The organism is Muriventricola aceti (assembly GCF_025567565.1).
Lineage (GTDB): Bacteria > Bacillota > Clostridia > Oscillospirales > Oscillospiraceae > Lawsonibacter > Lawsonibacter aceti.
In genome coordinates, this window is sequence record NZ_JAOQKF010000005.1 from 59,830 (window position 1) to 170,328 (window position 110,499).

The 110,499-nt window shown below is 58.8% G+C and carries 114 protein-coding genes, 1 tRNA gene and 2 riboswitches; of the genes, 47 read left to right on the top strand and 68 right to left on the bottom strand.

The annotated features are described in order from the left end of the window. The 18 genes from OCV64_RS06935 to OCV64_RS07020 all read right to left on the bottom strand — a co-directional run. Positions 1-194, bottom strand: a 194-nt coding sequence (locus OCV64_RS06935) for a DUF6133 family protein (protein WP_262669667.1), incomplete at its 3' end; no start/stop codon positions are given. A 55-nt stretch (positions 195-249) separates the two neighbouring features. Beyond that, positions 250-648, bottom strand: a complete 399-nt coding sequence (locus OCV64_RS06940) for a SpoVG family protein (protein ID WP_262669668.1) — start codon at positions 646-648, stop codon at positions 250-252. A gap of 24 nt (positions 649-672) precedes the next feature. Beyond that, positions 673-1,227, bottom strand: a complete 555-nt coding sequence (locus tag OCV64_RS06945; protein WP_262669669.1) for a YodL domain-containing protein — start codon at positions 1,225-1,227, stop codon at positions 673-675. Positions 1,228-1,252: 25 nt separating this feature from the next. After that, positions 1,253-1,978 carry a DUF3849 domain-containing protein gene (locus tag OCV64_RS06950; protein WP_262669670.1) on the bottom strand — a complete coding sequence of 242 codons (726 nt, stop codon included), beginning with the start codon at positions 1,976-1,978 and terminating at the stop codon, positions 1,253-1,255. 15 nt (positions 1,979-1,993) lie between these two features. After that, positions 1,994-2,413, bottom strand: coding sequence for a hypothetical protein (locus OCV64_RS06955; RefSeq protein ID WP_262669671.1), 420 nt, complete (start codon positions 2,411-2,413; stop codon positions 1,994-1,996). Continuing rightward, positions 2,406-2,942 carry a hypothetical protein gene (locus OCV64_RS06960; RefSeq protein ID WP_262669672.1) on the bottom strand — a complete coding sequence of 179 codons (537 nt, stop codon included), beginning with the start codon at positions 2,940-2,942 and terminating at the stop codon, positions 2,406-2,408. Before OCV64_RS06960 ends, OCV64_RS06955 begins: the two co-directional genes overlap by 8 nt. A 14-nt stretch (positions 2,943-2,956) precedes the next feature. Continuing rightward, complete coding sequence (locus OCV64_RS06965; RefSeq protein WP_262669673.1) at positions 2,957-3,358, bottom strand: hypothetical protein; 402 nt, start codon at positions 3,356-3,358, stop codon at positions 2,957-2,959. Then, positions 3,343-4,188, bottom strand: a complete 846-nt coding sequence (locus OCV64_RS06970; protein WP_262669746.1) for a DNA adenine methylase — start codon at positions 4,186-4,188, stop codon at positions 3,343-3,345. The genes OCV64_RS06965 and OCV64_RS06970 overlap by 16 nt, the downstream gene beginning before the upstream one ends. Positions 4,189-4,192: 4 nt before the next feature. Further along, on the bottom strand, positions 4,193-4,528 hold the full coding sequence (locus tag OCV64_RS06975) for a hypothetical protein (RefSeq protein ID WP_262669674.1): 336 nt from the start codon (positions 4,526-4,528) through the stop codon (positions 4,193-4,195). 153 nt (positions 4,529-4,681) lie between these two features. Next, positions 4,682-5,716 carry a hypothetical protein gene (locus OCV64_RS06980; protein WP_262669675.1) on the bottom strand — a complete coding sequence of 345 codons (1,035 nt, stop codon included), beginning with the start codon at positions 5,714-5,716 and terminating at the stop codon, positions 4,682-4,684. After that, positions 5,713-6,306: a hypothetical protein gene (locus OCV64_RS06985; RefSeq protein ID WP_262669676.1), complete on the bottom strand. Its 594-nt coding sequence runs from the start codon at positions 6,304-6,306 to the stop codon at positions 5,713-5,715. The genes OCV64_RS06980 and OCV64_RS06985 overlap by 4 nt, the downstream gene beginning before the upstream one ends. Positions 6,307-6,357: 51 nt before the next feature. Continuing rightward, positions 6,358-7,575, bottom strand: a complete 1,218-nt coding sequence (locus tag OCV64_RS06990; RefSeq protein WP_262669677.1) for an antirestriction protein ArdA — start codon at positions 7,573-7,575, stop codon at positions 6,358-6,360. Beyond that, positions 7,568-8,551: a DUF4314 domain-containing protein gene (locus OCV64_RS06995; RefSeq protein WP_262669678.1), complete on the bottom strand. Its 984-nt coding sequence runs from the start codon at positions 8,549-8,551 to the stop codon at positions 7,568-7,570. Before OCV64_RS06995 ends, OCV64_RS06990 begins: the two co-directional genes overlap by 8 nt. 11 nt (positions 8,552-8,562) lie before the next feature. Continuing rightward, complete coding sequence (locus OCV64_RS07000; RefSeq protein ID WP_262669679.1) at positions 8,563-9,570, bottom strand: hypothetical protein; 1,008 nt, start codon at positions 9,568-9,570, stop codon at positions 8,563-8,565. Between the two features lie 67 nt (positions 9,571-9,637). Then, positions 9,638-10,606: a DUF4240 domain-containing protein gene (locus tag OCV64_RS07005; RefSeq protein WP_262669680.1), complete on the bottom strand. Its 969-nt coding sequence runs from the start codon at positions 10,604-10,606 to the stop codon at positions 9,638-9,640. Next, complete coding sequence (locus OCV64_RS07010; RefSeq protein ID WP_262669681.1) at positions 10,603-11,682, bottom strand: DUF4240 domain-containing protein; 1,080 nt, start codon at positions 11,680-11,682, stop codon at positions 10,603-10,605. Before OCV64_RS07010 ends, OCV64_RS07005 begins: the two co-directional genes overlap by 4 nt. Before the next feature lie 90 nt (positions 11,683-11,772). Next, on the bottom strand, positions 11,773-12,144 hold the full coding sequence (locus OCV64_RS07015; RefSeq protein ID WP_262669682.1) for a hypothetical protein: 372 nt from the start codon (positions 12,142-12,144) through the stop codon (positions 11,773-11,775). 8 nt (positions 12,145-12,152) lie between these two features. Then, the gene (locus OCV64_RS07020; RefSeq protein WP_262669683.1) at positions 12,153-13,337 is read right to left on the bottom strand and encodes an antirestriction protein ArdA; all 1,185 of its coding nucleotides are present in this window, start codon (positions 13,335-13,337) and stop codon (positions 12,153-12,155) included. Between the two features lie 163 nt (positions 13,338-13,500). On the opposite strand from OCV64_RS07020, the gene OCV64_RS07025 reads away from it, so the two are divergent. After that, a complete protein-coding gene (locus tag OCV64_RS07025) occupies positions 13,501-13,998 on the top strand; it encodes a hypothetical protein (protein WP_262669684.1) in 498 nt (165 codons plus the stop codon). Between the two features lie 4 nt (positions 13,999-14,002). Here OCV64_RS07025 and OCV64_RS07030 read toward each other — a convergent pair whose 3' ends face one another. The 8 genes from OCV64_RS07030 to OCV64_RS07065 form a co-directional block, all read right to left on the bottom strand. After that, the gene (locus OCV64_RS07030) at positions 14,003-14,326 is read right to left on the bottom strand and encodes a hypothetical protein (protein ID WP_262669685.1); all 324 of its coding nucleotides are present in this window, start codon (positions 14,324-14,326) and stop codon (positions 14,003-14,005) included. After that, a tRNA-Leu gene (locus OCV64_RS07035) sits at positions 14,291-14,377 on the bottom strand. Before OCV64_RS07035 ends, OCV64_RS07030 begins: the two co-directional genes overlap by 36 nt. 72 nt (positions 14,378-14,449) lie before the next feature. Further along, entirely contained in the window at positions 14,450-14,842 is a 393-nt protein-coding gene (locus OCV64_RS07040) for a DUF3783 domain-containing protein (protein ID WP_186851937.1), read from the bottom strand. A gap of 55 nt (positions 14,843-14,897) precedes the next feature. Next, positions 14,898-16,181 carry an O-acetylhomoserine aminocarboxypropyltransferase/cysteine synthase family protein gene (locus tag OCV64_RS07045; RefSeq protein WP_147571487.1) on the bottom strand — a complete coding sequence of 428 codons (1,284 nt, stop codon included), beginning with the start codon at positions 16,179-16,181 and terminating at the stop codon, positions 14,898-14,900. 89 nt (positions 16,182-16,270) lie between these two features. Further along, positions 16,271-16,786: a GerMN domain-containing protein gene (locus OCV64_RS07050; RefSeq protein ID WP_262669686.1), complete on the bottom strand. Its 516-nt coding sequence runs from the start codon at positions 16,784-16,786 to the stop codon at positions 16,271-16,273. Continuing rightward, positions 16,783-18,282 (bottom strand): sensor histidine kinase, encoded by a 1,500-nt coding sequence (locus OCV64_RS07055; protein WP_147571492.1) that lies wholly within the window; start codon positions 18,280-18,282, stop codon positions 16,783-16,785. Before OCV64_RS07055 ends, OCV64_RS07050 begins: the two co-directional genes overlap by 4 nt. 53 nt (positions 18,283-18,335) lie before the next feature. Beyond that, a complete protein-coding gene (locus OCV64_RS07060; RefSeq protein ID WP_147571494.1) occupies positions 18,336-19,040 on the bottom strand; it encodes a response regulator transcription factor in 705 nt (234 codons plus the stop codon). Positions 19,041-19,065: 25 nt separating this feature from the next. Continuing rightward, positions 19,066-19,464, bottom strand: a complete 399-nt coding sequence (locus OCV64_RS07065; RefSeq protein ID WP_240288248.1) for a ComEA family DNA-binding protein — start codon at positions 19,462-19,464, stop codon at positions 19,066-19,068. A 114-nt stretch (positions 19,465-19,578) separates the two neighbouring features. Between OCV64_RS07065 and OCV64_RS07070 the strand changes: the two genes are divergently transcribed. Further along, positions 19,579-20,946 carry a D-alanyl-D-alanine carboxypeptidase family protein gene (locus OCV64_RS07070; protein WP_262669687.1) on the top strand — a complete coding sequence of 456 codons (1,368 nt, stop codon included), beginning with the start codon at positions 19,579-19,581 and terminating at the stop codon, positions 20,944-20,946. Positions 20,947-21,146: 200 nt separating this feature from the next. Here OCV64_RS07070 and OCV64_RS07075 read toward each other — a convergent pair whose 3' ends face one another. The 8 genes from OCV64_RS07075 to OCV64_RS07110 form a co-directional block, all read right to left on the bottom strand. Continuing rightward, entirely contained in the window at positions 21,147-21,389 is a 243-nt protein-coding gene (locus tag OCV64_RS07075) for a TIGR03905 family TSCPD domain-containing protein (RefSeq protein WP_147571500.1), read from the bottom strand. Between the two features lie 73 nt (positions 21,390-21,462). Continuing rightward, a complete protein-coding gene (gene spo0A, locus OCV64_RS07080; protein WP_147571502.1) occupies positions 21,463-22,224 on the bottom strand; it encodes a sporulation transcription factor Spo0A in 762 nt (253 codons plus the stop codon). Between the two features lie 232 nt (positions 22,225-22,456). Beyond that, a complete protein-coding gene (spoIVB, locus tag OCV64_RS07085; RefSeq protein WP_240288252.1) occupies positions 22,457-23,593 on the bottom strand; it encodes a SpoIVB peptidase in 1,137 nt (378 codons plus the stop codon). A 274-nt stretch (positions 23,594-23,867) separates the two neighbouring features. After that, positions 23,868-24,215 (bottom strand): arsenate reductase family protein, encoded by a 348-nt coding sequence (locus OCV64_RS07090; protein WP_147571504.1) that lies wholly within the window; start codon positions 24,213-24,215, stop codon positions 23,868-23,870. A gap of 119 nt (positions 24,216-24,334) precedes the next feature. Continuing rightward, entirely contained in the window at positions 24,335-24,529 is a 195-nt protein-coding gene (locus OCV64_RS07095; protein WP_262669688.1) for a hypothetical protein, read from the bottom strand. A 98-nt stretch (positions 24,530-24,627) separates the two neighbouring features. Next, positions 24,628-25,026 (bottom strand): serine proteinase, encoded by a 399-nt coding sequence (locus OCV64_RS07100; RefSeq protein WP_147571508.1) that lies wholly within the window; start codon positions 25,024-25,026, stop codon positions 24,628-24,630. A 195-nt stretch (positions 25,027-25,221) separates the two neighbouring features. Beyond that, positions 25,222-26,568, bottom strand: coding sequence for a uracil-xanthine permease family protein (locus OCV64_RS07105; RefSeq protein ID WP_147571510.1), 1,347 nt, complete (start codon positions 26,566-26,568; stop codon positions 25,222-25,224). A 188-nt stretch (positions 26,569-26,756) separates the two neighbouring features. Continuing rightward, positions 26,757-26,957, bottom strand: a complete 201-nt coding sequence (locus OCV64_RS07110; protein ID WP_147571512.1) for a hypothetical protein — start codon at positions 26,955-26,957, stop codon at positions 26,757-26,759. Here OCV64_RS07110 and OCV64_RS07115 point away from each other — a divergent pair. Then, positions 26,956-28,215 carry a diaminopimelate decarboxylase gene (locus OCV64_RS07115; protein ID WP_147571514.1) on the top strand — a complete coding sequence of 420 codons (1,260 nt, stop codon included), beginning with the start codon at positions 26,956-26,958 and terminating at the stop codon, positions 28,213-28,215. The two genes, OCV64_RS07110 and OCV64_RS07115, sit on opposite strands and share 2 nt — an antisense overlap. On the opposite strand, the gene OCV64_RS07120 is transcribed toward OCV64_RS07115, so the two are convergent. Next, the gene (locus OCV64_RS07120; RefSeq protein ID WP_262669689.1) at positions 28,188-28,484 is read right to left on the bottom strand and encodes a DUF6809 family protein; all 297 of its coding nucleotides are present in this window, start codon (positions 28,482-28,484) and stop codon (positions 28,188-28,190) included. The genes OCV64_RS07115 and OCV64_RS07120 overlap by 28 nt on opposite strands. 83 nt (positions 28,485-28,567) lie before the next feature. Here OCV64_RS07120 and OCV64_RS07125 point away from each other — a divergent pair, with 83 nt between their 5' ends. Genes OCV64_RS07125 through OCV64_RS07135 form a run of 3 tightly spaced genes read left to right on the top strand, consistent with a single transcriptional unit; the run spans position 28,568 to position 29,821 of the window. After that, the gene (locus tag OCV64_RS07125) at positions 28,568-28,780 is read left to right on the top strand and encodes a helix-turn-helix domain-containing protein (protein WP_240288259.1); all 213 of its coding nucleotides are present in this window, start codon (positions 28,568-28,570) and stop codon (positions 28,778-28,780) included. A gap of 13 nt (positions 28,781-28,793) precedes the next feature. Beyond that, positions 28,794-29,144 (top strand): CidA/LrgA family protein, encoded by a 351-nt coding sequence (locus OCV64_RS07130; RefSeq protein WP_262669747.1) that lies wholly within the window; start codon positions 28,794-28,796, stop codon positions 29,142-29,144. Next, positions 29,141-29,821, top strand: coding sequence for an LrgB family protein (locus tag OCV64_RS07135; protein WP_147571531.1), 681 nt, complete (start codon positions 29,141-29,143; stop codon positions 29,819-29,821). Before OCV64_RS07130 ends, OCV64_RS07135 begins: the two co-directional genes overlap by 4 nt. Positions 29,822-29,877: 56 nt before the next feature. Here the strand turns inward: OCV64_RS07135 and ftsZ are convergent, their stop codons facing one another. The 12 genes from ftsZ to OCV64_RS07195 form a co-directional block, all read right to left on the bottom strand. Then, positions 29,878-31,023: a cell division protein FtsZ gene (ftsZ, locus tag OCV64_RS07140; RefSeq protein ID WP_147571533.1), complete on the bottom strand. Its 1,146-nt coding sequence runs from the start codon at positions 31,021-31,023 to the stop codon at positions 29,878-29,880. A 169-nt stretch (positions 31,024-31,192) separates the two neighbouring features. After that, entirely contained in the window at positions 31,193-32,059 is an 867-nt protein-coding gene (locus tag OCV64_RS07145) for a cell division protein FtsQ/DivIB (RefSeq protein WP_262669690.1), read from the bottom strand. A gap of 99 nt (positions 32,060-32,158) precedes the next feature. Beyond that, positions 32,159-33,418 (bottom strand): UDP-N-acetylglucosamine 1-carboxyvinyltransferase, encoded by a 1,260-nt coding sequence (gene murA, locus OCV64_RS07150; protein WP_147571537.1) that lies wholly within the window; start codon positions 33,416-33,418, stop codon positions 32,159-32,161. Between the two features lie 82 nt (positions 33,419-33,500). After that, a complete protein-coding gene (locus tag OCV64_RS07155; protein ID WP_262669691.1) occupies positions 33,501-34,628 on the bottom strand; it encodes a UDP-N-acetylglucosamine--N-acetylmuramyl-(pentapeptide) pyrophosphoryl-undecaprenol N-acetylglucosamine transferase in 1,128 nt (375 codons plus the stop codon). A gap of 61 nt (positions 34,629-34,689) precedes the next feature. After that, positions 34,690-35,922, bottom strand: a complete 1,233-nt coding sequence (locus tag OCV64_RS07160; RefSeq protein WP_374740292.1) for an FtsW/RodA/SpoVE family cell cycle protein — start codon at positions 35,920-35,922, stop codon at positions 34,690-34,692. A gap of 69 nt (positions 35,923-35,991) precedes the next feature. Then, the gene (mraY, locus tag OCV64_RS07165) at positions 35,992-36,978 is read right to left on the bottom strand and encodes a phospho-N-acetylmuramoyl-pentapeptide-transferase (protein WP_147571541.1); all 987 of its coding nucleotides are present in this window, start codon (positions 36,976-36,978) and stop codon (positions 35,992-35,994) included. 172 nt (positions 36,979-37,150) lie between these two features. Further along, positions 37,151-38,665 (bottom strand): UDP-N-acetylmuramoyl-L-alanyl-D-glutamate--2,6-diaminopimelate ligase, encoded by a 1,515-nt coding sequence (locus OCV64_RS07170; RefSeq protein ID WP_147571543.1) that lies wholly within the window; start codon positions 38,663-38,665, stop codon positions 37,151-37,153. An 83-nt stretch (positions 38,666-38,748) separates the two neighbouring features. Then, positions 38,749-41,184, bottom strand: a complete 2,436-nt coding sequence (locus OCV64_RS07175; protein ID WP_147571545.1) for a penicillin-binding transpeptidase domain-containing protein — start codon at positions 41,182-41,184, stop codon at positions 38,749-38,751. Between the two features lie 91 nt (positions 41,185-41,275). Then, positions 41,276-41,839, bottom strand: coding sequence for a hypothetical protein (locus tag OCV64_RS07180; RefSeq protein WP_147571547.1), 564 nt, complete (start codon positions 41,837-41,839; stop codon positions 41,276-41,278). A 50-nt stretch (positions 41,840-41,889) separates the two neighbouring features. Then, a complete protein-coding gene (rsmH, locus tag OCV64_RS07185) occupies positions 41,890-42,825 on the bottom strand; it encodes a 16S rRNA (cytosine(1402)-N(4))-methyltransferase RsmH (RefSeq protein ID WP_262669692.1) in 936 nt (311 codons plus the stop codon). A 1-nt stretch (position 42,826) separates the two neighbouring features. Then, the gene (gene mraZ, locus OCV64_RS07190; RefSeq protein WP_262669693.1) at positions 42,827-43,243 is read right to left on the bottom strand and encodes a division/cell wall cluster transcriptional repressor MraZ; all 417 of its coding nucleotides are present in this window, start codon (positions 43,241-43,243) and stop codon (positions 42,827-42,829) included. A gap of 348 nt (positions 43,244-43,591) precedes the next feature. Continuing rightward, the gene (locus OCV64_RS07195) at positions 43,592-45,133 is read right to left on the bottom strand and encodes a 4Fe-4S dicluster domain-containing protein (RefSeq protein WP_147571553.1); all 1,542 of its coding nucleotides are present in this window, start codon (positions 45,131-45,133) and stop codon (positions 43,592-43,594) included. 302 nt (positions 45,134-45,435) lie between these two features. Between OCV64_RS07195 and OCV64_RS07200 the strand changes: the two genes are divergently transcribed. The 4 genes from OCV64_RS07200 (at position 45,436) to OCV64_RS07215 (ending at position 49,617) form a co-directional block, all read left to right on the top strand. Continuing rightward, on the top strand, positions 45,436-46,005 hold the full coding sequence (locus tag OCV64_RS07200) for a uracil-DNA glycosylase (RefSeq protein WP_147571706.1): 570 nt from the start codon (positions 45,436-45,438) through the stop codon (positions 46,003-46,005). 139 nt (positions 46,006-46,144) lie between these two features. Continuing rightward, entirely contained in the window at positions 46,145-46,705 is a 561-nt protein-coding gene (locus OCV64_RS07205; protein ID WP_186851924.1) for an RNA polymerase sigma factor, read from the top strand. Then, the gene (locus OCV64_RS07210) at positions 46,686-48,167 is read left to right on the top strand and encodes a stalk domain-containing protein (RefSeq protein WP_262669694.1); all 1,482 of its coding nucleotides are present in this window, start codon (positions 46,686-46,688) and stop codon (positions 48,165-48,167) included. Before OCV64_RS07205 ends, OCV64_RS07210 begins: the two co-directional genes overlap by 20 nt. Before the next feature lie 367 nt (positions 48,168-48,534). Beyond that, a complete protein-coding gene (locus OCV64_RS07215) occupies positions 48,535-49,617 on the top strand; it encodes an acyltransferase (protein WP_262669695.1) in 1,083 nt (360 codons plus the stop codon). Positions 49,618-49,682: 65 nt separating this feature from the next. On the opposite strand, the gene OCV64_RS07220 is transcribed toward OCV64_RS07215, so the two are convergent. Further along, complete coding sequence (locus OCV64_RS07220) at positions 49,683-50,537, bottom strand: aminotransferase class IV (protein ID WP_186851921.1); 855 nt, start codon at positions 50,535-50,537, stop codon at positions 49,683-49,685. A 1-nt stretch (position 50,538) separates the two neighbouring features. After that, the gene (locus OCV64_RS07225) at positions 50,539-51,099 is read right to left on the bottom strand and encodes a phosphatase PAP2 family protein (RefSeq protein WP_147571563.1); all 561 of its coding nucleotides are present in this window, start codon (positions 51,097-51,099) and stop codon (positions 50,539-50,541) included. 157 nt (positions 51,100-51,256) lie between these two features. Between OCV64_RS07225 and OCV64_RS07230 the strand changes: the two genes are divergently transcribed. The 11 genes from OCV64_RS07230 (at position 51,257) to OCV64_RS07280 (ending at position 62,776) form a co-directional block, all read left to right on the top strand. Next, positions 51,257-52,348 (top strand): glycosyltransferase family protein, encoded by a 1,092-nt coding sequence (locus OCV64_RS07230; RefSeq protein WP_262669696.1) that lies wholly within the window; start codon positions 51,257-51,259, stop codon positions 52,346-52,348. Between the two features lie 268 nt (positions 52,349-52,616). Then, positions 52,617-53,111, top strand: coding sequence for a 5-(carboxyamino)imidazole ribonucleotide mutase (gene purE, locus OCV64_RS07235; protein ID WP_262669697.1), 495 nt, complete (start codon positions 52,617-52,619; stop codon positions 53,109-53,111). A gap of 33 nt (positions 53,112-53,144) precedes the next feature. Continuing rightward, the gene (locus OCV64_RS16180) at positions 53,145-54,287 is read left to right on the top strand and encodes a phosphoribosylaminoimidazolesuccinocarboxamide synthase (protein WP_394803823.1); all 1,143 of its coding nucleotides are present in this window, start codon (positions 53,145-53,147) and stop codon (positions 54,285-54,287) included. Positions 54,288-54,445: 158 nt separating this feature from the next. Then, on the top strand, positions 54,446-55,870 hold the full coding sequence (locus OCV64_RS07245; protein WP_147571569.1) for an amidophosphoribosyltransferase: 1,425 nt from the start codon (positions 54,446-54,448) through the stop codon (positions 55,868-55,870). Between the two features lie 136 nt (positions 55,871-56,006). After that, on the top strand, positions 56,007-57,053 hold the full coding sequence (purM, locus tag OCV64_RS07250; protein WP_147571571.1) for a phosphoribosylformylglycinamidine cyclo-ligase: 1,047 nt from the start codon (positions 56,007-56,009) through the stop codon (positions 57,051-57,053). Beyond that, positions 57,050-57,706, top strand: coding sequence for a phosphoribosylglycinamide formyltransferase (gene purN, locus OCV64_RS07255; RefSeq protein ID WP_240288280.1), 657 nt, complete (start codon positions 57,050-57,052; stop codon positions 57,704-57,706). Before purM ends, purN begins: the two co-directional genes overlap by 4 nt. Positions 57,707-57,740: 34 nt before the next feature. Next, positions 57,741-57,822, top strand: a riboswitch (ZMP/ZTP riboswitch). Positions 57,823-57,868: 46 nt separating this feature from the next. Next, entirely contained in the window at positions 57,869-58,576 is a 708-nt protein-coding gene (locus OCV64_RS07260) for an IMP cyclohydrolase (protein ID WP_147571576.1), read from the top strand. A 27-nt stretch (positions 58,577-58,603) separates the two neighbouring features. Further along, the gene (locus OCV64_RS07265) at positions 58,604-59,776 is read left to right on the top strand and encodes a phosphoribosylaminoimidazolecarboxamide formyltransferase (RefSeq protein WP_240288282.1); all 1,173 of its coding nucleotides are present in this window, start codon (positions 58,604-58,606) and stop codon (positions 59,774-59,776) included. 239 nt (positions 59,777-60,015) lie between these two features. After that, positions 60,016-61,272, top strand: coding sequence for a phosphoribosylamine--glycine ligase (gene purD / locus OCV64_RS07270; protein WP_262669698.1), 1,257 nt, complete (start codon positions 60,016-60,018; stop codon positions 61,270-61,272). Continuing rightward, complete coding sequence (locus OCV64_RS07275) at positions 61,269-61,934, top strand: HAD family hydrolase (RefSeq protein WP_262669699.1); 666 nt, start codon at positions 61,269-61,271, stop codon at positions 61,932-61,934. The genes purD and OCV64_RS07275 overlap by 4 nt, the downstream gene beginning before the upstream one ends. 266 nt (positions 61,935-62,200) lie before the next feature. Beyond that, positions 62,201-62,776: a DUF4352 domain-containing protein gene (locus tag OCV64_RS07280; protein ID WP_147571584.1), complete on the top strand. Its 576-nt coding sequence runs from the start codon at positions 62,201-62,203 to the stop codon at positions 62,774-62,776. 72 nt (positions 62,777-62,848) lie between these two features. Here OCV64_RS07280 and nifJ read toward each other — a convergent pair whose 3' ends face one another. Beyond that, entirely contained in the window at positions 62,849-66,484 is a 3,636-nt protein-coding gene (nifJ, locus tag OCV64_RS07285) for a pyruvate:ferredoxin (flavodoxin) oxidoreductase (RefSeq protein WP_186851915.1), read from the bottom strand. Positions 66,485-66,854: 370 nt separating this feature from the next. Here nifJ and OCV64_RS07290 point away from each other — a divergent pair, with 370 nt between their 5' ends. The 4 genes from OCV64_RS07290 (at position 66,855) to OCV64_RS07305 (ending at position 70,752) form a co-directional block, all read left to right on the top strand. Then, entirely contained in the window at positions 66,855-68,363 is a 1,509-nt protein-coding gene (locus OCV64_RS07290) for a YifB family Mg chelatase-like AAA ATPase (RefSeq protein ID WP_147571588.1), read from the top strand. A 53-nt stretch (positions 68,364-68,416) separates the two neighbouring features. Continuing rightward, complete coding sequence (locus OCV64_RS07295; RefSeq protein ID WP_147571590.1) at positions 68,417-68,875, top strand: VOC family protein; 459 nt, start codon at positions 68,417-68,419, stop codon at positions 68,873-68,875. A 93-nt stretch (positions 68,876-68,968) separates the two neighbouring features. Continuing rightward, the gene (thiI, locus tag OCV64_RS07300; protein ID WP_262669700.1) at positions 68,969-70,135 is read left to right on the top strand and encodes a tRNA uracil 4-sulfurtransferase ThiI; all 1,167 of its coding nucleotides are present in this window, start codon (positions 68,969-68,971) and stop codon (positions 70,133-70,135) included. Between the two features lie 29 nt (positions 70,136-70,164). Then, positions 70,165-70,752 (top strand): GNAT family N-acetyltransferase, encoded by a 588-nt coding sequence (locus tag OCV64_RS07305; protein ID WP_186851912.1) that lies wholly within the window; start codon positions 70,165-70,167, stop codon positions 70,750-70,752. Positions 70,753-70,821: 69 nt separating this feature from the next. Here the strand turns inward: OCV64_RS07305 and OCV64_RS07310 are convergent, their stop codons facing one another. The 6 genes from OCV64_RS07310 to OCV64_RS07335 all read right to left on the bottom strand — a co-directional run bounded on the left by OCV64_RS07310 (position 70,822) and on the right by OCV64_RS07335 (position 77,130). Beyond that, positions 70,822-70,953, bottom strand: coding sequence for a hypothetical protein (locus tag OCV64_RS07310; RefSeq protein WP_262669701.1), 132 nt, complete (start codon positions 70,951-70,953; stop codon positions 70,822-70,824). 127 nt (positions 70,954-71,080) lie between these two features. After that, positions 71,081-72,382, bottom strand: a complete 1,302-nt coding sequence (eno, locus tag OCV64_RS07315; protein ID WP_186851911.1) for a phosphopyruvate hydratase — start codon at positions 72,380-72,382, stop codon at positions 71,081-71,083. Between the two features lie 307 nt (positions 72,383-72,689). After that, positions 72,690-74,204 carry a 2,3-bisphosphoglycerate-independent phosphoglycerate mutase gene (gene gpmI / locus OCV64_RS07320; protein ID WP_262669702.1) on the bottom strand — a complete coding sequence of 505 codons (1,515 nt, stop codon included), beginning with the start codon at positions 74,202-74,204 and terminating at the stop codon, positions 72,690-72,692. Positions 74,205-74,330: 126 nt separating this feature from the next. Continuing rightward, entirely contained in the window at positions 74,331-75,104 is a 774-nt protein-coding gene (gene tpiA / locus OCV64_RS07325; RefSeq protein WP_147571600.1) for a triose-phosphate isomerase, read from the bottom strand. Positions 75,105-75,325: 221 nt separating this feature from the next. Then, on the bottom strand, positions 75,326-76,597 hold the full coding sequence (locus tag OCV64_RS07330; protein WP_262669703.1) for a phosphoglycerate kinase: 1,272 nt from the start codon (positions 76,595-76,597) through the stop codon (positions 75,326-75,328). Positions 76,598-76,626: 29 nt separating this feature from the next. Then, positions 76,627-77,130: a tRNA (cytidine(34)-2'-O)-methyltransferase gene (locus tag OCV64_RS07335; protein WP_262669704.1), complete on the bottom strand. Its 504-nt coding sequence runs from the start codon at positions 77,128-77,130 to the stop codon at positions 76,627-76,629. Positions 77,131-77,539: 409 nt separating this feature from the next. Between OCV64_RS07335 and OCV64_RS07340 the strand changes: the two genes are divergently transcribed. Further along, complete coding sequence (locus OCV64_RS07340) at positions 77,540-78,157, top strand: MBL fold metallo-hydrolase (protein ID WP_262669705.1); 618 nt, start codon at positions 77,540-77,542, stop codon at positions 78,155-78,157. A 51-nt stretch (positions 78,158-78,208) separates the two neighbouring features. Beyond that, a complete protein-coding gene (locus OCV64_RS07345; protein WP_147571608.1) occupies positions 78,209-79,477 on the top strand; it encodes a competence/damage-inducible protein A in 1,269 nt (422 codons plus the stop codon). A 99-nt stretch (positions 79,478-79,576) separates the two neighbouring features. On the opposite strand, the gene OCV64_RS07350 is transcribed toward OCV64_RS07345, so the two are convergent. Together OCV64_RS07350 and OCV64_RS07355 are read right to left on the bottom strand one after the other, a co-directional pair. Further along, a complete protein-coding gene (locus OCV64_RS07350; RefSeq protein WP_147571610.1) occupies positions 79,577-80,566 on the bottom strand; it encodes a zf-HC2 domain-containing protein in 990 nt (329 codons plus the stop codon). Further along, the gene (locus tag OCV64_RS07355) at positions 80,544-81,056 is read right to left on the bottom strand and encodes an RNA polymerase sigma factor (RefSeq protein WP_147571612.1); all 513 of its coding nucleotides are present in this window, start codon (positions 81,054-81,056) and stop codon (positions 80,544-80,546) included. The genes OCV64_RS07350 and OCV64_RS07355 overlap by 23 nt, the downstream gene beginning before the upstream one ends. A gap of 257 nt (positions 81,057-81,313) precedes the next feature. Between OCV64_RS07355 and OCV64_RS07360 the strand changes: the two genes are divergently transcribed. Continuing rightward, the gene (locus OCV64_RS07360; protein ID WP_186851905.1) at positions 81,314-82,714 is read left to right on the top strand and encodes an MATE family efflux transporter; all 1,401 of its coding nucleotides are present in this window, start codon (positions 81,314-81,316) and stop codon (positions 82,712-82,714) included. A 48-nt stretch (positions 82,715-82,762) separates the two neighbouring features. On the opposite strand, the gene OCV64_RS07365 is transcribed toward OCV64_RS07360, so the two are convergent. The 4 genes from OCV64_RS07365 to bioB form a co-directional block, all read right to left on the bottom strand. Further along, positions 82,763-84,442: a PepSY domain-containing protein gene (locus OCV64_RS07365; protein WP_262669706.1), complete on the bottom strand. Its 1,680-nt coding sequence runs from the start codon at positions 84,440-84,442 to the stop codon at positions 82,763-82,765. Further along, the gene (locus OCV64_RS07370; RefSeq protein ID WP_262669707.1) at positions 84,439-85,020 is read right to left on the bottom strand and encodes an RNA polymerase sigma factor; all 582 of its coding nucleotides are present in this window, start codon (positions 85,018-85,020) and stop codon (positions 84,439-84,441) included. The genes OCV64_RS07365 and OCV64_RS07370 overlap by 4 nt, the downstream gene beginning before the upstream one ends. A gap of 153 nt (positions 85,021-85,173) precedes the next feature. Beyond that, positions 85,174-85,728, bottom strand: a complete 555-nt coding sequence (locus OCV64_RS07375) for a biotin transporter BioY (protein WP_147571619.1) — start codon at positions 85,726-85,728, stop codon at positions 85,174-85,176. 15 nt (positions 85,729-85,743) lie between these two features. Then, entirely contained in the window at positions 85,744-86,700 is a 957-nt protein-coding gene (gene bioB / locus OCV64_RS07380; RefSeq protein ID WP_262669708.1) for a biotin synthase BioB, read from the bottom strand. A 188-nt stretch (positions 86,701-86,888) separates the two neighbouring features. Between bioB and OCV64_RS07385 the strand changes: the two genes are divergently transcribed. From OCV64_RS07385 to OCV64_RS07415, 7 genes are all read left to right on the top strand, one after another. Then, complete coding sequence (locus OCV64_RS07385; protein ID WP_262669709.1) at positions 86,889-88,049, top strand: S-layer homology domain-containing protein; 1,161 nt, start codon at positions 86,889-86,891, stop codon at positions 88,047-88,049. Positions 88,050-88,184: 135 nt separating this feature from the next. Next, entirely contained in the window at positions 88,185-88,415 is a 231-nt protein-coding gene (locus OCV64_RS07390) for a DUF2508 family protein (protein ID WP_147571622.1), read from the top strand. Next, positions 88,412-88,678, top strand: a complete 267-nt coding sequence (locus OCV64_RS07395; protein ID WP_147571623.1) for a pro-sigmaK processing inhibitor BofA family protein — start codon at positions 88,412-88,414, stop codon at positions 88,676-88,678. Before OCV64_RS07390 ends, OCV64_RS07395 begins: the two co-directional genes overlap by 4 nt. Before the next feature lie 188 nt (positions 88,679-88,866). Next, positions 88,867-90,321 (top strand): MerR family transcriptional regulator, encoded by a 1,455-nt coding sequence (locus OCV64_RS07400; RefSeq protein ID WP_240288306.1) that lies wholly within the window; start codon positions 88,867-88,869, stop codon positions 90,319-90,321. 132 nt (positions 90,322-90,453) lie between these two features. Continuing rightward, the gene (gene serC, locus OCV64_RS07405) at positions 90,454-91,539 is read left to right on the top strand and encodes a 3-phosphoserine/phosphohydroxythreonine transaminase (RefSeq protein ID WP_147571625.1); all 1,086 of its coding nucleotides are present in this window, start codon (positions 90,454-90,456) and stop codon (positions 91,537-91,539) included. A gap of 229 nt (positions 91,540-91,768) precedes the next feature. Then, complete coding sequence (locus OCV64_RS07410; protein WP_147571627.1) at positions 91,769-92,941, top strand: phosphoglycerate dehydrogenase; 1,173 nt, start codon at positions 91,769-91,771, stop codon at positions 92,939-92,941. Then, a complete protein-coding gene (locus OCV64_RS07415; protein WP_147571628.1) occupies positions 92,941-93,504 on the top strand; it encodes a rhomboid family intramembrane serine protease in 564 nt (187 codons plus the stop codon). The genes OCV64_RS07410 and OCV64_RS07415 overlap by 1 nt, the downstream gene beginning before the upstream one ends. A 52-nt stretch (positions 93,505-93,556) precedes the next feature. Here OCV64_RS07415 and OCV64_RS07420 read toward each other — a convergent pair whose 3' ends face one another. Next, the gene (locus OCV64_RS07420; RefSeq protein ID WP_262669710.1) at positions 93,557-94,984 is read right to left on the bottom strand and encodes an MATE family efflux transporter; all 1,428 of its coding nucleotides are present in this window, start codon (positions 94,982-94,984) and stop codon (positions 93,557-93,559) included. A 350-nt stretch (positions 94,985-95,334) separates the two neighbouring features. Here OCV64_RS07420 and OCV64_RS07425 point away from each other — a divergent pair, with 350 nt between their 5' ends. From OCV64_RS07425 to OCV64_RS07450, 6 genes are read left to right on the top strand one after another with little or no spacing between them, the layout of a single operon-like run. Next, a complete protein-coding gene (locus OCV64_RS07425; protein ID WP_147571630.1) occupies positions 95,335-95,715 on the top strand; it encodes a GntR family transcriptional regulator in 381 nt (126 codons plus the stop codon). Next, entirely contained in the window at positions 95,712-96,572 is an 861-nt protein-coding gene (locus tag OCV64_RS07430; protein WP_262669711.1) for an ABC transporter ATP-binding protein, read from the top strand. Before OCV64_RS07425 ends, OCV64_RS07430 begins: the two co-directional genes overlap by 4 nt. Then, on the top strand, positions 96,569-97,222 hold the full coding sequence (locus OCV64_RS07435) for an ABC-2 transporter permease (RefSeq protein WP_147571632.1): 654 nt from the start codon (positions 96,569-96,571) through the stop codon (positions 97,220-97,222). The genes OCV64_RS07430 and OCV64_RS07435 overlap by 4 nt, the downstream gene beginning before the upstream one ends. Before the next feature lies 1 nt (position 97,223). Beyond that, positions 97,224-97,379 (top strand): hypothetical protein, encoded by a 156-nt coding sequence (locus OCV64_RS07440; RefSeq protein ID WP_186851899.1) that lies wholly within the window; start codon positions 97,224-97,226, stop codon positions 97,377-97,379. A 12-nt stretch (positions 97,380-97,391) separates the two neighbouring features. Beyond that, entirely contained in the window at positions 97,392-97,559 is a 168-nt protein-coding gene (locus tag OCV64_RS07445) for a hypothetical protein (protein WP_262669712.1), read from the top strand. Between the two features lie 60 nt (positions 97,560-97,619). Further along, positions 97,620-97,745 (top strand): hypothetical protein, encoded by a 126-nt coding sequence (locus tag OCV64_RS07450; RefSeq protein WP_262669713.1) that lies wholly within the window; start codon positions 97,620-97,622, stop codon positions 97,743-97,745. Positions 97,746-97,942: 197 nt separating this feature from the next. Here the strand turns inward: OCV64_RS07450 and OCV64_RS07455 are convergent, their stop codons facing one another. Together OCV64_RS07455 and OCV64_RS07460 are read right to left on the bottom strand one after the other, a co-directional pair. After that, on the bottom strand, positions 97,943-99,706 hold the full coding sequence (locus OCV64_RS07455; RefSeq protein WP_262669714.1) for a Na+/H+ antiporter NhaC family protein: 1,764 nt from the start codon (positions 99,704-99,706) through the stop codon (positions 97,943-97,945). 118 nt (positions 99,707-99,824) lie between these two features. Continuing rightward, a riboswitch (Lysine riboswitch) is annotated at positions 99,825-99,993 on the bottom strand. 87 nt (positions 99,994-100,080) lie between these two features. Beyond that, the gene (locus tag OCV64_RS07460) at positions 100,081-100,485 is read right to left on the bottom strand and encodes a PaaI family thioesterase (RefSeq protein WP_147571634.1); all 405 of its coding nucleotides are present in this window, start codon (positions 100,483-100,485) and stop codon (positions 100,081-100,083) included. 136 nt (positions 100,486-100,621) lie between these two features. Here OCV64_RS07460 and OCV64_RS07465 point away from each other — a divergent pair, with 136 nt between their 5' ends. After that, positions 100,622-101,302 carry a rubrerythrin gene (locus tag OCV64_RS07465; RefSeq protein ID WP_262669715.1) on the top strand — a complete coding sequence of 227 codons (681 nt, stop codon included), beginning with the start codon at positions 100,622-100,624 and terminating at the stop codon, positions 101,300-101,302. 105 nt (positions 101,303-101,407) lie between these two features. Beyond that, positions 101,408-102,340, top strand: a complete 933-nt coding sequence (locus OCV64_RS07470) for an alpha/beta hydrolase (protein WP_262669716.1) — start codon at positions 101,408-101,410, stop codon at positions 102,338-102,340. Between the two features lie 219 nt (positions 102,341-102,559). Here the strand turns inward: OCV64_RS07470 and OCV64_RS07475 are convergent, their stop codons facing one another. From OCV64_RS07475 to ftsH, 3 genes are all read right to left on the bottom strand, one after another. Then, the gene (locus OCV64_RS07475; RefSeq protein WP_262669717.1) at positions 102,560-103,246 is read right to left on the bottom strand and encodes a hypothetical protein; all 687 of its coding nucleotides are present in this window, start codon (positions 103,244-103,246) and stop codon (positions 102,560-102,562) included. Between the two features lie 51 nt (positions 103,247-103,297). Then, entirely contained in the window at positions 103,298-104,143 is an 846-nt protein-coding gene (locus OCV64_RS07480) for a hypothetical protein (RefSeq protein ID WP_262669718.1), read from the bottom strand. 71 nt (positions 104,144-104,214) lie between these two features. Continuing rightward, on the bottom strand, positions 104,215-106,425 hold the full coding sequence (gene ftsH / locus OCV64_RS07485; RefSeq protein ID WP_394803824.1) for an ATP-dependent zinc metalloprotease FtsH: 2,211 nt from the start codon (positions 106,423-106,425) through the stop codon (positions 104,215-104,217). A 271-nt stretch (positions 106,426-106,696) separates the two neighbouring features. Between ftsH and rlmB the strand changes: the two genes are divergently transcribed. From rlmB to OCV64_RS07505, 4 genes are all read left to right on the top strand, one after another. Next, complete coding sequence (rlmB, locus tag OCV64_RS07490) at positions 106,697-107,482, top strand: 23S rRNA (guanosine(2251)-2'-O)-methyltransferase RlmB (protein ID WP_262669719.1); 786 nt, start codon at positions 106,697-106,699, stop codon at positions 107,480-107,482. A 24-nt stretch (positions 107,483-107,506) separates the two neighbouring features. Then, on the top strand, positions 107,507-107,680 hold the full coding sequence (locus OCV64_RS07495; protein ID WP_262669720.1) for a hypothetical protein: 174 nt from the start codon (positions 107,507-107,509) through the stop codon (positions 107,678-107,680). A 28-nt stretch (positions 107,681-107,708) separates the two neighbouring features. After that, a complete protein-coding gene (locus tag OCV64_RS07500) occupies positions 107,709-110,021 on the top strand; it encodes a hypothetical protein (protein WP_262669721.1) in 2,313 nt (770 codons plus the stop codon). Positions 110,022-110,054: 33 nt separating this feature from the next. Continuing rightward, a partial coding sequence (locus OCV64_RS07505; RefSeq protein ID WP_262669722.1) for a GNAT family N-acetyltransferase occupies positions 110,055-110,499 on the top strand: 445 nt, incomplete at its 3' end.

Here is a 110,499-nt window from a genome sequence, read left to right on the forward strand (position 1 = left end):
GTGTACAGACCGGCCAGCAGCAGGGCGCCCAGCACCACAGCGATCAGGATCTTCACGGCGGTGTCGATGTAGCCCTCGCCGCGGGTGTTGGAGAGCGACTCGGACAGGCGGGCGCGGGTACAGCTCATCGCGCAGTGGGCCTTGCAGGTCATGGTCTTCACGGTATTGGACATCTTGTTGAGCATCTTCTTCATAAAGCAGTTCCTCCTCATAATTTTGAAAATAAATTGTGGTTGGTATTCTCGCATGTCACAGGCCCATTTCCTGTGCCTGCTGGGGGGCGGTAGGGTCGGGCGCGGACTGGCGGGACTGGCTCATGCCCTGGGACAGCGCCTGCCGATAGGCGCTGATCACCGCGTTATCAAATTCCATGCGGGCTTCTTTTGTGCAGGGGAAGCAGATATCCTTGTACTCGCCGTTCCCGGCTTTGTAGCTGGGCATGGATACAAACAGGCCCCTGCTGCTCTCCATGACCTTGACGCCCCGGACGGCAAAACACCCGTTGATGTTCACCGAGGCGGTGGCGCGGCAAGTCCCTTCCGGGCGGAGCGTGTGGATCTTGACGTCATAGTGGGTGGGATAGACCGCGTGGGGATCGCCCACAGCGGGCGGCGTCTGCGCCGCGGCCTGTTGCGTTTTGGTCGCCATGATTTGATTCCTCCTATTCTGAATTTACAGGGTCATGCACATGTCCTGACTCTGTTCGGGCTGGTCCGTGAAGTCGATGGGCTGGAACCCATAGCGGTCCACATAGTAGAAGGCGCTGCCGGAGGGGCCGTACAGCTCCACCACATCGGAGATCGCCAGCGGCTGACCATCCGGGCCCAGCGGGGTGCGGCTGAATTTGTTCCAGAGCTTTTCCAGGTCATTGTCCTGGATCTGGCCGTCGTAGACCACATGGTACTGTTCGGGTGCGGGGCCGCCAAACTTCTGCGCCATTGCGTCAAGCCCAATGAAGCGCATCTGGATCGGAGTACCGGGCTTGAGCTGCCAGATCCGGCAGGACTGCAGCTCCGGTGCGCTGTCACGGGCATGGAAGCCCTCGTTGGCAAGGCGTTCATAGACGCCTTCCTCCCAGCGGGGGACAAGCCCGTGCCGGGTCAGCCAGGATTCCAACTCCTCGCGGCGGAACTGCGGATCGACGGTGACTTCCGCCTGGTCCTTCGCCTGGTATCCAATAAGGCTTCCATAGTAGACCAGGCAGCCGTTTTTCATCTGAATGCTCACAGCGATATTCCTCCTTTCTGTTTTATCAGGTCATTTTCATCACCCCCATATCAGGCTGCTGGGGCTGAAGCTCAGCCAGCTTTTCCTTGGCCCAGTCCGGGAGGAATTCTTCCCGGAGCACACCGATGAAGTCAGTGCGGTTCCACCTTGTCTGCTCTCCATCGCCAAGGCAGGTGGAGCGGATAGAGCGCCCGATGGCGTGGGGTGAACAGCCGAATCCGTCATGGGCGTACCAGAGCTGGTTCTCTGGCGACCAGCAGCTTTCCCGAAGCGTGTCCGGGGAGAGGACCAGGACCTTGCCCTCATAGTCGAGGCTTTCAAAGGAATCCGGCTCACAATGCTGCGGGCCGAACAGTCCAAGGCTCTGGTATGCATCCCGCATCATACGAACAAAGCCATCCAGAATGGCTGGATGGCTCTTGACCCTATAGGATGTGTTGTGGTCGGCATCGGAGGGAACATAGGTGCGCCTTGCCCATTCCCGATTGCTCGGGCTGAACCGGCCGTCGTAGCTGAGCATCTGCAGCGTATTGGAGAGAACGAAGTTGATCCGCTTATAGCCCCATTTATCTACGAGAGGCTGCAGGAATGCGTCATCCAGATGTGCGCCATCAAAATGGGTTCGGATGCCCTCCTCAATGTCGCGGGCACACTCCACATTGGCGCAAAAACTGGCTCGCCAGAGGGCCAGCTCATTCCGGGCGCGGGCTTCGGTCGCAGAGTAGGGGTAGAGGTAAATCTCTTTTTCCATCCTGACGCTCCCTCCTTACGGCAGGCACCACTTATCATGAAATCGGATGGAGAGTGGGCTGATGCCCAGATCATTAAGCAGGCAGCAGAACTCCGCCGGCAGCTCCCGCAGTTCCTCGGTCGCGGGGACAATGATCAGGGCGCCGTCCGCCGCCAGCACTGAGATATCCTCGCCCAAGGGGATGGACGCCTCTGCCAACATGCCGGCCGGCAGGTTGAGATCAGGCCCCTCGCTGGTATAGCCGGCGCACCCTGCGTCCCCGCAGACACGGCTCACAAAAAGGCTGTTTGCATCACAGTCGCAGATATACTGGTCTGTCGGTGTCGTGACGGGGACCTCCTCTCCGGGTTCATACCCCATTCCACGCATAATGAATGCAGGCAATACCAGTGAATCATCTTCGCGGACCTTTACAGCGGTGTGTACCTTACTCATCTTTGCGCTCCTTTCGACCATAGGCGCTGTCACCATAGATCACATCTTCAGCTATCAGGTGATTCTCCAGCGCGCCCATACAGACATCCAGTCTGCTCAGCAGTTCCAGAATGTTCTCCGGCACATCACGCAGGTCGTAGGAGTACCCCGCCATAGCAAGTGTGACCGTATGATTATCCTCGTTCACCACCGCGCAGAGCTTGGCGTCGGCCCGAATTCCAGCTTCTTCCCGGATATAATCCGGAAGTTCCAGCATTCCGCCATCCAGGCCGTCGTAGGGACAGGCCGTTTCGCAGCCTTCACAAAAGCCGCAAACCTTGGCCAGATGGATGATGAGTTCCGCTGCCAGCTTGTTGAGCGCCTCTGCCGTCGTCAGCAGTTCCATGGCATTCATCTGCTGCTTCATGATCACCGCCGCGCGCTCCAGCGTATGGATCTCGATCCTGTCGCCGCCCTCCAGACCGCTGATCTTAAGTGCGGCGCTGGGAACATGAAAGGAACCGTTGGGCAGCTGCATAATGAATTTCATTTTCTGTTGTCCTCCTATATCATCTGATTCAAAGTTGGGAATGACTTCGCTTCCTGTTCCGCCAGCAGATCTTCCCGGAAAGCGGTCAGATCCTCTGTGGTGGGCGTATAGTTTCTTGATTCAAGGGCGGTCAGCAGCGCATAGGTCTGGCCGACCTCGGACAGCAGTGTCCGAAGACCTTCCGAGGCCATATCCGCCCCCATCCGGCGCAGCTGTGCGGAGAAGGTCACTCGGTAGTGCGGCTGACCGGGAATACTGTCGATCCGCATAGCCAGTCCAAGATAGGCTTCGTTTTGCGGCCGGATATAGACTTGCCCCACTACACTGGGGCAAACCTGAAGGCGTCCCTGGCTCATTTCCTCGATCAGCTTCGCCGCTTTCTGGAGCTTTTCCAGTTCCGTCAAGGCTTCAGCCATGTTGTATCACCCCCTGTCAGGTCAAACAGATTCATCTGGGACGGCGCCACCCGGCGCCGCTCATGCATATCGTAGTTGGCGATGATCAGCTCGGGGAATTGGGCGCCATTGTCATACCGCTGCTTGATGTTGTTGATTCGGGTGGTCTCCATGAGGTAGATGCCGGGCCGGTCATACAGGCTTCGGATGAATGCATCATCATTGTAGGAAAGAAGGAACTTGCCTTCGATCCGCATCAGCACATCCCGCAGGCGGATGTGGTCCGCCTCTGTAAAGCCGTCCTCCCCGATATTTTGATAGTAACCCTCGGTGGCGTGGTAGGGCGGGTCGAGATAGAACAGGCTCGCTGGGCGGTCATACTGCCGGATGAGTTTCTCGAAGTCCTTGTTCTCAATAACTACCTTAGCCAAGCGCCGATGGGCCTGTTCGATGAGGGGGAAGTTGCTCCGCATATCGTGGGGCTGGCTGCCGAAGCTGGTCAGGCCCGAAGCATAGCTGTACCGGATGAGCTGATAGAACCAGGCGGCCTTCTGCACATCGCTGGCGGGGCTGTCACGGGCCAGCGCCGCGCGGACCGCATCGAAATCCTCCCGCGCGTTCAGCACATACCGGAGCGATTCCATCAGCTCCTGCGGCTTATCTCTTACACATCGGTAAAGATTGACCAGCAGGCTGTTGAAATCGTTGTACACCTCGAAATCATTTCCGGGCGGCTTATGGAACAGCACCCAGCCGCCTCCGCCAAAGACCTCGATATACCGCTCATAGTAGACCGGGAATAAGGTCACGATCAGTTCCCGAAGTGCCTTTTTCCCACCGATCCAGCTCATGAAGCTATTCAACCACATCACCGCCTTCCAGCGGCAGCCGGGTCTGTGCGGTGTCAAATTGCTCCAAGGACCGGTTCAGACCGCTGATAGCGGCGGCGATTCCGCTGATCCGTCGTGTCAGATGGGCGATGGTCGCCCGCACCTCCTGTTCTGTAGCGGCGTAGAAGTACCCGCTGCCACTACTGGCGATGGGGATTCCCTTGCGGCGCAAGCGGTTGACCATCTGACGCACTTCGATCCCCTTGATGGAGAAAATGCACTCCAACTCCCGGCTGGTGGCGGCATTCGATTCGCCGGAGTGGTACCGTTCCAAAAATTCCGCCAGCCGTTCTTCCTGCATAGATGCCTCCTTTCCGGGGTGCTTTTCCGAAAAAGGGCATAAAAGAAGAGGGGGCCGTTTATCCCTCTCGGAAAAACGGCCCCATAGTTATTTTTGGCTATTTATTTTTCTGTAGGATCACCCCCTTGCGTCAACCTCTGGCGTGTTGCGTAATTACATGGACATGGTCGGGTTGTTGGGCGGCTGGCTGTACTCATAAAGGATCTCGATCCCGTTCCAGGACACATACCCATGCTCTGCTGCCGACAGACCGAGGTTTCTCATTTTTTGGTTGGCGTAGCCCTCCGCATCAAAGCAGGACACGAGAAGTTCGTCCGTGGGATAGATGCCGTCCTGCTTTGCCAGCATTTTGCCGTAGTCTGCAAGCTCCATGTCGCGGGGTAGGAAATTGTAGCAGCGAAGGTTCTGCGCCAGATCCAGGGCGTAATCCAAGCGGTGGCAGTCCTCCAGCTCCATCACCGCCTGCCATTTGTCCAGCCATCGAGGTTCGCCCTGACCCTGCTCCGCCCACACATACCCAAAGTCGATAGCGTGGCGAATAAGCTCTGCGGCAGAATCATACTGGGAGAGGATGTCCCTAAGCTGAGGCAGGCCGCAGTCCACATCCACAGCGATGCACTCGGTCAGCGTCTCTACTTCCAACGCATCCAAAGCAAGGAGCAGTTCATCCGGATGTGACGAGTCCATATATGCGCTGGTGTCCGGGAATCCCACCCAGATGCCCTCCATATTGCTGCGACTGGCCAGCTTGACTCGGATGCCATAATCGCCCTTGTCGGGATACTGCGTCAGGTCGCCGTCCAGGAGCGGAACTGTCAGGGATGAGATCTTGATGAAGTGGCCGTCACAGAATGCGCTTCCGACTTGCTGCCGAAATGCGGCCCCGACCTTCGCAGGATCGAGATATGCCCGTGCGGAGGAGGCCGGGTGTTTGATCCGATTCATTACGAAGTGCCCCAGTCCAATATCATCCCCGGCGCCGTAGAACAGCTCATAGTGATCCAGCTGATTGATGAGCTGAAGCACATCAAAGGTCTTTTCCGGTCGCTCGATCTGCATGGCCCCACGAAACAGCATGGATTCTTTGGCGGTCATGTTCTCAAACCGGCGCTCCAGCCAGTCGTACTCGGATTTGGTCATCTCAAAACCGTCCAGCAGATCGAAGAGCTTGCGATCTTGCGTACTCATCGCGGTATCATCTCCATTCCAATTTTATTTTCTTCTGTATTTTCCGTCTGCTCCACACAGCGAAAGGGACTCCACCGCCTGCAACAGGGACAGGCGACCATGCCGTTCGCAGCGTGGTCGATTTGTTCCTGTGTTACCTCACCGGGCGTATGGCAGCACTCATTGGCTACCGTGACAAGGTGCGCTGTTCCCAATGCCTCCGGCCGGTATTTTCGGTTGAAGGGAACAAAGTGGACCCAGCGCGGGTTATCAAACATCCGGTCTACATGCAGCCGCAGCGCCTCTTGTCTGACCTCCTCTTTGGATGCATGGACATAGTTGTGGTCCGACTCCCATTCGATGAGGGACTTCAGCAGAGCAGATTCCCCCTTGCGGTCGATCAGAGACTCGGCAATCTGGCACCATACTTTTTCCTCGATCTCTCCGAGATCGGTCTTCACTCCTGACCAGGGATGGTATTTTTTGTCCCGGCCGGAGCCGCTGCTGTTGCAGTAGAACACACCATGGAGCCAACGGATATCCGGGAAATCGATGGTAGCCAGATCCACTTGTTCGGGGGTACTGATTGTTTGCTTGAGAATTAAGAACACCTCCTATTACGCATGCATTTTGAATGTGAACCTGCCTCCGGCTCCTGTGTGTTATCCAAGCTCCATTTCTCCCATCCGCGGCTCCTGCTTCTGTTGTCCGATGCTCTGGATGGGTTGCCCATCCCGGCGTTCCAGCAGGCCGTACTCGGTCTGAATACTGTTGCGGGAGGCCAGAAGTGCCTGACCGTAGGTGTGAAGATTGATATGAGGTCGAATCAGCTTGATATCCTCTTTCGACAGTGAAACAGCAAGTTCTTCTGCCGCAACATCTTCAGGAGATGCAATGGCCGAAGAGAGGATGTGCTCATCAAGCTGTTCTGCCAGAACCAGTGCGTCCTCAACATGCTGGCACTCTGTGGCCGCTATGAGCGCCTTGTAGGCGGGGAGATTTTGGGTCGGCATTCGGGTGAGCACATCGCCAAGCTGCTTGATGGTTTCAAATGGTACTGCGCTGGTGATGTGTTCCTTGAGCTGCGGGACTTTGCAGTCCAGGCAGGTACACTCAACCGCACCCCAGTCAGCATATCCCAGGCAGCTTACCGCCATCTCCAAAACACTGTCTTCGGCGGGAAGCTTCAGCTCCACGACATCGGTCCCGCCAAAGGGAAGGTCTTCATGGCGCGCCGCCAGCCGGAGATGGATCGCATAGTCCGGCTCGACAGGCCGACACAGGAGGATCTCCGGCACCGAATTCAGATCAGAGTGCTGGACTACATAACCGCCCAGATCGGAGATCCCGCTTGGCACATATACACCGCATTCACCTGTGCGCGCCATTTCCCCAATCTTTTCAAAGTCCAGAAGCTCAAAAACTGCATCTGGCAGTCCTTCCACTTCCGGCACAAACCCGTTTTCCGCATAAAACCGCCCCAGCTGTCCATCCGACACGACCGATTCCACCACATGGCAGCAGTCCGCGCTTGCCGCCAGATCCCGAAGGCGCTTGAGTGTGAGGGGCTCCTGTTTCTGGAGTTCCACCCGCACCAGCCCCTCAAAGGCGGTGTGCTGCCTCTCGTCAAGTCTGGAGAGGCGCTCTGCCAGATCGTTCAGCTCCGGCAAATTTGTTGCCGAGCAAGTAAGGCAGGAGCGCAGCACCTCAAAGTCGTGGTAATCTATGATCTCCAGATACAAGGAATCACCCTCTGGGAGCCGTGCCTTGTCCAGTGCGTCCAGCAGCTCCCAGGGGCTGGCCGGGAGCTCCAGTTTAGCGTAGGCCAATTTGCTATAGTCTGTGGATGTCAGATAGACGCTGAATAGTTTTTCATCCAAGGGTCATTCCTCCCATCTCTGATTCCTGATGCTCCTCGTACCATTTGGGATCTGCTCCCGGCACATCCCAACCGTGCATGCTGCCGGTGAGCATGGCCTGCTCCTGTGCCGGCGTGATGCCGCGGCGCTGGTTGTTGTAGTCCGCCAGCCGACGGTTTTGTTCTCTGTCATCTGTGCTCCAGTCGCTGGGGTAGTAGCCGCTCTCGCCCCGCTTGATGCAGATGAGCGTTCCCTCACCAGGAAGGACCGACCAGCACAGATCCGGCAGGCGGGTGAGGGAATCCGGCGAGAATTTTTCTTCCTCTGTCTGGATGCTCCAGTTCTCAGAGTTCCAGAGACTCACATAGAGCTCACCCTCATTCAGTTTGATGGCGCACTGCTCAAAGCCCTCGCCCCAGCCATCTGAAGCTTGGCCGGAGATGTAGTCAGCCAAGGTCTCCTTTTCTTCCGGCAGGAGTTCACTCATTACCTTGCATTCTGCCACACACCACAGTTGACCATCGCGGCTCTCCACATCGAATACTACGGAGTGGACTTTGCTGTTGACCCCATCCTGTTTGTCGTACCAATGCATCAGGCCGCGCCGTTTTTCGTCAGGCATCTGGTTTTCCAGAAGCGCCTCATGAATACAGGACTGATAGTCCCTCAGCTCACGCCCATCCAGATCGTCGCCATACTCCTCCAGATCTCCCCAGTCGTCGTAAGCATAGAGCTGGGCAGTGAGCGGCATGTAGAATTTCAGGGTCTGGGGTTCCGGGCGGAAGACTTGGAACCGGTCTTCGCCAATGCGGAGCGCAAGACCGCTGCCATTGTCCCACTGAATATGGAACTGCGCATCGTCATCAATGCACTTCAGCGTTCCCATACTGCCGGGGGCAATGGGGTGGGGGTCGTCTTTCATCTCAATGAGCCGGATGCGACTTCCTTGGGGATATTGCTCCCGGAGAAAGTCCAGCCATTCCTTTTGTACTGTCATCTTGTGTCCTCCTACATCATCATGCTCTGGTCACAGGTCGCGTTCTCCAGCTCCTGGTGGAGCTGCGCCACCGCCTCGAAGATGACCGGGTCATTTTTGAAACTGTCCAGTTTCTGGTGATCCGAGAAGAAGTTCTGCTCCCCATCTGCCGTGCGCACGATATCTACGGTGGCGATACCGTCCTTGGTGACGCCCAGCCGCTTTTCGGGGCAATCGCTGTCCTGATAGAGGCGGACCGCCTCCTCCAGGGTCAGGCCCCGGTGGAGCTGTTCCTGGGGCGTATTGCAGTCTGTCATCACAAACCAGGCATAGGTATGGGGGAGCGATGGGTCTGCCGCATCCCGAAGGGCCTGCAATCCTTTCTCTGTCATACCGTAATTGCAGGTTCGTTTGGGGTTCGCCTCGCCTGCGAAGTCCAGGATGATATCATCCACCGCCTTTCTGACCTGGGGGTCCTTCGTGAGGGCCTCGTACCGGAAGCCGGTGGTGTTCCGGTACGGAAGCTCCTCTTGTATGGTCTGGAGATACTGTGCTGCGTCGGTAAACTCCTGACGGGTACCGTCCGCATAGCTGACCCGGCCCACGACGGTGTCCTGCTGGGCCATCTCCTGCTGGCGCTTGTCGTAGCAGTAGAGATAGCCCTGGTAATGTCCTGGCACCGGCGTACACCGCAGGCAGAATTGATACTGCTCCGTTTCTGCGATGTATCCGAAGTTTTCTCCGTCTGCGGTAATTGCTCCGCCATGCTGCTGGCAGTAGCTGCGCATAGTGGACAAGTCCTTCAGGGGGCCGTCCCGTTGCAGCGCATCTACCACAGTCTGGATCGCCTTCTTGAATTCTGGGGTATTGAATTGGTCCTCATTGTGCGGCCACCAGCTATGCCAGAATTCCTTCCCGCCGTGGCCGAAGTCGATTCGCACATGGCCTACCGTGCCCAGCGCCGCATCCTTGGTCTCGTCCAGCTGGGAATAGAAAAGACCCGCCTCCTCAATGGAAGCGGGCCTCAATACCGGAAGCATCTCCGAAACGATTCCTTTTTCAGATGATCCATTCCTTTTCATTTTTTCACCCCTTTCGTTTTACACATTACATCATTAGAAAATTTGACTGGCCAGCGGTATATGACAGCTCACCAAAAGCCTCCTCAAACTCGCTTGCAGAAAGTTTGAAAACGGGCTGTGCTTCGGTCTCTCCTCGATAGATTGGAAAGAGTGTTTCGTTGATTTTCTCCCGAAGTGCTTTATCGGGGCAGGACATGATGTGCCATCCGGATGAGTAAACGATCAGATGATCCGTCAAGTCTGTTAGGAGCATGGAGTCGGCGATCTTATAGCAGGCAAGGAAATTGGCGATATTCTCAGGTGTTCCGGCAAAATACTCCTCTTTGGGACAGAGGCCGATCCCTACGCGGGCATGGATGATACATTCCGATGCCAGCAGCTTATCTACTTGCTCTTTGTAAAGACCTGTGTTCTTAAGCCTGTCCGCATTTTTCTGATAGATGTTTGGGAACAGGCATCGGATCGTATCCAGTGAATATGGAGTTGTGATATCTGGGCGTGTGGGAAGCTCACTATGAATGGCTTCCCAGGTTTCTGGAGCAAGTCCATCATAATCCAGGCTGTTCAAGGCGCTGTATATATCACTCATATTCTCGGGATCGATGCGATCCATCTTCATGCTGTAGGCGGTATAAGCAGCAAACCCGAAACTGCGAAACTCTATCTTTTCCCCAGCCTTTGGAACATCAGCCAGGGTGTCGGGATCATTGACCGCATTGATGAATACCTCTTTGCCGCGTGAGATGAGCCAATATATGAAAGCCTGCAGACCGTCGTATGAAGGAGTGGCACCCATCGCTTCACTGGCTGCGTGAAGGTCATTCCTGTATGCCGCACCGAGGTATTCTTGCTGGATCATGTGAAAGTCCAGAATATCCTTCACACTAAGTTTCAGCAGTTTATCCGTTGCTACAGCCATAATGCTTTCCTGATCATGAGTGGGACACAGTTGGTTGGTTTCATCAATGAGATTCCAGAAGTCCTCCTTTTTCATTCCATCACCATACCTTCGCTTGCGATGTCTTCGACTTCGTCCTCTGCTTCGCCAAAACCAGCGGATTGCATATACTCGTTGTATCGGCGTGAGTATTCCTCATAGGCAGCGCCGCCGATCTCCTTCAGAAAGTCTTCTTTGAAGTGCCAGAGAGGATATTGGCAAAAGCCGCTATTTTTTGACAGCCCGGTATCCTCGGCGATCCCCTGGATCAGAAGCTGCTGGGCAAAATAGCAGTTGTTGGTATCGATATATGCACAGTCTTTGGCGCTGATAAACTCGCCAAAGGACACGGTAAGGACAGCATATTCTTCATCACCATCTGATTCGTTGCTGATCTCATCCAGAACAATGGCAAGACCTGGCATCTCTTGGCCCATAAAATCTCTAACGGAGTATAGCTCCACACGAGGCTGCAGATCGATCTGCTCGCCAAAAAGATCATTGATCTTGAATATCCTATGTGCGGAGCGGTCCGGATTGGGGGGAGCGGGAGATGCCTCGGAAGGCTGATCTGACATTCGCGCCCAAATGCGGGGAAACTGAACGGAGTAGTTTCGCGGGAGATGAATGCTGGGGGCATCTGGATGCTGGGGGATCTCGCTTTGAATATCCATCACAAGCTGGTCGCTTAACGCATGCTTGTCCAGGTCATCATATGGTTTTGTGTAGCGATCCATGCCGGTGAGATTGAGTTTTCTTTCATATGCATCAATGGCGCAAGCACTAAATGCCTCAAAGTTCATTTCATTTCCGGCATGGGGATTGGCGGCCAGCGTATCCGGGTCGCGCATAGCGTCCATATAAATATCCTTACCTTGGGAGATCAGCCATGTGCGAAAGTCAATAAATCCATCATCGGACGAATGAGCACCTAACGCAGTACAGGCTGCCCATAGGTCATTGCGGTACGCCGCATTGGTATATTCCCGCAAAATGAGGTGCCAGTCCAAAATATCCTGCGGAGAGTAATGGAGCAGCTCCTCACACATCTGCTTTGCGACCATTTCATGATTCCCATCGGGAACGGAGTGATTAACGGACTCAATAGTTTTCCAGAATTCTTCTTTATTCATTTGTTTTTTCCTTTCTCTAAGATGGCAACGGGAACAATACCACAGAGGCAGTCGAAAGTCTATCATAAGTTGATAAATAAGGGCGATATCCTACATCTTGATATGAAGATCTGTGATATTTTGATCTGACTGCTCAAAAAATTCACAGTCGTTCCAGCTGTCTTTGGCCGCTATAAAATGATCTGTAAGCTGCTGGGCTGTCACCGGCACATTAGCGGGCTGGTCTGTGTACTCAAAATCATCTCGAGTAAGCTCAAACCAACAGTGATCGACTTGGGGGTCAATTTTTTCGAACTTTCTTTCCGGCAGCCCCACCTGATTCGGAATGAAATATTCTCCTGCGTCACAGCAACTAAGGATCACATTGATTTGCTCAGGAGTCAATACACCCTTGATCACACAGCTGTTGTGAACTTTATAGTTGTCTGCATCCCGGTACAGATAATGGATCTTTGTGTTCATGCTTCCGTTCACCCCATCTGAAAGTCAAGCTCCGCCTGGTACTGTTTCGCAGGATCATCCATCATCAGTTCTTCCAGTGCAAGCACCCCATGATAGGAGACATACCCGCTCTTTACGACCCGACCTTCTTCTAAATTCATGCGCTCCAGACCATATCGGGCATAGTCGTAGAAGTCGCACAAATTTTCATCGTACTCAAATTTTCCGGACTTCTGGATCATATAGCGGCCATATTCCTCCACATTCTGGACGCTGGGGGCATAGTCAAACTGCTCCAGATTCTCTGCCAGCTGCCTGACTTGCGCGGCGGTTTCCGGCTGTGCGTATTCCACCACCGCGCCCAGCTTTTTTATTTCATCGGTACTCAGCTGCTGGATCGACCGGCACAGCTTGTTCAGCTCCTCCAGGCTCTCTGACTCCATATCCAAAACACAGTCTACGGCATCCGGAAACTCGCTTGCCTGAAATGACAGCTCCATATCCGCCGGATCAACGATCCCTGCCCGAATCAGGGAACGCTTGATCTGGAGGTCTGGCGCGGGCAGATACAGCCAGGTTTGGGGAGCGCCCTTGCTCTCCTGTACCGTCAGGGTCAGCAGGGGAGGTTCATAGAAATACTGCGGGAAATGGCGTCCATCATAGACTTGCGAGAGGCACATACCGTTGTCATAAACCACCCCATACGGTGTGACAACTCCGTCCCCCTCATCAATGAGAAGCAGGGCAGTTTCATAGCCATCCAGGTTGTCCAGCTCCTCTTTACTGGCGCAGCCGCCGTTCAACACCATGAAATGTTCTCTGCCGACCTGCTCTAAATCAGAAAAATCTGTGATGACCGTGACCTCCTGACAAGAAAAGGTCAGGTTGATCAGGTCGGCCATGTCGGAATAGTCGTAGCTGACCGCCGCCCCCTGGAACTGAGCGTCCTCCAATGCACAGCAAAAGCTGTCCAGCCGCTTGGCCAGGTAGTCCAACTCGTCGATATTGACAGGTTTCCCCTCCAGCCGCTTCAGAATGGGGTACTCACCAAGGATCTCGTCCATTTGGCAGTCCCTCGCCAGGGGATCTCCCATGTCCATCGCATTCAGCGCCTCCATGATTCCGTCATACTGGTTGTGCGGGATTGGGAGGGGAACGGTAAACTGTCCGTACTCGGGATGCTTCGGATTTGATAACACAGCATTCATTCTCATCGTATTCCTCCAATGCCGAGCCCTACATCTCCATCTGAGGGCTATAATCCTGTCTGTGTTCCAATTGGGGATCCAGGTCAGGGACAGAGAACTCGATTTTGATTCTGGCTTCTTGGATGGCTCTTATCTGTTTGTCATTCAAATTTGAGTCTTCTGCCAACAGATGATCCGTTGCACGATAAATCTCTGTCAACTCCTCATTGGAGAAGAGACTGGCTTTGGGGATCAGACCAGAGCGGACAGCGAAGTCCCGTTTGGCTCCTGCAAAATCATCCTCATAATAGTGCCCATGGCTGACGCCGACCCTTTCATAATCCCAGATCCATGTAACGAACTCATAGCCCCGGCCGGTGCCTCGCTCTCTGCCCGCCAGCACAGCCCCGCCGAAATCCGCAAGCAGATGAAACTTATTGTCAAGACCACGAGCACGGAGCAGGAGGGTGTTTTCCATGGCCTCCACATATTCAAATACTCTGTCGGCTGCAGTGGCGACCCTGTGATACAGCTCGTTGGCCTCCGGATTCTTGCTTCCAGCCGGAAGCAGGAAAACCTCATTCCCAGGGGAAACAGAAAGGACAGGTTGGCCATGGAGGAAAACCTCCAGCCGCCTGTCCTCTCTGTTACGGGATTCAATTTGCTCTTTTCTGAGGCACCGGGATAATTCTTCAAAAAATTGTTGCGCCATATAACAACCTCACATTCTTTTGTTTTCTATTTGGGGAATCGGTTTCTACAGCAGAATAAAAAAGGCCGAGATCCTGTAGTAACAAGATCCCGGCCTCAAAAGATATGCCTGATAGAGTAAAAATTGTGTGCGTTCGACTCCTGCCAGAGTGGATGGCACAGGGTAAAATATCGGAAAAATAAGGCCCGTAGATCTGCTGATCTACGGGCCTCGGAAGCCTTGAAAATACTGAGGTTTTGTCCTCAATATCTTTTTTAGCCTCCCTTTTTGGTGCGGCTGACGGGAGTCGAACCCGTACGCCCATACGGACACAAGCACCTCAAGCTTGCCAGTCTACCAATTCCAGCACAGCCGCAAAGAGCGGTCCAACGACCGCTTGATTATTATACTGTCCCAGCGGAGATTTGTCAACGGGATTTTTCCCACTTTAGTCCTTTTCCGCCTTCTGGGCAGCAATGGCCTCCCGCTCCTTCTTCAGTTCCTCATAGAGCTGGTGGGTATCCCACTCCTGATTGGAAGCAGTCAGAACAGCCTTCAGAGGGATCGGAGGCAGCTTTGCCAGACGGATAACCTCCAGCACCTGGTTGAGCAGAGCGTTGTTCAGTCCGCAAAAAACCAGCATAGCTTCTGGAAGCGCCTCACTCATTTCTCCGCCCTCTCCTCTACCAGCAGCCAGATCAGACAGAGCTATGTGGTAACGGTCCGGCTCTACTACCCGCATCCGCAGCCGCAGCATGGCGAAAATCTGCCGCAGCTTAGAAAACTCCGGTCCGGAGAGGTTGTACATCAGGATAGTACCTGCGTTTCCTACACGCTTCATATCAAAAATCCTTTCCATGCCGGCACGGGGTTCGCCGCGCCGGGTCGTTTCTGATTCAGACTGCCTCCAGGGCCTGCTCGATGTCAGCGATCAGGTCGGCCGCGTCCTCGATGCCGCAGGACATCCGCACCAGGTCCGGGGTGATCCCAGCGGCGGCCAGCTCCTGGTCGTTCATCTGCCGGTGGGTGGCGGAGGCGGGATGGAGGCAGCAGGTCCGGGCGTCAGCCACATGGGTCTCGATGGCAGCCAGCTTCAGGTGCTTCATAAAGGTTTCAGCCGCCTTGCGTCCGCCCTTGACTCCGAAGGATACCACACCGCAGGTCCCGTTGGGCATGTACTTTTTGGCGACCTCATAATACTTGTCCCCCTCTAGGCCGGGGTAGGTGACAAAGCTGACCTTGGGGTGGTCCTTCAAAAACCTGGCCACAGCCAGACCGTTCTCACAGTGGCGGGCCATACGGACGTGGAGGCTCTCCAATCCCAGATTCAGCAGGAAGGCGTTCTGGGGGGACTGGATGGAGCCAAAGTCCCGCATCAGCTGGGCGGTACACTTGGTAATAAACGCGCCTGCCTGCCCGAACTTCTCGGCGTAGGTGATGCCGTGGTAGCTGTCGTCCGGGGTGGTCAGGCCAGGAAACTTCTCAGCGTGGGCCATCCAGTCAAAATTGCCGCTGTCCACAATGGCGCCGCCCACAGCCGCTCCGTGGCCGTCCATATACTTGGTGGTAGAGTGGGTAACGATGTCACACCCCCACTCGAAGGGGCGGCAGTTGACTGGAGTGGCGAAGGTGTTATCCATGATGAGGGGCACACCGTGGGCATGGGCCGCCTTGGCGAACCGCTGGATGTCCAGCACGGTGAGGGCGGGATTGGCGATAGTCTCGCCGAACACTGCTTTGGTATTGGGCCGGAAGGCGGCCTCCAACTCCTCGTCAGAGCAGTCTGGCTCTACAAAGGTAAAGTCAATGCCCATCTTCCGCATAGTTACGTGGAACAGGTTATAGGTACCGCCATAGATGGTGGAGGAGGCAACGATATGGTCGCCGCAGTTGGCGATATTGAAGATGGCGTAGAAGTTGGCCGCCTGACCAGAGGAGGTGAGCATGGCGGCAGTTCCCCCCTCCAGCTCACAGATCTTGGCAGCAACATAGTCGTTGGTCGGGTTTTGCAGCCGAGTATAAAAATAACCACTGGCCTCCAGGTCAAAGAGCTTGCCCATGTCCTCGCTGGTGGCGTACTTAAAAGTAGTAGACTGGACAATGGGGATCTGCCGGGGCTCTCCGTTTCCAGGGGTATAGCCGCCCTGGACACACTTGGTATTGATTTGATAATCACTCATAAAATTTCCTTCTTTCTTATGGGGCATGGCGGACAGGACCGCCCCAACATCTGGGGGATAGTTAAGCTTACCCTCCCGTCCGCGATTTGTCAAGTAGCCGAATCGGCCCCCTCCATCAGTTCTTCGGTCAGTACCGCCTCCCCAGCCTGAAGGAGCTGGTGGCTACGGTAGCTGGTGGTGTGACCCTCTGAACGTATCTCTACCCACTCTACGCCCTCTAATTGTGACAGGGTAAGGACGATGCAGTAGTCGGCAAGCGTCAGGGCCATATCGGTCAGTCCCCCGTATTGCTCTGACAGATAGACAGTGACCGTTTCACCCTCCCGCTCCCAGGAGCGCAGAGCTACTCCTCTGGGGAATGGGGAGCGCAGTCCCTCCTGTGAGGGACCAGACAGCAGAGCCAGAAGCAAGTCTTCCGGGGTGGGCCGTCCACGGTCCTCCGGCCAGTCCAGGGGCTGGGTATCCAGTGCCGGCCCGTGTCCTACCCCACTGCTCACGGCGAAATAGAGCTCATACTCTCCCTTCTCTTCCCCGCCGCTCCCGCAGCCCGGCAGCAGGCGCAAAGCAAGAAGGAGTACCAAAGCCAGAGCGAGGGTCCTTCTCATCCTTCTCCCTCCTCGTCCCGGTCCGGCTGGGCGGTATACTGGGGGAATCCCACGGTAAAGAGGGTCCCCTCTGGGTGGCGGGGCCTGGCAGTAATCCAGCCCCCGTGACGGCGGACCGTGTCCCGTGCGATGGACAGGCCCAGTCCGGTCCCGCCGGCCGCCCGGGAACGGGCCTTATCCACCCGGTAGAAGCGGTTGAATATCTTGGGCAGGTCCTCCTCCGGGATACCTACCCCCGTATCCCCCACCTCAAGCAGGACCTGGTCTGTGTCCCGGTAGACTGACACAAAGACCTTACCGCCTGGGAAATTGTATTTCACGGCATTTTCGATCAGATTGAAACAGATTTGATACAGGTCGTCCCCTGTGCTTCGGACCACACAGTCCGCCTTCAGGTCCTTCTCGATGGTCACACCGGCAGCGTCAGCCACAGGAAGGAGCATAGACACCGCCCGGTCTGCCACTTGGGACAGGTCCACTGGCTCAGTCTGTCCAGCAGGCAGGCTGTCCAACCTGGTCAATGCCAGTAAATGCTCAGTGATGCGGGTCAGTCGGTCTGCCTCCGCGCCGATATCAGAGACAAACTCCCTTGCTGTGTCACGGTCAATCTGGTCGTTCTGGAGGATGGAATCCGCCAGTAGACGGATGGAGGCCAGCGGTGTTTTCAATTCATGGCTGGCGTCAGACACAAAACGGCGGCGGACCTCCTCCGTGGTCTGGAGCCGGTCGGTCAGCTGGTTGAACTCCTCAGCCATCTGGGCCATCTCGTCCCGCCCCTCGATCTGAAGCCGGTGGCCGTACTCCCCTTCGCCCACAATGCGGATGGCCCGCAGGAGGGCGGCGATCCGGGCGGTAAGCATCTTGGAGAAAAATGTGGACATGACCAGGGTGGCCGCGGCGATGACCAGTGAAATGGTGCGCAGGTTCTGCTGTAGGCTGCTCAAAAGCTGCCCCTGGGCCGCGTCTACCTCCAGAATATAGATGGAACCGATGATCATGCCCCGGTAGACGATGGGGGAGGCGGCGGTTGAGGTAAACACATCGTTCTCATAGCGGGAGTAGAACACATCCTTCCCCCGCAGCGCCCCCACCACCTCCTGGTAGAGGGCATACCGGTAGTGTGGTTCCTCTGGCTCCTCCTGGTTCTCCTGGTCCTTCTCCCCCGCCTCCAGGCTGTCATAGAGGATCAGACCTGCCGGATCAGTAACCAGGATACGGGACAGCCCCATGTTGTCCAGCATATTCATTACCCTGGCCACCTGGTCGGCGGAGAGAGACTCCAGCTCCATGAGAGCGGAGGCCATCACCGCCGTCTGGCTCTTCAGCGAGTCCCGTTTGGAGGTAAAGAGGAGATCTTGGGAGGCGATGACCGGATAGGTATTCAGCAGCACCAGCACCACGGCGAAAATGACCAGGTAGCTCATGGCATACTTGACCTGAAGAGAGGCAAAAAACGGCACAGTCTTGCCCGGCTTCTTCTGCTGCGGCCCCGCCATTTTGTCTCCCTCCTTCCTTAGTCTGTCCGCCCACACCCACTCGGGGCCGTCGCTTAACGCTCCCGCTCCTCCGGCCGGTTAGACAGAAAGTAGCCCACGCCCCACTTGGTACGGATATACTCCGGGTTGGCCGGGTCCAGCTCCAGCTTCTCCCGGAGCCGGCGGACGTGGACATCTACTGTGCGGTAATCTCCAATATACTCATAGCCCCAGACCACATTGAGCAGATTTTCCCGACTGTACACCCGGCCTGGATTGCGCATGAGCAGCTCCATCAGGTCGAACTCCTTGGCGGTGAGCTCCACCATCTTGTCCCCCTTCCAGGCTGCCCGCTCCCCGGTATCCAGCCGAATGTGGCCTATGGACAGAACGCCGCCCGACTGCTTCTGTCCGGCGGCGCCGGAACGGCGGAGGAGCGCCCTCACCCGCGCCTTCAGCTCCAGGATATTGAAGGGCTTGGTGATGTAGTCGTCCGCCCCGCTCTCAAATCCCATGAGCTTGTCCGCGTCCTCCCCCTTAGCCGTCAGCATGATGACGGGCACATTGGAGAACTCCCGGATACGCATACAAGCCTGAAGGCCATCAATCTTGGGCATCATCAGGTCCAGCAGGATCAGGTCAAAGCTCCCCTCCCGGGCCAGCTCAACCGCCTGCTCCCCATCGTAGCCCACCTCCACCTGGTAGCCCTCGTGCTCCAAGTTGAATTTGATGCCCTTGACCAGTACCTGCTCGTCGTCTACTACTAATATTTTCGCCATGGATAAAAACTCCTTATTCCCTGTCCTAGCCCACACAGGCATACTCCCGCAGCCCATCCAGGATCCCTGGTCCGATCCCGGACACATTGTCCAGCTCGTCCACCGACTGGAAGGGCCCGTGCGCCTCTCGGTAGTCTACAATGTCCTGGGCCCGCTTCTCCCCAATGCCGGGCAGGCGCCGCAAATCATACTGGTCCGCGGTATTGAGATTGATCTTCTCCCCGGGCAGAAGGCTGTCCGGCCTCCCCCCGAAGGAGGAAGATCCCTTTTCCGTCTCCTGGGGCTCCTCCCGGTCGTTCCGGGCGGCAGTCACCTGATAGGGCTGGGCCGCACTCCTCTGGGCCAGGAACCAGCCCCCAGTGAACAGCACAAACCCCGCGGTTAGCAGCAGTATCACCTTATCGAAGCGGGATATATCTCTCATCTTTCTCCCCCCTGCCGCTTGCGGACTGCCGCTGCTTTTGCTATAATACTGCTATCCGACTTTGCCAGATGAACGGATATAAAATTAGTATATCATACATACGGAGAATTTCCTATGAAAAAATATCGCTTTCTCTCTCTACTTCTGCTGTTCCCCATGGTACTGACTTTGTTCACCGCCCCAGCCGCTGCCCTGGAGGAGCCTGACCTGTTTTGCACCAACGCGGTACTGCTGGATGCCAATTACAACGAGGTACTGTACGACAAGGGGGCCTATGAGAAGGCCTATCCCGCCAGCACTACCAAGGTCATGACCGCCCTTCTGGTGCTGGAAGCCATTGAGAACGGTCAGCTCTCTCCCTCTACCATGGTCACCGCCGGCCCTACCCGGATGCAGGATATCCCCTCCGGCGCCGGCTATGTGGTGGCCAGCTTGAAGGAGGGCGAGGTCATGTCGGTGGAGGACCTGCTCTACTGTGTCATGCTCCCCTCCGCCGCCGACGCCGCCAATGTATTGGCGGTAGAAGTAGATGGTACCATCGAGGATTTCGTAGCCCATATGAACCGAAAGGCCGGGGAACTGGGTTGTCAGAACACCCATTTCACCAACACAGCCGGCATGCACAGCGAGGACCACTACTCCACAGCCTATGACCTGGCCCTGATCTTCCAGGCGGCCTTGGAATACGACCTGTTCCGCACCATCATCAAGACTGCCGCTTACACTGTACCCGCCACCAATCTGTCGGCGGAGCGGTATTTCTACAACACCAACGGACTGATTTCCAACCTCTGGTACTCCGGCTATGTCTATGACAAGTGTATCGGCGGCAAGACAGGCAACACGGACGAGGCTGGCCGCTGCCTCATCGCCGCCGCCGAGGACGGGGACACTCTGCTCATTTCGGTGGTGCTGGGCTCCGGCCCCATGGAGCAGGAGGGCTATGAGGACTTGCGCCAGGGACAGTTGGTAGAGAGCAAACGGCTGCTGGAATACGGCTTCAACAATTTTGAACGGGTCACCATCACCAAGGGGACCGAGCCTGTGGACAAGGTGGCGGTCACCATGTCCCGCCAGGCGGACGAGGTCAATGTCAAGCCTCAGGGCTCCATCACCCGCACGCTCCCCAAGGACATGGATCTGGACGCCATTGAAACCAGGATTGCCCTCTTTTCCCAGGAGGTGGAGGCCCCGGTGGAGGAGGGCCAGGTGCTCGGCGTTATGACTCTGTCCTATGAGGGCGAGGTATACGGCAAGCTGGACCTGGTAGCGGTCAATTCCGTGGAACGGTCTGAGCTGTTGTATAAAAAGGAGCAGTTCATCTCCTTCTTCCAGGATACCTGGGTCCAGATCGTCCTGGCTGTCGTTCTGCTGCTGGCCGCCTTTATCCTGCTGAGGCTGCTGGTCTTCCGCAAGAAGCGGCGGTATCGCTCCGGCACCGGCGCCCGCTCCCGGAGCAATTATCGGGGCATTCGAAAATAACCTTCTCCTCCAGTGGGATAGAGCGGGACCTGTCAGCTAGTTTGACCAGGTCCCGGTCCACCCGTCAGGGCGCCCCTTTCCGCAGACCTCGCGCCCGTGCGACGTCATGTGCTCCAACATAAAAAAACAGGCACGGCTGGGCTGAGGACAGCTCCCTTCCGCGCCTGTTATCTATGGTCATCATGTCGAGCTCACCCAGCTCAAATGAGAGTTTTCAGTGCCTGGGCCATCTGGTCAGGACAGGAGGTGCTCTTAGCTCCGCAGCGGATGCCCTCCAGCCGCCCTATGGCTTCTTTGACTTCCATCCCCCGCAGCAGTGAGGACAAGCCCTGCAGATTTCCGCTGCAGCCGCCCTCTACCCGGACTGAGAGGATGCGTCCCTCCTCTACCTCTATTTCAAACAGATGGGAACAGACACCCTTAGGTCTGTATCTAATCGTCATATGGTTCACCCCATTTCCTCCGCTATCATAGCAAAATCGGAGGAAAAAGGCAAGTATTTCTCTCCTGTATCCGTTATGCCTGGTGTTTTCTCTGCAGTTGAAGCCGGTCGGCGATCATGGCGATGAACTCACTGTTGGTGGGCTTTCCCTTGGCGTTGGAAACGGTATAGCCAAAGTATTTCTGCAGCGTCTCTAAATCGCCCCGGTCCCACGCCACCTCGATGGCATGACGGATCGCCCGTTCTACCCGGCTGGCAGTAGTATTGAACCGCTTGGCCACTTCGGGATAGAGGACCTTGGTCACCGCATTGATCACGTCCATATCCCGGACCGCGATCAGGATGGCCTCCCTCAAATACTGATAGCCTTTGATGTGGGCGGGCACTCCCACCTCGTGGATGATGGCCGTGACCTGCTTCTCCAGATCGACGCCCCGATCACCCTCTGTTTCTATGGCTGTCCCACCGGTGAGGTCCCGAATCCGCTCACACAGGGCACTGCTTCGACAGGGCTTCACCATAAAATAGTCAGCCCCCTTTGCCGCAGCGGCATCCGCGATCCCGCCTCTGGTATAATTGGACAGCACCAGGATCTTGGGGCGTTTCTCCATCTTGTTCAGCTGTTCCAGCACCTCCAGGCCGTCCAGGCCCGCCAGCACAATCTCCATCACCACCGCGTCCGGCATCAGCTCGCTCACCATACGGACTAACTCAGCCCCATCGCCTGTCTGACCGGCCACTTGGATATCCGCCTCTCCGGACAGGCTGTCTACCAGACCCCGCCGGAAGTCCTCTCCAGCGTCTGCAATCAATATTCGTTTGATTGCTTCCATCATGATATCACTCCTACTGCTTCATATGTCCTCGTCCACAGTTGGGACGGGTTTCGACCGGCCACCTATAATCTAGCATAATCAGACAGCATATTCAAGCCAATTCTTCTATATTTTTCCATGAACTTTTCTTTAATTTTCGACATTTTTGGAATATTTTGGATGTTATCTGTGGAAGTTTGTGTCGTATTAGAAAGAAAAAGGGCCTCAGGTGTGGTATCCTGAGGCCCCTGGCTCAAGACATCTGGGCTTGGCGGCAGCTGTCGGCCTGTCGGATCATATTTTCCGCCAGGATGCCATAGCCCCGCTGGGGGTCGCTGACCAAGACGTGAGTCACAGCGCCCACCAGCCTGCCGTCCTGCAGGATCGGGCTGCCGCTCATTCCCTGGACGATGCCGCCGGTGGTCTCCAGCAGCTCCTGATCGGTCACCTGGACCATCAGGTTACGGGTCCCATCCCCATCCAGAAAGAGTTTGGTAATCTCGATGTCAAACTCTTCCACCTTGTCCCCCCGGATATTGGACAGGATCGTGGCTTTTCCAGTGTGGATCTGCTCCCTGTCAGCCACTTCTACCGGCTCCAGCCCCTGGGTCAGCTCGTTTTGGTCCAACTGGCCAAAGATACCCAGATTGGTGTTGGCGTAGAGTGTTCCCAAGTCCCGGGTCAAATCAAATTGCCCATGGAGTTCACCGGGCTGGCCGCTGACCCCTTTTTTCACATCAGACACCGTCGCCTCCATGATAGCGCCCGATTCCAGCGGCATAAGCATGGCGGTATCCACGTCGTTGATGCCATGGCCCAGGGCGGCGAACACACCGGTCTCCGGGTCATAGAAGGTCACTGTTCCGATGCCCGCCATTGAGTCTCTCAGCCAGACGCCCAGTTGGTAATTCCCCTGACTGTTGGCTACAGGGGCGGTAGTCAGCTGCAACTGCCGCTGGCCCCGGACCGCCTGAATGGTCAGCTGCTCTCCCTGCTGCTGTGCCACCATCTCCTGTATTTCTTCGATGGTGTCCACCTCTTCCCCATTGATATGGGTAATCACGTCTCCCGCCTTCAAGCCGCAATCCCGCCCGGGGTATTGGGCGCCCCGCTCTGTTTCCACCGGTGAGAGGCCCACCACCAGCACACCGTCAGAAAAAAGCTTGATACCCACTGCCCGGCCCAGGGGGATCACCTGTTCGCCAATCTCGGTATCCACGGAAGCGGCGGCGGACAGTCTAGGCATTGTCAGCATGGCGGGCGCGGCCGCTTCCGAGGCCCTTCCCCCATCTCCGGTCAACAGGATAGCCGCTAGAAGACACAGCCCCAGCACACCCGCCAAAGCGCCGGCCATACCGGGGCCGCCCTTCTGTTTTGGTCCTTTCTCCATTTGTTCCACCCCCTTAAAAACGAAAGGGCGGACGGCACGTTCAAGCCGTCCGCCCTCTCATTATGACCGTGTCGGGGGAGATTCAATCAAGGGTAGACCTTCCACCCTTTCCAGCTGTCCGCGCTTCGTCCTATCTGGGACGGACAATGGAAAAAGGACCCTGGACCCTAATGTCAGCAAAGGAATATTTTTTAGCAAAGACAGACTGGAGGACCCCCAATGGAATCCCTCCAGTCTGTCCGATCCATTTCCTTTCCCTGAAGCTGGGCGCTTTTTACAGCCGCGCGGACCACTCCGCCTCTCGGAAGCCCACCAGCACAAAGTCATCCGCCACCAGGATGGGCCGTTTGACCAGCATTCCGTCGGTGGCCAGCAGTGCCAGCTGATCCTCCTCCGTCATGGTGGGGAGCTTGTCCTTCAGTTCCAAAGACTTGTACAATAGGCCGGAGGTATTAAAAAATTTTTTTAATGGCAAGCCGCTGGCCTGCCACCATCCGCGCAGCTCTTCCGCCGTAGGATTATTCTCCTTAATGTGTCTCTCGGTGTAGGACACGCCCCGGTCGTCCAGGAATTTTTTGGCCCGCTGGCAGGTGGTGCATTTGGGGTAACATACAAACAGCATGGTCGCCGCCTCCTTTTTTCCTATGGTATCATGTTTCTCAGGGCGGCGCAACCAAAAGAGAACATTTCAGCCAGAAGTTCTCTGCTGAAAAATATCATAGTTGGAATGAAAATCCTTTTTTACCTCATTTCGGGCGGTACGGTCGTATCCCGTCCCAGCTCCTCCCCCAGCTTTTGCAGCTCTCCCAGGGTCGATACGCTGATACCGCTCTCCAGCAGACGCAGCCGGGCCCGTGGGGGCATCTTGTCCCAGTAGGACAGCAGCACCGGGTCGTGGCCCACCACATCCTGTGGCAGACGGTAATATTGCTCCATAAGCTCTCCTCCTTCTCCCACAGCTTGCCCGAAAAAGGGGGAGAGCATACGAAAAAGAGCCTGCCATGTCAAATCATGGCAGGCCCCTAGTGGCGGTGTTATTCCTGGGGCGGATTCTCCTGGGCTTCTGTTTCCTGAACCTCCGCTTCCTGATGGGCAGACGGCTCCGCTGCGCGCTCCACAGGCTCCACCCGCGCGACCACCTCCACCTCATCGTCGGCAGAACTCTTCAGCTCGGCGATGCGGTCGTTGTTGGCCTCGATCGCCGCCTTGGCCGCAGTGATCTTCTCGCAGGAGGCGGCATAGGCCGCCTCAGGGGCGGCACCCTTCTCCGCGTAGTACAGCTTACCCAGCTCGATGTACGCCTTTTTGATGGTGTCCTCCTCGCCCATGTTGGCGGTCTTTAGCTTGGCGATCTCCGCCAGCCGCTTGGACTGGGCTACACCGGCCTGGGCCAAGTCAGTGGCCTTTTCCTTGAAATTATCAAAAAATCCCATGGTATCGTTGCCTCCTTCATTCCATACGGTCGCCCGTTTGATGGCTTCATTTTATCCTATTTTGTTTTCCCGCGCAAGGACCTTGCCCCCGATTTAATGTTTTTTTCATCTTTGCTATATCTTTCTTTCAGGAATGGAATAAAAACGGAGCCTCCGGACATTCCGGAGGCTCCCGTTTCCAACTACATGTATCGCTCAATACCGTCCAAAGTCACCGGAGCGGCCCTTGGTCACATCGGCGCCGAATTCATAGTCCTTGCCGGGCAGGATGGCGTTGAGGGCGATGCCAGCGATGGCCGCAATGGCCAGGGAGGTCAGCGTCACGGAGGCGCCGCCCACATGGAAGGTCAGTCCGGAGAACTCGTTGTTGTTGCCCCAGATCTTGAAGCCCAGGCCGCACACCATGATGACGGCCGCAATAATAAGATTGCGGGAGTTGGTGAAATCCACCCGGTTCTCCACCACGTTGCGCACGCCGATAGCGGAGATCATGCCATAGAGGATGAAGGACACGCCGCCGATAATGGCGGTGGGGATGGAGTTGATGACGGCGGCAAACTTGGGAGAGAAGGACAGCACCACCGCATAGACAGCGGCCAGCCGGACCACCTTGGGATCAAAGACCTGGGACAGCTCCAGCACACCGGTGTTCTCGCCATAGGTGGTATTGGCGGGACCGCCAAACATTCCGGCCAGGGAGGTGGCGATGCCGTCGCCAATGAGGGTGCGGTGGAGGCCCGGATTCTCGATAAAGTTCTCCCCCACCGTGGCGGAGATGGCAGACATATCCCCGATATGCTCCATCATGGCCGCCACGGCGATGGGGGCCATGACCAGGATGGAGGTAAGGTCGAACTTGGCCAAGACAAAGGGCTGCAGTCCGACCAGTTCCGCGGCGGCCATGCCGGAGAAGTCCACCTGGTTGGTAGCCAACGCTACCACATAGGGGATCACAACGCCCAGCAGAATAGGAATGATCTTGATCATGCCCTTGCCCCAAATGTTCGCCGCGATAACAACAGCGATGGACAGAAGGGCCAGCCACCAATTCGTGGAGGCGTTATTGATCGCGCTAGGGGCCAGGGACAAGCCAATGAGGATGATGATGGGCCCGGTGACTACGGGGGGCAGGTAGCGCATGACCTTGCGCACGCCCAGCAGCCGGATCAGAGCGGCCAGCACCAGATACATCAGGCCAGCTATCACGATGCCGCCCAGGGCGTAGGGCAGCTTTTCCTCTCCGGTCATATTGGCATAGATGCCGGAATCCAGCTGGGCCACCGCGCTGAAGCCGCCCAGATAGGCGAAGGAGGAACCCAGGAACGCTGGCACCTTCAGCTTGGTACATACGTGGAAGAACAGGGTGCCCACACCGGCGAAAAACAGGGTGGTCTGGATGGAAAGGGGCAGCCCGTAGCCCTGGACCAGGATGGGGACCAGCACGGTAGCGCCGAACATGGCGAACATATGCTGAAGGCCGAGGATCAGCATTTTGGGCAGGCCCAACTGACGGGCGTCGCGGATAGGCTCGTGGTGATTCATTTACATTTCTCCCTTCACGTTTGGCACACAAAAAAAGACAACCACATTGTGATTGTCAGCGGCAGATAGAAATGAGGGCCCCGTCAAACTTAGGCCAGCTAAAAGGCTCATACATGGTCATGACGCGCTCCCCCTTTCTCGTTCCGAAGTATCATAACAGAATTTCCGACAGGACGCAAGAGAAAATGTTATGTTTTCGGGATTTTTTCTCGAAAGATAAAAGATTTTTTCTTCTCTGCCGGCTTGTTGGTCGTTCCGCGCATTGACTTTTTTCCCTTGGGGGGATAAACTAGTTTTGATTTTTCCCTCTTGGGGAGTTTTTTGCCTTCCCGCTGGGAAGGCTTTTCTCTGTCCCGCCCCATACCAAAGATAAAGGAGCGATCTGCCATGAAGCGGCCCTTCGTCACCCTGGAGCAGCTCCAGGAAATCGTCAAACAGTACCCCACCCCCTTCCACCTTTACGATGAGAAGGGCATCCGCGAAACCGCCCGCGGCCTGTACCGGGCCTTCTCCTGGAATCCAGGCTTTAAGGAGTATTTTGCCGTCAAGGCCACCCCCAATCCCCAAATTCTGAAGCTCCTGCGGGAGGAGGGCTGTGGCGTGGACTGCTCCTCCCTCACCGAGCTGATGATGAGCCAGCGGTGTGGCTTTGCCGGGGACGAGATCATGTTTTCTTCCAATGATACGCCCGCCGAGGAATTTCAGCTAGCCGCCGAATTGGGGGCCACCATCAATCTGGACGATATCAGTCACATCGACTTTTTGCGGAACACCATCGGCTATATCCCCAAAAAGATCTCCTGCCGCTATAACCCTGGCGGCACCTTTACCCTGGGCGAGAGCAAAGAGGGCTTTCAGGTGATGGATAACCCTGGGGAGGCCAAATACGGTCTGACCCGGCCCCAGATGACCCAAGCATTCCGCCGGCTGAAAGAGCTGGGCGCCGAGGAGTTCGGCATCCACGCTTTCCTGGCCTCCAACACCATTTCCAACGAGTATTACCCCGCCCTGGCCGCCATTCTCTTCCGCACCGCTGTGGAGTTGAAGGAAGAAACCGGCTGTCATATCACCTTTATCAACCTGTCCGGCGGAGTGGGCGTCCCCTACCGTCCGGATCAGCCTGCCAATGACATCGCGGTCATCGGCGAAGGGGTACGGAGGGCCTACGAGGAGATCCTGGTCCCCGCGGGGATGGGTGATGTGTCCCTCTGCACCGAGCTGGGCCGGTTCATGCTGGCTCCCCACGGCCACCTGGTCACCCAAGTTCTCCACGAGAAGCGCACCTATAAGGATTATATTGGGGTGGACGCCTGTGCCTCCAATCTGATGCGGCCGGCCATCTATGGGGCCTATCACCACATCACTGTGATGGGCAAGGAGGACCTGCCCTGTGACCACAAGTACGACGTCACCGGCGCCCTGTGTGAGAACAGCGATAAATTCGCCATCGACCGGATGCTGCCTGAGATAGACATTGGTGATCTGTTGGTCATCCATGACACCGGCGCCCATGGCCACGCTATGGGCTATCAGTACAATGGACGGCTCCGTTCCGCCGAGGTCCTGCTGTGCGAGGACGGCTCTACCCGCCTGATCCGTCGGGCCGAAACGCCGGAAGACTATTTCGCCACCGCTATTTGGGAGTAAGGCGTCTGCCGGGGACTGAGGGCTGTATACAACTCCGCGCCCATTTCCAGGGCGATTTGGAATTTGTACTCCATGTCCAGGCACAGCTGGTGCGTCAGACTGTCCATCAGCTGGTCCAAAAGCTGGCACCCCTCCTCATTCAGCCGCCCCTTCAACTGATTGTAATTTTTATCCACGATTTCACCACTAGCCCGATAGTCCGGGTCTTTCATCATTTCATTTCGGCATTCCAAGACATAGTCATACAGGATTCTTACCGTTTCTGTCATTTTTGTCCCTCCAAAAATACATCCAAACGGATTTATTTTGTTGTAGTAAATCCGTTTGGATTTGTCAAGAGGTAAAATAATAAATGACCAAATTACCAGAAAGACTCCGCCTTCTTCGGAAAGAGCGCCACATGACCCAGGCGGAAACTGCCCAAGCCATGGAGATGGTCTATATCACCTACCGCCGTTACGAAACCGGAGAACGGGAGCCGGACGCCTCCACCCTGGTCCGGATGGCCGACTTCTACCAGGTCACCCTGGATTACCTGGTGGGCCGGTCTGAGAAAAGGAGCTAGTATTTTGAACATCATGGGTGAGATCGCCGTTGTGTTCGGCGTTTGTCTGATCTCCGAGGGCATCTCCTTTCTGCTGCCCTTCCCCTTTCCCGCCGGGGTCATCAGTCTGGTGCTTCTCCTGCTGCTCCTCTTTTCTGGAGTGGTAAAGGAGCGGCACATCGGCCGGGTCTCCGGCTTCCTGGTGGACAATATGGCCTTCTTCTTCGTCCCGCCCTGTGTAGCCATCATGGAGCATTGGGAGAAGCTTCTTCCCTACCTGCTCCCCTTCCTTTTTATTGCCGTAGTCACCACCCCCCTGGTCTATCTGGTCACCGCCTGGACCATCCAGCTACTCATTCGGCGGAAAGGGGGGAAAGGCCGGTGAGAGACATTCTTTTCTCCTCCCCCTTCTTTGGCATTGTGCTGACCTGCGCGGCCTGGAGCGTGGCTCAGTGGATCCAGAAACGGACCGGCTGTTTCCTGCTCAACCCCCTTGCCGTGGCCGTGGCTCTGATCCTGTCGGTATTGGCAGCCCTCCGTGTCCCGTATGAGGACTACCAGCAGGGCGGCGATGTCCTCTCCCTGCTCCTGGGCCCAGTGACCGCGGTGCTGGCCCTGAATATCTACCGCCAGCGTCAGCTACTAAAGGAGTATTTTTTCCCTGTCCTGGCGGGGTGCTTCACCGGCTGTCTCACTAGTCTTGGGTCCATCCTTCTGCTGTGCAAACTGCTGTCTGTGGACAGTGTCATTGCCTCCTCCCTCCTGCCTAAAAGCGTCACAACCGCTATCGCTGTTGCCATCTCGGACAGCAACGGTGGTATTCAGGGCATCACAGTCACCGCCGTGCTGGTGGCCGGAGTAATAGGCGCTATCTTTGCCCCCCTTTTCGCCAAACTGTTCCACGTCACAGACCCGGTGGCGGAAGGGGTGGCCATCGGGGCGTGCAGCCATGCTCTGGGTACCTCCAAGGCCATGGAGATTGGCGCTCTCCAGGGGGCTATGAGCTCTATCGCCCTTTGTGTATGCGGCATCATGACCTCCATCATCATCATGTTTTTCTAATCCGCATAAAAGCAGCCCGTGCCATCGGCACGGGCTGCTTTGTCTTTTATCTTAAATTAGCGTTTCTTGCTGAAAATACGCTCCAAAATATCCCAGTCATCGTCACTGACCTTGGGCTTCTCCGGTTCGGCAACAGGAGAAGCGGCCGACTGCCCCTCTCCAGCTGGCTGCCCAGCCTCCTGGGACGGAGCCTGGACCGCGGGACGCTCCCCAGCAGCGCTGGGGGCAGTTGGAACACTGTTGGGCGCCTGGTCAAACCCGGTAGCGATGACAGTGACCCGAATCTCGTCCTCCAGGGACTCATCAAAGGCAGCGCCGAAGATGATATTGGCGTCGGGGTGAGCGGCCTCTTGGACCAGGTTGGCCGCTGTCTCTACCTCCTCCAGGCCGATATCCATAGAGCCGGTCACATTGATCAGCACGCCCTTGGCGCCGTTGATAGAAGTCTCCAGCAGGGGGCTGGAAATAGCCATCTTGGCAGCCTCCTCAGCCTTATTCTTGCCCGCGGCGCGGCCAACGCCCATGTGGGCGCACCCCGCGTCCTTCATGACGGCGGACACATCGGCAAAGTCCAGATTGATAAAGCCGGTGTTATTGATCAGGTCAGAGATGGACTGGACGGCCTGCTGCAGAACATCGTCCGCAATCTCAAAGGCGTTGAGCATGGTGATCTTCTGGTCCGTGGCCAGCTTCAGCCGCTCGTTGGGGATGATAACCAGTGAGTCCACCTTGTTGCGCAGTTCAGCAATCCCGTTCTCCGCCTGCTTCATACGGCGCATTCCCTCGAACCGGAAGGGCTTGGTGACCACGCCCACGGTAAGTATCCCCAGCTCCTTGGCAATATCGGCCACGATGGGGGCCGCGCCAGTGCCGGTGCCACCGCCCATGCCGGCGGTAATAAAGACCATGTCAGCGTCCTCCAGGACCTTGGAGATCTGGCTACGGTTCTCCTCGGCAGACTTGCGGCCCACCTCAGGGTCGGAGCCCGCCCCCTGGCCGTTGGTCAGCTTCTCGCCAATCTGTATCTTCTGGCCTGCGCCAGAGAGCGACAGCGCCTGCTTGTCGGTGTTGACCGCGATGAAATCCACGCCCTTGGTGCCGGTACGGACCATACGGTTGACCACGTTATTGCCGCCGCCGCCGACGCCCACTACCTTGATGTTTACTACGCTTTCAGGACCCATATCCAATCCGAAGGCCATTGTCGTTCCTCCTATGTAAATGTGGAAGCTATCGCCGCAAAACAACCTGTTGTGGATAGCTTCCGCTTGTGAAGTCTACATTTTGTTATATTGTATCGCTCTTTCCTTTGCCGGTCAAGAGAAAATCTCGCTTCCGACGAAACTTTCCGTCATTTTCCAATACTTCCCATCAATCGGGAGAATACACCGCGGCGTAGTCCTGCTGTGTCAGGTCCATGGTGCCGGATGCCTGACTGCCAAACTCCTCCTCCGCCTTGGCCACCGCCTGCTCCAGCACTCGGAGCTTATAACTAAAGTCCGCGTTAAGGGGCATTTTTACCTCAAACCGCTCCAGATAGTGCAGTTTGACCTGGGTGTCACTCAGTTGGATGGAGGACACCCGGTCCACCGCCTCCATCTCCTCCAGAGTGGCCAGCAGATCCAGCAGGGCATCCAGTCTGGGCTGCTCCGCCTCTGGGATCTCCAGCATGGTACCCGCCTTTGGTGACAGGGCGGTGAGCCCTGTCACCTCGATGGCTCCGCTGTCGGCGGGCGCCGGCTCCAGCAGCTTGCCCCCCACACTGATGAGCCATGGCTCCGAAGCCGCCTGGAGGGTGGCCGGCTGACTGCCGGAGGAGCTGGCCTCTGGGTCCTCCGCCGGCTGCTCCGGTTCCTCCACTGTCACCGCCGCACCCGGTTCCGGGGGCAGGATCTGGGCGACAGCGTCCCACTCGGACACCGTAATGACGATGGTGCTGGGCAGAGAGCGGCGGATCAGAATCTTCTCCACATAGGGCAGCTGCCGCAGCACCTGATCCCCGATCTGATACTTATTCATTCGGTAGAGATTGTCGCCGATTTGGATGCCGGAGGCGTCTATCACCTCTTGCTGTGTATAGCGGCTGTTTCCTGTCACAGCGATGGTCTCCACCTGGAAAAATACTGTGGCCCCTATGGTCAGGGCGATGACCACAGCCAGGGCGCAGAGCAGCTTGAACAGAGGGCCAAAGCGCCCTCTGTTCTTCCTGCGTGTTCTGCTGTGGTTCTTTCTCGGCATACGATCCTCCCTGGCTCCGCCGGGCTCCCATCCGGTTCCTGCCGGAAGTCTGCACAGCTTCGCCGCTGGTTCTCTGTGTTCCCAATGGTCCCCCTCTGGTCAATCCGGAAGCTCCTGAATATCCGCTCCCAGGGCCCGCAGGTTCTGAGGCAGCTTCTCATAGCCCCGGCAAATATGGTGCAGGTCGGACACCTCCGTGGTCCCCTCCGCCCCTAGTCCGGCTACCACCAAGGCGGCCCCGCCTCTCAGGTCCGTGCTTCGGACGGCGGCTCCATGGAGCCTTCCTACCCCGGTGACTACCGCCACCCGGCCGTCTACCCGGATATCCGCCCCCATGCGGCGCAGCTCGTCTACATGGCCGTACCGGCTATCAAACATATTCTCCACAAACATGGTGGTCCCCTGCCCCCCAGTCAGGGCGGCCATCAGGATGGCCTGCCCATCGGTAGGGAAACCGGGATAGGGCGCGGTACGCACAGTTGGGATGCTCTGAAGCGGCCCCCGGCTCTCCAGCAGAATGTGGTCCGGTCCGGAAGTCAGGCGGCAGCCCGCCTCCTCCAGCGCACTGAGCACCGCGGTAAGCGTCTGGGGCTCCGCCCGGGTCAGCTCCACCTCTCCTCCGGCGGCGGCCGCCGCGCATAGATATGTAGCCGCCGCGATCCGGTCCCCCATGACGCAGTGCTCCGCCGGATGGAGCGGCACGCCGCCCCGGATGGTGATAACCGAGGTCCCTGCCCCCGACACCTCCGCCCCCATAGCCCGCAGAAACCCTTGCAGGTCCACAATTTCCGGCTCGCGGGCGGCGCCTTGGATCAAGGTGACCCCCGGACAGCCGCAAGCGGCCAGCATGGCGTTTTCCGTCGCGCCCACGCTGGGCAGGTTCAGGCAAAGCTCCCTTCCCCGGAGGGCTCCGCCTCCCTGGCAGCGCAGGCACCCCTGGTCCTCCCGGATCTCCGCACCCAGACGGCGCAGAGCGGACAAGTGCAGGTCGATGGGCCGGGGGCCCAGCTCACAGCCGCCGGGATAGGTCAGCTCCGCTTCCCCCAGCCGGGCTAGCAGCGCGCCCAGAAAGATCACAGAGGAGCGCATCTCCCGCATCAGCCGGTCCGGAATGTCCGAACGGCACAGGGCAGAGGCATCCACCAGGACAGTATCCCCCTCCCGCTCCGTCCGGCAGCCCAGAAGGCGCAGGATGTCCAGGGTAGCAGATACGTCGGACAGGTCGGGACAGTTGTGGATGACACTCTGACCCGGGGCCAACACGGCGGCGGCCAGGATGGGCAGGACACTGTTCTTGGCCCCCTGAACGGACAGGCTGCCCGATAGGGGCCGTCCGCCCTCGATTCGATAAAAGCTCATGGGATAGCCTCCAAATTTCTTTGATTCAGGCTATCCTATGCGGAAACAGTCCATTTGGTTTATGAGGCGGTCCCGCCCCTTCTTATGCTTTGTCTCGCATGATTTCCCGCAGGGTCTGGTATATCTTCTCCCCGGCGTTGGGCACAGCCATGGCGTTGAGGGCCCGGACCATGGCGTCCCGCCGGTCCCGCTCCTGCATCAGCAGCTCCACAGTATCGTAGAGGGTATGCTCCCCGCAGTCCTGCTCCCGCAGGAGGATCGCCGCCCCCTGGTCAGCCAGCACCCGCGCGTTCTTTTCCTGGTGGTTGGCAGTGACATTGGGGGAGGGGACCAGCACCGAGGGCTTGGCGATGGCGGTGATCTCCGAGATCGTGGAGGCCCCCGCCCGGCACAAGACCACGTCGGCGGCGGCCATGACCAGGGGCATATCATAGATATACTCCCGGACCTCCACCCCGTTGTCCCCCAGCTTCAGCCCCCGGCGAAGAAGCTCCTCCCGCATCCAGGGGAAGTCCCGGCCGGCGCCATGGATATGGCGGATGGGAGCGCCCTCATAGCACTCCTTGGCGATGAAATCCACCATCTTCTGGTTCATGACCTCTGCCCCCAGCGAGCCCCAGTAGGACAGCAGCAGGGGCCGCTCGTCGGCGAGGCCCAACTTCTCCCTCGCCTCCTGGCGGGTATACTTGAAAAAATCGCCCCGGACCGGGGTGCCGGTGACCACCACCTTGGAAGGGTCGTCGTAGTGGGAACGGCTCTCCTCAAAGCCCACCATCACCCGGTCCACCACTCTGGCCAGGGCCTTTGTGGTCAGGCCTGGGACGACGTTTGACTCATGGACGGCGGTGGGGATCTTCCGGCGGGCGGCCTCGTTGACCACAGGGAAGGAGGCGTAGCCGCCGGTGCCCACCACCAGGTCAGGCTTAAACTCATCCAGAATAACCTGAGCCTGCTTTTTGGACTTCCGCATATTCATCAGGGTGCCCAGGTTGTGGGCGATATCAGCAGGGGCAAAGGAGCGGTGGAAATTGGTGATGGTGACGGAGCGGATCTCGTAGCCCTCCTTGGGCACCAGCTTATTTTCCATCCCTCCATCGGCCCCCACGAAGAGGACCCGGCAGCCTGGGTGCCGCTCCTGGAAGATATGGGCCAGAGCCACCGCGGGATTCACATGGCCGGCGGTACCGCCGCAGGTAAACAGAATGTTCATAAAACACCTCTTCTGTGAGCGTGAAGAACAGATGCCTTATCTTAGCTCTCCACGCTTTCTATCAGTCCTTTTTCGGCGCCGGAATCTGCCGGGAGATGCTCAAAATAATGCCCATCTCCGCCAGTTGTATCATCAGCGCGGTACCCCCGTAGCTAAAGAAAGGCAGGGAGATGCCCGTGTTGGGGATCAAGTTGGTAACCACCCCGATGTTTAGAAATACCTGGGCGGCCAGCAGCGTGATGATACCCACGATGGTCAGGGTGCCGAATTTGTCTCTGGCGTGGAGGGCCAGCCAATAACCACGCATGATAAGCAGGGCGAACAGGATCAGGACGATGGCCGCTCCAATGAAGCCCAGCTCCTCCACCACGATAGAAAAGATAAAGTCATTTTCCGGCTCAGGGATGTAGAGAAACTTCTGGCGGCTCTTGCCCAGCCCCAGGCCCAACAGGCCGCCAGAGCCGATGGCATAGAGGGACTGGATGGGCTGATAGCCCGCGCCCTGGGGATCGGACCAGGGGTCCAGCCACAGGTTGATCTTCCGCGTCATATAGTCGGTGGCAAAGACCACAAAGGTAAGGGCGGCCACAGCAAAGGAGCCCAGCCCTACGAACCATCCCAGATTGATGCCTGATGCGAAAAGGACGGCGGCGGCGCCCACCATGATAAGGATGGTACCCGACATATGGGGCTCCATGACCACCAGTACCAGCACCAGGGAAAGCACCGCACCGTAAGGCACCAGTTCCAAAAAGCCGATGCGCTCCAGCCGGTTCAGAGTCCGCCCGGTGAGCGTCCGGTTGGTAAACTTCTTTTTCCGCTCGGTGTCCCGCTTGGACAGCCGGGCCGCGAAAAACAGGACCACCGCCACCTTGGCAATCTCGGAAGGCTGAAAGGTGGGGCCGGCCACCAGGAAAAGATAGAGCCAGCGTTTCACCTGATTGATCTCTACGCCAATGGGCGTCAATACCAGCACCAGCAGCGCAATCGCGCCCACCAGCACAAAGACAGACATCCAGCGAAAACGCTGGTAATTGATCTTGGATGTCACATACATCACCAGCAGACCTGCCGCGGCATAGGCGGCCTGCCTTCGGATGTAGAACATGGGGTTGTTCTGTACATTTTGGGACGAGTCATAGTAGGCCGAGGCAAAGGAAGCGGAAAACATCATGATGAGCCCGATCCCCACCAGCATGAGCACCAGCATCAGGAAGGGCAGGTCCATGGGGCCGCGGGCCAGCTGCTCCTCCATGGTCAGGTCACGTTTTGCTTTTCTGGCGATAATGTCCACCTCCTTTGATCAAATGGGGACGTACTCGGACAGGGATCCGGAAAAGCGCGGGGCTGCTCTCTCCCGGCGTCAGACCGGATAGCGGTTCATTACTCCCAGAAAGGCCACGACGCACAGCACCAACGTCAGTCCGGAAAAGACACAAAAGAGCTTGGTTTCGCTCCAGCCGCCCATCTCCAGATGGTGGTGGAGGGGCGCCATGCGAAAGAACCGCTTTCCGCCTGTTTTCTTGAAATAGACTACCTGGATAATATCGGACAGCACCTCAGCCACATAGACCAGGCCGATGATGGGGATGACCAGGGGGATATTCAGGGCGAAGGCCAGCCCGCACACCATACCGCCCAGAAAGAGGGAGCCTGTGTCCCCCATAAAGACCTTGGCGGGATGGAAGTTATAGAGCAGGAAGGCGGACAGACCGCCGGCCAGGGCAGCAGAGAGTACCGTCAGGTCATCCCGGCCGTACCAGGCGGATACGCCCACATAGAACAGGGCCACAGGGATGGTGACGCCGGTGGCCAGCCCGTCGATGCCGTCGGTCAGGTTGACGGCGTTGACAGTGCCCACCATGACAAAAGCGGCGAACACCATGTACACCACCCAGGGAAGGGCCAGCTCTACATTCAGGAAGGGGATATACAAATTGGGGGTCAGATAGCCGCTTCCGCGCAGCAGCACAGTGAAGACGATAGCCGCCGCAAGCTGGAGCAGGAACTTCTGACCGGCAGTCAGTCCCTCGTTGGCGTGGTGGCGCAGCTTCTGAAAGTCATCAATAAAGCCGATGATCCCGAAGACCAGAGCAAACAGAAACACATACAGGTGGTTTCGGCTTCCCCGAAGCAGGTCCTCCCACCCGGCGGTAAGCACGGCCACGCCGATGGCCAGGATAAACATGATGCCGCCCATGGTGGGGGTCCCCTGTTTGGCCATGTGCCAGGTGGGTCCATCCTCCCGGATGGACTGGCCCGCCTTCAGCCGGCGAAGCAGCGGGATCAGGATCTGGCCCGCGATAGCGGCCACGCCAAAGGCCACGATAAAGCTCAGTATATATGTCATGTCGGAACCCCTCCAGGTCGTCTTTCTCTCAAGTAAGTCAAACCGCGCATATGCGGCCTATTATTATACTATGCCCGCCGGAGTTTTTCCAGTCCTTTCTTGTCGTTCCGGCAGAGTTTTAAGCCTTTGCACACACTTTCCCGTCCCTTTTCTCGGAAATGGCGCGCCTTTCTCACGGCTCCGCCCCACTCCCCGCCAGCGCCGTGCCGGCCCGCGCTTGGGCGGCCGCCTTAGGAGGCGTTTTTTGCGCGGCAAACCAGTCGGCTACGATCTCCCGCTCGTCCAGATGATGGAACACGCCGTTGATCTCCTGATAGGTCTCATGGCCCTTGCCCGCCAGCACGATCACATCGCCAAGCTGTCCCTGGGACAGGGCCCAGCCGATGGCCGCAGGCCGGTCCGGCTCCACATGGACCTTCTCCAGCTCCCCCTCCATACCGGACAGGATATCGGTGATAATGGCCTGGGGATCTTCCGTCCGGGGATTATCCGAGGTGACCACCACCACATCGGCCAGGTCCTGGGCGATGGCCCCCATAATGGGCCGTTTGGTTTTATCCCGGTCTCCCCCGCAGCCAAACAGACAGATGAGACGCCCGGCGGTAAAGTCCCGCGCGGTGGTCAGGATGTTCTCCAGGGCGTTGGGGCTGTGGGCGTAATCGATGATGACGGTATAGGCTGGAGGAACAGGGACCACCTCCACCCTGCCCTTTACCCCGTGGACCGCAGGCATGACCCGAGCCATCTCCTTCAGACCCAGGCCCAGGCACAGTCCGGCGGACAGGGCCGCCAGGGCGTTGTAGATAGAAAACCCTCCGGGGATGGGCAGGTGGACGCGGACTAACCTGCCGGTGGAGAGCGCGTCAAACTCCACGTGGCTGGGGAACAGGCGGATATTTTTGGCGCTCAAATTCGCCTGGGTCCTGTTTTCCGAATAGGTAAACACCGGACATCTGACCCGTTCCAGATACCAGCGGCCCGCTGGGTCGTCCAGGTTCAGCACCGCCTGGCGGCACTGGTCAAAGAGCAGTCCCTTGGCCGCTCGATATTCCTCCATGGTGTGGTGATAATCCAGGTGGTCTTGGGTCAGATTGGTGAACAGCCCCAGGTCAAAGGTCAATCCCGCCGTCCGGTGCTGGACCAGGGCGTGGGAGGATACCTCCATTACCACATAGGTACAGCCATTGTCCAGCATCTGGCGCAGAAGGGCTTGGAGCTCATAGCTCTCCGGGGTGGTGCGGTGGGCAGGCAGCTCCTCCCGCCCTATCATGTTCCGATTGGTGCCGATCAGGCCCACCTTGGCCCGGCGCGTCCCCTCCAGCAATTCTTTGATGAGGCTGGTGGTGGTGGTCTTGCCGTTGGTCCCGGTGACCGCCACCAAGGTCATAGCGTCCCCCGGATGTCCAAACCAGTTGGCCGAGAGAAGGGCCAGAGCCAGTCTGGTATCCTCTGTCACCAGCCAGGGACCCGGCCGATCCGGAGCCCGCTGGCACAGGACGGCCGCGGCGCCTCTCTCCAGAGCCGTGTCGATGTACCGGTGACCATCCGTCTTATCTCCGGGCAGAGCCACGAAGAGAGCGCCGGGCTCCAGGGTCCGGCTGTCATAAGAAATGGAATTTATTTCCATCTCCTGATCAATGTTACCCCCCTTGAGGGGGACGCCGTTCAACAATTGGCGCAATTTCATGTCGTCACCCCTCAAGGGTGGGTTTGATTCTCTATAAATTTTGCCAAAATGATGCAGCAGTCTAGCGAGCCGGAGGGATCTCCCTATCTCGAGTCTACCGCGCCGTCCTCCACAATGTTGGAGAACTGAACATCTACCACGGTGCCCATGGCGGCTGTTTCTCCGCCCAGGATGCTCTGGTCACTGGCAGTCGTGGTATTACTATAGTACACAGACACGCCGGAGGCCCGCATAAAGAACCCGGCCTCCTCCAGCCGTTTCTTGGCGCCCTCATAGCTCATGCCCACCACATCTGGGACAGTACCGCTCTCCTCGGGCACCGCGTCCCCTAGGTATAGCACCACAGTGGAACCTCCTGGGACGCTGGCCCCGGCGGCAGGGAGTTGAGCGGTAATGCTCTCTCCCTCGCCCACTGTGCGGTACTTCAGGTTTTTCTTGTCTAACGCCTTTTTGGCATCGGCCACTGTCATACCGGTGACTTTGGGGGTATTTACATCCACGGCGGCGGACTCGTCGGCGTTGTACTTCTTCTCCACTCCCATATAGTCCAAGATCTGGGCGATCAGGGGGCCAGCTTTTGGGGCGGCCATATTGCCGCCGCTGATGTACACCCCTGTGGTGGATTCTTTGGGGTTAGTGGCGCTCTCCTGAGGTTTGTCGTAGGCCAGCAGGACGATGACCTGAGGGTCGTCAGCCGGAGCGAAGCCCATAAAGGACACGATAGTGCGCCCCGTCTCCCCTGTTTCCGAGGAGCCCGTCTTACCGCCGATGCGGTACCCCGCCACATAGGCGTTCCTGCCGGTCCCCTTGGACACCACCTGCTCCAGGATATCGGTGGCCCGCTGGCTGGTCTCCTGGCTGACCACTTGACGGACGACCTCGGTCTCCGTGTTCTGGACCACGGTGCCATCCTTCGTACTGATAGACTGGACCACATAGGGCTTTACCAGGTTACCGCCATTGATGACGGCCGCAAAGCCTCGAATCATCTGGAGGGGGGTGACGTTGAATCGCTGGCCGAAGGAGGCTACCGCCAGGTCAGTGGGAATCATGTCTTCCCGCTCCCAGACCACGCCCTTGCCCTCTCCAGGCAGGTCAATGCCTGTTTTTTCCTTCATGCCGAAGGCCTCGAAATAGTCGTAGAACAAATCGATGCCCAGCCGCTGACCGATGGCGATGAAGGCGGGGTTGCAGGAGTTGCCCACCGCCTCCGCCAGGGTCTGGGAACCGTGGCCAGTGACCTTGGAACAGTGAATCGTGTGATCGGCGATCTTCACGCTGCCGGAGCAGTAAAAGGTGTCGCTCTCACTCACCACCCCCTCCTCCAGGGCGGCGGCCAGCACCAGGGCTTTGAAGGTAGATCCCGGCTCATAGGTATCGTCGATGGCCTTACTCCGCCACTGGCTCATCACGGCCTGACTGTATGCCTGACTCTCTGCCTGTGCCATGAGCTCGGCGTCGGTCAGATTTTCCGGATTGTCCGCCTTCAACTGCTCGTAGATGGCCTGAGTGTTCTCATCCATCTTTCCATTCAGCATATCATCCAGAATTTTTGAGTAGTTATTGGGATCAAAGTCCGGGGAACTGGCAATCCCCAGGACAGCACCAGTGTTGGGGTCCATGGCAATGGCGAAGGCACCGTTGCGCACGTCATAGTCCTGGATGCCCTCCTCAATGGTTTTTTCCAGATAGGACTGGATGGTAGCGTCGATAGTCAGGGTCAAGTCATAGCCGTCAATGGCGTCCACGAAATCAGAGTATGCGTTGTACATCTGGGTGCCCGCTCCGGTCTTGGTGGTGACCACCCGGCCGGCGGTGCCCTCCAGCACGTCGTTGTACGCCGCCTCGATACCGTAGGCGCCCCCCTCGTCATTGACAAACCCCAGGGCCTGGGCAGCTAGGCCGGAGTAGGGGTAGTAGCGTTTGGTCCCGGGAGTAAGGTATAGGTAGGCGGAGGTCTTGTTCTCGGTGATGTATTCCCGGATGGCCTGGGCCTCCTCCTCCTCGATGTTCTTCTTGATCTCACGGTAGGAATACTTGGTGGCGTGCACCTGGGTATCTACTCTCTCCTCGTCCAGGCCGGGGACGAGAGCCATCAGGTCCCGGACCATCTGGTCCTGCTTGGCGGCCACCGCCGCCTCGTAAGCCGCCTGGTCCAGATTGCCCTCCTCATCGGTAAAGTCCTTTTTGGACACGCTCTTTTCCAGGTCGTTGGGGGATAAGATCAGGTTGTATACTGTGGCTGACATGGCCAGCACGTTGCCGTTTCGGTCGTAAATGTTCCCCCGGCTGGAGGATACAGACAGGTCCAGCGTCTGCTGCTTGGTGGCCAGCTGCTGGTAGTAGTCATGGTTGACAATGGCGATGTTCCACAGCTTCCAAAACAGAGGGATGAACATAAGCACACCGCACACCGCCATCAGGAAGACCGTGCGCCGGAATATAGACCGTTTGGAGTGGCTGCCCCGGGTCCCGCCGCCCGCGCTCTGGCGGCTTTTTCTCCCGTATTCCTCCCGCATAACGCTTCCCTCCTTTGCGGTAGAAGGGCGCAAGAAATATCCTTTCTTGCGCCCCTTGCTCTATCTTTCGTCTTTCATCTATATGGCCGGTTCAGCGGAAATATTCAATCATTTCTCCCAACACTGTGCCCGCTGCCTTCAGGGCGCCGACGATGCCTCCGGAAGCCTCCTGCTCACCGTAGACCACCACGGTATCCGGCTCGGACAAATCGATGTACTCTACCTGGTCGCTGGTGGGCCGCACCATGCTCTCTCCCACCGCGGCCTGGATCGTCTCCATATCAAAGACCTTTTCGTACTGGGCGGACAAGGTAGCGTTCTCTGTCTGGAGTGTAGTCAGCTGGTTTTGGAGGGATACCACCTCCCCATTTAGGGCGGTAAACTGGGCAAAGCTGGTAATGAGCAGGGCCGCAAAGACTGCCACCGCAATGAATCCCACCACCGCGAAGGGAGCCACCTGACCGGCCTCTCGGACCTGGACCTGGGTGCGGGTCAGCTGCTTGCGGCGGACGTGCTCCCGTGTCTTGGGCTGGGGACGGCGCTGAAGCTCCTCCTCCCTTCTGGGGGCACGGACGGCAGAGCCGTCATAGGCGGGGGCATAGGCCACGCTGCCATAGGTGTTATATACGGTTGTGCTGCGACGGCGGGCGGCCATAGCGCTCACTCCTTCTCTTTGGTAGGAAGCGGGCACGCCGGACGTGCCCTTTACAATTTTTCCGCCACCCGCAGCTTGGCGCTGCGGGAGCGGGGATTCTCCTCCAATTCCTGGGCAGAGGGGAGAATGGGTTTTTTATTCACCAGCCGGATGTCCGGCGTCTTGCCGCAGACGCAGACGGGAAAATCCGGCGGGCAGGTACATCCCCTGGCAAAACCGGCCAGGCTGGTCTTGACAATGCGGTCCTCCAGAGAGTGGAACGTAATCACCGCCAGCCTTCCCCCTCTGTTGAGATGGGAGACCGCCCCCTGGAGCATCCGGTCCACAGAAGACAGTTCGTCGTTGACCGCGATCCGAATGGCCTGAAAGGTCCGCTTCGCGGGGTGCTGTTTTTCTCTCAACGCCTTGGCGGGCATAGCGCTTTTGATGATGTCCACCAGCTCCAGAGTAGAGAGGATAGTCCTCTCCGTCCGGCGGCGGACGATAGCAGCGGCAATCTGAGGAGCGCAGCGTTCCTCACCGTACTGAAAGAGGATGCGCCGCAGCTCCTCCTGGCTCCAGGTGTTGACCACCTCCGCGGCGGTCAGCCCCTCAGACCGGTCCATCCGCATATCCAGGGGGGCGTCAGCCATGTAGGAGAACCCACGGGAGCTGTCATCCAGCTGCGGGGAGGACACCCCTAGATCAAAGAGCATCCCATCCACACCGGACAACTCCAGCTCCTCTACAATCTGGCCCACCCGGTCAAAGTTGCTGTGGACCAGGGTGACCTTATCCATGTATTCGTCCAGCCGCCGACCCGCAGACTCCAAGGCCGCCTCGTCCCGGTCCACACAGATGAGCCGCCCGGTATTCAATCTCTTTGCGATCTCCCGGCTGTGGCCTGCCCGGCCCAAGGTCCCGTCCAGATACACGCCGTCCGGGCGGATATTCAGCCCCTCAATGCACTCATTGAGCAGAACGGGGTAGTGGGTAAACTCACTCATATCAGAATCCCAGCTCCGCCATACAGACAGCCATCTTCTCCGGCGTCATTTCTTCCTCCTCCTGGGCATTCCAGGCATCGGCGGACCAGATTTCCGCCCGGTCATTGACTCCGATGATGACTACATCCTTCTCCAGGCCGGCATATTTGCGCAGCTTCTGGGGGATGACGATGCGCCCCTGGCTGTCCAGCTCGCACTTGGCGGCGTTGGCGAACAGCGGCCGCATGGCCTTGGACTGGCTCATTGGCAGGGAAGCGAATTTTTCAGTAAAGCGATCCCAGGTGGCTTGGGGATAGATGGCCAGGCAGGCGTCCACGCCCATAGCCAGGTAGAAGGTGACCCCCAGCTCCTCCCGGAGCTTGGCGGGGATGAACAGCCGCCCCTTAGCATCGATGCTGTGCTCGTATGTGCCGGTCATGTTCCTCACCTCTCCCCCACTTTAGTGGTTTATATAGGGATTTTACTCCACTTTACTCCACCTTGCCTTTTAGTATAAAAGGTGTTGACATAAAATGCAAGTCTTTTTTTCATGGTTTTTTATAGAAAAAACCGCCGCTTTCCTTCGAAATCGGCGGTTTCTTTACAAAAACATCTGTTCCATTTAGTTTACAATAACTTCCAGCCAGTCCAGTCCCATTGATATCTTGTGCCAATCTCTTCTGTCCATCGCAATATGTTGTGCTCGTTTTTCTTTTCTGACAAAAAAAGTCCGTCCGCACCCGGAACGGGCACGGACGGATCCATTGTCATCTCCGACAAACAGGGTTCAGTTGACTTCAGCCTCATCCTCCAGCCTCTCCAGCTCCTCCAATCGCTGGGCTACGGGGGACTCTAGCGCGCTCTGGCTACAGGATGTCTGCATATAGGCGGCCACAGCGGTGGTGCTCTTCTTCACCGGAGTGATGGTTCCCGCGCCGGCCACACAGCCGCCGGGACAGCCCATCCCTTCCAATAGATAGCCATTATACTTGCCGGCCTTAGCCATTGCCAACATCTTCCGGCACTCCCGCAGACCATCGGCGTGCTCCACCAGAACCTCTCTTTCGGGGTCCAGCTCCTTGATGGCAGCCTTGACCGCGGCGGCCACTCCCCCCGTCACCGCGAAGCCACGGCCAGCGCCAGTGGCTCGCATAAAGTCGTTCTCGGGATCGCCGGGCATCTTGCTGGGGTCCACGCCCTTAGCGTCGAACACGCCCTGCATCTCCTCAAAGGTGAGGACGAAGTCCACATAGCTTCGGATGGTACGCCGGGAGGCCTCCAGCTTCTTAGCGGCGCAGGGGCCAATGAATACCACACGGGCCTCGGGGTCCTCCTTTTTGATGAGCCGGGCCGTAAGCACCATGGGCGTCAGGGCCATGGAGATGTTGTCCTTGAACTGGGGGTACAGCTTTTTAGCCATCACAGACCAGGAGGGACAGCAGGAGGTGGCCAGGAAGGGGAGCTCGTCCGGCACCTTCTCCAAAAAGTCCTTGGCCTCCTCGATGGTGCACAGGTCGGCGCCCACCGCCACCTCCCGCACATCGGCAAAGCCCACCTGGAGCATAGCCTCCCGCATCTGGGCGGCGGACACATTCTCACCGAACTGGGTGACGAAGGCGGGGGCCACAGCGGCGACGACTCGATCCCCCCGCTTGATGGCCTGGATCATCTGGAAGATCTGGCTCTTGTCCGCGATGGCGCCGAAGGGGCAGTTGACCAGACACATTCCGCAGGATACGCACTTGTCATAGTCGATCTTGGCCCGGCCCAGCTCGTCAGAGCTAATGGCATCCATGCCGCAGGCCTCGGCGCAAGGCCGCTCAAACTTGATAATGGCGTTATAGGGGCACTGGTCCACGCACTTGCCGCACTTGATGCACTTCTCCTGGTCGATGACGCTCTTACCCTGGACCACCTTAATGGCATCCTTAGGACAGACTTCCCGACAGGGATGGGCCAGACAGCCCTGGCACATATTGCTCACCCGGACCTGCTTTGGGGGGCAGGCGTTGCAGGCAAAGGGAATAATGTTGATCAGCGGGGGCTCATAGTACTTCTCCGCCACCACGCTGTCCTCCAGATGGTCGATGGTAGGGGCGTATTCATTCAGATCCCGCAGAGGCAGGCCGATGGCCAGGCGCAGCCGCTCGCTGACGATGGCACGCTCCACCAAAATATTCTGGCGGTAACGGGCCACCTCGCCAGGGATGATCTTATGGGGCAGGCGTCTAAGCGTCTCCCCATAGTCGCCGCCCTCAAAGGACATCCTCGCCACCTCGGTAAAAACCTTGCGGCGAATGTCGTTGACTACGGTATGCACTCCTCGCATCCCAGTTTCCTCCTTAGAAAGATACAGATAAGATTCTTTTTCAATCGGTATCATACCACAATATCCTGTTGCTTGACAATGCCTCATCTGACAAGTATTCCCGTTTTTTGCAGGAAAAATTGTATTTTTGTGTGAAGGCTGGGATTTTCTAGGATGTGTTCTCTTTATTTGCAGAATTTAATTCAGAAATTGTCCAGTTTTTATAGGGGCCGGAGTAATCTTTTTCTTTGCGCGGCAGGTAAATCGTGTTATACTGAAAACAAGGAGCTTTGAGATATAGAAAGGAGTGATCAGGGGTGGCGATGCTGGATTGGGGACCTCTGGAACAGGCCTGTATGTCCTGTCAGAAATGCGCCCTGGCGGACACTAGGCACAACGTGGTCTTTGGGGCAGGTGTGCCAAACGCGGAAGTCATGTTTATCGGGGAGGGCCCTGGAGAGAACGAGGACTTGCAGGGCGAGCCCTTCGTAGGCCGGGGCGGGAAGCTGCTGGACGATATGCTGGAGCTCATCGACCTGGACCGGAAGAGGAACGTATACATCGCCAATATCGTCAAATGCCGCCCGCCCCAGAACCGTGACCCTCTCAACTCGGAGCAGGACGCCTGCATCGGCTATCTCCGCAACCAGGTCGCCCTGATTCGCCCCAAAATCATTGTGTGTCTGGGGCGCGTCGCCGCCATCCGTCTGATCAAGGAGGACTTTAAGATTTCAAAGGAGCACGGCCAGTGGTTCGAAAAGGCCGGCATCCATATGACCGCCCTGTTCCACCCGGCGGCCATCCTCCGGGACCCCCGGCGGCGGCCGGAAACATTTGAGGATTTAAAGGGCCTCCAGGCCAAGATCCAGGCGATCTGTGAACGGACCTATTGACGTTGTTCTGCCGGCAGCTGCTCTGCCGGCAGATTTTTTTCGATACTGTGAAACGCCGCCCCACCCCCAGCCGTACCTATAAGCAGAACCAAACGTACGAATGGTCTACACCCTACTGAAACAGAGAGGAGGAAGCTCCTTGGACGAAACAGGTCTGGTCCTGGCGCTGGCCCAGGGCGACCGCGCCGCGCTGGAGGATACCATCCGGCGGTATACCCATTATGTGGCCGCGGTAGCCGCCAGGGCCCTGGCCCCTGAGCCGCTGCGGGAGGATTTGGAGGAAGTGGTCTCCGACACCTTTCTCGCCCTGTGGCGCAGCCGGGAATCGCTGGACCCGGTCCGCTCCCTCCGGCCATGGCTGGCGGTGACCGCCCGGAATCTGGCCATCGACCGGGTCAGAAGGCGGCGGGAAACGGACGCCATTCCAGACCATCTTCCCGACAGCCGGCCGGGCCCCGAAGAGCTGGCGGAGCGGAACCAGCTCCACAGTCAGCTCCGGCGGCTGGTGGACGGCATGGAGGAGCCGGACCGGACTCTGTTCCGGCGCTATTACTTTGAGGAGGAGCCGCTGCACCAGGTGGCCAAAGAGCTGGGGCTGAACCAGGCCACTGCCCGGACCCGGCTGGCACGGGGACGGCATAAGCTGCGGGAGGCCCTGTGTGGGAAAGGAGGGACGCCCTGTGTCCAGTCACATTCATGAGCTGTGGAACGACTTAGGTCTGCCCGAGGAGTACCCCGAGCTGGACCCGGAAGCCATCCTCTCCCGTGTCGAGGCGGCGCTGGAGCAGGAAGAGGCGGCTTCCGCTCCGCCGGAAGGTCCAAGGCAGAACAGTATGAAGAAAAAAATGAAATGGGCGGTCCTGCTGGCCGCCACCCTGGCACTGACCACGGGGGCCGCCCTGGCGGCGGCCTACCAGATGGGGGTACTGGACCTGTTTTTCACACGGGGGGACGCCAGTGTGGTGGAGCCCTATGTACAGGACACCATCAAAAGCGTGGAAAACGAGGACTACCGCCTGACGGCGGACAGTATGCTCTATGACGGTCAAAACGTCTTTGTTGTTCTCACTGTGGAAGGGCTGAATCAGCAGGCTATCGACGACCTGATGAGCAACCGGGCCTTTGCCGAGGCCCACCGGGAGCCCTGGGGGGAGGATATGGTAAGCAGGCTGCTGGAGAGCGGCAGCACCGGCCCCGATGGGATCTCCTACGATCTTCGCACCCATTCGGGCAGTATGGGAATCCATGACCTCCCCAATCCCAGCGGCACCAGCCGTTCCTGGCAGATCGACATTCAGTTCGGCGAGTATGTCGGCCCTTTGGAGGAGCCTCTGAATGTATGGCTGGCCTTTATGGGCCGGGATTACGCCGTACGGCTGCCTATGGATTCTGTGGTGGAGCCCATCCGCGTCACCCCGGACCTGGAGGTCATCTCCAATGAGTTTCTGGGGCTCCGGGGCCGGTTGAAGGAGCTTATCCTCACCCCAGTGTCCTACTCCTACGAGTTGGAACGCCTCGGGGACTGGTCCTCCTACGCCGACTCTATCACTGACCTGGGCGTTGCCACCGACCTGTTCTATCTGAAGATGAAGGACGGCTCCACCCTGACTCTGGCACAGTTGGGAGACGTGAACCATCAGTTTGAACAGGTGGTGGACCTGACCCAGGTGGATTCCATCGTCTTTGACCAGTGGGAGTTCCCCGTGGACGGCTCCCCCGCCAGAGTGGCGGAACTGGACCCCCGTCTGCGGCCCTTCCTGATGGACCCGCCCAGCCCGGTCTATGACCTGGAGGGGCTGCGCCTGGGCCATCTGTCCCTCCGCCAGCTCTGCGAGAGGCTGGGAGCGGAGTATCGCTGGGACGAGGACAGCCAGACCGCCACCGCTCGGTACCGCGGGGTGACCATCACCGCCACAGCGGGCAGTTCCACCATCCTGGTGGACGGACAGCCTATTGAGGCCACCTACTACTCCACCAAAACAGACGAAAACGGCGACGAGATGTATCTCCCCAACCCCGCCGTCCCCGTCCCGGACGGGTGCGACCTGCTGGTGGGGCACCATCTCCTGGAGGACGCCTGGAACATCTGGTGCCTGGGATGCTGGAGCCACGATGTTTCTCCCGAGGGCTTCCAGTTCGACGCCTGGCTCATCATCCCCTGATCCTGCCGCTTGCGCCCCTGCCTGAATCCAGGCGGGGGCGCTGAGGCTTTCGAAAAAGTGGCAGAGCCACTTTTTCGAGAAAAGACGCACGCAGGATGGGCCTCGATTCCTTACGGAAAAGTCGGCCCACCTTGCGCGAGAAGTGTCATTTCCGACGCGCATGTCGTCGGAAATGACTGAATCAAAATTTATTCCGTCGCCTGCGGGTGCCGGAACTCCTTGCAGGAGGGCTTTTTCGACAAGCTGTGCGCCCCTGCCTGAATCCAGGCGGGGGCGCTCTTGACTTTATTTTGCCAGTTCCTTATACTAAAAACGAATTCTGGCGAAGAACGCCGTCCATCACCCGGCTTCGGCCGGAGAGAGAGAAGTGTCCGCCTTGCACAACACCGCTCATCCGTCCGTCGGGCTGGAGCGTCCCCCCTCCCGCCTGCCTGTTTTAGATGACTTCAATGCCCTGTGCTGCCTGCTGGTCATCATGATCCACGTCATGTCTCTAGGCATCACCGACGCCGACCCCACCTCCTGGCAGGGGGCGGTGGTCTTTGTCCCCTGGCTTCTCAGCCGGTGTGCTGTCCCCGGCTTTCTGTTCAGCGGCGGGATGAAGATGGGGCTGGAGCTGGCGAGGGACACCCTGTCCCCCTACGGGCCCTATATCCTGCGCCGGGCCAAAAAGGTCTATTTCCCCTACCTCTTTTGGACTTTGTTCTACTATCTCTGCTTTCTGCCCATCGGCTATGTGCGGGGCAGTCTGGCAGAGCTGGGAAATTATTTATGGTTCGGCTCCCTGTCGGCCCAGTTCTATTATGTACTGGTGGTCATGCAGCTCTATCTCCTGCGCCCCCTGTGGCGGCAGCTGGTCCGGCGTGTGGGCTGGCTGGCCGGCTGTGCGGGCGCCCTGGTGGTCATGCTGGCCGCTCTCTGGCTCCAGGGCGCGGCCGCCCGGGCCCTTCCCTGGTTCGCGCCCTATCAGGGCAAGCTGTTCATTACCTATCTGTTCTATTGGGTGGCCGGTCTGTACGCCGGCTATCTCCGGCCGGAGCGCCCGGCCCCGACCCGCCGGCTGTGGGCCATCCTGGGCTCAGGGCTGGTGGTGCTGACCTATCTGGGCCTGTGCTATCTGGAATTTTCCGCCGGGGTGGTATTTTTTAACCTGGAGCTGATGAAGCCCCTCTCCAACCTCCTGTCCATTTACCTGCTGATGGAGCTGTGCGCCGCCTTGAAGAACTGCGGCCCTCTGCTCCGGCGGTTCCTCAACTGGCTGTACCAGGCCTCTCTCTTTGTGTTCTTTGTCCACTGCCTGGTGCTGACCTACGCCACCGCTATCCTGCAGAAGCTGGGCGTCCACTCCCTCTCTCTGCTGCTAATTGGCCGTCTAGTTGCCGCCTATTTGGGCTCCTTCCTTCTCTATTGGCTCTGGAACCGGCTGCGGCAGACGATTCACCCCCGCTGATTTTGTTCATAAACGAAAAAGAGCGCGGACAGGGTTTCTGTCCGCGCTCTTTATTAACGTCCATCTCACCTGGCCTTGGTTTCTCGCTGGAATTCCTCCATACAGGCGCTCTGGAGTAAATGGAATCGTTCCCGATCCCTGCCACCCACAGGGATGCCGTCGATGGACTCCACTCCCATGCACAGGGCGCTGGAGCTGGTGACAATGGCCTCGTCCGCGTTCATCAGCTCCACCATGGAGAAGGGTTCCTCCACCACCGGGACACCGTTCTCTTTCGCCAGGGCAATCAGATGCTTCCGGGCGATACCGGGGAGGATGAGCTCATCTGTGGGGGCGGTGCGCAGCACTCCGTCCTTCAGCATGGAGATATTGCTGTGGGCGCACTCGGTGACTCGGCTGCCTCGATGGAGCACAGCTTCGTCACATCCCCGCTCCGCCGCCCGCTGGCTGGCCAGTACGCTTGGGATCAGATTCAGTGTCTTGATATGACACAGCTTGTACCGGTTATCCTCTAGGGAGATAAGCCGATAGGGCTGATTCAGGTCCTTCATCCTGTGGGGCCGCACATAGGCCAGCAAAGTGGGGGCCACCTCTGCCGGAGGGAAGGCGTGCCCTCTGGGGGCTACGCCCCGGGACACCTGCCAGTACAAGAAGTGGTAGGGGGCCTCCTCCGCCGCTTCGATGACCTTCTGCAGCTCGGCCCGCACCTGGTCCCGCTCCATCCGGAAGGGGATCTCCAGCAGCCGGAGGCTGTTATACATCCGGTCCAGATGGTCCTCCAGCGCGAAGGGGACGCGGTTAGCCACACAGGCGGCCTCATAGATGCCGTCGCCGAAGTAGAGGGCCCGGTCCCCCATGGGCACCTTCATCTCCTCCAGAGGGCCAATTTCTCCGTTGTAATAACCGACGTTCTTCCACATATCACTTGGCTCCTTTCCTATTTTCTTTCAACCGATCCGTCCTGTAACCGTCCAGCTTCAGTGCCACCCAGGCGCACAGTGTTCCGATCAAAGCCCCAGCCAGCACATCCGTGGGATAGTGGACTCCCACATACAGCCGGGACAGCCCCATCAGGACCGCCAGCAGTACAGCCCCGATCCGTCCCCAGCGCCAGGGCAGGGTCTTGGCCCAAGCCACCCCGGCCGCAAAGGCGGCACAGGTATGTCCGGAGGGGAAGGAATGGGGGTCGTTTTCCACCACCAGGGGAAGGATGGGCAGGTCCAGCCAGGGGCGGGTCCGCTCCACCAGCGGCTTTATGGTCACATTGGTAACCAGCAGTCCCAGCACCATAGCTGTCAGCGCCAGGGCCCCCGCCCGCCGGGTAGGCCGCCAGCACAGCATGGAAAGGGACAGTACGATCCACATCAGCCCGGCGTTGCCAAGCTGGGTGTAGAAGGCCACGACGGGGTCCAGCCAGTCCAAGCGCAGGTCCTGAATGGCCAGCAGCAGCGAGGCATCCAAATTCAATAAGGCTTCCAGCATTCTCGTTTCCTTTCCAGACGGAGCCCCTGCCACCCCCGGCTCCGCCAGCCAGAGGGGGGGCAGGAAAAACCGCCCGCTTGACGGTATCTCCCTCTCCATACTATAATAGGTAAAAAGGTTTCATAAGTCAATGTCATTTTACCGGGAGGTCTCCTCTTTGAAGCAGATCCTATGTCTATCCAACGAGCCCTGGAGCACCTCTCCGGGCCGGACCCAGCAGCTCCTCTCCCGGCTGCGGGACACACAGATCTTATATTTCGCTCCCCCTGCCGGCAGACGGGACCGGAGCTTTCGGCAGAAGGGGCAGAAGGTGCGCCCCAACGTGACGGTCTACACCCTTCCCCCCACCCTATTCCCGGTGTCGGAGCAGTATTCCCGGCTGTTCCTGCGCAACCAGAGGAAGCTGGGCCGATTCATCGCCGACAAGGCCGCCCGCCACCGTTTCCAATCACCCCTGCTGTGGACCACCAGTCCAGAGCATGTCCACCTGCTGGACCACCTGGAATATGACGGGCTTGTCTACGACTGCGACCGGGATTGGGAGGAGCTGCCCCCACTGTGGGAGGGCGCCCTGGCCAACAACGCCGACATAGTCTTCGCCGCCTCCCCCCTGCTGGCCGACCGGCTGTCCCCCTGCAGCTCTAACATCGCTCAACTGCCCAACGGGGTCAACTACCCCATGTTCTCCGGCGAGGGGGGCTCTATTCAGTCGGACCCTCTGCCCCAGGTCCACGGCCCGGTGCTGGGCTGGGCCGGGGTCATCCACCGGGAACTCGATCTGTCCCCCATCCTTTACGCCGCCAGGGAGCGGCCTGGCTGGACCTTCCTGCTGCTGGGCCGGCAGGAGGACAATCCCCTCCTTCCTCGACTCAGGCGGCAGCCCAACGTGGCGCTGGCCGGCCCCTGCCCTCTCAATGAGGTACCCGACTGGCTGTTCCGCTGCGATGTGCTGTTGGAGCTGCTGCGGGAGGACCGGCCGGACAGCGATGTGATCTCTGGTCGATTGTATGAGTACCTGTCTACCGGGAAGCCCATCGTGTCTATGCTGTGGCCCGAGCAGGTAGAGATCTTCCCCGACGTGGTCTACGGAGCCCATGACGAGCGGGAGTTCCTCACCCTCTGTCAGCACGCCTTGGAGGAGGCCCCCGGCTTCGTCTCTCAGCGCCGCCAGAGCTACGGCGCGGCGGCGGCCTGGTCCCTCCGAGCCGCTGCGGTATCCCGTATTTTGGACACTGCCGGCCTGCTGTGAGCAGAGGATGCCAACTTTTTTGTCCCGTATTTCGCAATTCCTTGTACAAGCCTACGAAATTCATTCCCTCTCTTGCAAAGCCCGCGTTTTTTCGATAAAATGGAACCCTAATGGATGGAAGGGGGCTTAGTCATGGGCTTTATCCGGGTGTTTTCTCCTAGGTTCGTCACTGGCTACGGCCCCAATCTGCCCAAGGCCGAACACTAACATTCTATCAGGCTATCTGTACCCGCAGATAGCCTGAATCTTTTTTGACAAAGGAGAGGTTTTGATGAAAAAAGTCGCTGTCATCATGGGCTCGGATTCCGACTGGCCGGTGGTGAAGGGAGCCTGTGAGCAGCTCCAGAGCTTTGGCATCCCCTTCGAGGCCCATATCCTCAGCGCCCACCGCACCCCCGCCGCTGCCGCCGACTTTGCCAAAAGCGCCCGTAAAAACGGCTTCGGTGTCCTCATCTGTGCCGCCGGCATGGCGGCCCACCTGGCCGGGGCCTTTGCGGGCAACTCCACCCTGCCGGTCATCGGCATCCCCATGAAGGGGGGCGCTATGGACGGGCTGGACGCCCTGCTCGCCACCGTCCAGATGCCCAGCGGCATTCCTGTGGCCACTGTGGCCATCAACGGGGCTAAGAACGCCGCTGTACTGGCCGCCCAGATTTTGTCTGTCTCCGACGACGAGCTGGCCGCCCGGCTGGACCAGGCGAGGGAGAGCATGGCCGCCCAGATCGCCGAAAAGGAGAAGAAGCTCCAGGCCGAGCTGGGGTAGTAAGAGGCAGCCCGCTCACTGTGGAGGCGCGTCATGAAGAAGTCGATTCCTATCTGCTTCATTGGCGCTGCTCTCGGCGCCCTGTCCGCCCTGATCTCCCATCTGCAGAAGGTCTTTTACTGCTGCATCGCCCTGTGGTCCATCCCCGCGGGCATGGATATTTTCTTCGCCGCCCTCTTTACGGCTGTCTGTGCCGTGGCCATGGCCGCTCTCTATCTCCCCCTTGGGAGGGGACGGTATGGCGGGGTACTGCTCCTGTGGATCCTCTCCACCCCCCTCTGGGGAATGCTGTTCCCCACCCCGAATGAGATCTACCGGGCCGTCTTTCAGACAGAGGCCTCTCTGGGCGGTGGAGGCGGATTCTCCCTCCTCTTTGTTTCGTTGTGCTCCTTTTTTGTCTATATCCCCGTTTTCCTTTTCGCCTGTTCCATTTTTTATCCCAAATACACTCAGCATCCATTTCAATTTCATACATGGAGGAATGTCATCATGGAAAAGAAGCTTGTTTACACTGGTAAGACCAAGGACGTGTTTGCTCTGGACAACGGCAACTACCTGCTGAAGTTCAAGGACGACTGCACCGGCAAGGACGGCGTGTTCGATCCCGGCGAAAACTCTGTGGGCCTGACCATCGATGGCGTGGGCGACGTGAACCTTCGGATGTCCATTTATTTCTTTGAAAAAATCAACGCTGCCGGCATCCCCACCCACTATGTGTCCGCCGACCTGAAGAACACCACCATGGAGGTCAAGCCTGCCAAGGTGTTTGGCCACGGGCTGGAGGTCATCTGCCGCCACAAGGCAGTGGGCTCCTTCCTCCGCCGCTATGGGGAGTACATCGCCGAGGGTGCCGACCTGCCCGCCTATGTGGAAACTACCTTTAAGAATGACGCCCTGGGCGATCCCCTGGTCACCAAGGACGGTCTGGTCGCTCTGGGTGTCATGACCGAGGAGCAGTACGACGCCATCAAGGAGGAGACTCAGAAGATCACCCAAATCGTGGCCGACGACCTGAAGGAGAAGGGCATGGTCCTGTACGACATCAAGTTCGAGTTCGGCTACGACGCGGACGGCAAGGTTATGCTCATCGACGAGGTGGCCTCCGGCAATATGCGGGTCTACAAGGACGGCAAGTACATCGATCCCATGACCCTGTCCAAGCTGTTCTTCGCCTAAATCGTGGACGTCGGTATCATTGGCGGGCAGGACGGCCCCACCGCCATTCTTATCAGCAGCAGCCCCATCGCGTTGCCTTTCATGCTGCTGATCCTTGCGGGACTGGTTGGAGCTGCCTGGTTTTTCCTGCACAAACGCAAAAAGTAAGGAGCAAATAAATGGGTGGTTTTTTTGGGGCCGTTTCCAAGCGGGACGTGACCCTTGATATCTTTTTCGGAGTGGACTACCACTCCCATCTGGGTACCCGCCGGGGCGGTATGTTGATCCATGACCCCCAGGACGGATTCCAGCGCCAGATCCACTCCATCGAGAACACCCCCTTCCGCACCAAGTTCGAGAAGGATCTGTCTGACTTCCACGGTTGCAGCGGCATCGGCTGCATCAGCGATACCGATCCTCAGCCCCTGCTGGTCCGATCCCACTTAGGCCTGTACGCCATCACCACCGTGGGCATCATCAACAATGCCGAGGAGCTAATCCAGCAGTATTTCTCCGACCACGGACATCAGTTTATGGCCATGAGCTCCGGCAAGGTCAACGCTACCGAGCTGACCGCGGCCCTCATCAACCAGAAAGATGATCTGGTGTCCGGTATCCTCCACGCCCAGGACGAAATCAAGGGCTCCATGACCCTGCTCGTCCTCACCGACAAGGGGGAGATCATCGCCGCCCGGGACAAGTTGGGCCGGCTGCCGGTCCTGGTGGGCCAGAACCAGGAGGGCTGTTGTGTGTCCTTCGAGTCCTTCGCCTACCATAAGCTGGGTTATGCCGACGCCTATGAGCTGGGGCCGAGAGAGATCGTGCGTATTACGGCTGACGGGTATGAAACCCTGTCCCCCGCCGGCGAGGAGATGAAGATCTGCGCCTTTTTGTGGACCTACTACGGCTACCCCAACTCCAACTATGAGGGGAAAAATGTGGAGGTCATGCGCTATCAGAATGGCGAGATTATGGCCCGGGATGAGGTTCTCCACGGTCTTCTCCCCAAGGTGGACTATGTGGCCGGTGTGCCCGACTCCGGCGTGCCCCACGCCATCGGCTATGCCAACCGCAGCGGCAAGCCATTTGCCCGCCCCTTTGTCAAGTATACCCCCACCTGGCCCCGTTCCTTTATGCCCACCAACCAGGACGTTCGGAATCAGGTGGCCAAGATGAAGCAGATTCCGGTACCCGAGCTCATTGAGGGCAAGAAACTGCTCTTCGTGGACGACTCCATCGTCCGGGGAACCCAGCTCCGGGAAACGGTGGAATTTCTCTATGAGTCCGGGGCGGAGGAGGTCCATATGCGCTCCGCCTGCCCCCCCATTATGTACAGCTGCAAATACCTCAACTTCTCCCGTGGCAACTCGGACATGGACCTGTTGGCCCGCCGTACGGTCCAGGAGCTGGAGGGGGACGAGGGCCAGCTCCACCTGGAGGAGTACTCTGACGCCCGCACTGAACGAGGCCAGTGCATGCTCAAGGCCATCTGTGAGAAGCTCGGTTTTGACTCTCTCGGCTACCAGTCTCTGGATGGCCTGCTGGAGGCCATCGGTCTGGACCGGGACAAGGTGTGTACTTACTGCTGGAGCGGCAAAGAATAGGCGTCAGCACGCCATCCCAACCGGAATGTGAAGTCAGAATGGCTCCGGTCCTGCCGGGCTGAACTCCACTGTTCCGTCTGGGGCGCACTCCACAATTCCTGACTTTTAAGTTCTAATTTGATCTGGAGGTCTGAAGATGAAAAACTCCCACTCCGCTTCCTATGCCGCCGCCGGCGTAGACGTCACCGCTGGCTATGAGGCTGTTCAGCGCATCAAGCCTATGGTGGAATCCACTTATATTCCCGGTGTCATGGGTACTCTGGGCGGCTTCGGCGGTATGTTTGCCCCCGACATGGCCGGCATGAAAAAACCAGTGCTGGTGTCTGGCACCGACGGCGTGGGCACCAAACTGCGGCTGGCCATGCTGCTGAACAAGCATGACACCATCGGCATCGACTGCGTGGCTATGTGCGTCAACGACATCATCTGCGGCGGCGCCTCTCCCCTGTTTTTCCTGGACTACATCGCCTGTGGCCGGAATGACCCCGCCCGTATTGCCGAGATCGTCGCCGGCATCGCCGAGGGCTGCCGCCAGTCTGAGTGCGCCCTGGTGGGCGGCGAGACCGCTGAACACCCCGGCGTCATGCCCGACGAGGACTATGACCTGGCCGGCTTCTCTGTGGGCATCGTGGACGAGGAAAATATCATTGACGGCAAGCGCCTGTCCACCGGCGACGTGCTCATCGGACTTGGCTCCACCGGCGTCCACTCCAACGGGTTCTCTCTGGTCCGCAAGGTGCTGGATGTGGAGCACACTGACCTGACCTCCCCCATGGAGGAGCTGGGCGGCCGGAGCCTGGGCGAGACTTTGTTGGCCCCCACCCGCATCTATGTCAAGGCGGTCAAGGCTCTGCTGAAGGCCGGAGTAGATATTCACGCCATCAGTCATATTACCGGCGGCGGGTTCTACGAGAACGTGCCCCGAATGATGACGGACGGCCTCACCGCCCGCATTGATCTCAAGACCTTCCCCAAGCTGCCCATCTTTGATCTGATCCAGCGGAAGGGAAACATCCCGGAGCGGGATATGTACAACACCTTCAACATGGGCCTGGGCATGATCCTGGCCATCCCCGCTGTTCAGGCGGAGCGGGCTCTCTCCACTCTGACGGATGCGGGCGAGAATGCCTATCAGGTCGGCTCTGTGGTTTCTGGCAGCGACGGTGTGGAGTTAGTCAAATGAAAAATATCGCGGTTTTGGTATCCGGGGGCGGCACCAATCTCCAGGCCCTCATCGACGCCCAGGGGCGGGGTGAGCTGATCAACGGTCGAATCACCGCTGTCATTTCCTCCACCCCCAGCGCCTATGCCCTGGAGCGGGCCAAGGCCGCCGGCATCCCCGGCTATGTGGCGGCCCGAAAGGACTACCCCTCCAGCCAGGCCATGACTGCGGCCCTGGTAGACAAGCTGAAGGGATTGGATATCGACCTGGTGGTATTGGCCGGCTTTATGGTCATTCTGACTGGCGAGATGGTCCGCGCCTTCCCCAACGCCATCCTCAATGTCCATCCCGCCCTCATCCCTTCCTTCGCCGGCCCAGGGTGCTACGGCCTCCATGTCCATGAGAAGGCCCTGGAGTATGGGGTCAAGCTGTCCGGCGCCACTGTCCACTTTGTCAGTGAGGAGTGCGATGGCGGCCCCATCGTCTCTCAAAAGGCGGTGGAGGTCCTCCCCGACGACACGCCGGAGGTACTCCAGCGGCGCATCATGGAGCAGTGCGAGTGGCAGCTGCTCCCCCAAGCCGTGTCCCTGTTCTGTCAGGACCGGCTAAAGGTGGAGGGGCGGACCGTCCGTGTTTTGGAGCATCCAGAACACGGAACGCGGAACGCAGAATGAATTTGCTTTTCTTACCCTTTTTTGCTACAATGTAACTGTGCGATATGACTGACGGTAAGTGGAAATGACCACGGGGAGTATCGCGTAATACAAGGCCGACCGTCTGGGCGCACCAATTCACAGAACTGGTGCGCCCTTTTTTTACAACAAAGGAGGAATACTGTGAAGACACATGATCTGAAGGAGATCCTTTCCAACCATCCCTATCCTGGCCGCGGCATCGTCCTGGGCCGCACCGCCGACAACAGCAAGGCCGCCATCGCCTATTTCATTATGGGCCGCAGTGAGAACAGCCGCAACCGGGTTTTTGAGGAAACCGAGGACGGCATCCGCACCAAGGCATTTGACGAGAGCAAGATGGTGGACCCCTCTCTCATTATCTACCATCCTGTGAGGGTGGTAAACGGGGCCACCGTAGTCACTAACGGGGACCAGACCGACACCATCCAGCGGTTCCTTCTGGATGGCAAGAGCTATATCGAGGCCCTTCGCACCCGCTGCTTTGAGCCCGATCCCCCCAACTACACCCCCCGCATCTCTGGTGTGGTGGAGGCCGACGGCAGTTATCAGCTATCCATCCTGAAGTCGGCTGACGGTGATCCCAGCTGCAACCACCGCTACTTCTATGAGTACGACGCCCCTGTGGCCGGCACCGGCCACTTCATCCACACCTATCAGGAGAACCTGGACCCTCTGCCCTCCTTCGAGGGCGAGCCCCGGAAGGTGGCCATCGAGGCCCCGGACGCTCAGACCTGGGCGGAAGAGCTCTGGGCCAACCTGAACCACGACAATAAAGTATCCCTGTTCGTCCAGTACATCGACCTGGCCAGCGGCGCCAGGGAGACCGTCATCATCAACAAGCATGGCTGAACACCGCCAGAAAGGAAGTACGCTCACATGAATGAACTGGAACTGAAATACGGCTGCAACCCCAACCAGAAGCCCGCCCGCATCTTTATGGAGCAGGGCGATCTGCCCCTCAAGGTGCTCAATGGCAAGCCGGGCTATATCAACTTTATGGATGCTCTCAACTCCTGGCAGTTGGTGAAGGCTCTGAAGAAGGCCACCGGCCTGCCCGCCGCCGCCTCCTTCAAGCACGTCTCTCCCGCCGGAGCCGCCCTGGGCCTGCCCCTGTCCGATACCGAGCGGCACATCTATTTCGCTCCAGAAGGAGACCTGTCCCCTATCGCCTGCGCCTATATCCGGGCCCGAGGTGCCGACCGGCTGTGCTCCTTCGGGGACTGGGCCGCCCTGTCTGATGTGTGTGACGGAGACACCGCCCGCTTCCTGGCCGCCGAGGTGTCCGACGGCGTCATCGCCCCCGGCTATACTGATGAAGCCCTGGAGATCCTGAAAATGAAACGCAAGGGCAGCTATAATGTGGTTCAGATCGACCCGGAGTACCAGCCCGCCCCTATTGAGCGCCGCAACATTTTCGGTATCACCTTTGAGCAGGGCTATAACGACCTGGATATCAGCGAGGAGATGCTCTCTAACCTGGTCACCGCAAACAAGGAGCTGTCCCAGCAGGCCAAAAACGATATGCTCCTGTCCCTCATCACTTTGAAGTACACCCAGTCCAACTCCGTGTGCTATGTCAAGGATGGCATGACCATCGGTGTAGGTGCCGGCCAGCAGAGCCGCATCCACTGCACCCGTCTGGCGGGCAACAAGGCGGATATCTGGTGGCTGCGTCAGCACCCCAAGGTTTTGGGGCTGCAGTTCGTAGACCACATCCGCCGCCCTGACCGGGATAACGCCATCGACATCTATATCTCCGACGAGCACGACGACGTGCTGGCCGAAGGCGTGTGGCAGAACACCTTCAAAGTGAAGCCCGATGTGTTGACAGAGCAGGAAAAGAAAGATTGGATCGCCCAGATGTCCGGCGTCACCGTGGGCTCCGACGCCTTCTTCCCCTTCGGGGACAACGTGGAGCGGGCCAGGAAGTCCGGCGTGCAGTACATTGCCCAGCCCGGCGGTTCCATCCGGGACGATCAGGTCATCGCCACGGCGGACAAGTACGGCATGGTCATGGCATTTACCGGAATCAGACTGTTCCACCATTAAGCACTTTCAGTGGGGGCTTTGCCCCTCTGGATACGGCGGCGGTTCTTAAGGGGTCCGCCGCCGATACCCCCCTTGCCTTTTCAATGAAAAAGATGCTTTTTACCGCCACACGGCCAGGGGGCATAGTGTCCTGCGGCAAAATAAATTCGCCTTCGGGCAGCATTAATATCCTTTCTGCCTTTGGTAGAAACTCCGCTAAACTGGATGGTCTATGGCCGCCCGTATGAAAGGAGCATATTATGAAAGTTTTAGTCGTCGGCGGAGGCGGGCGTGAGCACGCCATCTGCTGGAAGCTGGCCCAGAGCCCTAGGGTCACGGAGTTATACTGCGCCCCCGGCAACGGTGGCATCGCCCAGGTGGCCAAGTGTGTCCCCATCAAAGCCACCGATGTGGAGGGCATGGTCCAATGGGCCAGGGAGAACGCCATGGACTTTGTCATGGTGGCCCCGGATGACCCCCTGGCCCTGGGTATGGTAGACGCCCTGGAGGCGGCGGGCATCCGCGCCTTTGGCCCCCGTGCCAACGCCGCCATCATCGAGGCCAGCAAGGCCTTTTCCAAAGGGCTAATGAAGAAGTACCACATCCCCACCGCCAAATATGAGACCTTTACCGACTTAGACAACGCCCTGTCCTATATTCGGGCGCAGGGGGCTCCCATCGTAGTCAAGGCCGACGGCCTGGCTCTGGGCAAGGGGGTAGTGGTGGCCGCCACTGTGGAGGAGGCCGAGGCCGCCGTCCGAGACATGATGGAGGGCAGAAAGTTCGGTGACTCCGGCTCCACTGTGGTCATCGAGGAGTGTATGGTAGGCCCTGAGGTGACTGTGCTGGCCTTCTGTGACGGGGAGCACCTGGTCCCCATGCTGTCCAGCCAGGACCACAAACGGGCCTATGACGGAAACCAGGGACCCAACACCGGGGGCATGGGCGCCTTCTGTCCCTCTCCCAAGTACACCCCGGAGATTGCGAAGGAGTGCATGGACAAGATTTTTCTGCCCACTGTGGCTGCTATGAAGGCGGAAGGGCGTCCCTTTAAGGGGGTCATCTACTTCGGCCTAATGCTCACCAAGGACGGCCCCAGAGTGGTAGAGTACAATGCCCGGTTTGGAGACCCGGAGACCCAGCCCATCCTGTCCATGCTGGACAGCGACCTGCTGGACATCTTCGAGGCCTGTGTGGACGGCACCCTGGACCGGTGCGAAATCAAATGGAAGAAGGGCGCCGCCTGCTGTCTGGTGCTGGCCTCCGGAGGCTACCCGGTGAAATACCAGAGCGGTTACCCTATCTCCGGGCTGGATGAGGCGGGCAGGCTGGCCACCGTATTCCACGCCGGCACAAAGATTGGCAAGGACGGCTCGATCCTCACCGCGGGCGGCCGTGTACTGGGGGTCACCACCACCGGGTCCAATCTGGAGGAGGCCATCTCTAGGGCCTATGAGGCGGTCAAGCCCGTCTCCTTCCAGGATATGCACTTCCGCACCGATATCGGGAAGGTATGAACAAGAAAGAATTGGAGGGCGTAGTATTTGACGCCGACGGCACCCTCTTTGACACCGAGCGTCTGGGTTACTGGGCCTGGGAGGAAGCCGGCCGGCAGATGGGTTGCCCTCAGGCGGCAGACTGCTATCCAGAGGTAGTGGGCCGGGGCCGCGGGGATGTGCTGGCCCTTCTGCCCCGGCTCTTGGGGCCCGACTTTCCTCACGAGCCCTTTATGGAGCTCCGCTCCCGGTTAGCCACCGAGCGGATGGAGCGGGAGGGCGTCCCGGTCAAGGAGGGCGCCCGTGAGGTTCTGGAGTTTCTTCAGTCAAGGCAGATGCCCCTGGCGCTGGCAACCTCCACCTATTACGACCGGACCATATACCGGTTGGAGCACTCCGGTCTGGGCCGATACTTCCAGGCCGTTGTGACCGGGGACCAGGTATCCAAGAGCAAGCCGGACCCGGAGATCTATCGGGCGGCCTGCCAGAGGCTGGGCGTCTCTCCGGCCAAGGCGGTTGCTGTTGAGGACTCCCCCAACGGTATCCGCTCCGCCCTCAGTGCGGGGATGACCGCTGTGATGATACCAGACCTGATCCCCTCTTCCCCTGAGTTGGATTCGCTGATCTGGAAAAAATTTGATGATCTGTCCAGCCTACTACACTATTTACAGCGAGAACTGTAAAAAAAACACCCTTCTGTCCTGGTCGCTCCAGGGCAGAAGGGGTATGTGTCATAGTTGGAAAGATAAGCAGTATGTTTCTCTCCGGATAGAAATATTTTGAAAAGGTGTACCTTTACAAATTTTTGCTCCACACCTTTCCAGTTCCTAAATATATCACAAGGCACCTGATTGGGCAAGTTTTTTTCAACATTTTTCCATTTTCATCCCCTTTATAAAAGCACACCTTTTTAATTTTAAATCAGAGGATATTGAAAGGACTGTAAAACATGAAAAAACTTATCTCTATCGCGGCGGCACTGGCGCTCTCCCTCACTCTGGCCGCCTGTGGCACAGGCGGCACTCCCTCCACTGGCGGGACCGCTGACAGCAGCGGCAACGTACACGCGGAAGACGGCTATGGCGAGGGACGGATCGCGGACACTGTACACACTTATTTCTTTGATTATACGGTCAACAGCGCCCACATGGCCAAGGAGTACGAGGGATATCTCCCCGCTGAAGGCAATGAGCTTTTGGTGGCTGAGGTGACTGTAAAAAATACCAGCACCTCCAGCATTGAAATGTATGATACCGACTTCCAGGTCCAGTGGAACAGCGATGACGAGAACGCCTTCTGCTATCCCATCACTACTGACCCGGAGACGTTTGAGGAGTTGCCTCCTCTGACTGACGAGCAGCTTCCCGGTACTTACCCTCTGTCGGTGGACGAGGAAGTGACCGGCCTGCTGGTATACGAGGTACCCGCCGGCAACCGGGATTTTTCCATCTCCTATTTGGAGCAGTTTGACGACAACTCTGAGGGCGATACCTTCTTCGTGTTCTTCACAGCGGAAGACCAATAAGTGATATATAAAGAGCCTGTGTCCCGTGGGACACAGGCTCTTTTTGTTGTGGCAAGGATGTGCCGGGGATCTTTATTCCTCGTACATCTTCTGCAGACGGGTCAGCTTCTCGTAGCGCTTCTTGGCGGTCTCCTCGTTCAGGGCGAAGAGCTCCTTGGCGCGGTCGGGGAAGGACCGGGTCAGGCTGGAGTAGCGGGCCTCGTTCATCAGGAACTCCTGATAGCCGCCGGCGGGCGCCTTGCTGTCCAGGGTAAAGGGATTCTTGCCCTCCGCCTTGGCAGCGGGGTTGAAGCGGAACAGGTTCCAGTAGCCGCACTCCACAGCCTTCTTCATCTCAGCCTGGCAGTTGGTCATACCGCCCTTGATAGAGTGCATCTCACAGGGGGCATAGCCGATGATGAGGGAGGGGCCGTGATAGGCCTCGGCCTCGGCAATGGCCTTCAGGGTCTGGTTGGGGTTGGCACCCATGGCCACCTGGGCCACATAAACGTAGCCGTAGGTCATGGCGATCTCAGCCAGGCTCTTCTTGGCCACGGTCTTACCGGCGGCGGCAAACTGGGCCACCTGGCCGATGTTAGAGGCCTTGGACGCCTGTCCGCCGGTGTTGGAGTACACCTCGGTGTCAAAGACGAAGATATTGACATCCTCGCCGGAGGCCAGGACGTGGTCCACGCCGCCGAAGCCGATGTCGTAAGCCCAGCCGTCGCCGCCGAAGATCCAGACGGACTTCTTGGCCAGGTAATCCTTCTCCTGGAGGATCTCCGCCACCAGCTTGCAGGCGTCGCACTGACACAGCTTCTCACCCTTGGCCTGCAGCTCCTTGCCAAACGCCTGGATCTCAGGGTTGGAGTTAGCCAGCAGCTCGTCCACGGTGCACAGGCTGGCCTCCAGAGCGGCCACATAGGCCTTGGCAGCCTCGCCGTTAGCGGTGCCGTCCTCCATGGTATCCAGCCACTTCTGGGCGGCCTCCTTCAGTTCGGGACGGGCCCACTCCACCGCGATCAGAGCCTCGGTCTTAGCGGCCAGCCGGTTGCGGATGGCCTTCTGACCCAGATACATACCCAGGCCATGCTCGGCGTTGTCCTCAAACAGAGAGTTGGCCCAGGCGGGACCCTTGCCCTCAGCGGTAGTGGCATAGGGAGAGGTAGCGGCGGGGCCGCCCCAGATGGAGGAACAGCCGGTGGCGTTGGAGATATACATCCGGTCGCCGAACAGCTGGGTGATCAGGCGGGCATAGGCGGTCTCGGCGCAGCCGGCGCAGGAGCCGGAGAACTCCAGCAGAGGCTTCTTGAACTGGGAGCCCTTAACAGTCAGGTCAGCCACATCCTCCTTGACGGAAACATTGGCCACCATGTAGTTGAAGGCGTCCTGCTGGGGCAGCTCCTCCTCCTGGCCCACCATGGTCAGGGCGCTGGTGGGACAGATGTTGGCGCACACGCCGCAGCCCATACAATCCAGGGGGCTGATGGCGATGGAGAACTTGTACTGACCCTTGCCCTTGCCGGCCTTCACGTCCACGATCTTGGCGGAAGCGGGAGCCTTGGCGGCCTCCTCCTCAGTCAGGGCAAAGGGACGGATAGTGGCGTGGGGGCAGACATAGGAGCACTGGTTACACTGGATACACTTAGAGGAGTCCCAGGTGGGCACGGAGACGGCCACGCCGCGCTTCTCGTAGGCGGCGGCGCCCAGCTCGAAGGTGCCATCCGCATGGGGCACGAAGGCGGAAACAGGCAGGCTGTCGCCATCCATGCGGTCCACGGGGTCCAGAATGCTGTTGACCATGTCCACCAGCTTGGCGGGGCCAGTGTGCTTGCTGACCTTGACCTCGTCCTTGGCGTTCTTCCAGTCGGCGGGCACATCGTACTTCTTGAAAGCAGTGGCGCCCAGGTCGATGGCCTTGTGGTTCATGTCCACGATATCCTGGCCTTTCTTCAGGTAGGACTTGGTGGCGGCATCCTTCATATACTGGATGGCCTCCTCCTGGGGCATGACCTTGGCCAGAGTAAAGAAGGCGGACTGGAGAATGGTATTGGTACGCTTGCCCATGCCGATCTGCTGGGCCAGGTCGATGGCGTTGATGGTATACAGCTGGATATCGTTCTCGGCAATATACCGCTTGGCCTCGGCAGACAGGTGGTGGGCCAGCTCCTCGTCAGACCACTGGCAGTTGATCATAAACACGCCGCCGGGCTTGACGTCACGGACCATGGGGAAGTCCTTGGTCACATAGGAGGGGTTGTGGCAGGCCACAAAGTCGGCCTTATTGATATAGTAGGGGGAGCGGATGGGCTTATCGCCGAAGCGCAGGTGGCTGATGGTCACACCACCGGTCTTCTTGGAGTCATACTGGAAATAAGCCTGCACGTACTTGTCGGTGTGGTCGCCGATGATCTTGATGGAGTTCTTGTTGGCGCCCACAGTGCCGTCGCCGCCCAGACCCCAGAACTTGCACTCGATGGTGCCTTCCGCGGCGGTGTTGGGCGCCTTGTGCTCCTCCAGGGAGCTGCCGGTCACGTCGTCCACGATGCCCATAGTGAAGTGGTCCTTGGGCTTGTCCTGAGCCAGGTTCTCATACACAGCAAAGACGCTCTTGGGCGGGGTGTCCTTGGAGCCCAAGCCGTAGCGGCCGCCCACGACCACCTTATCGGTGATGCCGGCGCCAGCCAGAGCGGTAATGACATCCAGGTACAGGGGATCGCCCAGGGCTCCGGGCTCCTTGGTGCGGTCCAGAACAGCGATCTTCTTGGCGGTGGCGGGAATGGCGGCGATCAGCTTGTCCGCCTTGAAGGGGCGGTACAGACGGACCTTGATCAGGCCAACCTTCTCACCGTGGGCATTCAGGTAGTCAATGACCTCCTCCGCCACGTCGCAGATGGAGCCCATGGCGATGATGACCCGGTCGGCATCGGGAGCGCCATAGTAGTTGAATAGCTGGTAGTTGGTGCCCAGCTTGGCGTTGATCTTGCCCATGTACTCCTCAACGATCTCAGGAAGAGCGTCATAGTACTTGTTGCAGGCCTCGCGGTGCTGGAAGAAGATATCGCCGTTCTCGTGGGAGCCGCGCATGGTGGGATGCTCAGGGTTCAGCGCACGCTTGCGGAAGTCAGCCACGGCGTCCATGTCCACCATCTCAGCCAGGTCAGCATAGTCCCAGATGGCAACCTTCTGGATCTCGTGGGAAGTACGGAAGCCGTCGAAGAAGTTGATAAAGGGGACGCGGCCCTTGATGGCGGACAGGTGGGCCACAGGAGCCAGGTCCATGACCTCCTGCACGTTGCCCTCAGCCAGCATGGCGAAGCCGGTCTGGCGGCAGGCCATAACGTCGGAGTGGTCGCCAAAGATATTCAGGGACTGAGCGGCCACGGTACGGGCGGATACATGGAACACCGCGGGCAGCAGCTCGCCGGCGATCTTGTACATATTGGGGATCATCAGCAGCAGGCCCTGGGAGGCGGTGTAGGTGGTAGTCAGGGCGCCCGCGTTCAGAGAGCCGTGGACAGTACCGGCGGCACCAGCCTCAGACTGCATCTCGATCACCTTGACAGTGGTGCCAAAGATGTTCTTCTGGCCCTGGGCCGCCCACTGATCCACATAGTCGGCCATAGGACTGGACGGGGTAATGGGGTAGATGCCGGCCACTTCGGTGAAGGCGTAGCTGACATATGCCGCAGCATTGTTGCCGTCCATGGTTTTGAATTTTCTTGCCATGAGAGTTCCCTACTTTCTTCATATTTTGGCGGACGGGCGGGGAACGCTCGTCCATGTTCCAGACATTTCTGCCCTAAGCATGCCAATGCCCCGCCCTGTAAAACGCCTATGATAGTTATAGGTGTTTTCTTATGGGAGCACATGACAGTGCCGCCCCCCGGCAGTAGGGGAGCGGAGCAGTATTCTTGACCGCTCCTAGTTTATCATTTTTTCCCCCGTTTGTAAATCCAATGGATGAAATTTTTCTTGCTTTTTTCCTCAACATATATAGAAAAAGCTATACCTTCCATTGAAATTTTTGGGAGAAACAAGTAAAATAGAAATCAAGCAACCCATCCGGGCCTTCGGTCCGGCAACAGGAGGTTTTCCCATGGTCTTCACCATCCGTTCCCTGGGGCTCCATGGAGTGTCCGGCTATTCTGTTTCCGCCGAATGTGATCTGTCCAGCGGACTGCCCGCCTTCAATGTGGTGGGCCTCCCCGACGCTGCTGTCAACGAGGCCAGAGACCGGGTAAGGGCGGCCATCAAAAACTGCGGCTTCACCTTCCCGGTGAGCCGCATCACCGTCAATCTGGCGCCCGCCCATGTGAAAAAGTCCGGCACTCTCTACGACCTCCCCATTTTGGTGGGAATCCTGTGCGCCGGCGGCCAACTGAAGCTGCGCGACCGGGACTGCGCCTTTGTGGGGGAGCTCTCCCTTTCAGGGGAGCTGCGGCCCTGCGCTGGGATGCTGCCTATGGCCCTACAGGCCAAGCGTGAGGGCATCCGCGCCCTCTTCGTCCCAGAGGATAACGCTGCCGAGGCCACTCTGGCCGATGGTCCCGCCGTCTACCCTGTACGGGATGTGGCCCAGCTGGTACGCCACCTGTCCGGCGAGGAAGCCATCATCCCCGCGCCCCCGTGGTCCCCCTCCCCGGAATCCGACTGCTGCCCCGACTTCTCCGAGGTGAAGGGGCAGGACCTGGTAAAGCGGGCTCTGGAGATTGCCGCTGCCGGGGGACACAATGTACTCATGTCCGGCCCACCAGGCTCCGGCAAGTCCATGCTGGCCCGCCGACTGCCTTCTATTCTGCCTGCCATGTCCCGGCAGGAAGCGCTGGAGACCACTGAGATTCACTCGGTAATGGGCCTGACCTCCAGAGAGCGGCCCCTGATCGATATCAGACCCTTCCGCTCCCCTCACCACACCGTATCCCCTATGGGAATGGCGGGGGGCGGCTCCAATCCCCGGCCAGGTGAAATTTCTCTTGCACACAACGGCGTGCTTTTTTTGGACGAGCTGCCCGAGTTCCCCAAGGAGGTGCTGGAGGTGCTGCGCCAGCCCCTGGAGGACGGCCAGGTCCAGATCTCCCGGGCCTCCGGCACAGTCACCTATCCCAGCCGGTTCATGCTGGTATGCGCCATGAACCCCTGCAAATGCGGCTGGTACGGCCACCCCTCCGGCCGATGCCGGTGTACGGAGCACGAGGTAAAAAAGTATCTCTCCCGCCTGTCCGGCCCCCTGCTGGACCGTATCGACCTCTTTGTTCAGGTGGATGCCCTGAATTTTGAGGAGCTGTCCCAGCGGGAGCAGGCAGAGCCATCCTCCGCGATCAAGGCCCGGGTGGACCGGGCCAGAGCGGTACAGACCCGCCGAAGCGGCTCCCCCTGCAATTCCCAGCTGGGCCGGGTGGAGCTGGACCGCTTCTGTGCCCTGGATGAAGACTGCCAAAAGCTGATGCGGGGAGCCTTCGACCGCCTTGGGCTCACCGCCCGGAGCTATGACCGAATCCTGCGGGTGGCCCGGACCATCGCCGATCTGGAGAGAAGCGAGACCATCCAGCCCCCACACTTGGCCGAGGCCCTGCAGTTCCGCCCACCGGAGTACCTGCGGCGGTGAGGTAAAACCAGGGCGTTCCCCCGATTACTTGGAAATTTATGGAGGAATATACCATGAAATTAAAAAATCCCATGCTGGTGGTCAGGGACATTGATCAGTCTGTGGAATTTTATAACAGGGTGTTTGGGCTCCATGTAATTATGGATTTTGGCGCGAATAAGACCTTAACAGGCGGTCTGGCCCTCCAGACCGCGGAGACCTATCAGGAATTTATCGGAGACAGGGCCATCTCCTTCGGCGGCAACAACTTCGAGCTCTACTTTGAAGAAGATGATTTTGACCAGTTTGCTGACCGGCTCAAGGGGTTCCAGGTGGACTATGTACACCCCGTCAAGGAGCATAGGTGGGGACAGCGCGTGGTCCGCTTCTATGACCCTGACCGGCATATCATTGAGGTCGGGGAAAATATGAAGGCGGTCTGCAGGCGCTTTCTGGCCAGTGGGATGACGCCAGACCAGGTCGCTGTCCGAATGGACGTACCTATGAAATTCGTAAATGCCTGCCTGCGGTGATCCTACATACCGATGCTCCCCCTTGTCCCCCGGAAAAAAATCTGCTATGATGGTTTAATCACCAGTGTTCAACAGGAAAGGAACCGACCAAATATGAATGAAATGATTTTGCTCAAGCTGGGCGAGCTGGTCCTAAAGGGCCTGAACCGCCGCAGCTTTGAGGATAAGCTCCAGGCCAATATCCACCGCCGCTTAAACGGCCTGGGCCAGTTCCGGGTATATACCCGCCAGTCCACCACCTATGTGGAGCCTATGAATGCGGACTGCGACATGGACGGGGCCTGGGAGGCCATGAAAAAAGTCTTTGGAGTCGTGGGGCTGTCCCGGGCCCGCTCCTGTGAGAAGGACAAGGACGCCATCCTGGCCGCCTGCCGGGAGTATCTGGACAGCCAGCTTCACTCCGCCAAAACCTTTAAGGTAGAGACCAAGCGGGCGGACAAGACCTTTCCCATGACCTCTATCCAGGTAAGCCAGTATGTGGGCGGTGAGCTCCATGAGGCCTATGACAATCTGGAAGTGGACGTCCATCACCCGGAGCTGACCGTCTATGTGGAGATTCGGGACTACGCCGCCTTCGTCCACGCCGACCCGGAGCCAGGCGCGGGCGGCCTGCCGGTAGGCATCAACGGCAGAGCGGTATCCCTGCTGTCCGGCGGCATTGACTCGCCAGTGGCCTCCTGGATGGTTGCCAAGCGGGGCGTCGCACTGGAGATGGTCCACTTCTTCTCCTACCCCTATACCTCCCCGGAGGCCAAGGAGAAGGTGCTGGAGCTGGCCCGGCTGCTCACTCCCTGGTGCGGGCGGCTCACGGTCCATGTGGTCCCCTTCACCGCCATCCAGGAGGAGCTGCGCCGCTCCTGCCCGGAGGAGCTGTTCACCATCATCATGCGCCGGTTCATGATGCGCATCTCCCAGGAGGTGGCCAAACGGTGCGGCGCCAAGGCCCTGGTCACTGGTGAGTGTCTGGGCCAGGTGGCCAGCCAGACCATGGAGGCGATGAACGTCACGGGGGCTGTGGCCGCCCTGCCTGTTCTGCGGCCAGTCGTGGGGCTGGACAAGGAGGAGATTGTCCAGATCGCCCGGAAGATCGGCACCTTTGAGACCTCCATCCTGCCCTACGAGGACTGCTGCACCGTTTTTACTCCCCGGCACCCCCGGCTCCGCCCCATTCTCACCGAGGTGGAGGCGGCGGAGGAAAAGCTGGACGTCGACGCCATGGTCCAGGCGGCGGTGGAGGGCATTGAGCGCGTCCAAGTCTGATGGAAAGAGGGAAAGGAGCACGGTCAGCCATGACGATCCGACTTGCTGTCCCTGGAGATGCTCTGGCTCTGTTGGAGATTTACCGTCAGTATATTCAGACCCCCATTACCTTTGAATATGAGCTGCCCACCTTGGAGGAATTTACCCGGCGCATTTCCGATGCGTTGAAACAATACCCCTATCTGGTGCTGGAGGACCAGGGCAGGCTGTTGGGCTACACCTACGCCCATCCAGAGCGTGAGTGGAAGGCCTATCAGTGGAACGCGGAGCTGTCCATCTATTTGGCCCCTGCCGCTGCTGGAAAGGGCTATGGCAGACGGCTGTACCAAGCTCTGCTGGACCTTTTGTCCCTTCAGGGCGTCCGTACCGTATACGGGGTTGTGACCTCTCCGAACCCGGCCAGCGAGGCCCTCCAAAAATCCCTGGGCTTCCGGTTGATTGGCGTACATAAAAATACCGGCTACAAGGCTGGTCAGTGGCGAGACGTGCTGTGGTTTGAGAAGAGTCTGGCTCCCTACGACGCGGACCCCCAGCCTGTCCTCCCTTTCTGCCAGCTTGACCAGCAGCAGGTAGATCGGGTGCTGGCCGCTTACGGTCACGAGGATCCACCGGCATAGCCGGTGGATCTTTTTGTATACAAAAAGGCAGGACCGCTTCAGCGGTCCTGCCTTTTAACGTAAAATTGCTTACTTCAGATTGAAGAAGGCCTTCATGCCGGGGTACTCGGCGATGTCGCCCAGCACCCAATGTGCGCCCGGCGCACATTGGGGACCCGAAGGCTTAAAATGCTCGGCGGAAATGAATTCCGCCTGCGCCAAGGTTTTCGCCTTTGCGAAAACGCTTGTACGCGCTGCGCGCGCCCCATCTGCGATGGGGCCCCGAGGAGCTGGGCGACGGGAAAAGCAAAGCCGCCCGTTGGGCGGCTTTGCTCGGAAGCTTGGAAGCTTACTTCAGATTGAAGAAGGCCTTCATGCCGGGGTACTCGGCGATGTCGCCCAGCTCCTCCTCAATGCGCAGGAGCTGGTTGTACTTGGCCACGCGGTCGGTGCGGCTGGGGGCGCCGGTCTTGATCTGGCCGGCGTTGAGGGCCACGGCGATGTCGGCGATAGTGGCGTCCTCGGTCTCGCCGGAGCGGTGGGACACGATGGCGGTGTAGCCGGCCCGGTTGGCCATCTGGATGGCATCCAAAGTCTCGGTCAGGGTGCCGATCTGGTTGACCTTGATGAGGATGGCGTTGCCCACCTTCTTCTCAATGCCGGTGGACAGGCGCTCCACGTTGGTGACGAACAGGTCGTCGCCCACCAGCTGGACCCGGTCGCCGATGGCCTTGGTGAGCATGGCCCAGCCCTCCCAGTCTGTCTCGGCCATACCGTCCTCCAGGGAAATAATGGGGTAGGTGTCGGCAAACTTCTTCCACATATTGACCAGCTGCTGCTGGGTCAGCTTCTTGCCGGACTTGGGCTGGACATAGCACTTCTGCTCCTCGTCCCACCACTCGGAGGAGGCAGCGTCGATGGCGATCTTGAAGTCCTCGCCGGGCTTGTAGCCAGCCTTCTCAATGGCGGCCACAATGACCTTCAGGGCGTCCTCATCCTTCTTCAGATTGGGGGCGTAGCCGCCCTCGTCGCCCACGCCGGCAGCGGGGGTGCCATTCTCCTTCAGAACGGTCTTCAGGGTGTGGAACACCTCGGCACAGCGGCGGAGGGCCTCACGGAAAGAGGGGGCGGAGACGGGCATAATCATGAACTCCTGGATCTCCACGTTGTTGGTGGCGTGGGCGCCGCCGTTCAAAATGTTCATCATGGGGACAGGAAGCTGTTTAGCGTTCACTCCACCAATATAGTTATACAGGCTGGTGCCCAGGCTCTCAGCGGCGGCCTTGGCGCAGGCCAGGGAGGCGCCAAGAATGGCGTTTGCGCCCAAGCGGCTCTTGTTGGGGGTGCCGTCCAGGTCGATGAGCATTTTGTCGATAGCCACCTGGTCCAGCACGTTGGTGCCAATCAGGGCCTCGGCAATCTCAGTATTCACGTTCTTCACAGCGTTCTCCACGCCCTTGCCCATGTAGCGGCCCTTGTCGCCGTCACGGAGCTCACAGGCCTCATAGATGCCGGTAGATGCGCCGGAGGGCACGGCGGCACGGCCCATAGTGCCGTCCTCCAGATACACCTCTACCTCAACAGTGGGGTTACCGCGGCTGTCCAGGATCTCGCGGCCGACTACGTCCACAATTTCGATCATCTGCTTCATATGATTTTATCTCCTTTCATTTTTCCGGCGGCACGCCGGGCGGTACAGGCCGCCCCTGCTATTGAACGCCGCCGGTATCCGTAGGGGCGGCCTGTGGCCGCCCGAATACGCTCAGGTCACAATCAGGGTTTCCCCATCCATCTCTGCTGGCTTTTCCAGCTTTCCCAAACGGGCAGGCCCGTTTGGGGGCCCTTTGATTTTGAGTCCTCGGGGCAAATAAATTGCCCCTCCGGAAATTCCTCGCTCCGCTCAGAATTTAACCGGCCTGGAAAAGCCCCTTTGACTTGGAACTTCAACTTCCCCGGGATCAGGTCACAATCAGGGTCTCCCCATCCATCTCTGCTGGCTTTTCCAGGCCCATGAGGTCCAGCATAGTGGGGGCGATATCGGCCAGCCGTCCATCCCGCAGCCGCACGTTGGCACCCACGATATAGAAGGGCACGGGGTTAGTGGTGTGGGCAGTGAAGGGCTCACCATCTGTATCCACCATCCGTTCCGCGTTTCCGTGGTCGGCGGTGATTAGGGAAATGCCCCCCATTTTAGAGGTAGCCTCCACCACCTTAGCCACACATTCATCCACCGTAGTCACCGCTTTGCAGGCGGCCTCATAAATCCCGGTGTGGCCCACCATGTCGCAGTTGGCGAAGTTGAGGATGATGACGTCATAGGCTCCGCTTAGGATTCGGCGCACCGCCTCCTCCATCACCTCGTAGGCGGACATCTCCGGCTTCAGGTCATAGGTGGCTACCTTGGGAGAGGCGATGAGCACCCGGTCCTCCCCTGGGAATACCTGCTCCACACCTCCATTGAAGAAGAAGGTGACATGGGCGTACTTCTCCGTCTCCGCGATGCGCAGCTGGGTCAGTCCCAGCTTTGAGATATACTCTCCAAAAATATTCTCCAGCTTCTGGCGGGGATAGGCCACTGTGACATTGGGCATGGTGGCGTCATACTCGGTGGTACAGACGAAGTGGACCGGTACAAAGCCGGTCGTACGCTGGACATCTGTAAAGTCCTCGTCCACCATAGTGCGGGTGATCTCCCTGGCCCGGTCAGGGCGGAAATTGAAAAAGATCACCGAATCATTGTCCTGGAACTGGGCCCCCTTGGCGCAAACCACGGGCTCCATGAACTCATCTGTGACGCCGGCGTCATAGGACTTTTGAACCGCAGCCGCGGGGTCGGGCTCATAGGGAGCCTGCCCGCAGACCATGGCGTCATAGGCCCGCTGGAGCCGATCCCATCGCTTATCCCGGTCCATGGCGTAGTACCGGCCCATCACCGTGGCGATCTGTCCCACGCCCAGCTGCTGGAGCTTGGCCTGGAGCTGCTCGACAAAGTGCTTGCCGGAGGTGGGAGGCACGTCCCGTCCGTCCAGAAAACAGTGGACATAGACCTTTTCAATTCCCTGCTCCTTGGCCATCTGGAGCAGGGCAAAAAGATGGGTGATGTGGCTGTGGACACCGCCGTCAGACAGCAGGCCCATCAGGTGCAGGGCAGAACCCCATTCCCGGCAGTTCTCCATCGCCTCTGTATAGGCGGTGTTTTTAAAAAATTCGCCGCTCTGAATATCACGGCTGATGTGGGGCAGGTCCTGGAACACCACCCGGCCCGCGCCGATGTTGGTATGTCCCACCTCACTGTTGCCCATCTGCCCCTCAGGCAGACCTACATCCAGCCCGGAGGCAGACAGACGGCAGCCGGGGCACTCGGCAAAAATACGGTCCAGATTAGGGGTAGGGGCATTGGCTATGGCGTTGCCGGCGGACTGGGCCCCGGTGCCAAAGCCATCCATAATGATAAGAGTCGTAGGTGTTTTCATAACAAACCTTTCTTTTCAGGGTACTCATGGTCACACCGCCTTTGGCGGCCTCCCATTCTGGGGCGGCTTTGCCGCCCGCCTTACACTCACGTTCACGCTGGTCCAGTATGGGCAGCGGCCGCAAGATTACTCCTGATTCGCCGCGTTGATGATCTGCACGAAATCGGCGGGCTTCAGAGAGGCTCCACCGATCAGGCCGCCGTCCACGTCGGGCTGGGCCAGCAGCTCGGCGGCGTTCTTGGCGTTCATAGAGCCGCCGTACTGGATGGTGACGGACCGGGCCACATGGGCGCCATACAGCTTGCGGATGACGGCACGGATCGCCTGGCAGACCTCACCGGCCTGCTCGGCGGTAGCGGTCTTGCCAGTGCCGATGGCCCACAGGGGCTCGTAGGCGATGACCACATGGCGCATTTTTTCAGCGGGCACATTTGCCAGAGCGCACTTGACCTGATAGGCGATCAGCTCCATGGTGACGCCCAGTTCCCGCTGCTCTAGGCTCTCGCCCACGCAGATGATGGGGGTAAGGCCGGCATTGATGGCGGCGTGGACCTTCTTGTTCACAGTAAAGTCAGTTTCGTTATAATACTGGCGGCGCTCGGAGTGGCCGATGATGACATACTTGGCGCCGGCCTCCTTGATCATCTCGGCGGTGATCTCTCCGGTATAGGCGCCGTGGTCCTCGTAGTGGCAGGTCTCGGCGCCGATGGCGATATGGCAGTCTTTGAACAGACGGACAGCCGCCTGGATGTTGGTGGCGGGGACACAGAGCACCACGTTGCACCACTTGCCCTTGGGCATAATCGGCTTGATCTCCTCAGCAAATGCCTTGGTCTGGGAGAGGGTGTTGTTCATCTTCCAGTTGCCGGCGATGATAGTCTTACGATAACGACGATTCATGGCGATTACTCCTATCTTTTCCTTTTGTATATTTTGTAATAGAGCAAAGCAGCAGAGAGAGGAAAACAAAAGTACAGGCGTCTCCTGTGTCTCTCTGTTTTCCGCCGTTCACGCTCCTGACTTCGCTCTTTGTTCCGCGTCACCCGCGGGCAAGCCGCTTTGGAGGACTCCGCCTCCCTTTTTTATGACAGATCTGGCCTATCGTGGGACGGGACAAAGCCTTACTTGTCCAGCAGGCAGGCCACTCCTGGAAGTTCCTTCCCTTCCATAAACTCCAGGCTGGCGCCGCCGCCGGTGCTGATATGGGTCATCTTGTCGGCATAACCCAGCTGCTGCACTGCGGCCGCGGAGTCGCCGCCACCGATAATGGTAATGGCGCTGGTCTTGGACAGGGCCTCGGCCACCGCCTCGGTTCCCTTAGCGAAAGCGGGGAACTCAAACACGCCCATAGGCCCGTTCCAGATGACGGTGCCCGCGTCAGCCACAGCGTCACAATAGAGCTTGACCGTTTCCGGGCCGATATCCAGTCCCTGCCAGCCGTCCGGGATCGACCCGGCCTTCACCACCTGGGTGTTGGCGTCTGGAGCAAATTTGTCCGCGCACACTGTGTCCACAGGGAGGAGCAGCTTGACACCCTTGTCCTTTGCCTTCTGGACCATCTCCTTGGAGTAGTCCATCCAGTCGGCCTCCAGCAGGGAGTCGCCCACCTTACCGCCCTGGGCGGCGGAGAAGGTGTAGGCCATGCCGCCGCCGATGATGATGGTGTCGGCGATCTCCAGCAGGTTGTTGATGACGCCGATCTTGGAGGACACCTTAGACCCGCCCAGAATAGCCACCAGAGGCCGCTTGGGGTTGGCCAGGGCGCCGCCAATGATCTCCAGCTCCTTCTGGATCAGAAAGCCGGACACGGCGGGCAGATAGTCGGCCACCCCGGCGGTGGAGGCGTGGGCCCGGTGGACGGCGCCAAAGGCGTCGGACACATAGACGTCTGCCAGGGAAGCCATGGCTTTGGCCAGGGCGGGGTCATTCTTGGTCTCCCCCTTCTCAAAGCGGGTGTTCTCTAGCAGCAGCACCTGGCCAGGCTGGAGCGCGGCGGCCTTAGCCTGGGCGTCGGGCCCTACTACGTCCTCCGCCATGAGCACCGGCCTGCCCAGCAGTTCGCTCAGGCGGGCGGCCACCGGCTTCAGAGACAGCTCTGCCAGAGACTTTTTCCACTTCTCCTCTGTCAGAGAGGCGGGGTCTTTCCCCTTCTCAGTCTGCTTCTTCACATAGGAATCAAAGGTAGCCGCCGGCTTACCCATGTGGGAGCAGGCAATCACCGCCGCCCCCTGGTCCAGCAGATACTGGATCGTGGGCAGGGCGGCCCGGATGCGCTTGTCATCGGTGATAACGCCGCTTCCGTCCTTCGCCATCGGCACATTGAAATCACAGCGCAACAGGACCTTTTTCCCCTTGATATCGATGTCCTTCACCGTCTTTTTATTGTAGTTCATCTCTTGGCTCCTTTCTTAAAACAAAAGGGTTATAGAACTTGGGATCTCCCTTTCTCCGCCATCTCGCCTTCGCCCGACAGCCCCGGAAAGTCGAGCTGCCGCAGCGCCTCATAGGTAAGGACGGCCACTGAATTGGCCAGATTTAGGCTTCTGGCATCCGGCCGCATCGGGATGCGGATACACCGGCCCGGGTACTGCCGGCGAAATCCCTCCGGCAGCCCCGCGGTTTCCTTCCCAAAGAACAGCCAGCAATTATCTCGAAAGACTGCCTGGGTATAGTCCCGTGGCGCTTTCGTCGTGGCCAGCCACAAATCCGGGGCAGGATTGACTTCAAAGAAGTGGTCCAACCCCTCATAGACCTGAAGATCCACCATATTCCAGTAATCCAGCCCGGCCCGACGCACGGCTTTTTCACTGATATCAAAACCCAGAGGCTTGATCAGATGGAGGCGGCTGCGGGTAGCGGCGCAGGTCCGTGCGATATTCCCGGTATTCTGCGGGATCTCTGGTTCTACCAGCACGATATTCAGCACAGCAGGACCCCCCTTGATTTCGCGGGTATCATTGTATTCCATTTTATCGGGAATTTCAACTGTAATTTGGTCGAAAAATTGCAAAAAATCAAAAAACAGGGCCATTTTTCATTCTGCCCCCAAAAAGCGGGGATCCTATTTTTTTATTTCTTATTAAACTATTCTTTTCCCGCCCTTGCTCTCATCTTAATGCCCGGCTTTTCTCTTTAATACAGCTCCTATCCTTCTTCTTCCAACCCCATACCCAGTTTTTTCCGCCGCTCACTTAAAAATTTTGGCTCTTTTTTGCTCCTCCTATTCCCCTTTCTTTCAAACTCGTGCTATAATGGTGCCAGGTCTAAAAGATATGGGCATTTTCCACAAATCTATGCTTGCGGGGAGCTCTGCTCCCCAAAAGGAGGCGGCATTTATGAAGCTTATCTGGAACGGGCATTCCTGTTTCACCATTCAATCAGAGGATGGCACCCTGGTACTAGACCCCTATCAGGACGGGTCTGTGCCCGGTCTGAGCCCCCTGTCTCTGACGGCCGACCTGGTGCTGTGCAGCCATGAACACCGGGACCACGGGGCCAGGGAGACGGTAGCGCTCACCGGCCGCACCGCCGCTTTTCAAGTGGATCGGCTGGACGCCTTCCACGACGATTCCCAAGGCAGCCAGCGGGGGAAAAACACCATCCACATCCTCTCCTCCCAGGGACTGCGGGTGGCCCATCTAGGTGATTTGGGCTGCTTCCCCACTCCGGAGCAGATGGACCGGCTGATGGGGCTGGACGCTCTACTCCTCCCTGTGGGGGGCTATTACACCATCGACGCCCAGCAGGCCCATGAACTGGTCCGCGCGTTGAGGCCCCGTGTGGTGGTGCCTATGCATTACCGCTCCGACTCCTTTGGCTTTGATGTCATCGCCCGGCTGGAGGATTTTCTGGCCCTGTGCGACCACGTGGTCCGCTATGATGGCAACACCCTGGAGCTGACCTGTGACACCCCCGCCCAGACCGCTGTGCTGACCTATCAGGCGGGAAAATAGACCGGCTCCCATTCCCCGCATACCATAAACCAATGACTGGAGGTCTTTCCCATGTCTCACACTGTCGAGATCCTTTCCGTAGGCACCGAGCTGCTTCTCGGCAACATCGCCAACACCGACGCCCAGACGCTCTCTCAAGGGTTAAGCGAGCTGGGGCTTAACGTCTACTACCACACAGTAGTGGGCGACAATCCTCAGCGGGCCCGGGAGGCGGTGGCTATCGCCAAGAAGCGGGCGGATATCATCATCACCACCGGCGGGCTGGGCCCCACCTGCGACGACTTGACTAAGAACGTGCTGGCCGAGGCGTTTGGTAAAAAGCTCGTCTTTGACGAGCCCTCTGCGGAGCGCATCCGCTCCTACTTTGCCAAGACGAAACGGCCCATGACGGAGAACAATCTGCAGCAGGCCATGCTGCCAGAGGGCTGCACCGTCCTGGCCAACGACTGGGGGACTGCCCCCGGCTGCGCCTTTCAGGCCGAAGGGGTCCATGTCATCATGCTCCCTGGCCCCCCCAGCGAGTGCCGCCCCATGTTTCAATACCGGGCAAAGCCCTATCTCCAATCCCTGTCCGAGGGCGTCATCGCCTCCCACACGCTGAAGCTGTTTGGCATCGGTGAGTCAGCGATGGAGGCCCAGCTCCGGGATCAGATGAACGCGATGTCCAACCCCACCCTGGCCCCCTACGCCAAGGAGGGGGAGTGCGAGCTCCGGGTCACCGCCAAGGCCCCCACCGACGCCGAGGCACAGGCCCTGCTGAAGCCTACGGTGGAACAGGTGAAGGCCCTCTTCGGCTCTAAGGTCTACGGGGTGGATGTGTCCTCTTTGGAGGAGGTGGTCGAGGGGCTGCTGCGGGAGAAGGGAATGACCATCGGCGTGGCCGAGAGCTGCACCGGCGGGCTGATGGCCAAGCGGCTGACCGATGTGGCTGGAGCCTCCCAAGTCTTTCTGGGTGGCATCGTGTCCTACACCAACCAGGTGAAGGCAGGGATGCTCCATGTGCCCCAGCACCTGTTGGACCAGTTTGGGGCCGTGTCCCCCGAGGTGGCGCTGGCCATGGCAGAGGGGGCCCGGAAGGCCCTGGGGTGCGACATCGCTCTTGCCACCACCGGAGTTGCCGGGCCGGACAAGGACGATTGGGACAACGAGGTGGGCACCATGTTCGTGGCCATCGCCACCCCGGACGGCACCCATGTGCGTCCCTTGAAGCTGGGCAGCCGCCCGGTCCGGGCCCGGCTGCGTACCCAGACCGCCCATCACGCCTTCGATCTGGCCCGGCGGTATCTCACCGGCCTGCCCTATGAGGACGGAGCGGTCTGACAGAAAACGGGACAACAATGGACTGTCGAAAAAGTGGCTATGCCACTTTTTCGACAAATTGGGACGGGGCCTCTGTCTATGACAGAGGCCCCGTTTTCTTTAATCCTTCCGCAGGAAATACCGGACCATGGTCAGCCCCAGCAGGGCTATGATCCCCATATACACATAGAGCAAAAACTGCTCTGCTGTACCGATACCGCCGCCCCAGCTTTCTGTCACCGATCCGTCCCGGTACCGGCCGGTAATGTCATTTCCTTCCCTGTCCAGAAGGCGTATTTCCCGGACATCCAGCCAAAACACCTGATCCTGACCATCCCCGAATTCCCAGCCCAAGTCCCGGATCAATTCTTCCTGGTCATAAAGCCACAGGAAGTCAGGCTCCTCCAGGTCATAGGTCCGGGTGGTGGTCCACCGCTGGATCCCGTCCCAGCTTCCGCCCCAGAATTCCAGCTGGGCGGACAATATCTCCCGGCACCCATACCCGGCAATCATAAACTGTGTCCGGTCCGTCCCCAATCTACCGCAATATACTCCGGCGGTGTAAGGGGAGGGGGAATAGGAGGCGCTGACCGGGCGGTATTTGCCAAATATCCCCCGCTTGAGCAGTACGATCCCATTTACATTATTAGCGTTGTCCGCCTTGAAAAAAATTGCCAGTTGTCCTTCTATTTCCTGCCAGCCGCCCACATGGATCGGCGTTCCCTCCTGGACTCCCTTTGTGTCCCGGCTGTCTGATGGACGGGATACATAATCCTCCACAGCGGCCAGCCGGCCGGCCTCGGTATTGGGATAGTGGAACTCCTGGTCATAGAGCCACCACATACACCACAGGGCCACCACCACTGACAGCGCGGCAGCCAGCAGCCGGGTCCGCTTCACCCGTTTCAGGAACTTCAGCGTCCCCTTTGGCGCTTTCTCCAGCGGCACCTGCGCCCGCATATCCTTCTCCAGCTCCCTGCAATTCTCACAGCCCTCCAGGTGCGCCCGCACCTGAGCGGAAGTTTCCTCCTCCGTCAGTCCCTCCAAATAGGCGGGCAGCAGGTCCCGCACCACACAGCAGTCCAAATTATTGCGACCGTTTTCCACCATATCCACCTCCCATCAGTTTGGCCAGTTCCTCCTTACCCCGGTAAAAGCGCACCCTGGCCCACACCTCGCTCTTTCCCAAAATGTCCCCGATCTCACGGAAGGAGAAATCGCCGGCCAGCCGAAGGTGGATCACCTCCCGTGTATCCCCGTCCAGCCGCTGCATGGCCCGGTACAGTGCCATACGGTCCTCCCTCCGCTCTGTCTCCTCCACTGGATCGTCAGAGGCAGCCAGGGTAGACAGCCGCTCCTCCTCCAGCGGAGCCGTCCTCTTCCGGCGCTCCAGTTCCTTGTACCACAGGCGCTTGGCGATGGCGCACAGCCAGACCTGGGGCGTGCTGTCCCCCCGAAAGGCATCCAGGTTCTTCAGCGCCTGATAGAAGGTCTCTTGGGTCAGTTCCTCCGCGGTATCCTGCTCCCCGGTGATGGAGAACAGATATCGGAACACCTGCCGGGCGTGCTGCTCGTACAGGTCCTCCCCCCTGTGTGCCATGGCCTTCACCTCCCTCTCTCTGACCGTTAGTTCCTTGTCAGGCCCTTTCGTTACAACATTTTACCCGTCTATAAAAAATACTTATTTTTCCATCTATTCGCGCAAAAGGTCGATTCCATCTTGCCTTTTGCCATGTCTATTGCTATAATCTAAAATATAACAATAAAAAACGCAACTGCTTTTTACAAGGTCGTACAGAGCCTCCCTCTGTGCGGCCTTCTATTCCCCAAACCAGTCTGGAAGGATGTGACAGTAAAATGCATCGGCTCGGGACCCGTCCCAAGCGGAGGGGCGATGTGGACATGACGCAGGGAAATGTGGCCCACCATTTAGTCATGTTCGCCCTCCCCCTTCTGGCGGGCAACATCTTTCAGCAATTTTACAACACCGTAGACACATGGGTAGTGGGCAACTTCGTCAGTAATGAGGCCTTCTCCGCCGTTGGTACCGTCACCCCCATCGTCAATATGCTCATCGGCTCCTTTATGGGCCTTGCCAGCGGGGCTGGCGTGGTCATCTCCCAATATTACGGCGCCAAACAGATGGAGCGGGTCAAGCAGGCCGTCCACACCTCCCTTGTCATGACTCTGGTGCTGGGCGTAATCATGACGGCTGCCGGCATCCTGCTCACCCCCTTCCTCCTGGGGCTGATGAAAACGCCCGCGGATGTCTTTCCAGAGGCCACGGCCTACCTCACCATCTATTTCTCAGGGGTGATGGGCCTGATGCTCTACAATATGGGAGCGGGCATCCTCCGGGCGGTGGGTGATTCCAAGCGCCCATTCTATTTTCTGGTGGCGGCGGCCGTGCTCAACATCGGCCTGGACCTACTGCTGGTCATTGTGTTCCATATGGGAGTAGAGGGCGTGGCCTACGCCACCATTATCTCCCAGGGCGTTTCCGCCCTGCTCACTCTGCTGCTCCTGGTCCGCACCAGCTCCTGCGTCAAGCTGGACTGGCGGGCCCTGCGGGCTACCCCCTTCATTTTGAAGCAGATTGCCCGCGTCGGCATCCCCGCTGCCCTGCAGATGGCCATAACCGCCTTTTCCAACGTATTCGTTCAGTCCTATATCAACTTCTTCCAGGCTGACTGCATGTCCGGCTGGACCGCTTATACGAAGATCGATCAGATCATGTTCCTGCCCATGCAGTCCCTGGCCCTGGCCGCCACCACCTTTGTGGGCCAGAATCTGGGCACCGGCCAACTGGACCGGGCCAAGGAGGGCACCCGGACCGCCTTTTGTCTCTCTTTGGGCATCACCGTAGCCCTCTCTGTTGTGACGTTCTGCGCCGCGCCCGCTCTGGTGGCCTTTTTCAACGATAAGCCGGAAGTGGTCTCTTACGGCACCCTCTTCCTGCGGGCCCTGGGTCCCTGCTATGTGCTGTGCTGTGTCAATCAGATCTATGCCGGCGCCCTTCGGGGGGCGGGCAAGAGTCAGGTCCCTATGTACATCATGCTCTTTTCCTTTGTGGTGTTCCGTCAAATCTATCTGTACGTCACAGCGAACTTCATCTCCAACACCGTCCTTCCTATCGCCATGAGTTATCCGGCTGGCTGGCTGATGTGCAGTGTGGTTACTCTGGTCTACTACCACCGGGTAGGTTTGGGCGGCAACCGTCTGGTAGACGACTCCGCCTCCATGCCATCCCGGCCCTAAACCGCCAAAAGGCCCCGGCGCTCAACGAGCGCCGGGGCCTTTTCTTTTTTAGTCGTCCCAGTCCTTTTCGTATTCCAGGATCGCTCCGGAGGCTCCGTCGATGGTGTACTCATACTCCATGCCGCCGGACCGAAATTCCACCTCATACTCCAGCCGGCCGTCGTCATAGTCCCGCTCAGACCGCAAGCCGGCGACCTGGCTCTCGGACAGGCCGACGTGCCCCAAGGCGGCAGACTCAGCCGCTTCCGCGCCGATGTCTGTACTGGAGGCACTGGCGTGCTTCTCCGTATCATAGGCGACCACGGAGCCATCGACAGCGTCGATGGTATAGTCATATTCGGTGCTGCCTACCCAGAACTCCACCTCGTATTCCAGCCGCCCATCGTCCCAGTCCTGCTTCACCTTTACATCGGTGGCCTGGGACTCGCTGACACCGGCGTGTTTCAGCGCGGCGGACTTGGCCGCTTCTGCGCCCACATCTTGGGTGCCAGAGCCACCAGTGCCGGAACCGCTGTAATTCGGCGCCCGGTGGGTCTCCCGCTCCTGCTTCAGTACAGAGCCGTCGGCGGCGGCGATAGTATAGTCGTACTCGGTGGTATCCACCCAGAACTCCACTTCGTATTCCAACCGGCCATCATCCCAGTCCTGCTGGACCCGCAGCCCGCTGACCTGGCTCTCAGACACGCCGGCATGTTTCAGCGCCGCCTCCTTGGCCTTCTCCTGGCCAATATCACTGGAGCCGCTGCTGGGTTTCGTCCCGGCATCGCCGCTCTGCCCGCTGGCCAGAATATCCTTCTGGCCGCTCAGAACTTCTCCTGTCCAAGCGTCGATATGGTACTCAAACTCTCCCCTGGCTGTCTTAAGCTCCACCTCATAGTGGGGTACGCGGTCGTCCAACTCAGGATCTACATCGGCCACCACAGAGCTCACCGCCATCGTGCCCGCATATTCCTCCGCAGCGATGAACGCCGCCTCTTTTCCAATCGGCATCGCGGGGGCGCCGATCTTGGCCAGGTCCTTCAGCTCCTCCACAGAGAGCTGGGCCAGTTCTTCAAACTTTAGATCGCTGTTCAGCGCGATCACCTGGTTGACCAGGCTGGCCTTTCCGGTGGAGATGTTGTTTGCCTTCGCCTGCTGGTCCAGCTCCACACTGGCGTCCACTGTCTGGCTAAGGATAGACGCATTGGATGCCTGGGCCTGGAGGACCGCGTCCACGGCACCTGTCAGCTCCTGCTGGAGCTTGACCGCCCGTGCCTGGTCCTTATCCTCCACAGAGATCATGATGGCGGAGGAGATGCTGTCCAGATAGCCGTTGCTCACCAGGGCACCGACGATGGCGTTCACCGCCACGTCCAGCTTTGTCCCCTTCAGGTCTGCCCCACCCCCCATACTGGACAGGACTGTACGGGCCTCCTCATTCAGGGGGGTGCAGGAGAGGACTTTCTCCCTTTTATTTACCTTCAACTCAATACTTGGATTCACATCCAGAGAAACAACAGAGGCCACAGCGTTTGCCTGATAATAAAACGCGCCTCCGCCGCCGCCAACCAGCGCCAGGGCCAGACAGGCAGCCATCAGATTGCGTATGGTCCTGCTTGGACGTTTCTTCGTCATAGGGATCACGGTTCCTTTCCGCGCCTCACAGCGGGAGAGCACCCCTTCCAGATCATCGGGGGCGGCAGCGGACAGGGCCAGCTCCAGCCGGCGTTCCAGTTCCTTATCTGTCATCGGGCGTCATCTCCTTCCAGCCGTACTTTCAGCTTTTTCAGCGCTCTGTGATATTTGGACAGGACCGTGGCCAGAGGCAGCTCCAACAGCTGCGCGATCTCCCGGTGCTTCAGCCCAGTGACGGCGTGGAGCACCACGATCCGCCGCTCCTGCTCCTCCAGCGCCGCCAGGGCCGTCTGGAGCAGCTCCCGCTCCTCCGGGGAGAGGGCCGGACCCTCGGCCGGAATGGCGTCCCACTCCTCCTCGCTCAGATCCGCCTGACGTTCTCTCTGCCGCAAAGCCATCAGCGCCAGGTTCCGGGCCACCGCCAGGATCCACGCCATGGGCGAGCCCTGGGGGCGGTATTGGGGCGCCTTCTCCCAGATCCGAACAAAGGCGTCATGGGTGAGATCCTGGGCGTCATGGGCGTTTTTCACATAGGACAAAGTGATACCATATACCGCCGTACGGGTACGGTGGTACAGCTCTGCCAGAGCCTCCCGGCTGCCGGCGGCTATCTCGATCAGCAGCCTGTCCAGCGCCTCCCGGTCCTCTTTGCCCGTTCCTTCCGTTGTCTGTGCCATAAGCAGCATCAGCATGGGCCATTTCTCCTGTCATTCAAGTAATGCACAAGCCGCTCGTTTTATTGCGCGGTGGAAAAAGTTTTTTTGACACCTACCTAGCGTTTGAGTTTAAACCTTTTTTCTAAAAAAAACAAGAGCCGCTTCGGCGGCTCTTGGCCAATTTTTATTTTATCCCTCCGGCTGGAGCCCAGCTTTTTTCAGCCGGTTCCGGAGCATCGGTCCTACCGCAATAGCCACTACCATCTTGACCAGGTCCCCGGGAATAAAGGGGAATACGCACATGGTCAGGGCGGGCAGCAGATCGCTTTCCGCCTGGAAGCAGAACCAGGCCGTGCCAAAGGCATAGCACAGGGCGGTGGCTCCAATCATCCCGGCCAGCTGTACGCCCCGGTTCCGGAATTTATCGATCACAAGGCCGGCAATCACCGCCATGGGGATGAAACCGACGATATAGCCGCCCGTTGGGCCGGCCAGCTTGGCCAGGCCGCCGGAGTACCCGGAGAACACAGGCATTCCCACCATGCCGATGAGCACATAGACCAGATAGCTGACGGTACCCCGTTTCCAGCCCAGAACATACAGCGTGATGTAAATGGCAAAATTCGTAAAGGAGATGGGCACCGGCCCCACGGGAATGGAAAGGGGGCCCAGGACGCAGATGACGGCAGCCATAACCGCGGTCATCGCCAGCGGATAAACTTTATTCCTTGTTTTGGTTTCCATATTTTCTCTCCCTATCTACCGTTCTAATTGATAGCCAAGCCGGATAGCCATTTCCATATCTCCCGCCACGCTGGTGCCAGTGGTGGTCAGCATATCCCCGGTAATCGCGGCATTGGCCCCAGAGCGAAACAGCGCCTCGCCCCCATCGGGAAATCGACCCCGGCCGGCCGCCATACGGATCCAGGCGGTGGGATTTATGTACCGGAACAGGGCCACCGCCCGCAGCACATCCTCCTGGGAGATCGGCTCGACCTGCTCCAGTGGAGTGCCTGGGATGGGGGTGAGCAGATTCAGCGGGATGGAGTCTATCTCCAGCTCCGCCAGGCTCAACGCCATATCGATGCGGTCCTCCCAGCTCTCCCCCATTCCTAAGATCCCCCCGGAGCACACCTGAAGTCCCGCCTCCTTGGCTCGGAGGATGTTGTCTATCTTATCCTGATAAGTATGGCTGGTGCATATCATGGGGAAATATCTACGGGAGGTCTCCAGATTGGCGTGGAAGCGGGTCACACCGGCCTCCTTCAGCGCCTTGAGCTCCTCCAGGGTCTGTAGACCGTGGGAGGCGCACAGGGCCAGACCCGTCTCCTTCCGCAGCCGACGGTAGGCCGCCAGACCGCGCTCCAGCTCCTGGCCGTGGAGGCCCCGGCCGGCCGTCACAATGGAGTACCAGTGGACGCCGGCAGCCTCGTTTCGCTTTCCCTCGGCCAAAATATCCTCTTCCGGCAGGAAGGGGTACTCCTTCACATGGGTGTTATGGTGGCAGGATTGGGCGCAGAATTTGCAGTCCTCCCCGCACCGGCCGCTTCGGCCATTGATGATCGTACAAAAATCAAAGCGGTCGCCGCACAGCTCTCTCCGAATGGTGTCCGCTCCCGCCCGCAGTTCTTCCAGGTCCGCTGTCAAGAGTTGGGACAGATCGTCCGACCGGGTCAGGCGGCGGCCTGATCGGATCTCCTCAGCTAGTTTTTTCACTTTGACCCCCCAGATTGTAAACCATTTTCATTTTTTAGTATACGTCTCCCCCCGCAGTCTGTCAACCAAAAAATTTTTCAGTTGACGATTTGCGTATTTCGCCTTTCGACAACATCCGCCCTTGTAAATCTATTCTCTTTTGGGTATAATTTCTTTCACGTGTTTTCCATGGATGAAAGGAGTCTCCTATGATCAAACAAAACCGATGGTTGTGCCTGTTTCTGGCCTTCCTTCTATTCGCCGGACCGGCTCTGCCTGTTCAGGCCGCGGAAGCGGACTTTGCCTCCTTCCTGATCGACGGGGATGAGATGGACTTTCCCCAGCGCCCCCTGCATATCCAGCTCTACCAGAGAGATCAAACCGGGACGTTTGTTCCCTCCGACCAGGTAGTCGGAAGTTTCCCCCTTAATCGCACCGCAGGGAACACCACCTTTTATATCCAGCTCCATGCTGACGGGGTACAGGTGACAGTGGACTACCTGACCGACGCGAACAGTGATGGTGTCTATGAACTGTTAGACGGACAGGACGATCCCATCTGTGACGTAGTCACCGCCGACGGCCGGCTGACCGCCTGGGACGGGGTGGATCACAGGCTGGAGGAGGGCCAGATCTTTGCCCTCCCCGCCGATCTGCTGGCCAGCCGGGGGCAGGCTGTCCTCCAAGGCCGGCTGGCGGCAGGTCAGGAGGATGTGGACCCGGACCATCTGATCTATCTGCTCTCCCTTTCCTATGTTCCTGCCGGCGGGGGCGAGCCCCAGACGCTCCACTATTACCTCCAGCTGTTCCAGTCGGTGATCATCCCCTCCGATGTGCCCGTTGGCTCCTGGTACTACGAGGCTGTGGAATATGGTCTGGCCCAGGGCTTTTTCTCCGGCACCGGCGAGGACTCCTTCTCCCCCCAGGGCACGGTCACACGGGCCCAACTGGCCCAGATTCTGTGGCGCTTGGGCGGCTCTGAAGAAGGGCGGGAAGTTTCCTTCACCGACGTTTCCTCCGGAGATTGGTTCCTTGACGCCGCCTGCTGGTGCGCCCAGGAGGGAGTCATGTCCGGTGTAGGCGACCAGCGGTTTGGCCCGAACCAGGTACTCAGCCGGGAGCAGTTAGCTCTGATCCTGTACCAATACGCCCGCAGGACCGGGCTCCAGATGGAGGGTGGGCAGTCTTTGGCGCTGTTTACCGACGGTCCCTCTACCTCCTCCTGGGCACGGGAGGCCCTGGGCTGGGCTGTGGACCATCAGCTGCTGTCCGGTTATGAGGATGGTTCCCTCCATCCCGGACAGGGCGTCACCCGTGCGGAACTGGCTGTGGCTCTGTATCGCTTCTGTCAGGATCTCCTGGAGCTTTGACCTTTCCCATAACGGACCTGGCCGGTTTTCCGGCCGGGTCCGTGCTCTTTTTTCCCTGTGTGGTTAAAGGCTGGAATATTTGTCCAAACTATCCATACAATGGTCCACAGGAAGAAATGAAAGGAGCGTGGCTATATGGCGTTTTCTCTGTCCCGCCGCCGGTGTGATAGCGCACAGGAGTTGGAGCGGCAGGAGCTGGTGGCCTCTTTGGCCCACACCCGCACCCTCATCAATCAGGCCTACGGGGGGTTTAATACAGCCAGCGACGGGGACCTCATCGAGTCCTATGTTTTTGAGATCAATGCCCTCCAGGCGCGGTACAACTACCTGCTGCGCCGGGTCAAGCAGCTGGAGGGGGTTTCATGACAGGATTGCCGGGATTCGCAGCCTGGGGGCTGGCCGGACTGCTGGTCTGCACCGCCCTGTTGATCCTCCGCCGCCCTGTGGCCCAGCTGATCCGTCTGATTCTGCGCTCCTCAGTGGGACTGGCCGCCCTGGCCCTGTTTTCCCAGGTTGGTCAGGCATTGGGCGTGACTTTGGGGGTCAACCTGGTCAATGCCCTGGTGCTGGGGCTGCTGGGCGTACCTGGCTTCGGCCTGCTGCTGATGCTCCAGTGGGTGCTAAAATAGATGGCCTGACCAGGCTTTATATAGCCGCCTTTCACACTGCCGCCCGGCTTTTCTGGGCGGCAGTTCTTGTCGTTTTCAGAAAATATTTATATAATTGATTATATTCTTCTTTTCCTCTTGACTGTAAAGGGACTTCATACTTTACACTGGTCCCATCTAAGCCATTCATTTTCAGGAAGGAGACAGCTATGACCATCAAAGAAATAGAAGACCGCACCGGGCTGCCTCGGGCCAATATCCGGTTCTATGAGTCCCAGGGCCTGATCGCCCCAAGCCGTGGGGAAAACGGTTATCGGGACTACTCCCAGGAGGACTGTCAGACTCTGCTGAAAATCAAGCTGCTGCGGAAGCTGGACTGCTCCCTGGAGGACATCCGGTCCCTCCAAGCGGGAGAACGATCCCTGGATCAGCTCCTGGAGCAGAGGCTGGCCCAGCTGGAGGGCAGATACGCCGAGCTGGAACAGGCCAAGGCCCTGTGCCAGAAGCTGCGGGAGGACCGGGCGGACTGGTCCTCCATGGACCCGGCCCGCTATCTCTCCTGGGCCCCTTCCACCCCAGCGGATGAGGTGGCCGACATCCGCTTCCGCATCCCCTGGCGGCGGTATTTCGCACGTTCCCTGGACCTGCTGCTGTATGGCACTCTGTGGAGCGTACTGCTTGCTCTGGTCTTTCGGATCAACATCCTCTGGCGGGGCCCTTTGGGGGATCTGCTGGATACGGCGGCCACCCTGACCCTTATGGCGGCGCTGGAGCCCCTGTTCCTCCACCGCTGGGGGACCACCCCAGGCAAGGCCCTTTTCCGGCTGAAGCTCACCCGGTCAGACGGCAGCTATCTCTCCCTCCAGGAGGGCTTTCGGCGGACCTTGTCGGTAATCATTATGGGGCTGGGTCTGACCATCACGCTTTCCATTCTCGCCCTCATCCCTCTTGTGACTCTGATCCTGGGCTACGTCCGCTGCAAAAAGGGGCGGGAGCAGCCCTGGGCCCTGGAGGACGAGGCCTGGTCCGACGGTACCGACGGCACTCAGGGCTTCTGGGATCAGCCCCGCTCCGGACGCCGCGCGGCAGCCTATCCGGGCATCTACGCGCTCTGTGTGGCCCTCCTTATGGGCGCCGCTCTGTTTGCCGCTATCCCCCGGCACCATGGCGCCCTGACCCCGGAGGAATTTGCCGCCAACTACAACCATCTAGCCACCTTTGCCTCCGCCCCCGAGGAGCCCGGCTATATGCTCCAGCCAGACGGCTCCTGGCTCCGGACGGACCCAAACAGCTTCCCCATCTTTCTCTTTGGCTCCGGCCCTCTGGATATGGACATCCAAAGCCAGCAGGGGGCGGTCACCGGTCTGTCCTTCTCCATGGAGAACCGGGAGCAGGGCGGCGTCCGTTCCCTTTCCACCACTCAGGTATGGCACACGGTGAACGCCCTGCTGGGTCACGGCGAACTGCTGGCCCACCCCTCCCTGAAACCGGTGCTGTCCGCCCTGAAGGAACCCCGTCCCGGCACCCAGAGCTGGACTGTGGACGGCTGGCAGCTCACCCTCGAGCTAGAATTGAAGGGGTATGACAGCCACAAGGGCCAGCTGGTTTCCCTGCCGGGCCAGGAGCAGTATGTCCGATATGACTTCTCCATTCGGCAAATCTAAGAAAAGAGATCGTTTCCTGGCCCCTTTTCCCTGTTCAGCCATTGACACTCCCTTTTCAGTTGTCTATAATTAAAAGTTGCCCCGGTCCCTTCTGCGGAGCGGGGCAATTTTTATAGGAAAGGGGCTCTTCAAATGAGCGACCAGCGTGTTTACAACTTCTCCGCCGGCCCGTCTATGCTTCCACTGTCCGCACTGGAGCGCGCCGGGTCAGAAATCACCAACTACCGGGGGTCCGGTATGTCTGTGATGGAGATGAGTCACCGGTCAAAAGTTTTCATCCAGATCTTTGAGGAGACCCAGGAGAAACTGCGCCGGATCATGAACGTCCCCCAGGGATATAAGATCCTGTTTCTCCAGACAGGCGCCTCCGGCCAGTTCTCCATGATCCCCTTGAACCTCATTGGAAAGACGGGAAAGGCCGACTACGCCGTCACCGGCAACTTCTCCAACCTGGCTTACAAGGAAGCCCAGAAGTACGGCCAGATCCATCTGGCCGCCTCCAGCGAGGACCGGGACCACAGCTACATCCCCGCCCAGAGCCAGTTGAAGCTGGACCCAGAGGCCAGCTATTTTTACTACTGCGCCAACAACACCATTTATGGCACCGAGTGGCAATATGTCCCTGACACCGGCAGCGTGCCCCTGGTGTGTGATATGTCCTCCGACATCCTGTCCATGCCGGTGGATGTATCCAAATTCGGCCTTATCTATGCTGGGGCACAGAAAAACATGGCCCCTGCCGGCCTCACTGTGGTCATCATCAAGGAGGAGTTAGCCGGGCATGAGTTGCCCTATACCCCCCTTATCATGAACTACAAGACCATGATCGACAAGGATTCCATGTACAATACCCCCCCCTGCTGGTGCATCTATATGCTGGGCCTCACTCTGGACTGGGTGGAGGAGAACGGCGGACTGGCCGGTATGGAGAAGCTGAAGTGGCAGCGGGCCAATATGCTCTATGACACGCTGGACAACTCCAAGCTGTTCCGGTGTCACGGGGAAAAGGGCTCCCGCTCCGGCATGAACGTCACCTTCCGCACCGGCAGCGAGGAACTGGACGCCAAGTTCGTTTCCCAGGCGGCCCAGGCCGGCTTTGTCAATCTGAAGGGCCACCGGAAGACCGGCGGGATGCGGGCTTCTATCTATAACGCTATGCCCGTCGAAGGCGTGGAAAAGCTCTGCGACTTTATCAAGGCCTTCGATAAAGCGAACTGACGGGGCCCCCATAGGAGCCCCGCGCAGTGGGTCCCATGGGGAGAGGAGGCGCAAGGAATCGCAGCGAGGAATACTGCCAGAGCGTCCCGAGCGAAGCGAACTTTGCGCCAACCACAACGCCAAGCCTGTGGAGGGCGTTAAAAAGCTGTGCGATTTTATCCAGGCGTTTGACCGGAAGGACCGACGCGGCCGACATGGCCGCTCCTATAACATAAAATAAGGTGATCGTATGTACCGTATTAAGACTTTGAACAAAATCTCTTCCGCCGGGCTGGACCAGCTGGACAAAAGCCGCTTCCAGATCGGAACGGAAGTGGAGAACGAGGATGGCATCCTGGTCCGCTCCGCCCCCATGCAGGACTATTCCTTCCCCCCCGCCCTCCGGGCCATTGCCCGGGCGGGCGCCGGGACCAATAACATCCCCATCGACCGCTGCTCCGAGAACGGCATCGTGGTGTTCAACACCCCCGGCGCAAACGCCAACGCGGTGAAAGAGCTGGTCATCGCCGCCATGCTCATCGCCTCCCGGGATATTCTGGGAGGGGCGGACTGGGTCCAGGAGCAGGCCCACACTCCTAAGGTGGATGTGGCCGCCGCTGTGGAGAAGGGCAAATCCGCCTTTGTGGGGCCAGAGCTCTACCGCAAGACCCTGGGCGTTATCGGCTTGGGCGCCATCGGCGCCCTGGTGTGCAACATCGCCCTGGACCTTGGGATGGATGTATACGGCTATGACCCCTTCCTATCTGTGGACGCGGCCCTCCGGCTGGACCGCCATGTCCATGTGGTCAAGGACGTGAATGAGTTGTACCGGGTGTCTGACTACATCACCATTCACGTCCCCTATAACAACAACACCAAGGACTTTATCAACGCCGAGGCCATTTCCAAAATGAAGGGCCAGGTGCGCGTCCTCAATCTGGCCCGCGGCGGCCTGGTCAATGACGAGGATATGATTGCCGCCCTGGAATCCGGCCGGGTCGCCAAATATGTCACAGACTTCCCGGACGAGCGCATTACCACGGTAAAGAACGTCATCGCCCTGCCCCACCTGGGGGCTTCCACCCCAGAGAGCGAGGAGAACTGCGCTGTCATGGCCGCCCGCCAACTCCAGGATTATCTGGTTAACGGCAACATCACCAACTCGGTAAACCTGCCCAACGTGTCACAGGAGTGGAGCGGCATCGCCCGGCTGTGCCTGATCCATAAGAACGTGCCCGCCATGCTGACCCAGATCATGTCCACCCTTTCTGACGACCGCATCAACGTGGAAAATATGACGAATAAGTCCAGAAAGGACTATGCCTACACCATCGTAGATGTGAACACCCGGCTGACTGACGAAGTGGCGGATGAGCTGCGGGCCATCCCCAATATGATCCGTGTCCGGGTGCTGAACCACTGATGCGGCCCCATATCCAGTACAACTCCCCGGTGGTCCTCACCTTTGCTCTCCTCTCCCTCGGCGCTCTGGCCCTGGGGTGGGCCACCGGTGGCTGGACCACCCTGCATCTGTTCTGTGTCTATCGTTCTCCCCTGTCTGACCCCCTGACCTATGTGCGTCTGGTGGGCCATGTGCTGGGCCATTCCGGCTATGCCCACTACTTGAGCAACATGATGCTCCTGCTGGTGGTGGGCCCTCCCCTGGAGGAAAAGTACGGCTCCCGCCGCCTGCTCCTGTGCATCCTGGTCACGGCCCTTATCTCCGGGCTGGTCCAGTTTTTGTGTTTTCCTAAGACAGCTCTGCTTGGGGCCAGCGGCATCGTATTCATGCTGATCCTGCTCTCCTCCCTGTCCGGTATGCGGGCGGGGGCTATCCCTCTGACCCTTATTCTGGTGGCCGTCCTCTATTTGGGAGGCGAGGTGGTTGACGCCATCACCCTCCGGGACAACGTATCCCAGCTCACCCATGTGGTGGGCGGGCTGTGCGGGGCCTGCCTAGGCTTTGCCATGAGCCGGCGGCCATAACGATATCCATAAAAAAGCTCTCTGTCAGATAGGTTTGACAGAGAGCTTCTTTTTATATGGCCTGAGCCTGACCCAATGCCGCTGGCTGCTGCACTGCGGTCTGGGCGTCACTCTCCAGGCGGCGGTGGCTAGCCGCCTCCTGGATAATCCAGTTCCGCCGCTTCCAGTAGACCACCATGGTGACCAGGGGCGGAAACAGGTCGGACACCGTCTCCGCGAAGAAAGCGGCGGTAGCGCCAAAGACTGCTGGCAGCAGGAACAGGGCGGTGAAGTACACGCCCTTGCGGAGCAGAGACAGGGGCAGAGACCACTGCATCATCCCCATACCGGTGAACCCGTCGATCAAGGTGTACTGGAAGGCCAGTGGGATGAGGCCAATGGTGCATATCTTGATGGCCTGGACCGCCAGAGCGGACACCTGGAGGTCGGGAGTGAAAATGTGGGTAAAGGGGGCGCACAGGAACTGGCCCACCAGGAACAGCACGGTGGTAAAGGCCAGACAGAGGGCCAGGATGTACTTCTGGGCCTCCAGAATGCGGTCGGGGCGGCCAGCTCCAAAGTTATAGCCCAGAATGGAGCCGGTAGAGCCGGTGATCCCCGCCATGGGCATGGTGATAATGAGCATGAAGGACTGGGCGATGGTAGCGGCGGCTACCAGCATATCTCCCTGCTCCGGTCCGCCGTAGTTCTGGAGAACAGCGTTCAGCGCGATAATCATCACATTGTCCAGCGCAATGATGAGGAAGGGAGCCAGCCCAGTGAGCAGGACCCTGGAGATGATCTTCCGGCTGTATCCCCCGAAGGTGATGCGCACCTGGGGTACAGGGCCAAAGAGAAAATGGAGGACAAACAGGCAGCTGCCCAGTTGGCTGATTACAGTGGCGATGGCCGCTCCACGTACCCCCATGTTCAGCCAAAAGATGAACACTGGGTCCAGGGCGATGTTGAGCACCGCCCCAAGCATCACCGACTGCATCCCCTTCTTGGCAAAGCCCTGGCAGATGACAAACTGGTTCATTCCGTTGGCCAGCAAGGCGAATACCGTGCCGAACAGGTAGTAGGTGTAATAGTCCAGAGCATAGGGCAGGGTGGTCTCACTGGCTCCGAAAAGCAGGAGCAGAGGCCGCCTGGTCAACAGGGCACCGGCCATCAGGAGCACCGCCAGCACGTTAAGCAGGAGAAAGCAGTTTGCCAGTATCTTTCTGGCCTGGGCCAGGTTACCCTCGCCCATTCGAATGGACATCAGGGGGGAACCGCCGACCCCTACCAAAAAGGCCACGGAGCCGATCATGGTGACCACGGGACCACAGACGCCGGCCCCCGCCAGGGCCAGGTTGCCGATCTCCGGGATATTCCCGATGTAGATGCGGTCCACAATGCTGTACAGCACACTGACAAATTGGGCCAGCATACTGGGAATCGCAATATTCAGGACCAGCTTTCGGATGGGATCGCGGCCCAGATCATTTTCCAGTTTCACGTTCTTCGCCTCTCCACACACTTTTTCTAAGTCTTCTCTAGGCGCTGGCAATTATAGCACTGGCCTCTCTCCTTGTAAATTAGGCAAAACCATAGCATTTCCCGCTTTTTTTCCAGAAAACTGGCCAAAATGCTTAATGGCGGAGGCCGGCTGTCTCCCATGCTCCGCCTTCCGCCATACCACTGCCAAAAAATTTTTTACCCGCCCTATTGACAACAGCTTTCTATTGTTATATTGTATATGTAGTATATATACAGAAAACACAAAATAACAGTGCGTCAGAGGGCGGGCACTGGACCTGGTACCGGCCGGCAGCTCTCCCCTCTCTCCACTGTTAGAAGGGGCATGAGATGGACATCATTCTAAGTAATTCCAGCGTCAAACCCATTTACGAGCAGATCACCGACCAGGTGAAGGAGCAAATCATGGCCGGAACCCTGTCGGCGGGGGATGCCCTGCCCTCTATGCGCCTGCTGGCTAAGGAGCTCCGTATCTCCGTCATCACCACCAAGCGGGCCTACGAGGAGCTGGAACGAGATGGCTTTTTGGAGAACGTCCCAGGCAAGGGCTGCTTCGTGGCGCCCCAAAACCGGGAGCTGCTGCGGGAGGCCCAGCTCCGCCGGGTGGAGGAGAAGCTTACCCAGGCGGTGGAGGAGGCCCGGAAGGGAGCCTTCTCTCTCGATGAGCTCCATGAGCTATTGGATATTCTGTATAAAGGTGACGAATTATGACAAATAGTATTGAAGTACAAGGGCTCCGCAAGTCCTATGGCGATTTTTCTCTGCGGGATATCAACCTGACCGTTCCCGGAGGGGCCATCATGGGCCTCATTGGCGAGAATGGGGCAGGCAAGACCACTACCATCAAATGTATTTTGAACCTGATCCGCCGGGACGAGGGGACCATCACCCTCCTGGGCCACGACAACCAGAGGGAGGAGCGGGCTGCCAAGCTGGAGGTGGGCGTGGTGCTGGACGAGTGCTTTTTCCACGACTCCCTCCGTCCCCGGGATCTGAAGCGAATCCTGGGCCCGGTCTACCCCGCCTGGGACAACGGGCTCTATGAGGACTATCTGAAAAAATTCCGCCTCCCGGAGGACAAGTACATCAAGGAGTTCTCCCGTGGGATGAAGATGAAGCTGTCCCTGGCCGCCGCCCTGGCCCACCACCCCAAGCTGCTGATCTTGGATGAGGCCACCTCCGGTCTGGATCCCATTGTCCGGGATGAAATTCTGGACGAGTTTCTCGGATTTATCCAGGACGATGACCATGCCATCCTCATCTCCAGCCACATCACCAGCGACCTGGAGAAGGCGGCGGACTATATCACCTATATCCACCAGGGGCAGGTGGTCCTGTCCGACGCCAAGGATCGTATTCTGGACAATTACGGTCGTCTGGCCTGCACCGCCGCACAGCTGAACTCTGTGGCCCCAGACGATTTGATCCGGGTACGCCGCAGCTCCTACGGCTGCGAGGGCCTGGTGGCCGACCGGGCCGCCTTCCGCCGCCGGTATCCAGAACTGCTGGTGGAGCGGACCACGCTGGAAGACATCATGCTATTCATCGCAAAGGGGGAAGCACAATGACCGGACTGGTTCTAAAAGATATGCTCGTGATGCGAAAGACCCTTAAGACTTATGTGCTGTTTCTAGCCTTTTACCTGCTGCTGGCCGTGATTGGACTCTTTCCCATCTCCACCATCACCGCCGTCACTCAAATCATTATCATGATGCTGCCCCTGTCCGCCTTCTCCTTCGACGAACTGGCCAAGTGGGACCGATACGCCCTCACTTTCCCCACTGGCCGGAGGAGTCTGGTGGGCGCGCGCTACCTGTTCACCCTGGTGATGGCCGCCGCCGCAACCCTCTACTCCCTGGTGGCCTGCGTGGTCCTGTCCATTGGGAAAGGGCAGAGCGCCATGGCCGAAAACCTGTTGAGCCTGATGGTATCTCTGGGGCTGGGACTCATCATCGCTGATATTCTCCTCCCCCTGTGCTATAAATTGGGGGTGGAACGGGCCCGCCCCTATATGTATATCGTCATTTTCGCCCCCCTGCTCCTGTTCTTCGGCGCCTACAAGTTGGGGCTCTTCGAGGGCATCGACCTCTCCTCTCTGGACCGGATGCCGGAGAGCACTGTTCTGGCCGTGGGCTCCCTACTCCCTCTGATCCCACTCCTGGGACTTGGGCTATCCTACCTCATCTCCTGCCGTATCATGGAACAGAAGGAGTTTTGATATGAAAACCGGGGTCCTGATGGTATGGACGGGCTGCCTGGTATCCATCACCCTGTCTGTCCTGCATTTCGCCTGGATCGCTACCGCCGTGGAGCGGGTGCTGGTCCTGGCACTGCTGGCTCTGGCCGGAGCTTTCGCTCTGGCCCATCGGAGATAAGGAGGAACCTCTATGCCAAAAATTATGCCCCTGATCTGGGCTGGCCGCGCCGTAGCTGTCACCCTGGTGGCGCTCGCCTTTACGGACACCATCCCCAGTGGAAGTTTTCTGTTCTGGCTCCTCTTTGCCTTGGCCACCGGCCTTGTCCTCCTTGGCGGCGGCTGGCGAAAGCGCCGGTGATTTACATTTTCTCCCTCCCATGCTATAATAGTAAAAAATGATTGAGGGAGTGTGACCGCTATGACCACTAAAGAAGCCATCCGGGAATTGGAGCACATGAAGCAGTATGCCACCGCCAAGTCTATCCCTGCTCTAGACCTTGCCATCAAGGCACTGCAGGAAAAGCTGGAGTGTGAAAAGGTCTAGCTCCCCAGATGTGAAGGCCGGACAGGAATCGGGAAAGGCAAAATCGGGAACGCACAACGTCCCCAGCAGGATTTGAAATCATTGAGAATCTTTCTTCTCCTGCCGCATCTAAATAAAGACGGAGCAGAAGCGACGCTTCTGCTCCGTCTTTGTTTATTTTATTTCTGCTTTCGGTCTGGATATCCCGCCGTTTTACCTCAGGCGCTCCTCCGAGCATTCTTTACGAAAAACAGGAAGCCCAGCATTAGGACGATGCCAACCGGCAGAGCGATGATACCGGGTAGGCCGAAGTAAGCCAACGCACCGGCTACCACATAGGAAATGCCGGCAATAACCGCGCAGGAGATTGCATAAGGCAACTGGGTGGACACATGGTTGACATGGTCACACTGGGCACCGGCGGAGGCCATGATGGTGGTGTCGGAGATGGGGGAGCAGTGGTCTCCGCACACCGCGCCGGCCATACAGGCGGAGATGCAGATGATGGCCAGAGGGTTGTCCATGGAAAATACGTTCTGGACAATGGGGATCAGGATGCCGAAGGTACCCCAGCTGGTGCCGGTGGCAAAGGCCAGCAGACAGCCCACCACGAATACGATGACGGGCAGCAGCATCTGCAGGCCCTGGGCGCTGCGGACGAAGTCACGGACAAAGTACTTGGCGCCCAGTGAATCGGTCATGCTCTTCAGGGTCCAGGCAAAGGTGAGAATGAGGATGGCGGGCACCATGGCCTTGAAGCCCTCAGGAATACAGCCCATCATCTCCTTGAAGGTCATGGAGCGGCGGACGAAGAAGTAGATCAGGGCGAACAGCAGGCCAAAGGCGGAACCCAGCATCAGGCCGATAGAGGCATCAGAGTTGGAGAAGGCATCCACAAAATTCTCCCCGGAGAAGAATCCGCCGGAGTAGATCATGCCGATGACGCAGCAGACCACCAGCACCACGATGGGCAGCACCAGGTCCATCACAGTACCCTTGGTGTCGTCGATTTCCTCATCCATCATGGCATAGGGGTTGGAGCCGGAGAACAGGTCGCCGTTCTCTACGGCGTTCTTCTCGAATTTGGCCATGGGGCCGAAGTCTACCTTCATCAGCACCAGGCCCAGCATCATCACAATGGTGAGCAGGGCATAGAAGTTATAGGGGATAGCCCGAATAAACAGATTGAGGCCCTGGCCGTCCTCGGCAAAGCCGGACACGGCGGCTGCCCAGGAGGAGATGGGCGCGATGATACATACCGGCGCGGCGGTGGCATCGATGATATAGGCCAGCTTGGCCCGGGACACGTTGTGCTTGTCGGTGATGGGCCGCATGACGCTGCCCACGGTTAAGCAGTTGAAGTAGTCGTCAATGAAGATCAGGCAGCCCAACAGGATGGATGCCAGTTGGGCACCGACCCGGGACTTGATGTTCTTCTTGGCCCACCGGCCGAAGGCGGCCGAGCCGCCTGCCTTATTCATGAGACACACCATAGTGCCCAGAATGACCAGGAAGATGAGAATGCCCACATTGTAGCTGTCTGACAGGGAGGCCACGATACCGCCGCTGAACACGTGATTCAGCGTCCCCTCAAAGGAGAAATTGGAGTACAGCAGGCCGCCCACCAGGATTCCAATGAACAGGGAGGAGTACACCTCCTTGGTAATCAGGGCCAGGGCGATGGCGATGACCGGGGGCAGCAGGGACAGGGCGGTGTTGTAGGAGCTGCTGGGGGACTGGATATACCCCTCACCCCCACAGGTGGGACACACAAAGGTGCCGCCGCAGGCCTCACATTCAGCGTCAGTGCCCAGGCATACGGAACACCCGCCCGTAAGGCCGCAGTCGGGACACTCGATCATCTTGGTGCCCGATACCTCGGTGGGGTCGTCCGCCAGCACGGCAAAGCTGGTGGTCGCCAGGGCCAGCACCATCATCACCATGATGATCAGGCGCACAGGCCAGGATCTTCTCGTTCTCATTTCTTTTCCCTCCACATGATTCTCTCTCCGGGGCCGCAGCCCCCCGCGCAAACAAAAAAGCCACAGGCACGTCAAGCGCCCATGGCAAAGCCGGACGTCCCCAGGCGGACCCCAGGGACCTTCGGATAGCGCTCCACTTGTTCGTGACAGTCCGCAGGATATTCTCCTGCGGCCCAGGTTCGCCTCTCCAGGCAGAGAAGCCAGCCTTCGGCGGTACACCCTCTCCTGGGGACGGCTGCCTGACCCTGTCCCACAGTACGCATGAGTACCGCGCCTCTATCCACTATTCATTTGGAATTGCAAGTATCCTACCACGGCCCTTCACTATTGTCAAGCCTCTTTCGAAAAAAAGCCCCTTCTTTTTCAATTTTCTATCAATCCATCATAAAAAAGGTGAAAGTGCCGGTGGCCACCACTACATCCTGGTCGTTGGTGAGCACCACCTGGATCACAGACAGGGTGCGGCCCATCTTCTTGGGCGTGGCTACACAGAATATCTTCTTTCCAGAGGCGGGGCGCAAAAATTCCATAGTGCTTCCCGCGGTGACGCAGACGCCGCCCCTGGAACAGGCGCAGCATCCCCCCACCGTATCGGCCAGGGTGGCCATTGCCCCTCCGTGGACATTCTTATGGGGATTGATGCTGTTAGGTCCCACCACCAGCTCCCCCTTGGCATAACCGGGCTCCACATGGGTCACGGTGATGCCGTTCTCATAGGAAAACTGGTGCGGCGTATTGACTGTGCGGAATATAAAATCGGTCCTCTCCTGGTCAGTCATGGAACCGCTCCTTTGCTCGTTGTCAGGGGAAGTGTATCACAAAAACATCTGTGGGGCAAGGCTGACGGGAAAAATTTCACCGATTTTCCCCCAAACGCATAGATTGGTAAGAACTCATACCCAAGGAGGAATCGCCATGGAAAAAAACTCGAACCCTGCCGCCCTGACTCCCCAGGGCGTGGACCAGGAGGCGTTTGACCGGGTATGGCGCCGTGTGATGCCCGATCAAGCGCAGAGCCCCATCGCCATAGGGCGGGCGGAAGTAGATGAGATCGCCCCCGCCGAAACCGCCCCCCAAGACCAGTGCGAGGCCGCGCCGGTCCCAGCCGAGACCCCGGTACAGCCCGCCGCTTCTCCTACGCCCCCTCCCCCGTCCCGCAGCAAAGCGGAGGAGGACCCCCCCTTCTGCCTCGGCAGCCAGTCCCAGGGGGAGGAACAGACGCTCGCCTCTCTCATGGACCTGGTCAAAGAAGGGGTCTTCATTGCCCAGGCCCTAGTCCGCAGGGGCGGAAGCTGCTCCAGGTCACTGAGCTGTCTGGCTGCCGACCACCGGCGGGCCCTGCGCCAGCTCTCTGCCGCCTACTTTCTCATCATCGGTCAGCGTTACCGCCCACCGATCCCCTCTGTGGTCATTAACGCCTCTCTCCCCCTGGCCCTACGGGATCAGTTCGTCTGGGAGCAGCGATGGGAGCGGGCCAATCAGCAGGCCGCTGAGACCACCTCGGATGCCTGTCTCAAGGAATTATATCAGGAGCTGGCCCAAGACGGGGTCCTCCATGCCGCCACCATTCGCTCACTGCTGGAACAGATGGGTTGACTGTTTTCTCAGCTTTGGGGTAAACTGGACAGGAAGGTGGGCGGCAGGGCCGGACCGCACGCGCCCCCGCCATCCTCCACATACCGATGAAAGGAGCGCGGTTCTATGACCCAGACCAAGGAGTTCTCCTATCCTTCCTCTGACGGCGTCCATACTATACACGCCCATGAGTGGTTCCCCCAAAGCAGCCCTATCGCTGTAATTCAGATTGTCCATGGGGTAGCAGAACATATCGGGCGATACCAGCATTTGGCCCAATTCCTCACCGCCTACGGCTTTGTTGTGTGCGGCGAGGACCACCTGGGCCACGGCCTCACAGTGAACGACGGTCGATACGGTTACTTCGCCCCCCGCGGAGGATGGGACCTGATCACCCAAGATGTGCGCCGCCTACGGGAGATAGAGGGGGAAAAGTTCCCCGGTCTGCCCTATGTGCTGCTGGGCCACTCCATGGGCTCCTTCCTCACTCGGACCTATCTGATTCGCTGGCCGGGAACGGTGGATGGAGCGGTTCTCTCCGGCACCGGCCAGGAAAAGGCGCCCTTAGTGGCCTTCGGTCGGCTTCTCGCCGGGGGGCTGGCCGCCCTCAAGGGCCCGGACTATGTCAGCCCACTGATCTATGGGTTTTCTCTGGGCGCCTACAACAAGAAATTTCAGCCCGCCCGAACCCGTGCCGACTGGCTCAGCAGGGACCGTGACATGGTAGACGCCAACTTAAACGACCCCCTGTGCGCCTTCCAGCCCACGGTATCCATGTTCCGGGATATGATGGAAGGACTGCAGTTCATCGCCAGCAAAAAAAATCTATCCAAAATGGACGTGGACACCCCCATCTATTTTCTGTCCGGTGACCAGGACCCCGTGGGCTCCATGGGCAAGGGGGTACGGAAGGTGGAGGCGATGTTCCGCTCCGCCGGGTGCCGGGATGTGACTGTCAAGCTGTACCCCGGAGGCCGCCATGAGATGTTCAACGAGCTCAACCGCCAGGAGGTCATGGAGGACCTGCTGGTCTGGCTGGAACAGAGGTTCTTTGACTAGAGCCCGGTTTTTCCCCAGTGTTTTTGCCTCTTTGTCCCCTTTGGCGTACAGGGAGCCCAGAAAAATACGACAGTAAAAGAGCGGCTGTACGGCCGCTCTTTTACTGTCTTTCCCCTTTGAAGAGGAATACTGCTCTCATCGGAACCGCGACAATCATGGATGGTGAGATACAACGGGTGGTTTAGAGGGGCACAAGGCGCCACCCTAATCCCTCCACCTTCAGTTTGTCACCAGCTCGCCTGTCAGGATGTGGTCTCTGGTCATGGTCTCTCCCTGGGGCAGGTCCACTGTAATCCAGTTCCAAAGCATTCCACCCTGTTTCCCCTCCGTTCCCCTGTGGTGGTATCGGACAGAGAATCTGTGTATAGGACAATGGGCAGCCAGGACCTCATATGCCAACATGGCCTGGTCGGCCATTCTCTCCCGCATGACTGCCTCATCGGGGATGGGCTCATCCACACCGCCATAGAACTGCACATCGACGGATATGACGGCCTCGTCCGGCATCTGGGGGCTCCATCTGGCTGACCACATGGTAATGTTCTGGTCCGGGACCCAGAGCCCTGTCCGGCGGATGACACTGTCGATGTACAGTTTCTTCCGCAGGGCCTCTTCCCGTCCCTTATCCTCTACGACCAGCCCGCCATATCCCAGACTCCGCTTCTCTCCGCCGTCGGAGAAGGAGAGATAGTAGCCGCCGCCCACCAAATCATAGCCCGCCCAGTGGCCCTGCGCCCTCCACTCCGGATGGACCTGGGCCGCATATTCCTTCATCGCGCGGGCGGCCATCAGATTGCCGATGACTGGTGGAAAACCAAGAGGAAGGAGGACAAACACAATCAGGGGCCCCACCAGAAGTAAGAGGGTCAGGCCTACACCCAGCCGTTTCTGTCCCAATCCTTCCATAAGGTTCCCTCCCCCTTTTTCGAAAATGATAGCAGAAGGCGGGCTATGCGGTCAATGAAATTGGGATATCTGGTCATTTCTCCGAGATAAGTGGTCCAAAAAATTTCGGACCTTCTCTATCTGTCCCCCTTGGACCGGGATAGTCATTTTCCCTCCCGCAGCTTGCACCTGGAGGGAGTATCCCCGCCTCTCCGGCACCAGCTCCGCGCCGTCCATGCTCTCCCAGGGGGCATACAGGACACAGGTGGAATAGCTGTCGTGGCTGATAGCAGCCAGGCCCCGGTCCATGACTCCCAGAAAATACTCCGGGTCCGGGGTCCTCTGGATCAGCCAGAGCAGGCCGCCCGTCTTTCCCCGAAGGTACAGGCAGTCCTCCAGCCGCTCCCCCAGCCGGTAGCACAGCAAGGCGGTGTGGTACATCCCATAGCTCTCCTCCAGCAGCCAGCCCAGCCGCTCAGGCTCTGGGTGCTCGGTGGGAAAGGCCAGACCGGAGGGCCGCCCCAGCAGCAGGGACAGCACCGGCCGCAGTTGGTCCTCCTTCACCTTGTTGTAGGAGAAAGAGGCTTGATCGCCATTCTTTAAGTAGATGGTCAGGGTACATTTCAACAGCTGGACCTCATAGCGGATGGCAGCCGCCCCCTGGGGGATGAGCAGCCGGGTTACCCCTCCCCGCCACAGGGTCTGTAGGAGGACCTGGCCACGCCACCAGGACACGGCGTGCTCCTCCTCCCCTACTCCCTGCCGTACTTGGGGAATATAGGTCACGTTGCCGGGAGGCAGCCCTTCTCCCCGCCATTCCTCCAGAGCCGGGCGGAAAAGCTGGGGCAGCTCCGCCCACTGATAGATACGCTTTGGCCAGGATGCCAATGTGGGTCGCCGGTCCTCTACAAATTTCACGGTCCTGCCCCCTTGATACAAAAGAGGTAAGACGCCTCGGAGAGCTTACGCTCTCCGAGGCGTCCCGTTCATCAGGTCTGGTCCTTGGTATCCTCGTCCTGAGACGGGGCGTGCTCCTGTTGTTCCGCCGGTCCCTGACCAGCGGGAGCGGTAGGTTCAGAGTCCTTTCGCTCCTCTGTGCCCTCCCCCTCAGGCTGACGGCCGCTGGCCTCCCCTTCGTCCAGAGCGGGAGGCTTGACCTCCTCGCTGACGATATGGATGTGCTTGGCCGGCGCCTCGATCACATCCGGTACGGAGGGGCGGAACGCCTTTTCGCTCTTGCGGGTAGAGGCGTAGGCGTCCTCCACCAGAGCGGGATCCCGGCCCTCGATGATGGCCACCATCTCGCCGCCAGTGATGGTCTCTTTCTCCAGCAGATAGGACACTACCTTGTGCATATCCTCCAGATTCTCCTGGATAACCTTTACAGCGTCCTCGTAGCAAACGTCCAAAATTGCTTTGACCGCCTTATCCATCACAGCCGCGGTATCCTGGGCGCAGTCCAGGCCGTAGCCCCCGTCCAGATACTGGTTACGGACCGAGCCCAGGGCCATCATGCCGAACTCCTCGCTCATACCAAACATGGCCACCATGTTCCGGGCAATATTGGTAGCCTCCTGGATATCCTGAGAGGCGCCGTTGGTCATGGTATCCATCACCACCTGTTCAGCGGCCCGGCCGCCCATGGAAACAGATATCTTGGCCATAAGCTCTTCCTTGGTCCGCAGGTTGGTCTTGTCCTCCTCGGGCATCAAGAGGGTATAGCCCAGGGATCCCTCGGTGTGGGGGACAATGGTGATCTTCTGCACCGGCTCGGCGTTCTTCTGCTTATAGGCCACCATGGCGTGGCCCACCTCGTGGTAAGCCACCAGCTTGCGCTCGAATTGGGTGAGCACAGAATTTTTCTTCTCACTGCCGGCGATGACAAACTCGAAGGAGGCCAGCAGGTCCTCCTGGGTCACCATGCGGCGGCCGTGGCGGACGGCCCGGAGGGCCGCCTCGTTGACCAAGTTAGCCAGGTCAGCGCCCACAGTGCCAGCGGTAGCTAAGGCGATCTTCTTTAGGTCCACGTCCTCGCTCAAACGGATGTTTCGCGTGTGGACCTGGAGGGTGGCCAGACGTCCGGCCAGATTAGGCCGGTCGATGGTGATGCGCCGGTCGAAACGGCCGGGGCGGAGCAAAGCCTTGTCCAGCACCTCGGGCCGGTTGGTAGCTCCCAGGACGATGACGCCCTTGCCGGGGTCAAAGCCATCCAGCTCGGCCAGCAGCTGGTTCAGTGTCTGCTCCCGCTCGTCGTTGCCCCCCATGCGGTTGTCGCGGGACTTGCCGATGGTGTCGATCTCATCGATGAAGATGATACAGGGGGCCATCTTGCTGGCCTCTTTGAACAAGTCACGGACACGGCTGGCGCCCACGCCCACGAACATCTCTACAAAGTCGGAGCCGCTGATAGAGAAGAAGGGGACGCCGGCCTCGCCGGCCACGGCCTTGGCCAGCAGGGTCTTACCAGTACCCGGAGGGCCCACCAGCAGGGCGCCCTTGGGCAGCTTGGCGCCGATCTCAGTGTACTTACCGGGGTTGTGGAGAATATCGATGATCTCCTGGAGGGACTCCTTGGCCTCATCCTGGCCGGCCACATCCCGGAAGGTAACACCGGTCTTCTTCTCCACATACACCTTGGCGTTGGCCTTGCCCACGCCGCCCAGGCCGCCCATTCCTCCCTTGCCACCTACCCCGCGGAACAGGAACATCATAGCGCCCACCAACAGCAGGATGGGAAGCAGTGTGGAGATGAGCAGGGACAGAATATAGGCAGAGCTGTCCACCGGGTCGCTGCCGTAGTTGGTCACCCCGTGCTCATCCAGCAGGTCGTAGATGCTCAGGTCGGATACTGGGGGCGGGGTTGTGACATATTCCTTCTCCTGGCTCTGGCCCCGGAGTGGGATCTGCATTCCAGCAAAGATTCCTTGGTCCCGCTCCTCTTCCTGGGGCAGATAGGCCTCAGCCTCTTCCTCCATCCCTTCCTTCAGGGTGATGACATACTCGCCGCTCTCCATCCGCACGGACTCCACCAGCTCCGCCACCACCCACTGGCGGAAGATGGAGTAATCCACCTGGACCTGGTTGGCGTTGGCATAGGATGAGGTGCAGCTTTTGAACAGCATGGTCAGTACCAGGGCCCACATAATAATGCTGATGAGGCCCAACGTGTTCTTTTTGTTGTTTCCCTTATCTGGTTTCAAAGGAGAATACCTCCAATTTTCTGCTTGATTTTCTCTTTTCTGTCCAAATCACATTTAGGACTAAATGGTATCATACCACATCCGCACTTTAAAAACAAGAAAAGCGGGTGTAAACTTTCTGTAAAAGGTAAGGGAGTCTGCCCGGACCGCGGCGCCCCTCGATCCCCGATTGGTTTTTTCCACGTCCTGTATTTTTGACTTCCCCCTTTCGCCTAAATATGATATACTGTTTTTTATCGTTGGAAATTTTGACATCGGAGGGAACTGCCCCATGAATAATAGACCGCCTCTGCGCCGCTCCGCCCCTGTGGAAACGGAGAACGACGGCATCATTGAGGGCCGCAACGCGGTCATCGAGGCCCTGAGAGCCGACGTGGCCATCGACAAAATATTTCTACTCAAGGGCGAGCGTGACTCGGCCCTGGGGCATATCGCCTCCGCCGCCCGGGAGAAGGGCATCGTAGTGGTAGACGCCGACCGGCGGAAGCTGGACAATATGAGCCGAACCCACTCCCACCAGGGAGTCATCGCCCAGGCCGCCGTTCGGGAGTACGCCTCTGTGGACGACATCCTAGCCGCCGCCCGGGATAAGGACGAGCCCCCCCTTATCGTAGTATGTGACGAGCTATCCGACCCCCACAACCTGGGGGCGGTCATCCGTACCGCCGACGCCGCCGGCGCCCACGGAGTCATCATCCCCAAGCGCCGGTCTGCCGGTCTGACCGCCGTGGTCGCTAAGACCTCAGCCGGGGCTGTGGCCCACGTTCCTGTCGCCCGGGTGGCCAATCTGCCCACTGTGCTGAAGGAACTGAAGGAGGCGGGAGTCTGGGTATTCGGCACCGCCATGGATGGGTCCACCTCCCTGTACCATGCCGACCTGAAGGGCCCTGCCGCCATCGTCATCGGCAGCGAGGGGGAGGGGATGGGCCGCCTGGTGGGAGAGAGCTGTGACTTCACCGTTTCCATCCCTATGTTCGGCAAGATCAATTCCCTGAACGCCTCCGCCGCCGCCGCGGTCCTGCTGTATGAGGCTGTCCGCCAGCGAACAGGCAATTAGTCAGACTTGCAGGAGGAATTTTCTATGATGCCAATTAAGCCTTTTAACGGGTTGGAGGCCGCTATTTGCACCATCGCAATGGCTGTCGTCGGGTACCTCGTCGGGAGCCTGCTGGCCATCCCGGGTGCGGGCGCCGTAGTATTTGCTATTGCCACCATGGGTGGATTCCTCTTGAGCGCCATCCATCGTAACCAGTGACTGAATTTCAAATTTCAAGGAGCCTCCCATGAGCGACCGCGACGATAAAAAACGAAACGAGGACGACCTGGCGGAGATCCGCTCCCTCATCGGGGACACGGACACAGGCGGTTTCTCTCTGGAAGATATTTTGGCGGAATACGGGTCCGGCAAGGTTCCGGGCCGGGGTGCGGTCCCTGTTCCCCCCAAAAAGGAGCGGGAGCCGGAGGGACCTGACCTGCCCTGGCCGGAGGCTCCCCGCACCTCCCGGCGTGAGGGGAAGGTAGTTGCCTTTCCCGGGGGCCAGATACAGCAGCCTCCTGATGAGGAGGAGCTGCCTGATGAGGAGGAGCTGCCTGATGAGGAGGAGCTGCCTGATGAGGAGGAGCTGCCTGATGAGGAGGAGCTGCCTGACGAGGAGGAGCTGCCTCCCGACGAGGCTTCTCTCCCCAGTGAGGAGCCAGAGGAGCAGTTGGACGGCCCGGCGGCTGACAAAGAAGTCATTCCTTTTCCGGAGGAGGAGAGCGTCCTATCCGCCTTTCTCAAGGACCTGGGCAAAAAGGCCGACGACTATGCGGACCATATGTTTGAGGAGGACGAGGCCATCGACCACTCCGAGGTCCGCCGCCTGGAGAAGCTGATTCCAGGCACGGACCGGGAGGAGGAGCCGGAGGAGGTCCCCCGGTCCCGCCGTCCCAGGCCCCAGGACCCCCCTCCCCCGGACACGGACCCCCAGGAGCTGGCCCGGAGCTATCACAAGGGATTGGGCGGGGCCCGGCTGCGGGTACTGGCTGTGTTCCTCCTCTTTGCCCTCTCCCTGGTCCAACTGCTGGTACCCGCCCTGGGACTTGTATGGCTCCCCCCTCTGGACGACCTGTCCATCCAGCGTTGGATCGCCGTAGGCCTGCTGGCCGCGGGCGTACTGCTGGCCGGTGACGCGCTGGTGTCCGCCATTGGTCGGGCCTTCCATGGCAGGCTTGGGATGGATGTTCTGGCGGCCCTCTCGTGCGCCGCCACTCTGGCGGACGGCGCTGTGCTGGCTCTCCACCCCTCTCGTGGAAATCAGCTACCATACAGCGCGGTGGCCCTGGCCGGCCTGTTCTTCCTGCTCCACGGAGCCTATCACAAGCGGTGCGGCCTGCGGCTCTCCTGCCGAACCGCGGCCGCCTCCGCCACTCCCTATCGGGTCACCCTGGACGAGGGGAAATGGAACGGCCTGGACACCTATACCAAATGGTCCGGCACCCAGGAGGGCTTTGGCAGCCAGATCCAGGCTGACGATGGAGCCCAGCGTATTTTTCGCCGCTTCTGCCCCCTGCTACTGCTGGGCTGCCTGCTGCTTTCCCTGCTGACCTCGGTGGGGATTGGCCAGCCTGAGCATCTGTTATGGTGTCTGTCCGCCACCTTTACCGCCACCTCCGCCTTTGGAGGAAGCTTGATCTACGGCCGCTCCTTCCACAAGCTGGCCCGGCGTCTGGCCCAAAGCGGTGCCGCCCTGGCTGGCTGGCCAGGCATCTCCCGCTCCCGGAGGGGGGACCGAGTTCTCATCACGGATACCGATCTGTTCCCCCCCGGCTATGTAGAACTCAACGGAGTGAAGGTGTTGGGCAACTTCCCCATGGAGCGGGTGGTGGCCTATACAGCCACTCTCATCCGGAACTCCGGCAGCGGCCTGACCAAGCTGTTCCACGACCATCTCCGCGCTCTGGGAGGCCTGATGCGGAATGCCGACCACCTGTGCTGCTACGAGGGGGGCGGCCTGTCCGCCAATATCCGCGGAGACCAAGTGCTGGTAGGTTCCGCAGCCTTTATGAATCTGATGGATATTCCCCTCCCCCAGGGGTTAAACGTAAAGAGCGCCGTGTTCTGTGCCATCAACGGGGAGCTGGCCGGTATCTTTGCCTTGAGCTATTCCCTCCACGACACCATTTTTCCCGCTCTGGAGGAGCTGATGCGTGAGAAGATCGGCCCTGTGCTGGCCACCCGTGATTTTAATCTGATCCCCGCCATGCTTCACCAGCGTTTCAAGCTGGCGGCGGACAAAATGGACTTTCCTCCGGTGGAACGGCGGCGGGAGCTGTCCGATCCGGAGCAGCCCCACAGCGATGTCCTCACCGCTCTGTTGTGCCGGGAGGGGCTGTTTCCCTTTGCCGAGGCTGTGACGGCCGCCAAGCGACTGCGGTGGGCAACCCGGCTGGGCGCCATTATCTGCTGTGCCGGCTCCCTGCTGGGTCTGCTGCTGGCCGCCTATCTCACCTCTGTATCCGCCTATTCCTCCCTTTCCCCTCTGAATCTGCTCGTTTTCATGCTCACCTGGCTGTTCCCGGTATGGTTCCTGTCCGGGTGGGTCCACCGCTACTGATGGGACCTGATCTGAACGAATGAGGTGATCCTTTTGATTCGACTGGCCTGTGCTGACGACCTGGACGCCGTCGACGCCATCTATGACGCCATCCTGACTCTGGAGGAGGCCCGCCCCGTATCCTTCACCAACTGGCAGCGGGGCAAGTATCCCACTCTGGACCACGCCCGCCGTGCCATGGAGGAGCACACCCTCTGGCTGGCCGGGGAGGATGGGAAGTATTACGGCACCTTTATCCTCAACGGCATCCAGCTTCCGGAGTATGCCCAGATCCCCTGGCAGTTTCAGGCTCCGCCGGACCAGGTGGCCGTGATCCACACCCTGATGGTCCACCCGGACTGGTCTGGCCGGGGCAAGGGCCGGGAACTGGTCGCCTTCTGTGAGGAGGAGAGCCGCCGCCAGGGAAAATCTGTCATCCGGTTAGATACCCCGGAGGGCAACACCCCTGCCAATCTCATGTATGCCCGTCTGGGCTACC

Bases quoted from the DNA above. Each gene is read 5' to 3' on its own strand.
- OCV64_RS06940 (WP_262669668.1), bottom strand. From the start codon at position 648: ATGGCGACCAAAACGCAACAGGCCGCGGCGCAGACGCCGCCCGCTGTG.
- OCV64_RS06950 (WP_262669670.1), bottom strand. From the start codon at position 1,978: ATGGAAAAAGAGATTTACCTCTACCCCTACTCTGCGACCGAAGCCCGC.
- OCV64_RS06955 (WP_262669671.1), bottom strand. From the start codon at position 2,413: ATGAGTAAGGTACACACCGCTGTAAAGGTCCGCGAAGATGATTCACTG.
- OCV64_RS06960 (WP_262669672.1), bottom strand. From the start codon at position 2,942: ATGAAATTCATTATGCAGCTGCCCAACGGTTCCTTTCATGTTCCCAGC.
- OCV64_RS06965 (WP_262669673.1), bottom strand. From the start codon at position 3,358: ATGGCTGAAGCCTTGACGGAACTGGAAAAGCTCCAGAAAGCGGCGAAG.
- OCV64_RS06970 (WP_262669746.1), bottom strand. From the start codon at position 4,188: ATGAGCTGGATCGGTGGGAAAAAGGCACTTCGGGAACTGATCGTGACC.
- OCV64_RS06975 (WP_262669674.1), bottom strand. From the start codon at position 4,528: ATGCAGGAAGAACGGCTGGCGGAATTTTTGGAACGGTACCACTCCGGC.
- OCV64_RS06980 (WP_262669675.1), bottom strand. From the start codon at position 5,716: ATGAGTACGCAAGATCGCAAGCTCTTCGATCTGCTGGACGGTTTTGAG.
- OCV64_RS06995 (WP_262669678.1), bottom strand. From the start codon at position 8,551: ATGACAGTACAAAAGGAATGGCTGGACTTTCTCCGGGAGCAATATCCC.
- OCV64_RS07000 (WP_262669679.1), bottom strand. From the start codon at position 9,570: ATGCTTCCGGTATTGAGGCCCGCTTCCATTGAGGAGGCGGGTCTTTTC.
- OCV64_RS07005 (WP_262669680.1), bottom strand. From the start codon at position 10,606: ATGAAAAAGGAGGACTTCTGGAATCTCATTGATGAAACCAACCAACTG.
- OCV64_RS07010 (WP_262669681.1), bottom strand. From the start codon at position 11,682: ATGAATAAAGAAGAATTCTGGAAAACTATTGAGTCCGTTAATCACTCC.
- OCV64_RS07015 (WP_262669682.1), bottom strand. From the start codon at position 12,144: ATGAACACAAAGATCCATTATCTGTACCGGGATGCAGACAACTATAAA.
- OCV64_RS07020 (WP_262669683.1), bottom strand. From the start codon at position 13,337: ATGAGAATGAATGCTGTGTTATCAAATCCGAAGCATCCCGAGTACGGA.
- OCV64_RS07025 (WP_262669684.1), top strand. From the start codon at position 13,501: ATGATCCGTTGCACGATAAATCTCTGTCAACTCCTCATTGGAGAAGAG.
- OCV64_RS07030 (WP_262669685.1), bottom strand. From the start codon at position 14,326: ATGGGCGTACGGGTTCGACTCCCGTCAGCCGCACCAAAAAGGGAGGCT.
- OCV64_RS07040 (WP_186851937.1), bottom strand. From the start codon at position 14,842: ATGAAGCGTGTAGGAAACGCAGGTACTATCCTGATGTACAACCTCTCC.
- OCV64_RS07045 (WP_147571487.1), bottom strand. From the start codon at position 16,181: ATGAGTGATTATCAAATCAATACCAAGTGTGTCCAGGGCGGCTATACC.
- OCV64_RS07050 (WP_262669686.1), bottom strand. From the start codon at position 16,786: ATGAGAAGGACCCTCGCTCTGGCTTTGGTACTCCTTCTTGCTTTGCGC.
- OCV64_RS07055 (WP_147571492.1), bottom strand. From the start codon at position 18,282: ATGGCGGGGCCGCAGCAGAAGAAGCCGGGCAAGACTGTGCCGTTTTTT.
- OCV64_RS07060 (WP_147571494.1), bottom strand. From the start codon at position 19,040: ATGGCGAAAATATTAGTAGTAGACGACGAGCAGGTACTGGTCAAGGGC.
- OCV64_RS07065 (WP_240288248.1), bottom strand. From the start codon at position 19,464: ATGAGAGATATATCCCGCTTCGATAAGGTGATACTGCTGCTAACCGCG.
- OCV64_RS07070 (WP_262669687.1), top strand. From the start codon at position 19,579: ATGAAAAAATATCGCTTTCTCTCTCTACTTCTGCTGTTCCCCATGGTA.
- OCV64_RS07075 (WP_147571500.1), bottom strand. From the start codon at position 21,389: ATGACGATTAGATACAGACCTAAGGGTGTCTGTTCCCATCTGTTTGAA.
- spo0A (WP_147571502.1), bottom strand. From the start codon at position 22,224: ATGATGGAAGCAATCAAACGAATATTGATTGCAGACGCTGGAGAGGAC.
- spoIVB (WP_240288252.1), bottom strand. From the start codon at position 23,593: ATGGAGAAAGGACCAAAACAGAAGGGCGGCCCCGGTATGGCCGGCGCT.
- OCV64_RS07090 (WP_147571504.1), bottom strand. From the start codon at position 24,215: ATGCTGTTTGTATGTTACCCCAAATGCACCACCTGCCAGCGGGCCAAA.
- OCV64_RS07095 (WP_262669688.1), bottom strand. From the start codon at position 24,529: ATGGAGCAATATTACCGTCTGCCACAGGATGTGGTGGGCCACGACCCG.
- OCV64_RS07100 (WP_147571508.1), bottom strand. From the start codon at position 25,026: ATGGGATTTTTTGATAATTTCAAGGAAAAGGCCACTGACTTGGCCCAG.
- OCV64_RS07105 (WP_147571510.1), bottom strand. From the start codon at position 26,568: ATGAATCACCACGAGCCTATCCGCGACGCCCGTCAGTTGGGCCTGCCC.
- OCV64_RS07115 (WP_147571514.1), top strand. From the start codon at position 26,956: ATGAAGCGGCCCTTCGTCACCCTGGAGCAGCTCCAGGAAATCGTCAAA.
- OCV64_RS07110 (WP_147571512.1), bottom strand. From the start codon at position 26,957: ATGGCAGATCGCTCCTTTATCTTTGGTATGGGGCGGGACAGAGAAAAG.
- OCV64_RS07120 (WP_262669689.1), bottom strand. From the start codon at position 28,484: ATGACAGAAACGGTAAGAATCCTGTATGACTATGTCTTGGAATGCCGA.
- OCV64_RS07125 (WP_240288259.1), top strand. From the start codon at position 28,568: ATGACCAAATTACCAGAAAGACTCCGCCTTCTTCGGAAAGAGCGCCAC.
- OCV64_RS07130 (WP_262669747.1), top strand. From the start codon at position 28,794: ATGGGTGAGATCGCCGTTGTGTTCGGCGTTTGTCTGATCTCCGAGGGC.
- ftsZ (WP_147571533.1), bottom strand. From the start codon at position 31,023: ATGGCCTTCGGATTGGATATGGGTCCTGAAAGCGTAGTAAACATCAAG.
- OCV64_RS07145 (WP_262669690.1), bottom strand. From the start codon at position 32,059: ATGCCGAGAAAGAACCACAGCAGAACACGCAGGAAGAACAGAGGGCGC.
- murA (WP_147571537.1), bottom strand. From the start codon at position 33,418: ATGAGCTTTTATCGAATCGAGGGCGGACGGCCCCTATCGGGCAGCCTG.
- OCV64_RS07155 (WP_262669691.1), bottom strand. From the start codon at position 34,628: ATGAACATTCTGTTTACCTGCGGCGGTACCGCCGGCCATGTGAATCCC.
- mraY (WP_147571541.1), bottom strand. From the start codon at position 36,978: ATGACATATATACTGAGCTTTATCGTGGCCTTTGGCGTGGCCGCTATC.
- OCV64_RS07170 (WP_147571543.1), bottom strand. From the start codon at position 38,665: ATGAAATTGCGCCAATTGTTGAACGGCGTCCCCCTCAAGGGGGGTAAC.
- OCV64_RS07175 (WP_147571545.1), bottom strand. From the start codon at position 41,184: ATGCGGGAGGAATACGGGAGAAAAAGCCGCCAGAGCGCGGGCGGCGGG.
- OCV64_RS07180 (WP_147571547.1), bottom strand. From the start codon at position 41,839: ATGGCCGCCCGCCGTCGCAGCACAACCGTATATAACACCTATGGCAGC.
- rsmH (WP_262669692.1), bottom strand. From the start codon at position 42,825: ATGAGTGAGTTTACCCACTACCCCGTTCTGCTCAATGAGTGCATTGAG.
- mraZ (WP_262669693.1), bottom strand. From the start codon at position 43,243: ATGACCGGCACATACGAGCACAGCATCGATGCTAAGGGGCGGCTGTTC.
- OCV64_RS07195 (WP_147571553.1), bottom strand. From the start codon at position 45,133: ATGCGAGGAGTGCATACCGTAGTCAACGACATTCGCCGCAAGGTTTTT.
- OCV64_RS07200 (WP_147571706.1), top strand. From the start codon at position 45,436: ATGCTGGATTGGGGACCTCTGGAACAGGCCTGTATGTCCTGTCAGAAA.
- OCV64_RS07220 (WP_186851921.1), bottom strand. From the start codon at position 50,537: ATGTGGAAGAACGTCGGTTATTACAACGGAGAAATTGGCCCTCTGGAG.
- OCV64_RS07225 (WP_147571563.1), bottom strand. From the start codon at position 51,099: ATGCTGGAAGCCTTATTGAATTTGGATGCCTCGCTGCTGCTGGCCATT.
- OCV64_RS16180 (WP_394803823.1), top strand. From the start codon at position 53,145: ATGAAGAAGTCGATTCCTATCTGCTTCATTGGCGCTGCTCTCGGCGCC.
- OCV64_RS07245 (WP_147571569.1), top strand. From the start codon at position 54,446: ATGGGTGGTTTTTTTGGGGCCGTTTCCAAGCGGGACGTGACCCTTGAT.
- purM (WP_147571571.1), top strand. From the start codon at position 56,007: ATGAAAAACTCCCACTCCGCTTCCTATGCCGCCGCCGGCGTAGACGTC.
- purN (WP_240288280.1), top strand. From the start codon at position 57,050: ATGAAAAATATCGCGGTTTTGGTATCCGGGGGCGGCACCAATCTCCAG.
- OCV64_RS07265 (WP_240288282.1), top strand. From the start codon at position 58,604: ATGAATGAACTGGAACTGAAATACGGCTGCAACCCCAACCAGAAGCCC.
- purD (WP_262669698.1), top strand. From the start codon at position 60,016: ATGAAAGTTTTAGTCGTCGGCGGAGGCGGGCGTGAGCACGCCATCTGC.
- OCV64_RS07275 (WP_262669699.1), top strand. From the start codon at position 61,269: ATGAACAAGAAAGAATTGGAGGGCGTAGTATTTGACGCCGACGGCACC.
- OCV64_RS07280 (WP_147571584.1), top strand. From the start codon at position 62,201: ATGAAAAAACTTATCTCTATCGCGGCGGCACTGGCGCTCTCCCTCACT.
- nifJ (WP_186851915.1), bottom strand. From the start codon at position 66,484: ATGGCAAGAAAATTCAAAACCATGGACGGCAACAATGCTGCGGCATAT.
- OCV64_RS07290 (WP_147571588.1), top strand. From the start codon at position 66,855: ATGGTCTTCACCATCCGTTCCCTGGGGCTCCATGGAGTGTCCGGCTAT.
- OCV64_RS07295 (WP_147571590.1), top strand. From the start codon at position 68,417: ATGAAATTAAAAAATCCCATGCTGGTGGTCAGGGACATTGATCAGTCT.
- thiI (WP_262669700.1), top strand. From the start codon at position 68,969: ATGAATGAAATGATTTTGCTCAAGCTGGGCGAGCTGGTCCTAAAGGGC.
- OCV64_RS07305 (WP_186851912.1), top strand. From the start codon at position 70,165: ATGACGATCCGACTTGCTGTCCCTGGAGATGCTCTGGCTCTGTTGGAG.
- eno (WP_186851911.1), bottom strand. From the start codon at position 72,382: ATGAAGCAGATGATCGAAATTGTGGACGTAGTCGGCCGCGAGATCCTG.
- gpmI (WP_262669702.1), bottom strand. From the start codon at position 74,204: ATGAAAACACCTACGACTCTTATCATTATGGATGGCTTTGGCACCGGG.
- tpiA (WP_147571600.1), bottom strand. From the start codon at position 75,104: ATGAATCGTCGTTATCGTAAGACTATCATCGCCGGCAACTGGAAGATG.
- OCV64_RS07330 (WP_262669703.1), bottom strand. From the start codon at position 76,597: ATGAACTACAATAAAAAGACGGTGAAGGACATCGATATCAAGGGGAAA.
- OCV64_RS07340 (WP_262669705.1), top strand. From the start codon at position 77,540: ATGAAGCTTATCTGGAACGGGCATTCCTGTTTCACCATTCAATCAGAG.
- OCV64_RS07345 (WP_147571608.1), top strand. From the start codon at position 78,209: ATGTCTCACACTGTCGAGATCCTTTCCGTAGGCACCGAGCTGCTTCTC.
- OCV64_RS07350 (WP_147571610.1), bottom strand. From the start codon at position 80,566: ATGGTGGAAAACGGTCGCAATAATTTGGACTGCTGTGTGGTGCGGGAC.
- OCV64_RS07355 (WP_147571612.1), bottom strand. From the start codon at position 81,056: ATGGCACACAGGGGGGAGGACCTGTACGAGCAGCACGCCCGGCAGGTG.
- OCV64_RS07360 (WP_186851905.1), top strand. From the start codon at position 81,314: ATGCATCGGCTCGGGACCCGTCCCAAGCGGAGGGGCGATGTGGACATG.
- OCV64_RS07365 (WP_262669706.1), bottom strand. From the start codon at position 84,442: ATGACAGATAAGGAACTGGAACGCCGGCTGGAGCTGGCCCTGTCCGCT.
- OCV64_RS07370 (WP_262669707.1), bottom strand. From the start codon at position 85,020: ATGCTGATGCTGCTTATGGCACAGACAACGGAAGGAACGGGCAAAGAG.
- OCV64_RS07375 (WP_147571619.1), bottom strand. From the start codon at position 85,728: ATGGAAACCAAAACAAGGAATAAAGTTTATCCGCTGGCGATGACCGCG.
- OCV64_RS07385 (WP_262669709.1), top strand. From the start codon at position 86,889: ATGATCAAACAAAACCGATGGTTGTGCCTGTTTCTGGCCTTCCTTCTA.
- OCV64_RS07390 (WP_147571622.1), top strand. From the start codon at position 88,185: ATGGCGTTTTCTCTGTCCCGCCGCCGGTGTGATAGCGCACAGGAGTTG.
- OCV64_RS07395 (WP_147571623.1), top strand. From the start codon at position 88,412: ATGACAGGATTGCCGGGATTCGCAGCCTGGGGGCTGGCCGGACTGCTG.
- OCV64_RS07400 (WP_240288306.1), top strand. From the start codon at position 88,867: ATGACCATCAAAGAAATAGAAGACCGCACCGGGCTGCCTCGGGCCAAT.
- serC (WP_147571625.1), top strand. From the start codon at position 90,454: ATGAGCGACCAGCGTGTTTACAACTTCTCCGCCGGCCCGTCTATGCTT.
- OCV64_RS07410 (WP_147571627.1), top strand. From the start codon at position 91,769: ATGTACCGTATTAAGACTTTGAACAAAATCTCTTCCGCCGGGCTGGAC.
- OCV64_RS07415 (WP_147571628.1), top strand. From the start codon at position 92,941: ATGCGGCCCCATATCCAGTACAACTCCCCGGTGGTCCTCACCTTTGCT.
- OCV64_RS07425 (WP_147571630.1), top strand. From the start codon at position 95,335: ATGGACATCATTCTAAGTAATTCCAGCGTCAAACCCATTTACGAGCAG.
- OCV64_RS07430 (WP_262669711.1), top strand. From the start codon at position 95,712: ATGACAAATAGTATTGAAGTACAAGGGCTCCGCAAGTCCTATGGCGAT.
- OCV64_RS07435 (WP_147571632.1), top strand. From the start codon at position 96,569: ATGACCGGACTGGTTCTAAAAGATATGCTCGTGATGCGAAAGACCCTT.
- OCV64_RS07440 (WP_186851899.1), top strand. From the start codon at position 97,224: ATGAAAACCGGGGTCCTGATGGTATGGACGGGCTGCCTGGTATCCATC.
- OCV64_RS07445 (WP_262669712.1), top strand. From the start codon at position 97,392: ATGCCAAAAATTATGCCCCTGATCTGGGCTGGCCGCGCCGTAGCTGTC.
- OCV64_RS07450 (WP_262669713.1), top strand. From the start codon at position 97,620: ATGACCACTAAAGAAGCCATCCGGGAATTGGAGCACATGAAGCAGTAT.
- OCV64_RS07455 (WP_262669714.1), bottom strand. From the start codon at position 99,706: ATGAGAACGAGAAGATCCTGGCCTGTGCGCCTGATCATCATGGTGATG.
- OCV64_RS07460 (WP_147571634.1), bottom strand. From the start codon at position 100,485: ATGACTGACCAGGAGAGGACCGATTTTATATTCCGCACAGTCAATACG.
- OCV64_RS07465 (WP_262669715.1), top strand. From the start codon at position 100,622: ATGGAAAAAAACTCGAACCCTGCCGCCCTGACTCCCCAGGGCGTGGAC.
- OCV64_RS07470 (WP_262669716.1), top strand. From the start codon at position 101,408: ATGACCCAGACCAAGGAGTTCTCCTATCCTTCCTCTGACGGCGTCCAT.
- OCV64_RS07475 (WP_262669717.1), bottom strand. From the start codon at position 103,246: ATGGAAGGATTGGGACAGAAACGGCTGGGTGTAGGCCTGACCCTCTTA.
- rlmB (WP_262669719.1), top strand. From the start codon at position 106,697: ATGAATAATAGACCGCCTCTGCGCCGCTCCGCCCCTGTGGAAACGGAG.
- OCV64_RS07495 (WP_262669720.1), top strand. From the start codon at position 107,507: ATGATGCCAATTAAGCCTTTTAACGGGTTGGAGGCCGCTATTTGCACC.
- OCV64_RS07500 (WP_262669721.1), top strand. From the start codon at position 107,709: ATGAGCGACCGCGACGATAAAAAACGAAACGAGGACGACCTGGCGGAG.